Annotated in this window: 99 protein-coding genes and 9 pseudogenes (1 of these 108 running past the window's edge); 71 read left to right on the top strand and 37 right to left on the bottom strand. The window is 72.5% G+C overall.

All coding sequences use genetic code 11. From position 1 onward, the window contains the following. Window positions 1-197: 197 nt before the first annotated feature. Window positions 198-527 (bottom strand): annotated as a pseudogene (locus EV371_RS01030) (transposase); the annotation flags it as partial. Between the two features lie 170 nt (window positions 528-697). Here EV371_RS01030 and EV371_RS01025 point away from each other — a divergent pair. Continuing rightward, entirely contained in the window at window positions 698-1,987 is a 1,290-nt protein-coding gene (locus tag EV371_RS01025; protein ID WP_486484425.1) for an IS701 family transposase, read from the top strand. Window positions 1,988-2,149: 162 nt separating this feature from the next. Continuing rightward, entirely contained in the window at window positions 2,150-2,524 is a 375-nt protein-coding gene (locus tag EV371_RS01020) for a hypothetical protein (RefSeq protein ID WP_130460372.1), read from the top strand. Window positions 2,525-2,801: 277 nt separating this feature from the next. Here the strand turns inward: EV371_RS01020 and EV371_RS33220 are convergent, their stop codons facing one another. Then, the gene (locus EV371_RS33220; RefSeq protein WP_165436556.1) at window positions 2,802-2,972 is read right to left on the bottom strand and encodes a hypothetical protein; all 171 of its coding nucleotides are present in this window, start codon (window positions 2,970-2,972) and stop codon (window positions 2,802-2,804) included. A gap of 161 nt (window positions 2,973-3,133) precedes the next feature. Between EV371_RS33220 and EV371_RS01015 the strand changes: the two genes are divergently transcribed. Further along, complete coding sequence (locus EV371_RS01015) at window positions 3,134-4,678, top strand: glycoside hydrolase family 3 protein (RefSeq protein ID WP_130460371.1); 1,545 nt, start codon at window positions 3,134-3,136, stop codon at window positions 4,676-4,678. 123 nt (window positions 4,679-4,801) lie between these two features. Continuing rightward, on the top strand, window positions 4,802-5,578 hold the full coding sequence (locus tag EV371_RS01010) for a DUF6042 family protein (RefSeq protein WP_130460370.1): 777 nt from the start codon (window positions 4,802-4,804) through the stop codon (window positions 5,576-5,578). A 92-nt stretch (window positions 5,579-5,670) separates the two neighbouring features. Here the strand turns inward: EV371_RS01010 and EV371_RS01005 are convergent, their stop codons facing one another. From EV371_RS01005 to EV371_RS00995, 3 genes are all read right to left on the bottom strand, one after another. Further along, on the bottom strand, window positions 5,671-6,711 hold the full coding sequence (locus EV371_RS01005; protein WP_486484897.1) for a PQQ-dependent sugar dehydrogenase: 1,041 nt from the start codon (window positions 6,709-6,711) through the stop codon (window positions 5,671-5,673). 144 nt (window positions 6,712-6,855) lie between these two features. Then, window positions 6,856-7,140 carry a GNAT family N-acetyltransferase gene (locus EV371_RS01000; protein ID WP_130460368.1) on the bottom strand — a complete coding sequence of 95 codons (285 nt, stop codon included), beginning with the start codon at window positions 7,138-7,140 and terminating at the stop codon, window positions 6,856-6,858. Then, window positions 7,137-8,390, bottom strand: coding sequence for a cysteine desulfurase-like protein (locus EV371_RS00995; protein ID WP_130460367.1), 1,254 nt, complete (start codon window positions 8,388-8,390; stop codon window positions 7,137-7,139). Before EV371_RS00995 ends, EV371_RS01000 begins: the two co-directional genes overlap by 4 nt. A gap of 99 nt (window positions 8,391-8,489) precedes the next feature. Here EV371_RS00995 and EV371_RS00990 point away from each other — a divergent pair, with 99 nt between their 5' ends. The 7 genes from EV371_RS00990 (at window position 8,490) to EV371_RS00960 (ending at window position 13,026) form a co-directional block, all read left to right on the top strand. Continuing rightward, entirely contained in the window at window positions 8,490-8,825 is a 336-nt protein-coding gene (locus EV371_RS00990) for a hypothetical protein (RefSeq protein WP_130465562.1), read from the top strand. 50 nt (window positions 8,826-8,875) lie between these two features. Beyond that, entirely contained in the window at window positions 8,876-9,697 is an 822-nt protein-coding gene (locus tag EV371_RS00985) for a DUF1206 domain-containing protein (protein ID WP_130460366.1), read from the top strand. Between the two features lie 128 nt (window positions 9,698-9,825). Then, window positions 9,826-11,076, top strand: coding sequence for a mechanosensitive ion channel family protein (locus EV371_RS00980; RefSeq protein ID WP_130460365.1), 1,251 nt, complete (start codon window positions 9,826-9,828; stop codon window positions 11,074-11,076). 291 nt (window positions 11,077-11,367) lie between these two features. Beyond that, window positions 11,368-11,799 carry a phage holin family protein gene (locus EV371_RS00975; protein ID WP_130460364.1) on the top strand — a complete coding sequence of 144 codons (432 nt, stop codon included), beginning with the start codon at window positions 11,368-11,370 and terminating at the stop codon, window positions 11,797-11,799. After that, entirely contained in the window at window positions 11,796-12,107 is a 312-nt protein-coding gene (locus EV371_RS00970) for a DUF3618 domain-containing protein (RefSeq protein ID WP_130460363.1), read from the top strand. The genes EV371_RS00975 and EV371_RS00970 overlap by 4 nt, the downstream gene beginning before the upstream one ends. 17 nt (window positions 12,108-12,124) lie before the next feature. Beyond that, window positions 12,125-12,376, top strand: coding sequence for a DUF4235 domain-containing protein (locus tag EV371_RS00965; RefSeq protein ID WP_486484896.1), 252 nt, complete (start codon window positions 12,125-12,127; stop codon window positions 12,374-12,376). Between the two features lie 446 nt (window positions 12,377-12,822). After that, on the top strand, window positions 12,823-13,026 hold the full coding sequence (locus tag EV371_RS00960) for a cold-shock protein (RefSeq protein WP_007075740.1): 204 nt from the start codon (window positions 12,823-12,825) through the stop codon (window positions 13,024-13,026). 161 nt (window positions 13,027-13,187) lie between these two features. Here EV371_RS00960 and EV371_RS00955 read toward each other — a convergent pair whose 3' ends face one another. Both EV371_RS00955 and EV371_RS00950 read right to left on the bottom strand, forming a co-directional pair. Next, window positions 13,188-13,391: a hypothetical protein gene (locus EV371_RS00955; RefSeq protein WP_130460361.1), complete on the bottom strand. Its 204-nt coding sequence runs from the start codon at window positions 13,389-13,391 to the stop codon at window positions 13,188-13,190. Between the two features lie 112 nt (window positions 13,392-13,503). Further along, window positions 13,504-14,487 carry an aldo/keto reductase gene (locus tag EV371_RS00950; RefSeq protein WP_130460360.1) on the bottom strand — a complete coding sequence of 328 codons (984 nt, stop codon included), beginning with the start codon at window positions 14,485-14,487 and terminating at the stop codon, window positions 13,504-13,506. A gap of 262 nt (window positions 14,488-14,749) precedes the next feature. On the opposite strand from EV371_RS00950, the gene EV371_RS00945 reads away from it, so the two are divergent. Next, window positions 14,750-15,775 (top strand): adenosine deaminase, encoded by a 1,026-nt coding sequence (locus tag EV371_RS00945; protein ID WP_130460359.1) that lies wholly within the window; start codon window positions 14,750-14,752, stop codon window positions 15,773-15,775. 469 nt (window positions 15,776-16,244) lie between these two features. Here EV371_RS00945 and EV371_RS00940 read toward each other — a convergent pair whose 3' ends face one another. From EV371_RS00940 to EV371_RS00925, 4 genes and pseudogenes are all read right to left on the bottom strand, one after another. Further along, window positions 16,245-17,639, bottom strand: a complete 1,395-nt coding sequence (locus tag EV371_RS00940) for an ATP-binding protein (RefSeq protein ID WP_130465561.1) — start codon at window positions 17,637-17,639, stop codon at window positions 16,245-16,247. Between the two features lie 29 nt (window positions 17,640-17,668). Further along, window positions 17,669-18,357: pseudogene (locus EV371_RS00935) on the bottom strand (response regulator transcription factor). A 101-nt stretch (window positions 18,358-18,458) separates the two neighbouring features. Then, on the bottom strand, window positions 18,459-20,711 hold the full coding sequence (locus EV371_RS00930; RefSeq protein ID WP_486484424.1) for a glycoside hydrolase family 3 N-terminal domain-containing protein: 2,253 nt from the start codon (window positions 20,709-20,711) through the stop codon (window positions 18,459-18,461). A 187-nt stretch (window positions 20,712-20,898) separates the two neighbouring features. Then, on the bottom strand, window positions 20,899-22,050 hold the full coding sequence (locus tag EV371_RS00925) for a class I SAM-dependent methyltransferase (RefSeq protein WP_486484423.1): 1,152 nt from the start codon (window positions 22,048-22,050) through the stop codon (window positions 20,899-20,901). Window positions 22,051-22,169: 119 nt separating this feature from the next. Between EV371_RS00925 and thrS the strand changes: the two genes are divergently transcribed. Both thrS and EV371_RS00915 read left to right on the top strand, forming a co-directional pair. Beyond that, window positions 22,170-24,245, top strand: coding sequence for a threonine--tRNA ligase (gene thrS / locus EV371_RS00920; RefSeq protein WP_130460358.1), 2,076 nt, complete (start codon window positions 22,170-22,172; stop codon window positions 24,243-24,245). A 43-nt stretch (window positions 24,246-24,288) separates the two neighbouring features. Then, window positions 24,289-24,810 (top strand): HIT domain-containing protein, encoded by a 522-nt coding sequence (locus EV371_RS00915; RefSeq protein ID WP_130465558.1) that lies wholly within the window; start codon window positions 24,289-24,291, stop codon window positions 24,808-24,810. Between the two features lie 264 nt (window positions 24,811-25,074). Here EV371_RS00915 and EV371_RS00910 read toward each other — a convergent pair whose 3' ends face one another. Together EV371_RS00910 and EV371_RS00905 are read right to left on the bottom strand one after the other, a co-directional pair. Further along, entirely contained in the window at window positions 25,075-25,950 is an 876-nt protein-coding gene (locus EV371_RS00910) for a bifunctional DNA primase/polymerase (RefSeq protein ID WP_130460357.1), read from the bottom strand. Between the two features lie 269 nt (window positions 25,951-26,219). Further along, window positions 26,220-28,379, bottom strand: a complete 2,160-nt coding sequence (locus EV371_RS00905) for an elongation factor G-like protein EF-G2 (protein WP_130460356.1) — start codon at window positions 28,377-28,379, stop codon at window positions 26,220-26,222. Between the two features lie 252 nt (window positions 28,380-28,631). Here EV371_RS00905 and pgsA point away from each other — a divergent pair, with 252 nt between their 5' ends. From pgsA to EV371_RS00865, 8 genes are all read left to right on the top strand, one after another. Then, window positions 28,632-29,261: a phosphatidylinositol phosphate synthase gene (gene pgsA, locus EV371_RS00900; RefSeq protein ID WP_130460355.1), complete on the top strand. Its 630-nt coding sequence runs from the start codon at window positions 28,632-28,634 to the stop codon at window positions 29,259-29,261. A 39-nt stretch (window positions 29,262-29,300) separates the two neighbouring features. Beyond that, a complete protein-coding gene (locus EV371_RS00895; RefSeq protein WP_130460354.1) occupies window positions 29,301-30,284 on the top strand; it encodes a phosphatidylinositol mannoside acyltransferase in 984 nt (327 codons plus the stop codon). A 12-nt stretch (window positions 30,285-30,296) separates the two neighbouring features. Next, entirely contained in the window at window positions 30,297-31,457 is a 1,161-nt protein-coding gene (locus tag EV371_RS00890; RefSeq protein WP_130460353.1) for a glycosyltransferase, read from the top strand. Between the two features lie 164 nt (window positions 31,458-31,621). Then, window positions 31,622-32,125, top strand: coding sequence for a hypothetical protein (locus EV371_RS00885; RefSeq protein WP_130460352.1), 504 nt, complete (start codon window positions 31,622-31,624; stop codon window positions 32,123-32,125). Between the two features lie 254 nt (window positions 32,126-32,379). After that, window positions 32,380-33,258, top strand: coding sequence for a pyridoxal 5'-phosphate synthase lyase subunit PdxS (gene pdxS / locus EV371_RS00880; protein WP_130465557.1), 879 nt, complete (start codon window positions 32,380-32,382; stop codon window positions 33,256-33,258). Window positions 33,259-33,299: 41 nt separating this feature from the next. Beyond that, window positions 33,300-33,905: a pyridoxal 5'-phosphate synthase glutaminase subunit PdxT gene (gene pdxT / locus EV371_RS00875; protein ID WP_486484895.1), complete on the top strand. Its 606-nt coding sequence runs from the start codon at window positions 33,300-33,302 to the stop codon at window positions 33,903-33,905. Between the two features lie 171 nt (window positions 33,906-34,076). Next, window positions 34,077-34,826 carry a YebC/PmpR family DNA-binding transcriptional regulator gene (locus EV371_RS00870; RefSeq protein WP_130460350.1) on the top strand — a complete coding sequence of 250 codons (750 nt, stop codon included), beginning with the start codon at window positions 34,077-34,079 and terminating at the stop codon, window positions 34,824-34,826. Window positions 34,827-34,867: 41 nt separating this feature from the next. Then, window positions 34,868-35,167, top strand: a complete 300-nt coding sequence (locus EV371_RS00865; RefSeq protein ID WP_486484422.1) for a cold-shock protein — start codon at window positions 34,868-34,870, stop codon at window positions 35,165-35,167. A gap of 27 nt (window positions 35,168-35,194) precedes the next feature. Here the strand turns inward: EV371_RS00865 and EV371_RS00860 are convergent, their stop codons facing one another. The 3 genes from EV371_RS00860 to EV371_RS00850 form a co-directional block, all read right to left on the bottom strand. Then, on the bottom strand, window positions 35,195-36,055 hold the full coding sequence (locus EV371_RS00860; RefSeq protein WP_130465556.1) for a hypothetical protein: 861 nt from the start codon (window positions 36,053-36,055) through the stop codon (window positions 35,195-35,197). 307 nt (window positions 36,056-36,362) lie between these two features. Next, window positions 36,363-37,127, bottom strand: a complete 765-nt coding sequence (locus tag EV371_RS00855) for an SDR family oxidoreductase (protein ID WP_130460348.1) — start codon at window positions 37,125-37,127, stop codon at window positions 36,363-36,365. A gap of 270 nt (window positions 37,128-37,397) precedes the next feature. Next, entirely contained in the window at window positions 37,398-38,654 is a 1,257-nt protein-coding gene (locus tag EV371_RS00850; RefSeq protein ID WP_130460347.1) for an MFS transporter, read from the bottom strand. A gap of 220 nt (window positions 38,655-38,874) precedes the next feature. Between EV371_RS00850 and EV371_RS00845 the strand changes: the two genes are divergently transcribed. Together EV371_RS00845 and EV371_RS00840 are read left to right on the top strand one after the other, a co-directional pair. Further along, window positions 38,875-40,443, top strand: coding sequence for a DHA2 family efflux MFS transporter permease subunit (locus EV371_RS00845; protein WP_130460346.1), 1,569 nt, complete (start codon window positions 38,875-38,877; stop codon window positions 40,441-40,443). 13 nt (window positions 40,444-40,456) lie between these two features. Further along, window positions 40,457-41,065 (top strand): TetR/AcrR family transcriptional regulator C-terminal ligand-binding domain-containing protein, encoded by a 609-nt coding sequence (locus EV371_RS00840; protein WP_130460345.1) that lies wholly within the window; start codon window positions 40,457-40,459, stop codon window positions 41,063-41,065. Between the two features lie 96 nt (window positions 41,066-41,161). Here the strand turns inward: EV371_RS00840 and EV371_RS00835 are convergent, their stop codons facing one another. After that, window positions 41,162-43,099, bottom strand: a complete 1,938-nt coding sequence (locus tag EV371_RS00835) for a GAF domain-containing protein (protein ID WP_130460344.1) — start codon at window positions 43,097-43,099, stop codon at window positions 41,162-41,164. Window positions 43,100-43,116: 17 nt separating this feature from the next. Next, window positions 43,117-43,968: a 3-hydroxybutyrate dehydrogenase gene (locus EV371_RS00830; RefSeq protein ID WP_130460343.1), complete on the bottom strand. Its 852-nt coding sequence runs from the start codon at window positions 43,966-43,968 to the stop codon at window positions 43,117-43,119. A 203-nt stretch (window positions 43,969-44,171) separates the two neighbouring features. Between EV371_RS00830 and ruvC the strand changes: the two are divergent. The 10 genes and pseudogenes from ruvC to EV371_RS00780 form a co-directional block, all read left to right on the top strand. Continuing rightward, a pseudogene (gene ruvC, locus EV371_RS00825) lies at window positions 44,172-44,684 on the top strand (crossover junction endodeoxyribonuclease RuvC); the annotation flags it as partial. Window positions 44,685-44,776: 92 nt separating this feature from the next. After that, window positions 44,777-45,379, top strand: a complete 603-nt coding sequence (gene ruvA / locus EV371_RS00820; RefSeq protein ID WP_130460341.1) for a Holliday junction branch migration protein RuvA — start codon at window positions 44,777-44,779, stop codon at window positions 45,377-45,379. Continuing rightward, a pseudogene (locus tag EV371_RS34025) lies at window positions 45,376-45,583 on the top strand (Holliday junction branch migration DNA helicase RuvB); the annotation flags it as partial. The gene ruvA and the pseudogene EV371_RS34025, both read left to right, overlap by 4 nt. A 17-nt stretch (window positions 45,584-45,600) precedes the next feature. Beyond that, window positions 45,601-46,203: pseudogene (locus EV371_RS34020) on the top strand (LAGLIDADG family homing endonuclease); the annotation flags it as partial. A 246-nt stretch (window positions 46,204-46,449) separates the two neighbouring features. Next, window positions 46,450-47,352, top strand: a pseudogene (gene ruvB / locus EV371_RS34015) (Holliday junction branch migration DNA helicase RuvB); the annotation flags it as partial. Window positions 47,353-47,497: 145 nt separating this feature from the next. Next, window positions 47,498-47,827: a preprotein translocase subunit YajC gene (gene yajC, locus EV371_RS00800; RefSeq protein WP_130460340.1), complete on the top strand. Its 330-nt coding sequence runs from the start codon at window positions 47,498-47,500 to the stop codon at window positions 47,825-47,827. A 156-nt stretch (window positions 47,828-47,983) separates the two neighbouring features. Further along, window positions 47,984-49,912 (top strand): protein translocase subunit SecD, encoded by a 1,929-nt coding sequence (gene secD, locus EV371_RS00795; protein ID WP_207230371.1) that lies wholly within the window; start codon window positions 47,984-47,986, stop codon window positions 49,910-49,912. Between the two features lies 1 nt (window position 49,913). Continuing rightward, on the top strand, window positions 49,914-51,140 hold the full coding sequence (gene secF / locus EV371_RS00790) for a protein translocase subunit SecF (RefSeq protein ID WP_130460339.1): 1,227 nt from the start codon (window positions 49,914-49,916) through the stop codon (window positions 51,138-51,140). An 83-nt stretch (window positions 51,141-51,223) separates the two neighbouring features. Then, window positions 51,224-51,787 (top strand): adenine phosphoribosyltransferase, encoded by a 564-nt coding sequence (locus tag EV371_RS00785; protein WP_130460338.1) that lies wholly within the window; start codon window positions 51,224-51,226, stop codon window positions 51,785-51,787. Between the two features lie 546 nt (window positions 51,788-52,333). Beyond that, window positions 52,334-54,757 (top strand): annotated as a pseudogene (locus EV371_RS00780) (RelA/SpoT family protein); the annotation flags it as partial. A 112-nt stretch (window positions 54,758-54,869) separates the two neighbouring features. Here the strand turns inward: EV371_RS00780 and EV371_RS00775 are convergent. Continuing rightward, window positions 54,870-55,697, bottom strand: a complete 828-nt coding sequence (locus EV371_RS00775; protein WP_349338470.1) for a peptidylprolyl isomerase — start codon at window positions 55,695-55,697, stop codon at window positions 54,870-54,872. 66 nt (window positions 55,698-55,763) lie between these two features. Next, window positions 55,764-56,717 (bottom strand): peptidylprolyl isomerase, encoded by a 954-nt coding sequence (locus EV371_RS00770; RefSeq protein WP_130460337.1) that lies wholly within the window; start codon window positions 56,715-56,717, stop codon window positions 55,764-55,766. 324 nt (window positions 56,718-57,041) lie between these two features. Between EV371_RS00770 and EV371_RS00765 the strand changes: the two genes are divergently transcribed. From EV371_RS00765 to EV371_RS00755, 3 genes are all read left to right on the top strand, one after another. Next, window positions 57,042-57,794 carry an MBL fold metallo-hydrolase gene (locus EV371_RS00765; protein ID WP_130465551.1) on the top strand — a complete coding sequence of 251 codons (753 nt, stop codon included), beginning with the start codon at window positions 57,042-57,044 and terminating at the stop codon, window positions 57,792-57,794. A 43-nt stretch (window positions 57,795-57,837) separates the two neighbouring features. Continuing rightward, window positions 57,838-59,184 carry a histidine--tRNA ligase gene (gene hisS, locus EV371_RS00760; protein ID WP_130460336.1) on the top strand — a complete coding sequence of 449 codons (1,347 nt, stop codon included), beginning with the start codon at window positions 57,838-57,840 and terminating at the stop codon, window positions 59,182-59,184. Between the two features lie 67 nt (window positions 59,185-59,251). Next, on the top strand, window positions 59,252-60,199 hold the full coding sequence (locus EV371_RS00755; RefSeq protein ID WP_486484421.1) for an acyl-ACP desaturase: 948 nt from the start codon (window positions 59,252-59,254) through the stop codon (window positions 60,197-60,199). Between the two features lie 120 nt (window positions 60,200-60,319). Here the strand turns inward: EV371_RS00755 and EV371_RS00750 are convergent, their stop codons facing one another. From EV371_RS00750 to EV371_RS00730, 5 genes and pseudogenes are all read right to left on the bottom strand, one after another. After that, the gene (locus tag EV371_RS00750) at window positions 60,320-62,662 is read right to left on the bottom strand and encodes an ABC transporter permease (RefSeq protein WP_130460335.1); all 2,343 of its coding nucleotides are present in this window, start codon (window positions 62,660-62,662) and stop codon (window positions 60,320-60,322) included. Next, window positions 62,659-63,282: an ABC transporter ATP-binding protein gene (locus tag EV371_RS00745; protein ID WP_486484894.1), complete on the bottom strand. Its 624-nt coding sequence runs from the start codon at window positions 63,280-63,282 to the stop codon at window positions 62,659-62,661. The genes EV371_RS00750 and EV371_RS00745 overlap by 4 nt, the downstream gene beginning before the upstream one ends. 224 nt (window positions 63,283-63,506) lie before the next feature. Continuing rightward, a pseudogene (locus tag EV371_RS00740) lies at window positions 63,507-64,016 on the bottom strand (PadR family transcriptional regulator); the annotation flags it as partial. A 145-nt stretch (window positions 64,017-64,161) separates the two neighbouring features. After that, window positions 64,162-64,593, bottom strand: a complete 432-nt coding sequence (locus EV371_RS00735; RefSeq protein WP_130460333.1) for a DUF3995 domain-containing protein — start codon at window positions 64,591-64,593, stop codon at window positions 64,162-64,164. Window positions 64,594-64,648: 55 nt separating this feature from the next. Then, complete coding sequence (locus EV371_RS00730) at window positions 64,649-65,104, bottom strand: hypothetical protein (protein ID WP_130460332.1); 456 nt, start codon at window positions 65,102-65,104, stop codon at window positions 64,649-64,651. A 454-nt stretch (window positions 65,105-65,558) separates the two neighbouring features. On the opposite strand from EV371_RS00730, the gene EV371_RS00725 reads away from it, so the two are divergent. Continuing rightward, window positions 65,559-67,811, top strand: coding sequence for a WD40 repeat domain-containing protein (locus EV371_RS00725; RefSeq protein WP_130460331.1), 2,253 nt, complete (start codon window positions 65,559-65,561; stop codon window positions 67,809-67,811). A 9-nt stretch (window positions 67,812-67,820) separates the two neighbouring features. Here the strand turns inward: EV371_RS00725 and EV371_RS00720 are convergent, their stop codons facing one another. Continuing rightward, entirely contained in the window at window positions 67,821-68,669 is an 849-nt protein-coding gene (locus EV371_RS00720) for a GDSL-type esterase/lipase family protein (RefSeq protein WP_130460330.1), read from the bottom strand. 213 nt (window positions 68,670-68,882) lie between these two features. Here EV371_RS00720 and EV371_RS00715 point away from each other — a divergent pair, with 213 nt between their 5' ends. Further along, window positions 68,883-69,926, top strand: coding sequence for an alpha-lytic protease prodomain-containing protein (locus EV371_RS00715; protein WP_130460329.1), 1,044 nt, complete (start codon window positions 68,883-68,885; stop codon window positions 69,924-69,926). 144 nt (window positions 69,927-70,070) lie between these two features. Here EV371_RS00715 and EV371_RS00710 read toward each other — a convergent pair whose 3' ends face one another. The 3 genes from EV371_RS00710 to EV371_RS00705 form a co-directional block, all read right to left on the bottom strand. Continuing rightward, a complete protein-coding gene (locus EV371_RS00710) occupies window positions 70,071-70,748 on the bottom strand; it encodes a DUF998 domain-containing protein (RefSeq protein WP_165436571.1) in 678 nt (225 codons plus the stop codon). A gap of 182 nt (window positions 70,749-70,930) precedes the next feature. After that, window positions 70,931-71,089, bottom strand: a complete 159-nt coding sequence (locus EV371_RS33215; RefSeq protein WP_165436570.1) for a hypothetical protein — start codon at window positions 71,087-71,089, stop codon at window positions 70,931-70,933. Continuing rightward, the gene (locus tag EV371_RS00705; protein ID WP_130460327.1) at window positions 71,074-71,508 is read right to left on the bottom strand and encodes a hypothetical protein; all 435 of its coding nucleotides are present in this window, start codon (window positions 71,506-71,508) and stop codon (window positions 71,074-71,076) included. The genes EV371_RS33215 and EV371_RS00705 overlap by 16 nt, the downstream gene beginning before the upstream one ends. Before the next feature lie 1,443 nt (window positions 71,509-72,951). Between EV371_RS00705 and EV371_RS00700 the strand changes: the two genes are divergently transcribed. Further along, window positions 72,952-73,335, top strand: coding sequence for a hypothetical protein (locus EV371_RS00700; protein WP_130460326.1), 384 nt, complete (start codon window positions 72,952-72,954; stop codon window positions 73,333-73,335). A 265-nt stretch (window positions 73,336-73,600) separates the two neighbouring features. Here the strand turns inward: EV371_RS00700 and EV371_RS00690 are convergent, their stop codons facing one another. Further along, window positions 73,601-74,302, bottom strand: a complete 702-nt coding sequence (locus EV371_RS00690; RefSeq protein ID WP_130460325.1) for an alpha-ketoglutarate-dependent dioxygenase AlkB — start codon at window positions 74,300-74,302, stop codon at window positions 73,601-73,603. A gap of 84 nt (window positions 74,303-74,386) precedes the next feature. Between EV371_RS00690 and EV371_RS00685 the strand changes: the two genes are divergently transcribed. From EV371_RS00685 to EV371_RS00610, 16 genes are all read left to right on the top strand, one after another. After that, window positions 74,387-75,040 (top strand): helix-turn-helix transcriptional regulator, encoded by a 654-nt coding sequence (locus EV371_RS00685; RefSeq protein WP_130460324.1) that lies wholly within the window; start codon window positions 74,387-74,389, stop codon window positions 75,038-75,040. Then, on the top strand, window positions 75,037-75,759 hold the full coding sequence (locus tag EV371_RS00680) for an ATP-binding cassette domain-containing protein (RefSeq protein ID WP_130460323.1): 723 nt from the start codon (window positions 75,037-75,039) through the stop codon (window positions 75,757-75,759). The genes EV371_RS00685 and EV371_RS00680 overlap by 4 nt, the downstream gene beginning before the upstream one ends. Beyond that, window positions 75,756-78,260, top strand: coding sequence for an FtsX-like permease family protein (locus EV371_RS00675; RefSeq protein ID WP_130460322.1), 2,505 nt, complete (start codon window positions 75,756-75,758; stop codon window positions 78,258-78,260). The genes EV371_RS00680 and EV371_RS00675 overlap by 4 nt, the downstream gene beginning before the upstream one ends. 157 nt (window positions 78,261-78,417) lie before the next feature. Beyond that, window positions 78,418-80,244, top strand: coding sequence for an aspartate--tRNA ligase (aspS, locus tag EV371_RS00670; RefSeq protein WP_130460321.1), 1,827 nt, complete (start codon window positions 78,418-78,420; stop codon window positions 80,242-80,244). 170 nt (window positions 80,245-80,414) lie between these two features. Next, entirely contained in the window at window positions 80,415-81,983 is a 1,569-nt protein-coding gene (locus EV371_RS00665) for a hypothetical protein (protein ID WP_130460320.1), read from the top strand. A 233-nt stretch (window positions 81,984-82,216) separates the two neighbouring features. Then, window positions 82,217-82,879 (top strand): winged helix-turn-helix domain-containing protein, encoded by a 663-nt coding sequence (locus EV371_RS00660; RefSeq protein ID WP_130460319.1) that lies wholly within the window; start codon window positions 82,217-82,219, stop codon window positions 82,877-82,879. Beyond that, window positions 82,876-84,144: an MFS transporter gene (locus EV371_RS00655; protein WP_130460318.1), complete on the top strand. Its 1,269-nt coding sequence runs from the start codon at window positions 82,876-82,878 to the stop codon at window positions 84,142-84,144. Before EV371_RS00660 ends, EV371_RS00655 begins: the two co-directional genes overlap by 4 nt. A 126-nt stretch (window positions 84,145-84,270) precedes the next feature. Next, entirely contained in the window at window positions 84,271-84,492 is a 222-nt protein-coding gene (locus tag EV371_RS00650; protein WP_107262832.1) for a hypothetical protein, read from the top strand. A 76-nt stretch (window positions 84,493-84,568) separates the two neighbouring features. After that, the gene (locus EV371_RS00645) at window positions 84,569-86,080 is read left to right on the top strand and encodes a replication-associated recombination protein A (protein ID WP_130460317.1); all 1,512 of its coding nucleotides are present in this window, start codon (window positions 84,569-84,571) and stop codon (window positions 86,078-86,080) included. Window positions 86,081-88,599: 2,519 nt separating this feature from the next. After that, on the top strand, window positions 88,600-89,277 hold the full coding sequence (locus EV371_RS00640) for a hypothetical protein (RefSeq protein ID WP_130465548.1): 678 nt from the start codon (window positions 88,600-88,602) through the stop codon (window positions 89,275-89,277). Between the two features lie 139 nt (window positions 89,278-89,416). Beyond that, window positions 89,417-89,887, top strand: a complete 471-nt coding sequence (locus EV371_RS00635; protein WP_130460316.1) for a DUF948 domain-containing protein — start codon at window positions 89,417-89,419, stop codon at window positions 89,885-89,887. A gap of 42 nt (window positions 89,888-89,929) precedes the next feature. Further along, complete coding sequence (locus EV371_RS00630) at window positions 89,930-90,235, top strand: hypothetical protein (RefSeq protein WP_130460315.1); 306 nt, start codon at window positions 89,930-89,932, stop codon at window positions 90,233-90,235. Beyond that, complete coding sequence (gene alaS / locus EV371_RS00625; RefSeq protein WP_130460314.1) at window positions 90,232-92,913, top strand: alanine--tRNA ligase; 2,682 nt, start codon at window positions 90,232-90,234, stop codon at window positions 92,911-92,913. The genes EV371_RS00630 and alaS overlap by 4 nt, the downstream gene beginning before the upstream one ends. 33 nt (window positions 92,914-92,946) lie before the next feature. Further along, window positions 92,947-93,408 (top strand): Holliday junction resolvase RuvX, encoded by a 462-nt coding sequence (gene ruvX, locus EV371_RS00620; protein ID WP_130460313.1) that lies wholly within the window; start codon window positions 92,947-92,949, stop codon window positions 93,406-93,408. Beyond that, window positions 93,405-94,625 carry an endolytic transglycosylase MltG gene (mltG, locus tag EV371_RS00615; protein WP_130460312.1) on the top strand — a complete coding sequence of 407 codons (1,221 nt, stop codon included), beginning with the start codon at window positions 93,405-93,407 and terminating at the stop codon, window positions 94,623-94,625. The genes ruvX and mltG overlap by 4 nt, the downstream gene beginning before the upstream one ends. 12 nt (window positions 94,626-94,637) lie before the next feature. Then, complete coding sequence (locus EV371_RS00610) at window positions 94,638-95,468, top strand: shikimate dehydrogenase (protein WP_130460311.1); 831 nt, start codon at window positions 94,638-94,640, stop codon at window positions 95,466-95,468. 130 nt (window positions 95,469-95,598) lie between these two features. Here EV371_RS00610 and EV371_RS00605 read toward each other — a convergent pair whose 3' ends face one another. Next, on the bottom strand, window positions 95,599-95,889 hold the full coding sequence (locus tag EV371_RS00605; RefSeq protein ID WP_130460310.1) for a hypothetical protein: 291 nt from the start codon (window positions 95,887-95,889) through the stop codon (window positions 95,599-95,601). A 503-nt stretch (window positions 95,890-96,392) separates the two neighbouring features. Between EV371_RS00605 and EV371_RS00600 the strand changes: the two genes are divergently transcribed. Both EV371_RS00600 and EV371_RS00595 read left to right on the top strand, forming a co-directional pair. Beyond that, window positions 96,393-97,169 carry a Scr1 family TA system antitoxin-like transcriptional regulator gene (locus EV371_RS00600; protein WP_130460309.1) on the top strand — a complete coding sequence of 259 codons (777 nt, stop codon included), beginning with the start codon at window positions 96,393-96,395 and terminating at the stop codon, window positions 97,167-97,169. Beyond that, a complete protein-coding gene (locus tag EV371_RS00595; protein ID WP_130460308.1) occupies window positions 97,162-97,347 on the top strand; it encodes a DUF397 domain-containing protein in 186 nt (61 codons plus the stop codon). Before EV371_RS00600 ends, EV371_RS00595 begins: the two co-directional genes overlap by 8 nt. A 161-nt stretch (window positions 97,348-97,508) precedes the next feature. Here EV371_RS00595 and EV371_RS00590 read toward each other — a convergent pair. Beyond that, window positions 97,509-98,702, bottom strand: a pseudogene (locus tag EV371_RS00590) (multidrug effflux MFS transporter); the annotation flags it as partial. 94 nt (window positions 98,703-98,796) lie between these two features. Here EV371_RS00590 and EV371_RS00585 point away from each other — a divergent pair. The 3 genes from EV371_RS00585 (at window position 98,797) to EV371_RS00575 (ending at window position 101,179) form a co-directional block, all read left to right on the top strand. Continuing rightward, a complete protein-coding gene (locus tag EV371_RS00585; RefSeq protein ID WP_130460306.1) occupies window positions 98,797-99,321 on the top strand; it encodes a MarR family winged helix-turn-helix transcriptional regulator in 525 nt (174 codons plus the stop codon). A gap of 93 nt (window positions 99,322-99,414) precedes the next feature. Continuing rightward, window positions 99,415-100,593: a chorismate synthase gene (aroC, locus tag EV371_RS00580; RefSeq protein ID WP_130460305.1), complete on the top strand. Its 1,179-nt coding sequence runs from the start codon at window positions 99,415-99,417 to the stop codon at window positions 100,591-100,593. 100 nt (window positions 100,594-100,693) lie between these two features. Beyond that, window positions 100,694-101,179 carry a shikimate kinase gene (locus tag EV371_RS00575; protein ID WP_130465547.1) on the top strand — a complete coding sequence of 162 codons (486 nt, stop codon included), beginning with the start codon at window positions 100,694-100,696 and terminating at the stop codon, window positions 101,177-101,179. On the opposite strand, the gene EV371_RS00570 is transcribed toward EV371_RS00575, so the two are convergent. After that, the gene (locus EV371_RS00570) at window positions 101,106-101,747 is read right to left on the bottom strand and encodes a DUF6198 family protein (RefSeq protein WP_207230370.1); all 642 of its coding nucleotides are present in this window, start codon (window positions 101,745-101,747) and stop codon (window positions 101,106-101,108) included. The genes EV371_RS00575 and EV371_RS00570 overlap by 74 nt on opposite strands. Before the next feature lie 25 nt (window positions 101,748-101,772). Between EV371_RS00570 and yczR the strand changes: the two genes are divergently transcribed. Beyond that, on the top strand, window positions 101,773-103,257 hold the full coding sequence (gene yczR, locus EV371_RS00565) for a MocR-like transcription factor YczR (protein WP_130460304.1): 1,485 nt from the start codon (window positions 101,773-101,775) through the stop codon (window positions 103,255-103,257). 117 nt (window positions 103,258-103,374) lie between these two features. Here yczR and EV371_RS00560 read toward each other — a convergent pair whose 3' ends face one another. Genes EV371_RS00560 through EV371_RS00550 form a run of 3 tightly spaced genes read right to left on the bottom strand, consistent with a single transcriptional unit; the run spans window position 103,375 to window position 106,404 of the window. Next, the gene (locus EV371_RS00560) at window positions 103,375-105,138 is read right to left on the bottom strand and encodes an FtsX-like permease family protein (RefSeq protein ID WP_130460303.1); all 1,764 of its coding nucleotides are present in this window, start codon (window positions 105,136-105,138) and stop codon (window positions 103,375-103,377) included. Window position 105,139: 1 nt separating this feature from the next. Beyond that, window positions 105,140-105,868, bottom strand: a complete 729-nt coding sequence (locus tag EV371_RS00555; RefSeq protein WP_130460302.1) for an ATP-binding cassette domain-containing protein — start codon at window positions 105,866-105,868, stop codon at window positions 105,140-105,142. Continuing rightward, entirely contained in the window at window positions 105,865-106,404 is a 540-nt protein-coding gene (locus EV371_RS00550; RefSeq protein WP_130460301.1) for a PadR family transcriptional regulator, read from the bottom strand. The genes EV371_RS00555 and EV371_RS00550 overlap by 4 nt, the downstream gene beginning before the upstream one ends. A 168-nt stretch (window positions 106,405-106,572) precedes the next feature. Between EV371_RS00550 and aroB the strand changes: the two genes are divergently transcribed. From aroB to nusB, 4 genes are all read left to right on the top strand, one after another. Continuing rightward, on the top strand, window positions 106,573-107,649 hold the full coding sequence (aroB, locus tag EV371_RS00545; protein ID WP_130460300.1) for a 3-dehydroquinate synthase: 1,077 nt from the start codon (window positions 106,573-106,575) through the stop codon (window positions 107,647-107,649). Continuing rightward, window positions 107,646-108,092: a type II 3-dehydroquinate dehydratase gene (aroQ, locus tag EV371_RS00540; protein ID WP_130460299.1), complete on the top strand. Its 447-nt coding sequence runs from the start codon at window positions 107,646-107,648 to the stop codon at window positions 108,090-108,092. The genes aroB and aroQ overlap by 4 nt, the downstream gene beginning before the upstream one ends. Window positions 108,093-108,193: 101 nt before the next feature. Beyond that, window positions 108,194-108,751, top strand: coding sequence for an elongation factor P (gene efp / locus EV371_RS00535; RefSeq protein ID WP_130460298.1), 558 nt, complete (start codon window positions 108,194-108,196; stop codon window positions 108,749-108,751). 23 nt (window positions 108,752-108,774) lie between these two features. Continuing rightward, window positions 108,775-109,185, top strand: a complete 411-nt coding sequence (nusB, locus tag EV371_RS00530; RefSeq protein ID WP_207230676.1) for a transcription antitermination factor NusB — start codon at window positions 108,775-108,777, stop codon at window positions 109,183-109,185. Window positions 109,186-109,237: 52 nt separating this feature from the next. Here nusB and bldD read toward each other — a convergent pair whose 3' ends face one another. Further along, entirely contained in the window at window positions 109,238-109,726 is a 489-nt protein-coding gene (gene bldD, locus EV371_RS00525; RefSeq protein ID WP_101366736.1) for a transcriptional regulator BldD, read from the bottom strand. A gap of 283 nt (window positions 109,727-110,009) precedes the next feature. Between bldD and pyrR the strand changes: the two genes are divergently transcribed. The 5 genes in view from pyrR to carB are tightly spaced (at most 19 nt apart) and all read left to right on the top strand, a layout consistent with a single transcriptional unit that may run on beyond the window. After that, entirely contained in the window at window positions 110,010-110,591 is a 582-nt protein-coding gene (gene pyrR, locus EV371_RS00520) for a bifunctional pyr operon transcriptional regulator/uracil phosphoribosyltransferase PyrR (RefSeq protein ID WP_130460296.1), read from the top strand. Then, window positions 110,591-111,514, top strand: coding sequence for an aspartate carbamoyltransferase catalytic subunit (locus EV371_RS00515; protein WP_130460295.1), 924 nt, complete (start codon window positions 110,591-110,593; stop codon window positions 111,512-111,514). The genes pyrR and EV371_RS00515 overlap by 1 nt, the downstream gene beginning before the upstream one ends. Then, on the top strand, window positions 111,514-112,827 hold the full coding sequence (locus EV371_RS00510; RefSeq protein ID WP_130460294.1) for a dihydroorotase: 1,314 nt from the start codon (window positions 111,514-111,516) through the stop codon (window positions 112,825-112,827). Before EV371_RS00515 ends, EV371_RS00510 begins: the two co-directional genes overlap by 1 nt. Window positions 112,828-112,846: 19 nt before the next feature. Next, window positions 112,847-114,076 (top strand): glutamine-hydrolyzing carbamoyl-phosphate synthase small subunit, encoded by a 1,230-nt coding sequence (gene carA / locus EV371_RS00505; RefSeq protein WP_130460293.1) that lies wholly within the window; start codon window positions 112,847-112,849, stop codon window positions 114,074-114,076. Continuing rightward, window positions 114,076-114,323, top strand: the beginning of a protein-coding gene (gene carB / locus EV371_RS00500) for a carbamoyl-phosphate synthase large subunit (RefSeq protein WP_130460292.1). The gene runs 3,121 nt beyond the window's last position; the window shows 248 of its 3,369 coding nt (coding positions 1-248); it begins with the start codon at window positions 114,076-114,078; its stop codon lies off the right edge, out of view. Before carA ends, carB begins: the two co-directional genes overlap by 1 nt.

Below are 114,323 nucleotides of genomic sequence, written 5' to 3'. Positions count from 1 at the left end.
GCCCTTCCCCTCGTAGCGTGGAGGCCAGAACCTGAGAAATAGTACTCCAGTCGCACTTGTTGGATCGAGGTTCCGGCAGTTTACAGGCCATTTGGGCGGCGTTCGTCGCTAGAAATTCAAAATGAATCTCGATGTGCGAGCTGCATGAACTCGCATTTGCTGTGTGTCGCTTTCGGTGGTGACGGAGAGTGCTGCTGTCCGAGGAGGATGCGGTGGCGGAGCAGGGTGAAGCCTGCTCGTTCGTGCATTTGGCGTGCGATCCGTTTGGTCTTGGTGTTGACGCCTTCGGTGGGGCCGTTGCTGTACGGAAGCGTGAGCGCGGCGTTCACAGCGTCGCGGTCCTGTTCCAGGCCTCGGATGAAGGCGTGCAGGTGGGGTAGATCGGCCGCGTGGACCGGGGCGATCCAGAGCGAGAGCCTGTCGGTGTTTCCCGCTTTGGGCGTCAGGAGTTCGGCGAAGCCGGCGACAACGGCGGCCAGGTGGGTCATCTCGGGGCAGGCCGCAGTGAGCCGTGCCAGAAGATCTCGGGGTCGTCACGTGTGAATTGCGTGAGGTCCGTGGGGCTCGGAGGTCAACGCCTCTTAGTGTTGCCTAATACTCCAACGTCACTTGGCTTCGGCCATGGGCGTGGCGTGGGCATGAGGACGGCCACCGCGTTGATCATCGATGGTTTGTGAGGACAACCGAAGATCGTGCGGTGGCCGTGTGCCACAGCGTAGACCTTGATCAGTGGCGGGTCATCCTGGACGAGGCGGTGACGCGTGTCGCTGACCGGTTCGTCCGCGCGGAGCCACGCCGGACCGCCGGGCAGTTCGTGGAAGGGCTGCTGTCGCGCGTGGAACGCAAGACTTGCTGGTCCCTGGCGGAACGGGCAGGTCACGATGATCCGCAGGCGATGCAGCGGCTGCTGCGTACGGCGGTGTGGGACGCCGACGCCGTCCGCGACGACGTGCGGGCCTGGCTGATCGAGCACCTCGGCCACCCTGACGCCGTGCTGGCCACTGACGAGACAGGCTTCCTGAAGAAGGGCATGTGCTCGGTCGGGGTGCAGCGGCAGTACACCGGCACCGCCGGGCGGATCGAGAACAGCCAGGTCGGGGTGTTCCTGGCCTATGTCTCACCTCTGGGGCGGGCGCTGATCGACCGCCGGCTCTATCTACCCGAGACGACCTGGTGCCAGCAGCCCGAGCGTCTCGCCGCCGCCGGCGTTCCGGACGGTGTCGGGTTCGCCACGAAGCCTGCGCTGGCCCGACAGATGATCGCCGCCGCGTTGGACGCCGAAATCCCGTTCGGATGGGTGACCGGCGACGAGGTCTACGGCGCCGACCCCGGCCTGCGCGCTGACCTCGAACACCGCGGGATCGGTTACGTCCTCGCGGTCGGCTGCGACCGACGCGTGGCGGTCAACGACGGCCGCACCCTCATCCGCGTTGACGAACTCGCCGAGCGGATCCCCACCCGCGAGTGGCAGCGGCACAGCTGCGGGCCGGGCGCGAAAGGGCCCCGCGACTATCTATGGGCCTGGATCACCACGGCCGCCCGCCCTGGCGAGTATCGGTGGCTGCTCATCCGCCGCAACCGCACCAGCGGCGAGTTGGCCTTCTACCTGTGCTGGTCACCCCGGCCGGTGCCGCTGCACACCCTCGTGACCGTGGCCGGCTCCCGCTGGAGCATCGAGGAGTTGTTCCAGACCGGCAAAGGCCAGGTCGGCCTCGACCACTACCAGGTCCGCGGCTGGACCGGCTGGCACCGGTTCATCACCCTGGCCATGCTCGCCCTGGCCGTCCTGACCATCCTCGCCGCCCAGCAACCCGATCCCGACTCGGAGATCATCGCGTTGACCGTCGCCGAGATCCGCCGACTCCTCAACGCCTTCGTCCTCGCCACATCGCCACCGCCAGAACACACCCTGCACTGGTCGATCTGGCGACGAACATCCCAAGCCCGAGCCCGACGATCCCACTACCAGCGCAGACAGGCGAAGTGACGTTGGAGTACTAACGCGCGATGAGTTTGGCGTGCTCGTTAGTGGCTCGCCACGACCTCGGACCGTTCCACCGTAGGTGTCCGTCGACGCTGAACGTTCCTGTTTGGAGCAGCGCCGGCCGGGTGGGGTTTGTAGCCTTGGAGCAAACGTGAGGATGTGAAGATGTCGACGCTGGCAACTGTTACCGGGCTCGTCATGGGAGGCGGCCTCGTCGGCGCGGGCCTCACGATCGTGTTGACCGGTCATATGCCGGATTTTCCTGGCCCGATCCGCCATGCCGGCGCGATGTTCGCGCTTCCTGGTCTGGGACTCCTGCTGATTCAGGGCATGGGACACGGGAGCGGTGTGCTGGCGCTGATCTGTGGGCTTGCGGCGTTCGCGTCCTTCGGCTGGGGCACGTGGCTCGGCTTCCGGTACCTCCCGCTGGTCTTGGCCAGGAGCCGCGATCGGAAGGGGCGAGCTGACCGGCGGCGAGGCGATCGCGGACCTGGTGGTGTTGCGGCAGGAGCCAGGCCTGCTCGGGACGATAGCCTCTGACGCCACCGCGTGGCGGATCCTCGACGGTATCGACGAGGCGGCCCTGCAGCGGCTTCGGGCCGCTCGCGCCGTCGCCCGGGAACTGGCCGGAGGTAGCAGGGCGGGCATGACCTGTCCGAATGGTCATCGAGGTTCTCTAGGCCTTGTTGATCGTCCGAGGTGATCGATCGAGGCGAGCTTGCCGAGGCGTCGTTGCCGTCGGGTGGCGGTGGTAGGTGCTTCGATCCAGGTCACCATCGCCAAGTGCTGATCCGCCCCGGCTTTGGTAGCGGCTACTTTAGCGGCGGCCGAACATCGAGCGCAGCGCGGCGAGCAGCAGCACGGTACCGAGGATGGCGCCGACGATCCGGACGCCCGGGATGTCGAACCAGCTCGTCTCCTGGGCCGCGAGCAGGCGCTGCGGCAGTTCGCTGAGCCGTGCCGTGGTCTCCGGGATGCTGGACTGCATTCCAGCACTGTCGCACGTCGTCCCGGTCAGCTCCCAGCGACGCAGCCGTTCCGGCTAATAGGAAGGTTTCTTGACTATTTGCTGAGGTGGTGTGACCATGGCTGCACCCGCCACTACCAGGGATGGCGGCCGTCCACAGTAGATGCGGGGGAACCGGCGGGATGAGCGGAACGACGGACAACCTGTCCAGCCTGGCGGCGGCGGTGCTCCAGCCCGGGTTCGTCGGCACCAGCCGGCCGCCGGACTGGGTGCGCCGGTGGCTCGGTGAAGGGCTCGGCGGGGTGGTCCTGTTCGCCCGCAACGTGGTCGACACAGAGCAGGTCGCCGCGCTGACCGACGCGATGCGGGCGGAACGGCCGGACGTGCTGGTGGCGATCGACGAGGAGGCCGGCGACGTCACCCGGCTGGAGTCCCGGCTGGGCAGCTCCCGGCCGGGCAACCTGGCGCTCGGCGCGATCGACGATCCCGAGCTGACCGAGGCGGTCGCCCGCGACCTCGGCGCCGAGCTGGCCGCCGCCGGCATCACCCTGAACTATGCCCCGGACGCCGACGTGAACGCCAACCCCGACAACCCGGTGATCGGCGTACGGTCCTTCGGGGCCGATCCGGGGCTGGTCGCCCGGCACACCGCCGCCTGGATACGCGGCCTCCAGTCGGCCGGGGTCGCCGCCTGCGCCAAGCACTTCCCCGGGCACGGGGACACCAGCGTCGACTCGCATCTCGACGTACCCCGGATCGCGGTCTCCCGGGCTCGACTCGACGCCTGCGAGCTGCCGCCGTTCCGGGCCGCGATCGACGCCGGGGTGCAGGCGGTGATGACCGGCCACCTGCTGGTCCCGGCGGTCGACGAGGAGTGGCCGGCGACGCTGAGCCGGCGGGTGCTGACCGACCTGCTCCGCGAGGAGCTGGGCTTCCAGGGTGTGGTGGTGACCGACGGCATCGAGATGCGCGCGGTCGCCGACCGGTACGGCTTCGCCGGGGCGACCGTCCGGGCCCTGGTCGCCGGGGCCGACGCGATCTGTGTCGGGGGCGAGCACGCCGACGAGGCGGACGCCCTGCGGCTGCGGGACGCGATCGTCGACGCGGTGCTCGCCGGGGTGTTGCCGGAGGAGCGCCTGGTCGAGGCGGCCAAGCGGGTCGGTGAGCTGGCCGAGTGGAGCAGTGCCGCCCGGACGCACCGCGCCGGGGGGACGCCCGCCGGTCCGGACGGCTCCCCGCTGGGCCTGGCCGCCGCCCGGCGGGCGGTCCGGGTCAGCCACGGCGCCGGCCCGGCCGTGCTGCCGTTGACCGGCCCGGCCCAGGTGCTGGAGTTCGAGCCGCCCCGGAACATCGCGATCGGTGCCGAGACGCCGTGGGGCGTGGGTGCCCCGTTGGCTGCCCTGCTCCCCGGCACCACGACGGTACGGCTGGCCGCCGACGACCTGAGCACCGAGCATGCCCCGCCGGCCGGGGCGCTCACCGCGGCGGCCGGGCGGCCACTGGTGCTGGTCGTCCGCGACCTGCACCGGCACGACTGGATGACGGCGGCGGTACGCCGGATCCTGGCCGACCGTCCGGACGCCGTGGTGGTGGAACTCGGGCTGCCCTCGATGGTCATCGGCCGGGTGCACCTGGCCACCTACGGCGCCACCCGCGCCGCCGGCCGGGCCGCAGCCGAGGTGCTCGCCGGTCGGGCCGCCGCCGAGCTGCTCACCGGCAGGTCCTGATCGGACGGTCGGGTCGACCGCGTCCGGATCGAGGTCGGACAGCACCAGCAGCTTGCTATTCGTACCATCGCTGTCACAAAGGGTGCCCCCACGTTCACGCCGAGTCGCTGTATCGTTCGTCCGGTGACCCCTCGCTGGCAGCGGGCCGCCCTCACCCAGTCCTGGACCCGGTGGCTACCCTGCGCCTTCGTCTACCTCACCCTCGTGCCGGGGGAGTCCCAGTTTCCCCGGTCGGCCTGGTCGGCGATCGTCCCGTGGGAGGGCTCGGCGTGGTGTGATCCCGGCAGCGTCGACGATTGGGTGGCGCGGGCCCGCCGCCGTCGCGCCGGCCGGGACGCCGAGGACGCCGAGCTGCACGCCCGGCAGCACTACGCCTGGATGGTCCGGATCCGCGCCACCCGGATCGAGTTGTTCGCCGAGATGTGCCGGCGGCGTGACCTGCCGGTCCCGCACACCGTCGGTGAGCTGCTGCTCTGCCTGGCGGAGTTCGGCCTCTTCGAGCTGACCGATCTCGACGGTGACGATCCGTGGGTCACGCCCCGGCTGGACCGCGATCCGCTGGAACTGCTGCCGCTGACCGAGGCGGAGCGGGAGCTGGAGGTGCGGGCCCAGCGGGACGACCAGGCCGTGCTGGTGGCCATCGCGATTCGCCGGCTGGCCCAGCGTACCCGGCGGCGATGGCGACGCCGCGTGGTCAGTACCAGCCTGACCAGCCTGGCCGGCGCGGCCGGCGTCACCGAGGAGCAGGCCCGGCGCTCACTCGCCGACCTCGGTCAGATCGCCGAGCTGGTCGTCGACGACGGTCGTGGTGGCGAGTGGCTGCGGCTCAGCGTGCCCTGGCCGGACTTCCGGCTCCGCTTCCCGTTCACCGAGCTACCCGCCCCGGAACACGCGATCTGAACCGATCTGGACCGTCCGGTCAGGGAACGAGTTCGGACGGTCACGGGACGGGTGCGGACCGCCCGGTCACGGGACGAGTCTGGACCGCGCCTTCACGGGACGAGCCGGAGGATGCGGTCGTCGTCGTCCTCCGGCGAGCCGCGTCCGTCGCGGTTGGAGGTGAGCACCCACAGCGACCCGTCCGGCGCCGGTGCGACATGCCGCAGTCGGCCGTACTCGCGGGTCAGCAGCGCCTCGGCGCCCTGCCCGTCGGTGCCGATCCGGTAGAGCCGCTGTCCGCGCAGGCAGGCGAGCCAGATCCGATCGCCGACCACCGCCAGCCCGCTCGGGGACGCCTCGGCCGTACCCCAGGTGGCGACCGGGGCGACGAACCGGGAGTCGTCGGAGTCGCCCTCCACCTCCGGCCAGCCGTAGTTGCCGCCCGGCGTGATCCGGTTGAGTTCGTCGTAGTGGTTCTGGCCGAACTCGGCCGCGTACATCGTCCCGTCGGCGTGCCAGCCGAGCCCCTGCACGTTGCGGTGCCCGTAGCTGTAGAGCAGGGTGTCGCCGAACGGGTTGCCGGGGGCGGGAGCGCCGTCCGGGGTCATCCGCAGGATCTTGCCGGCCAGGCTGTTGCGGTCCTGCGCCGCGTCCCGGTCCCCGGCGTCCCCGGTGCCGACGTAGAGCATGCCGTCCGGGCCGAAGGCGATCCGCCCGCCGTTGTGGGTACGCGAGCCGCGCGGGATGCCGCTCAGCACGATCTCCGGGCTTCCCTCGCCGAGGCGCAGCCGGGCAACCCGGTTGTCGTCCGCGGCGGTGTAGTAGACGTACACCCAGCGGTCGGTGGCGTAGTCGGGGGAGACGGCGATGCCGAGCAGGCCGCCCTCGCCGGCCGGCGTCGCCTCCTCGATCCGGGCCACCTCCCGGGCGGTACCGCCGGAAACCTGGAGGATCCGCTTGCTGTCCCGCTCGGTCACCAGCGCTGAGCCGTCGGGGAGGAAGGCCAGTCCCCACGGCGCCTCGAGGTTCGCCACCAGGGTCTGCACGGTGCCGGGCCGGATCCGGGGTGCGTCCGAGACCGACGGGTCGGCGAACCAGCCCCGCCACAGCCCGACCCCGACTCCGGCGGCGGCCAGCGCCACCACCGCGACCAGCACGATGATCCACCGACCCGCCCGGCCCGTCGTGCGCACTCCCGGCTCCGCCACGGGTACGACGGTAGCCCGTGCCCGGACCCACGATCGTCGCGCCCCGGGACGGCTCACCGGGCCCACGATCGTCGCGCCCGGGACGGCGGCTCAGCCGTCGGCCACCACCGACGAGTACTCCGGATGCCGCTGGAGGAAGGCGAGCAGGAACGGGCAGGTGACCCGGACCCGCTCGCCCCGGTCCCGGAGCTGGTCGAGGGTGCCCCTGGCCAGTGCGCTGCCGACACCCTTGCCCTCGAACTGCTTGTCGACCTGGGTGTGCGCCAGCACCATCGTCCCGGACTCGACCTGGTAGCCGATGAAGCCGGCCAGGGCATCGTCGACCAGGATCTCGAAGCGGCGGCGGGCGGCGTTTTCTTGGACGAGAGAGTTCATCGGAGCAATTCTCCACCAACCAGCCCGGTGTTGCCGGTGACCCCGCCCACCACCAGCCGGTCGAGTTCGCCGAGCAGCCGGTCGACATCGTCGGCGGTGTTGTAGTGGTAGACGCTGGCCCGGACCGCCCCGCCACTGTCCCGCAGCCCCAGCGCCGAGAAGTACTCGTACGCGTAGTAGTCGCCGGCCGAGACGCAGACCCCGCGCTCGCCGAGCGCGGCGGCGGTCTGCTGCGGGGTCTGGCCGGCGAGCCGGAACGAGACGGTGGGGCAGCGGTGCCCGGGCGAGCCGTGGATGGTCACCCCGGGCAGCCCGGCCAGACCCTGGTGCAGGCGGGCGAAGAGTCGTTCCTCGTGGGCGAGCGCGGCGGCCAGACCGGCCCGTACCCGGGTCCGCCGGTCACCGGTCGCCTCCGGGTCCAGCCCGGCCAGGTGGTCGACGGCGGCCCGGATCCCGGCCAGCAGCGGAAAGCTCGGCGTGCCGAGTTCGAACCGCTCCGGCGCCCGGTCCGGGGACGGGAGCAGCTTGGCCGGGCGCAGTTCCGCCCAGCGGGCCGGGTCGGCGACGACGGCCGCGACGTGTGGGCCGGACCACTTGTAGGCGCTGGTCACATAGAAGTCGGCGCCGAGCGCGGCGACGTCGGTGGGACCGTGCGGGGTGGCGTGCACCCCGTCGACGTAGACCAGCGCACCGGCCGCGTGCGCGGTCGCGGCGATCCCGGCCACGTCCGGCACGGTGCCGATGGCGTTGCTGCCGGCGGTGAGCGCCACCACCCGGGTACGCCGGCCGACCAGGTCGGCGTACTGGTCGGCCGGCAGCTCGCCGGTCTCCGGGTCGAACTCGGCCCACCGGACGACCGCGCCGGTCGCCTCGGCGGCCTGCACCCAGGGCCGGACGTTGGCGTCGTGGTCGAGCCGGGAGACCACCACCTCGTCGCCGGGACGCCACCCCCGGCACAGGGTCCGGGCCACGTGGTAGGTCAGCGCGGTCGCACTCGGTCCGAACACCACCCCGTCCGGGCTCGCGCCGAGCAGGTCGGCGACGGCTGCCCGGGCCGCCGCCACCAGTTCGCCGGAGCGCTGACCGGGCAGGTGCGCGCTGTTCAGGTTGGCCACCGCGGTCCGCATGGTGCCGGCCACCGCGTCGGCGACCGGTGCGGCCACCTGGGTGCCGGCGGCCCCGTCGAAGTGCGCGTATCCCTCGACGAGGGCGGGGTAGGCGGCCCGGACCCGGGCGATCTCGAACGGCATGGCAGGCACGATATCGGCCGGTACCGGCAACTGGACCGGGTCGTTGCCTGGATCACCCCGGGTACCGTGGGTCGGGTGACGAATCCCCCGTACCGCCCGATGACCATCGCCCGTCGTGCCGCCGGTCTCTTCGCCGGGCTGGCCCTCGGTGTGGCCGTAATCGCCGGCTGTAGCTCCGAGGGTGCCAGCACGGACTGCGGACTGGACTCCTGCACCGTGACCTTCGACCGGGGTGTCGACGCCCGGACCAGCATTCTCGGGGTCGAGGCCAAGCTGGTCGGTGTCGACGGCGACCGGGTGACCATCGAGGTCGCCGGCGAGCGGCTGACGCTGACCGTCGGCCAGCAGGCCACCGAGGTCGGCGGCATGTACGCGACGGTGGAGAGCGCCGACCAGGACCGGGTGGTGGTGCGGATCGGCCGCAACGCCGGCTGAGCCGTGATCCGGACGTTTGGAAATCTCCTCGATGGGTCATTGACACGCCCATGTCTGCGACTTCAACTGCCGGGGCGAGCGCGGCCCGGGCCGCCAACAGCAAGCCCCTGGAAATTCTCGCCCGGGCCGGCTTCGTCGGCTACGGGCTCGTCCACCTGCTCTTCGCCTGGCTGGCGCTGCAGATCGCCTTCGGCCGGCCGGCCGACGACGGCGACCAGTCCGGCGCGTTGCGCACGCTGGCCGCGCAGCCGCTCGGCGGCTTCCTGGTCGGTGCGATCGGCGTCGGCCTGCTCGCGATGGCGATCTGGCAGGCCTTCGAGGCGGTCGGTGGGCACCGGGAGTACCGGGGCCGGGAGCGGGTCGTCGAGCGGCTCACCTCGGTCGGCCGGACTCTGGTCTACGGCTACTTCGCCTGGACCGCCTACCAGGTGGTGCAGCAGGCGAACTCGTCCAGTGCGGACAAGCAGCAGGCCATGACCGAGGAGCTGATGTCCTCGACCGGCGGCCGGCTGCTGGTGGGGCTGGCCGGGCTCGCGCTGGCCGGGCTCGGTGCCGGGCTGGTCTGGTACGGCGCGGTGAAGAAGTTCGAGCGGCACCTGAAGACCGGTGAGATGAGCCCGCAGACCCGCAAGCTCGCCCGCCGGCTCGGCGTCGCCGGCTACGTCGCCAAGGGCGTCGCGTACGGCATCGCCGGGCTGCTCGTGCTGACGGCCGCGCTGAACTACGACCCGGACCGGGCCCGCGGCCTGGACGCCGCCCTGCACACCCTGCGGGAGCAGGCGTACGGTTCGATCCTGCTCACCCTGGTGGCGCTCGGCATCGCCGCGTTCGCCGTGTTCTGCGTGGTCCAGGCGAGGTACCGGAAGGTCTGACCTGGATTCATAGCGCTTTCTGGGGCATTCTGCACTCTTTGCCCCGCATGCTCGGCAGCCCTCGCCGGGTGCGGCTCGGGAGACATCCCGTGGCGGCACCCGGCTTCGGCATGGAAGGAAGGACATTGGTGGACAGCTATCTGTGGACGGTCATCGCGACGGTGGGCGCGGCGCTGCTCGCGCTGGTCGTGGTGGAGGTGGTGCACCGGACCGTACGCCGACTCGGCCGGCGGTCCGTGCTGCTCAGCGAATTGTCCGAGCATTCGCACCGACCCTTTCAGGTGGCTGCGACCGTGCTGGCGATCCAGTTCGGCGTCCGGTTCAGCACCGGCTACGGCATCGGTACGCCGTGGCGGCGGACCCTGCTGCACCTGCTCGTGCTGGCGGTCATCGCCGCCATCGCCTGGCTGGTCGCCTCCTTCCTGCTGGTCAGCGAGGACACCGCGCTGGCCCGGTTCCGGACCGACGTACCGGACAACCGGCAGGCCCGGCGGATCAAGACCCAGGTCGTCATGCTGCGCCGGGTCACCATCGCGGTCATCGTGGTGCTGGCGGTCGGGGTGATGCTGATGACCTTCCCCAGCGTGCGCGGGGTCGGCGCCAGCATGCTCGCCTCGGCCGGCGTGATCGGTGTGGTCGCCGCGCTGGCCGCGCAGAGCGTGCTCGGCAACGTCATCGCCGGGCTGCAACTGGCGTTCAGCGACGCGGTCCGGCTCGACGACGTGGTGGTGGTCGAGGGGGAGTGGGGCCGGATCGAGGAGTTGACCCTCAGCTACGTGGTGGTGCAGATCTGGGACGACCGGCGGCTGATCCTGCCGACGTCGTACTTCACCACCAAGCCGTTCCAGAACTGGACGCGCACCCGGGCCGCCGTGCTCGGTACCGCCGAGTTCGAGGTGGACTGGTCGGTGCCGGTACAGGCGATGCGGGAGGAGTTGCGCCGGCTGGTGGAGGGTACCGAGCTGTGGGACGGGCGGACCTGCGTACTCCAGGTCACCGACGCGGTCGGCGGGATGGTCCGGCTGCGCGCACTGGTCAGCGCCGCCGATGCGCCGAAGCTCTGGGACCTGCGCTGCCTGGTCCGCGAGCACCTGGTCGGCTGGCTGCGGGACCAGCGGCCCACCGCGCTGCCCCGGCTGCGTACCGAGATCGGTGACGCCTCGGGTCGGCTGCCCTGGCCGGGGGCCGAGCCGCGCCGGACGGCACCCGGCCGCTCCACCGAGCCGCACCGGACGGTTCCTGGCCGCCCCGCCGAGAGGCGCGCGGCCGAGCACGAGCCGCCGGACGACGCCCGGCTCTTCGGCGGTACCGGTGACGGCGAGGCCCGGAGCAACGCCTTCGTCGGCCCCGACGAGCCGGCCGAGGCGTCGCCCCGCTGACCTGCCGGATCGGCCGTCATCGGCCCACCCGGTGGCGGACACTAACCACAGCGGGGCGGGACGGTGCGTCTCCTCCGCCGCACCGCCCAGCCGTCCGCCCGGCACCGGGCCGGGCGTGGCCGAACGGACACCGGGCGGGCGAACGAACACCGCGCGGCGAACGGAACACGGGCGGCGCGGTGCAGGGGTGCCGGGCGGCGGCGGAACGGACACCGGCGCCACTGGCGGACGGCAGGATTGAACCACCGGCGACCGGGGCATACAGCCCAGGAACCGGGATAGGAGGACAGCATGGCCGATGTCGTACGCGACCCCGCTCGACCGGTCGCGGAGCAGTCCACCGCGGAGCTGATGCAGCGCGCCAAGGAACAGGTGAAGCGGCTGGTCCGCGACGAGCTTGCGCTGGCCCGGATCGAGCTTGCCCAGAAGGGCCGGCACGCGGGGATCGGGGTGGGGCTCTTCGGCGGTGGCGCGGTGCTGGCGCTCTGCGGGCTCGGCCTGCTGGTGGCCGCCGCGGTGCTGGGCCTGGCGTTGGTGCTCCCGGCCTGGGCCGCCGCCCTGGTCGTCGCCGCGGCACTCTTCATCCTGGCCGGCGGCTGCGCGCTGGTCGGCCGGAGCCGGGTACGCCGCGCGGTGCCGCCGATGCCGAGCGCGACGGCGGACAGCCTGCGTGCGGACGTCAACACGGTGGCCACGGCGGTCCGGGACAGGGGACAGGGATGACCCGCAGCAACGGCTTCGGCAACCCGGACGCGCTCCGGGCGGAGATCAGGCAGACCCGGGCCGAGCTCGGCGAGACCGTGCAGGCACTGGCGGCCAAGGCGGACGTCAAGGCCCGGCTCAAGGGCTCGGCGGTGCAGACCCGGGAGCAGGTGATGCGGCGGGCCGGGCAGACCACCGCGAACGTCCGGTCCTCGGTGCACGACGCCGGTTCGGTAGCGTTGCGCCATCCGGTGTCCTGGGCGGTGTTCGCGGCCGGCGCGCTGGCGCTGGCGGTCGTGGTGCTGGTGGCACGAGGGAGACGTGGGTGAGCAGGACAGTCAGCAAGATGGCGTACCGGCCGGTGGGCATCCTCCTGGGCATGGCCGCCGGGGTGGCCGCCGGAGCGGTGTTCCGGCAGGTCTGGAAGATGACCGCCGGCGACGGTGAGGCGCCCGACCCGGTCGACGAGGACCGGGGCTGGGGCGAGATTCTGGCCGCCGCCGCGTTGCAGGGGGCGATCTTCGCGGTCGTCCGGGCCGCCGTGGACCGTGGCGGCGCGGTCGGCGTACGCCGGCTCACCGGCCGCTGGCCCGACTGAACCGGCCGATCCCGCGACGCCCGGTGCGGGAGATCGCCCGGTGACCATCCGTGATCCCGGCGTCCGTGCGGCGGGCCGGTCATCGCGGTGGGTGGCACGGTGGTGGCACCCACCGCGGCAGTGGTGCCCGGTCCGTTCGACGGTGCCGGCCCGCCGGTGGCGCTACCGTGCGCTGTGGACCGCGCCGTCACCGTTCCCTGCCGTCGCCGTCCCCTACCGTCGATGCCTCGGGCCGTCGGTCGCGTTCTCAGGTCACATGTCGGAGAATTTCGTCGGGTAGGCTATGCGAAGTTTTTGCGTACGTGGTTTGCTGTTCCACGCTGTTGAGAGACGGCGTGGGTCGAGGGAAGTCCTCCTTCGTGGGGGCCGACTCAAGGCGCCGCTGCTCGAAAACGGCCAACCGGCCGCACGGCGTGCTCGGCCGCCAGTTTTAGAAGGAGATACACATGGCGCAGGGAACCGTGAAGTGGTTCAACGCAGACAAGGGCTTCGGCTTCATCACCGTCGACGGCGGGGGTGCTGACGTGTTCGTCCACTTCTCGGCCATCCAGACCAGCGGCTACCGCACGCTGGAGGAGAACCAGCGGGTGGAGTTCGAGATCGCTCAGGGTCAGAAGGGGCCGCAGGCGGAGCAGGTTCGCCCCATCTGATTCCGTGACGGCCGGCCCCCGCCGGCCCGAGTTTCGAGTGCTTTGGGATCCACGTCGAGCCCCGCGCCCCGCGGGGCTCGACGTGTGTCCGGCGCAGGGGCTCGACGAGTCTCCGGCGCAGGTCAGGACCGGTTCGCCCGGCAGCGCCGGCCGGCCGCCGGTCAGGAGGACCCGCCCCGGCTGCGGGCGCGCAGGCCCAGCACCACCAGCACCAGCCCGGCGACCACCACCACAGGGCCGATCACGGCCCAGAGCGGTTCGCCGCTCATCACGCTGCCACTCAGCCGGCCCAGCCCCTGCAACGTCCACACGGCGCCGACGACGACGGCCAACAGCCCGAGCGTGAGCGGGAGCCATCCCCTCATCGGTATCGCTGCTCCTCTCCGCCGCGACGACTGACCCGTCGCAACCAGCCAACCGTACGGCGGGGCGGAACGCACGTCGCCTCGCGGGACGGTCGCGCTCCGGGTGATCGGCCTACCAGCGGCTGTGCACCTGCGGGCGGACCAGTTCGGCGTAGACGGCGTCCACCGTGGCGGTCGCCTCGGCCGACAGTGGCGGAAGCGCTGCGGCGGCCACGTTCGCACGGGCCTGTCCGGCGTTGCGGGCGCCGGGGATGACCACGGTGACGCCGGGCTGGTCGAGAATCCACCGGAGCGCGAACTGTGCCATCGTGGCACCCTCCGGCACCGCCGGACGCAGTCGCCGTACGGCTTCCAGCCCCGTCTCGTAGTCCACCCCCGAGAACGTCTCGCCGACGTCGAACGACTCGCCGTGCCGGTTGAAGTTGCGGTGGTCGTCGCTGGGGAAGGTGGTGTGCGCGTCGTACCGGCCGGAGAGCAGGCCGCTGGCGAGCGGCACCCGGGCGATGATGCCGACGCCGGCGGCGAGCGCGGCTGGGAGCACCCGCTCGACGGGCTTGTGCCGCAGCGCGTTGAGGATGATCTGCACGCTGGCCACCCCGGGCCGGGCGATCGCGGTGAGCGCCTCGTCGCAGGTCTCCACGCTGACCCCGTACGCGGCGATGCGTCCCTCCGCGACGAGGGTGTCCAGGGCGTCGTAGACGGCGTCGGTGGAGAAGACCGGAGTGGGCGGGCAGTGCAACTGCACCAGGTCGAGTACGTCGACCCCGAGGTTCGCCCGGGACCGGTCGGTCCAGGCCCGGAAGTTCTCCAGTACGTACGCGTCCGGGGTCTGCGGCACCCGGCGGCCCATCTTGGTGGCGACGGTGAGTCCGGCGTCGGGCCGCTCGCGCAGGAAGCGGCCGATCAGTTGCTCGCTGCGCCCGTCGCCGTACACGTCGGCGGTGTCCAGAAAGGTGACTCCGCCCTCGACGGCGGCGGTCAGCACCGCCAGCGCCTCGGACTCGCTGACCTGACCCCAGTCGGCGCCGAGTTGCCACGCGCCGAGCCCGACGACGCCGACTTCGCGGTCGCACCGCGGGAATCTCCGCTTCTCCACGTCCGGGAGCCTATCCCGGGGCGGATTCGGGGCCCGCCGGGGCAGCGCGACGCCGCAATGCTAAGCAAGACGTACGTACGGTTTGAAGGAAGCCATCTGGGACCCGACCAGCGCGAGCTGCGCCGTGGGACGCCTGGGAAACTACCTACGTGCACCCGCTCCCGGCCGCCTCCGGCGCCATCCACCATCCGGTGATGAACGGTTCCCGTTCCACCGCGTCTTCTTCGTCGCCCGCACCGGCGCACGTCAGTAGGGAGTTTCCGTGACCGACCTCTCGGCGTTCATCGCCGGACTGCCCAAGGTGGAGCTGCACGTGCACCACGTCGGCTCCGCACTGCCGCGCATCGTGGCGGAGCTGGCCGCCCGGCACGAGGGCCGGACCCGGGTGCCGGCGGACCCGGAGGCGCTCGCCGGCTACTTCGAGTTCCGCGACTTCGCCCACTTCGTCGAGATCTACCTGAGCGTGGTCGACCTGATCCGCGATCCGTCCGACGTCCGGCTGCTGACCTTCGAGGTGGCCCGGGAACTCGCCCGCCAGCAGGTCCGGTACGCGGAGCTGACGGTCACGCCGTACTCGCACGTGCACCGGGGGATCCCCGCGCCGGCGTTCTGCGAGGCGATCGAGGACGCGCGGCGGGCCGCCGAGACCGAACTCGGGGTCTCGCTGCGCTGGTGCTTCGACATCCCCGGCGAGGCGGGGCTGCCGGCGGCCGAGCAGACCCTGCGGATCGCCCTCGACGAGCGGCCGGACGGGCTGATCAGCTTCGGGCTCGGCGGTCCGGAGGTGGGCGTGCCACGACCGCAGTTCAAGCCCTACTTCGACCAGGCCAGGGCGGCCGGGCTGCGCTCCGTGCCGCACGCCGGTGAGACGACCGGTGCGGGGACCATCTGGGACGCGCTGCGCGACCTGGGCGCGGAACGCATCGGGCACGGCATCTCGGCGGTGCAGGACCCGGCGCTGCTGGAACACCTGGCGCAGCGGCAGATCCCGTTGGAGGTCTGCCCGACATCCAACGTCCGGACCCGGGCGGTGCGCGCGATCGAGGAGCACCCGCTGCCCCGGCTCGTCGAGGCCGGGCTGCTGGTGACGGTCAACTCCGACGATCCGCCGATGTTCGGCACCACCCTCAACGACGAGTACGCCGTCGCCGCCCGACTGCTCGACCTCGACGCCGCCGGGCTGGCCGGGCTGGCTCGCAACGCCGTCACCGCCTCGTTCCTGGCGGCGCCGGAGCGGGACAAGCTGATCGCCGAGATCGACGCCTACCTGGCCGCACACCGGTCCTGACCCGGGCACACCGCCGAAGCTTGGGACGGCAGCCGCCGGAACTCGGGACCGAAGCCGCCGAAGCTCCGGGAGAAAGGCTGACCCGGCGCGGGGTGCTGCGGGCGGCCGCGCCGGGTCAGCGATCATGGGGCCGAGATCGACCGGTACGTCACCGCGCGCATCGCGGCGGCACGCCGGTCGGACCTCTGCCGAACTTGTCGGCGTGCGGCGGAAGCCAGGTGTGGGGGACCGTGCTTCCGCCGCACGCCAGGCTCCACGGGCCGGGTTGGGCGAAACATCTGTGGGTAGGTGACCCGGTGGAGCAGGATGGGATCGGGTTCGATGCTGCCACCGAGGCGGGACGCTCGGACGGGCGTTAATCCAGACCTAAGGAAGACTTGCACGGAACCAGAAACTCCTTTGCCGGGCCGCCCGGTCCGGCCGGGAATCCGGTCAGTCGCCGGGCCGCCCGGTCCGGCCGGGAGCCCGGTCAGTCGCCGGAGGAGCGCGGCCGGGACCAGCGGCGGCGGGTGACCGCGTCCTTCTCCCGGGCCAGCCGGCCGACCAGCCCGAACCGGCTCACCTGTCGGGGGGCCGCGTCCGGGTCGGCCAGCAGCATGACCACGCTCGCTCCGCCCAGCCGGGCCCGGTCGATGCTGACCGAGCCGTTGGCCTGCTGGGCGACCCGGCGGGCGATGTCCAGGCCGAGCCCGGTGGAGCCGCGGTCGCTGGCCCCCCGGCGCAGCGCCCGGTCCGGATCGGCGATGCCGGGCCCGGCGTCGTCCACCCGGACCGCGATGTAGCCGTCCCGGCGGCTGACGGCGACCTCGAACGCGGTGCCCTGCGGGGTGTACCGGAAGACGTTGCCGAGCACCGCGTCCAGGGCGGCGGCCAGCTCGGCCCGGGGCACCGGCACCGGGATCCGGGTGTGTGCGCCGATGACCCGGTGCGACCGGTTCTGGTCGCCGGCCAGCGCCGACCAGAAGACCATCCGGTCCCGGACCACCTCGCTGACGTCGCAGCTGCCCGGCGCGGCCTCCTGGGCGACCGTCTTCCGGGTGGTGTTGATCAGTACGTCGATCTCACCCTCCAGCGTCACGATCGCCTGCCGGATCCGGCGGATCGTCCGCCGTCGGTCCAGCTCGGCGGCGCTGAACGAGCCGACGCTGGTGTCGTCGGAGTCGAGGGCGTCGGCGTCCAGCCGCAGCACGGTCAGCGGGGTACGCAGCCGGTGCGACAGGTCGGCGACGAGTTCGCGCTCGTCGGTGCGGGAGGTGACCAGCCGGTCCGCCATCCGGTTGAAGGCGTAACCGGCCTCCGCCAGCTCGCGGGGGCCACTCGGCTGGATCCGTACGTCCAGGTCGCCGTCGCCGACGGCGAGCGCCGCCTGCACCAGGCCCCGGGCCGAGGCGACCGCCCTGGCGGCGAGCCGGTCCACCACGATCACCGAGGCGACCACCAGGCCGATCGCCACCAGGATCAGCATCAGCCAGGTGCCACCGGTGCCGGCGGTCAGCGCCGCCTCGGAGACGAAGACCTCGACCACCAGCACCCGGCCGGCGACCGGTACGGGTTCGAGCCGGACCACGCCGCCGGAGACCTCGGCGACGACCGGTGCACCGGTCTGGATCGCCCGGTCGACGTCGCCGGCGGCGGCCCGTGGCTCGCCGCCGAGCGACAGTCCGTGCACGACCGGCGGATCGCCGGTGTTGCCGGCGGTCGACTCGACGACCCGGCCCAGCGCCGCCGGGTCTGCGGTGACCGCCAGCGCGCCGGTGACCACCGCGCTGCGCCGGGCGGCCTCGCCGAGCGCGTCCTCGCGGGCGTCGCGCTGCAACGCCGTGCCGAGCGGGACCAGGAAGGCGAGCGCGACGATCGTGGTCATGCCGGCCCCGAGGTAGGCCAGCGCCAACCTCAGTCCGGTACCACCAACCGGAACCCGACCCCCGCACGGTGCGCAGGTAGCGGGGCTTCGCCGCGGACTCTCCCATTTTGCGGCGCAGCCAATACAGATGTACGTCGATGGTCTGATCCTCGCCGACCGATGGCTGCCGCCATACCTCCTCCAACAGTTCCCGGCGGGACACTACCCGGCCGGGCCGTGCCGCGAGATAGGCCAGCAGGTCGAACTCCTTGCGGGTCAGCGCCAGAGGCACCCCGTCGAGGAGTGCACTCCGTTCGCCGACGTCGATCCGCAGCCCGCCGACGGAGTGTACGGCCGGCTCGACGGCACGGCTCGCCCGGCCGACCCGGCGGAGCACGGTGGTGATCCGGGCATCCAGATGGGCGCCGGTGAACGGCTTGACCATGTAGTCGTCGGCGCCGGCCCGGAGCAGCCGGACGATCGCCTGCTCGTCGTCGCGGGCGGTGGCGATGATGATCGGTACGTCGGTGATGCCGCGCAACATCCGCAGCGCGTCGGCGCCGTCCAGGTCGGGCAGCCCGAGGTCGAGTACGACCAGGTCGGGGGTTTCCGCGGCGACCCGGCGGAGGGCATCGAGCGCCGTGCCTACCGCGTGCACCGCGTGCCCGCGGTCGGCCAGGGAGCGCAGCATGGCGCCGCGTACGACATGGTCGTCTTCGACCAGGAGGACGGTGGCCACCTGATGACCGTACTGCCCGTGGCAAGTCGGGTGAATTGATGGCGGCTGCGGCGGTCCGCCCGGATCGCCGGTCGGTCGGATCCGGGCGGACCGATGGCGGCTCAGCCGGTGCCGCAGGGCTGCCCGTTCAGGGTGAAACCGGTCGGCCGGGGGTTGCTGCCGGTGTGGCTGCCGGTGAAGCCGATCCCGACGGAGGCGCCGGGCGCGAGGCTGCCGTTCCAGCTCTCGTTGGTCGCGGTGACCGCGGTGCCGGACTGCGTCCACCGGGCCGACCAGCCCTGCACCACCCGCTGCCCCTCGGAGGGGAAGCTGAAGCCGAGGGTCCAGCCGGTCCACGCGGACGTACCGGTGTTGCGAATCGTGAGGTTTCCGGAGAATCCGCCGGACCACTCGTTGACCGCGTACGTCACCTGACAGCCGGCGCCGCCCGGCGGGCTGGTCGGCGGCGCGGTGGTCGGTGGCGGGCTGGTCGGCGGCGCGGTAGTTGGTGGTGGGGTGGTCGGCGGCGGCTGGTCGGGGTAGCCGAGTCCGAAGCCGTACCGGAAGAGCGGCGTCTTGCCGTCGCCGTCGTTGATCGGCTGCTGGCTCGCGCTGCTCATCCAGCTCACCGGCAGCCGGCCGGTGGGCGGGCGTACCCCGAACAGCACGTCGGCCACCCCGGCACCCTCGGTGCCGGGCAGCCAGGCGGCGAGCAGGGCGCGCCAGTCCGGCAACTGCCCGGCGATGTCCAGCGGCCGGCCGGAGACCAGCACCACGATCACCGGCACCCCGGAGGCGCGCAGCCGGTCCAGCGTGGCCAGGTCGGTGGCGTCCAGACCCATCCCGCTCGGCCGGTCCCCGCGCCCCTCGGCGTACGGCGTCTCGCCGATCACCGCGATCGCGGCCCGGTACGAGCTGTCGATGCCGGTACCGCTGGCCTGGTAGGTGACGGTGCTGGAGGAGGCGACCGCGTTCCGGATCCCCTGCAGGATGCTGGTGCCGGGGGTGATCGCCCCGCTGCCGCCCTGCCAGGAGACCGTCCAGCCGCCGCTGGCGTACCCGATGTTGTCGGCGCTCTTGCCGGCCACGAAGATCCGGTTGTTCGCGGTGGCCAGCGGCAGGATGCCGCCGTCGTTCTTCAGCAGCACCTGCGAGGCCGCCACCGCCTCCCGGGCCAGCGCCCGGTGTGCCGCGCTGCCCACCGTCGAGAGGTACGACCGGTCGGCCAGCGGCCGCTCGAAGAGGCCCAGCTCGACCTTCTTGGTCAGGATCCGCCGGTTGGCGTCGTCGATCCGGGCCTGGCTGACCCGGCCGGCCTGGACCTCGGCCCGGAGATGGCTGATGAACTGCCGCCAGCCGGTCGGCGCCATCACCATGTCGATGCCGGCGTTGACCGCCTGCCGGACCTCGGCCGCGGTGAACCCGGTGGCGCCGTCGAGCTGGTCGATGCCGTTCCAGTCGGAGACCACGAAGCCGTCGAAGCCGAGTTCGCCCTTGAGCAGGCCGTTGATCAGGTAGTCGTGCCCGTGCAGCTTCTGCCCGTTCCAACTGCTGTACGAGATCATCACCGAGCCGACGCCCCGGCGGACCGCCTCGGCGAACGGCGGCAGGTGCACGGCGCGCAACTCGGCCTCGGAGAGTTGGGTGTTGCCCTGGTCGGTGCCGTTCGTGGTGCCGCCGTCGCCGAGGTAGTGCTTGGCGGTGGCCAGTACCGAGGCGGGGCCGGCCAGTGCCTCGCCCTGGAGGCCGTCGATCACGGTGGTCATCGAGCTGACCAGCGCCGGGTCCTCGCCGAACGACTCGTAGGTGCGGCCCCAGCGGTCGTTGCGGGCCACGCAGAGGCAGGGGGAGAAGGTCCAGTTCACCCCGGTGCCGGCGACCTCCTCGGCGGTGGCCCGGCCGATTCGCCGGACCAGCTCGGGGTCGCGGGTCGCGCCGAGGCCGATGTTGTGCGGGAAGATCGTCGCGCCGACCACGTTGTTGTGTCCGTGCACGGCGTCCGAGCCGTAGATCAGCGGGATGCCCAGCGGGGTTCCGAGGGCGGCGTTGGCGAACCGGTCGTACATGTCCGCCCAGCTGGTGGCGTTGTTCGGGGTCGGCGCGGAGCCGCCGCCGGAGAGCACCGAACCGAGCCGGTAGCCGGTGATGTCGGCCGGGGTGACCGAGGCGCGTTCGGCCTGGGTCATCTGGCCGATCTTCTCGTCCAGGCTCATCCGGCCGAGCAGGTCGTCGACCCGGGTGGCGACCGGCAGCGCCGAGTCCTGGTAGGGCAGCGCGGCGGCGCTCACGGCCGGCGGGGCGGGCAGGCCGATGCCGAGGCCGGCCAGGGTCAGTAGGCCGGCGGTGAGCAGCGCGGCGCGGGATCGGGTACGCACGGGACGTCCTTCCGGCGGCAGGTTCCCGCACGGCCGGCGCCGCTCCCCGCCGTACGGTGACCGCAGCAATCGACGATCGTCGTTCTCGGCTCGGCCTCAACCCTAGGCAGGAGCGCTCCCACCCGCAATCCCGGGTGCAGGGAGGGGGGCCCTTCTACAACAGAAACGCGATAAGAAGGGCCCTGCCTTACCGGGCCGGCGGCAGTTGCAGCACCCAGCGGTACGCCTGGACCATCCCGGTGTCGAAGCCGGCCGCCGACCCCCAGAGGAAGAGCCGGAACCGGCGGTACAGCGGCTCGCCCCAGCGCCGCACGATCTCGTCCCGGGCGTCGTCCAGCCGGCGCGCCCACTCCCGGCAGGTCAGGTAGTAGTTGTGCCGGTCGTCGACCAGGTTGAGTAGCTCGAACGGCGAGTGCGCCACGTGCCGCAGGTACTGGTGCAGCAGCAGCGGGGCCGAACCGCCCGGGTAGACGTACCGCTTCATGAAGGTGGAGACGATGTGCTTGTGGCGCATCGCCAGCGCGTCCAGGTAGACCCGGCCGCCCGGACGGAGCAGTTCGGCGTACTTGCGCAGCGTCGTGCGGTAGTCGGGCAGGTGCTCGGTGACCCCCATGTTGACGATCGCGTCGTAGCGCTCGCCCGGGGAGTAGCCGAAGATGTGCTCCCGGACAACCCGCACCGGCAGCCGCTCGCGGTCGAACAGCTCGGTGAGGAAGCGCTCCGACTCCACCGACAGCGTCGTGGTGGTGACCCGTACCCCCTTGCGGGCGGCATGCTCGCTGAACGCCCCCCAGCCGCCGCCGACCTCCAGCACGTGGTCGCCGGGGCCGACCCCGATCGCCTCCAGGGCCAGGTCCATCTTCCGGGTCATCGCGTCTTCCAGCGGCTCGTCGTCGGAGGCGAAGACCCCCTCGGTGTAGCAGCGGTGCCGGTGGTCGAGGAAGGTGAGGAAGAAGTCCGAATCCTCGTCGTAGTGGTGCGAGATGGCCCGCCGGTCGTCCTCGCGACGGCCGCGCAGCAGCGCCGGCACGAACCGGCCGAGGAAGGCGATCGGGTGCCGGTCGGTGAAGAACGACCGCATCCGCAGCGCCGCCGCCAGGTCGCCCTCGACGTCCAGCGATCCCTGCAGGTAGGCCACGGCGACGGCGAACTGGTCGAGCGCGGCCAGCGCCTTCGCGCCCCGCTCGTCCTTGACCACGATGGTGAACTGCGGTGCCCCGGTGCCGAAGGTCCGCACCGGACCACCGGCCGGCGCCACCGCGAACGGTACGCCCGGCCCGGTGCCGAAGAAGGTCTGGTATCTACGCTGTAGTGCGCTCACGGCGTCCACGGGTGCCACGGCGTCAATCTAACGCCGAGGTAGCGGCGCCGGCAGGAGGAAAACGCAGGACCGATAACATCTGGGCGAGCCGATCCCGTCGGCCACGCCCGATTCGTCCATGATCGTGAGGAGCCACCGTGTCCCAACCCCGTACCCCCGTCGGTGCCGACCCCGTTGTCGTCCCGGCCGGGACGACGGCGGCCGAGGCGGTGGCCGCGGCGGGCCTGCCGCACGCCGGCCCCGGGGCGATCGTGGTGGTCCGCGACCCCGACGGGCAGCTGCGCGACCTGGACTGGGCGCCCGAGGTGGAGACCGTCGTCGATCCGGTACGGCTGGACTCGCCGGACGGGTTGAACGTGCTGCGCCACTCGACCGCGCACGTGCTGGCCCAGGCCGTCCAGGACACCTTCCCGGAGGCGAAGCTCGGGATCGGCCCGCCGATCGACAACGGCTTCTACTACGACTTCGACGTCGACCGCCCGTTCCAGCCGGAGGACCTCGACCGGCTGGAGAAGCGGATGCAGGAGATCGTCAAGTCCGGCCAGCGGTTCCGGCGGCGCCGCTTCGACAGCCTGGACGCGGCCCGCACCGAACTGGCCCGCGAGCCCTACAAGATCGAGCTGATCGCCCTCAAGGGCGACCGGCAGCGCAGCGAGGGCGAGGGGGCCGGGTCCGAGGGTGGCGGGACGGGCTTCGACGCCGGCGAGGTGATGGAGGTCGGCGCCGGTGACCTCACCATCTACGACAACCTGGACGCCGAGAGCGGCAAGGTCTGCTGGTCCGACCTCTGCCGGGGGCCGCACCTGCCCAGCACGCGGCTGATCGGCGCGTTCAAGCTGATGCGCTCGGCCGCCGCGTACTGGCGGGGCAACGAGCGCAACCCGCAGCTCCAGCGGGTGTACGGCACCGCCTGGCCGACCCGGGACGCGCTGAAGGCGTACCTGAAGGTGCTGGAGGAGGCGGCCCGGCGCGACCACCGCAAGCTCGGCGCCGAGCTGGACCTGTTCAGCTTCCCCGACGAGATCGGCTCCGGCCTGGCGGTCTTCCACCCCAAGGGCGGGATCATCCGCCGGGAACTGGAGGACTACTCGCGGCGCCGGCACGAGGTGGCCGGCTACGAGTTCGTCAACAGCCCGCACATCACCAAGGCGCAGCTCTTCGAGACCTCCGGCCACCTGCCGTACTACGCCGACACCATGTTCCCGCCGATGAAGTTCGAGGGCGCGGACTACTACCTCAAGGCGATGAACTGCCCGATGCACAACCTGATCTTCCGGGCGCGCGGGCGGTCGTACCGGGAGCTGCCGCTGCGGCTCTTCGAGTTCGGCACCGTCTACCGGTACGAGAAGTCAGGCGTGGTGCACGGGCTGACCCGGGTACGCGGGCTGACCCAGGACGACTCGCACATCTACTGCACCCGGGAGCAGATGCCGGGCGAGCTGACCACGCTGCTGGCGTTCGTCCTCGACCTGCTCCGCGACTACGGCCTGGACGACTTCTACCTGGAGTTGTCGACCCGGGACGACTCGCCGAAGTTCATCGGCTCGGCCGAGGACTGGGCGGAGGCGACCGAGGCGCTGCGGACCGCCGCCGAGGCGTCCGGGCTCGACCTGGTGCCGGATCCGGGCGGCGCGGCCTTCTACGGCCCGAAGATCAGCATCCAGGCCAAGGACGCGATCGGGCGTACCTGGCAGATGTCCACCATCCAGGTCGACTTCAACCAACCCGAGCGGTTCGGCCTGGAATTCCAGGCCGCTGACGGCACTCGCCAGCGGCCGGTGATGATCCACCGGGCGCTCTTCGGCTCGATCGAGCGGTTCTTCGGGGTACTGACCGAGCACTACGCCGGGGCCTTCCCCGCCTGGCTGGCCCCGGTGCAGGTGGTCGGCATCCCGATCCGGGAGGAGCACGCCACCCACCTGCACGGGTTCGTCGCCGCGCTGCGGGCCGAGGGGATCCGGGCCGAGGTGGACACCTCGGACGACCGGATGCAGAAGAAGATCCGTACCGCCCAGCAGCAGAAGATCCCGTTCATGGCGATCGCCGGGGACGCGGACGTGGAGGCGGGAGCGGTCTCGTTCCGCTACCGGGACGGGTCACAGCGCAACGGGGTACCGCTCGCCGACGCGGTGGCGCACGTCGTGGAGGTGGTCCGAGCCCGGGTCAACACCGGTCCGACCGCCGAACCGACCGGTGGGGAGGCCGGGTCGTAGGATCGTCGGCGTGACAGGCGCGGCGCCCCACGCGGAACTCGGCATGCCCGACGGGCTCGATCGGCTCTGGACCCCGCACCGGATGACCTACATCTCCGGCCCGGACAGGCCGGGGGAGGGGCACGAGAAGCCGACCGGATGCCCGTTCTGCCTGGCTCCGGAGCGGGAGGGCGAGGAGAACCTGGTGGTGCACCGGGGCGAGCGGGTCTTCGTGGTGCTCAACCTCTATCCGTACAACCCGGGGCACCTGCTGGTCTGCCCGTACCGGCACGTCGCCGACTACACCGAGCTGGACGCCGCGGAGACGGCCGAGCTGGCCGACTGCACCCAGACGGCGATGCGGGTGGTGCGGCGGGTCAGCAACGCGCACGGCTTCAACATCGGCATGAACCAGGGCGGGGTGGCCGGTGCCGGCATCGCCGCCCACCTGCACCAGCACGTGGTGCCGAGGTGGGGCGGGGACGCCAACTTCATGCCGGTGATCGCCCAGACCAAGGTGCTGCCGCAGCTGCTCGCCGACACCCGTACCCTGCTCGGCACCGCCTGGGCGAGCACGGCCGGCTGAGCGACGAGGCCGGCGGGAGACGAACGGCCGGCTGAGCGACGAAGCCGGCGGGCAAGTAGCTGGCACGCGCACTGTCGAGCTGGGTGCACAGGTGGGGCATACCCCAAACCCGGTTGTCGGGACAGCGTACGGCGGATGACGGGCATGGCTGCACGGGCGGGGCAGCTCGACAGTCTCCTCAGCAGGGTGTCGCCCTCCACGACAGTGTGTCGCCGGGTGCGGTGACCAGGCGCGCGATCTGGTCTGGCGCGGCCGGAGACGGAGCTAGGCGGCGAGGCCGTGCCGGGGCTGCCGATGACCGGTGCGCAGCCCGGACCGGATCGTCCGGGCGATCTCGGGGCGGCCGAGTCCGCTGCGGCGGGCGGCATCGGCGAGGACGACGGTGATGTCGTGGTCGTCCAGCAGATCCAGCGCGGCGAGCTGCCCGAGGTGGTACGCCGCCCGGTAGAGCGTGGTGTTGCGGGTGCCGGTCACCGCCCCGGCAACGGTGCTCGCCTCGGCGGCGAGCGCGGCGCCGGCGTACCGGTCGGGGTGCCGCAGTCGGTCGGCGCCGCCCGGGCCGGCCAGTCCCGGGCGGGGCGGCGGCGCCGGCGGGAAGAGCAGCGCGGTCAGTTCCGGCGGGCAGTCGGCGAGCGGGACCTCCGGCCGACGGATCCAGCGGTAGTCCCGGCCGCTGGCGTGCCGGGACGGCGGGGCGACGACGTAGCCGCCAGCCCCGCGCCAGTCGACGCCGGGCAGCAGTCCGGTGCGGTTGCCGGCGCCGGTCGGGCGAAGGTAGAGGTGCCAGCCGCCGGAACCGGTCCGGACCACCGGCCCGGTGATCCGGCGCCCCCGGACCACGGCACGCAGCGCGGCGACCCCGTCCGGCGGGTCGACGTCGCAGACGTCGAACCGGTCACCGGTGCGCAGTGCCAGGTTCGCCTCCGGCCAGCGGGTCCACCACCGCCGGATCACCTCCGGCCGGGCGCTCGCGTCGTGCAGGCCGTGCCGGAGCAGGCTGCGGTGCCAGCGGGGATGCTTGCCCGGGCGGTCGCAGTCGGGCCGCCGGCAGGTGCAGCCGGTCGCGGTCGGGGAGTGCAGCGGGAGCACGGGTACGCCGGCAGCGGCGTACTCCAGTGCGGCGCGCAGCAGCGGTGTCATCCCGACCTCCTCACCGGCCGGATACCCACGCTCAGGGTATTCGAACATCTGTCTGATCGACACCCTCGATCAGCGCCATCAGCTCCGGCCAGGACTCCACCCGGCGCACCGCCGGCAGGTGTGCGCGGTGGCTGCGTACCTCGTGTTCCCTCGGCCGGAACAGGTAGCGGCCGGCCCCGCCGGTCCGGGTCCGCCGAGGTGGAGCGCCTGCTTGCAGGGAAGGGCCCCCGCTTGGCGTTTTCTGCCCCAGCGGGGGCCTTCCCTACACGTCAGCGGGGGGCGTGCTCCTTGCGGATCTGGTCGGCGAGGTGCGCGGGCATCGGTTCGTAGCGGGCGAAGGAGCGCCGGAAGGTGCCGCCACCGGCGGTCATCGACCGGAGTTCGACGGCGTACCGGATCAGCTCGGTCGCCGGCACCTCCGCCCGGACCAGGGTGTGGTCGGCGCCGGCCGGATCGGGCTCGGTGCCGAGCACCCGGCCTCGCCGCCCGGACATGTCGCTCATCACCGCACCGACGTTGGCATCCGGCACCCGCACCACCACCTCGTCGACCGGCTCCAGGAGGCTGACCTGCCCCTTCTCCGCCGCGTCCCGCAGCGCCAGCGAGCCGGCGGTCTGGAAGGCGGCGTCGGACGAGTCCACGCTGTGCGCCTTGCCGTCCACCAGGGTCACCCTCAGATCCACCACCGGATAGCCGGCGACGATGCCCCGGCCCATCTGGGTGCGTACCCCCTTCTCCACCGACGGGATGTAGTTGTGCGGCACGGCGCCGCCGACCACCCGGTCGGCGAACTCGAATCCCGCGCCCCGGGGCAGCGGCTCCACCTCGATGTCGCAGACCGCGTACTGACCGTGCCCGCCGGACTGCTTCACGTGCCGGCCGTGCCCCTTCGAGGACACCGCGAAGGTCTCGCGCAGCGCCACCCGGACCGGCTCGGTCTCCAGGTCCACCCCGCCGCCACGGAGCCGGTCGAGCACCACCTCGGCGTGCGCCTCGCCCATGCACCAGAGCACCAGCTGATGGGTCTCCGGGTTGCGCTCCAGTCGCATCGTCGGGTCACCGGCGACCAGCCGGGCCAGGTTCTTGGCCAGCGCGTCCTCGTCGGCCCGGCTCTTCGCGACGATCGCCACCGGCAGCAGCGGCTCGGGCATCTCCCAGGGCTCGATCAGCAGCGGGTGTTCCCTGGCCGAGATGGTGTCACCGGTCTCCGCCGTACCCGACTTGGTGATCGCGCAGATGTCGCCGGCCACGCAGTACGGCACCTCGCGCAGCGCGGCGCCGAGCGGCGAGTAGAGGTGCGAGACGCGCTCGTCGGCGTCGTGGTCCGGGTGGCCGCGCTCGGCCATGCCGTGCCCGGAGACGTGCACCACCTGGTCGGGGCGGAGCGTGCCGGAGAAGACCCGGACCAGGGAGACCCGGCCGACGTGCCGGTCGATCGTGGTCTTGACCACCTCGGCCACCAGCGGTCCGTCGGGGTCGCAGGTCAGCGGCGGCTGCGGCGAGCCGTCGACGCCGGTGACGGTGGGCAGGTCGTGCTCCAGCGGGGTCGGGAACGCCGAGACCAGCAGCTCCAGCAGGGCGTCGACACCGAGCCCGGTCTCCGCGCAGACCGGCACCACCGGATAGAAGTGCCCCCGGGCGACGGCCTTCTCCAGGTCGTTGATCAGGAGCTGCGTCTCGATCTCCTCGCCGCCGAGGTAGCGGTCCAGCAGGGTCTCGTCCTCGCTCTCGGCGATGATGCCCTCGATCAGCTCGTTGCGGGCGTCGCCGATCGCCGGCAGGTGCTCCGGGTCCGGGTCCCGGACCGTCGCCGGCAGGCCGGCGGAGTAGTCGAAGACCCGGCGGGTGATCAGGCCCATCAGGCCGACCACGTCCACGCCCTCGTCGTCGAGCATCGGCAGGTAGAGCGGGAGTACGTTGTCGCCGAAGACCCGCTGGCAGAGCGCCACCGTCTCGTCGAGGTCGGCCCGCTGGTGGTCGAGCCGGGTGACCGCCACGGCCCGGGGCATTCCGACCGCGGCGCACTCCTGCCAGAGCGCGGCGGTCGCCCCGTCCATCCCGTCCACGGCGGAGACGACGAAGAGCGCCGCGTCCGCCGCCCGCAGCCCGGCCCTGAGCTCGCCGACGAAGTCGGCGTAGCCGGGGGTGTCCAACAGGTTGACCTTGATGCCGTTGTGCTGCAGGGGCGCGCAGGCCAGGCTGATCGAGCGCTGCTGGCGTACCGCGGCCGGGTCGTGGTCGCACACCGTGGTGCCGTCGACGACCGAACCGGGCCGCGAGATCGTGCCGGTCGCCGCGAGCAGGGCGTCGACCAGGGTCGTCTTCCCCGCTCCGGAGTGCCCGACGAGCACCACGTTGCGAACCCTGCCAGGCTCGTCCACCACCGGCGCCGGGCCGGTGACCCCTTTCTCCGAACTCTTCTGCGCCATTGGGGCGCACCTCCCTAAGCCGGTGGTTGGTGGCGACCGCCGCGCGCGACGGGGGAGCTGCCCTGGCGACTCCGCGGCGATATCCTCGGGTGGCCTGCCGTGCTGCCGGAGACGTGCCGGGTGACAGGTGATCGGCGTCACGTCCCCTGCTCCGATCTCACACCCGTACAAGTCGTGACACAAGCCTGCGGCGTGAACTATGCGCCACCGCGCGTACCGTCACCGTTCCCGGCCCGTTATGGTGGGACGGCCATGGCGAAGATCTTCCAGGTGTCGGCCCGGGCCGGCATGACCCGCGTCGTCGAACCGATCGCCCGGACCCTGCTGCGGGTCGGGGTGACGCCGAACGCCGTCACCGTGACCGGAACGCTCGGCGTGGTGGTCGGAGCGGTCGCGCTCGGGGCCCGGGGCTACCTGGTGGCCGGTGCGCTCGTGGTGACCTTCTTCGCCCTCACCGACCTGCTCGACGGCACGATGGCCCGGATGCGTGGCGGGTCGAGCCGGTTCGGCGCGTTCCTCGATTCGAGCATGGACCGGGTCTCCGACGGTGCGGTGTTCGGCGCCGTCGCGTACTGGCTGGCCACCCAGGACGACCACGTCGGGGTCGCCGCCGCGCTGATCTGCCTGGTTGTCGGTGGTCTCGTCTCGTACGTCAAGGCCCGTGCCGAGGGGCTCGGGATGACCTGCAACGTCGGGATCGCCGAGCGGACCGAGCGGCTGCTCATCGTCGGGGTCGGCGGGCTGCTGACCGGCCTCGGGCTGGACTGGGCGCTGGTCACCGCGCTCTGGCTGCTCGCCGCCGTCTCGGTCTTCACCGTCGCGCAGCGGATGACCCACGTCTACCGACAGGCGCAGCGCGCCGAGACGGGCGTGGACGCGTGACCGGGCGGGTGGCGGCGTGAGAGTGCGGCGGGCCGGCCGGTGACCCCGGTCGAGTTCGCCTATCTGGCCGGCTGGCGGGCGGTACGCGCGCTGCCCCGGCCGGCCGCGGCGGCGCTGTTCCGGGCCGCCGCCGACCAGGCGTACCGCAGGCGCGGCCCCGGGACGCTCCGGCTCGCCGGCAACCTGCGCCGGGTGGTCGGCCCCGACCTGCCGGAGTCCGGCCTCGAGGATCTGGTCCGCCGGGGCCTGCGCTCGTACGCCCGCTACTGGCTCGACGTCTTCCGGCTGCCGTCCCGCAGTCGTGAGCAGCTCCGCGACGACTTCCGGCTCGACGGCGAGGAGCTGCTCGCCGCCGACATGACGGCCGGCCGGGGCGCGGTGGTGGCGTTGCCGCACTCCGGCAACTGGGACGCCGCCGGCGCCTGGGTCGCCGCGAACGGCTGGCCGATCGCCACCGTGATGGAGCGACTCAAGCCGGAGGGGGTGTTCGAGCGTTTCGTCGGCTTCCGGCGCCGGCTCGGCATGGAGATCCTGCCGACCCACGGTGGTGCCCGGGCACCCTTCGAGGTGCTGGCCGAGCGGCTCGCCGCCGGGTACCTGGTACCGCTGCTCGCCGACCGGGACCTGTCGGCGCGCGGCGTCGAGGTGCGGTTCTTCGGCGGTCGGGCCCGGATGCCGGCCGGCCCGGCGCTGCTGGCCGTCCGGACCGGTGCCCCGCTCTACGTGGCGGCGCTCTGGTACGACCCGGCCGGTCCACGGGGCCGGCTGACCGGGCCGCTGGAGGTGCCGGCGGCGGATACCGGCCCACTCGACCAGCGGGTCCGGACGCTGACCCAGCGGATCGCCGACCACCTGGCCGAGGGCATCGCGCAGCGTCCGGAAGACTGGCACATGCTGCAACGGGTCTGGATCGACGAACCCGGCATCTCCGCCGGTACGCCTGGGTCGGCCGCCGGATCGGCGGGCCCGGCCGGGGCGGGGCCGGGCACACCGGGCGCCCCGTCGATGTCCGAGCCGGCCTGAGAGGGAGGCGCAGTGCGGATCGGCATCGTGTGTCCGTACTCCTTCGACGTCCCCGGCGGGGTGCAGAACCACGTGATCGACCTCGCCGAGGCGCTGATCGGGCTCGGCCACGAGGTGAGCGTGCTGGCACCGGCGGACGAGGACTCGCCGCTGCCGCCGTACGTGGTGTCGGCCGGCCGGTCGGTGCCGCTGCCGTACAACGGGTCGGTGGCCCGGATCAGTTTCGGCCCGGTCTCCACCGCCCGGGTCCGGCGCTGGCTGGCCCGGGGCCGCTTCGACGTGCTGCACGTGCACGAGCCGTTCACGCTCAGCCTCTCCCTGCTCGCCGTGCTCTCCGCCCGAGGGCCGGTGGTCGCCACCTTCCACACCGCGATGACCCGGTCCCGGGCGCTGGCCGCCGCCCAGGGGGTGTTGCAGTTCGCCGTGGAGCGGATCACCGCCCGGATCGCGGTGAGCGCGTTGGCCCGCAAGGTCCAGGTCGAGCATCTCGGCGGCGGGGCGGTGGAGATCCCCAACGGGGTGGCGGTGGCGAAGTTCGCCGATGCCGAGCCGCTGCCCGGGTGGCCGGGCCCGTGCGGGACGGGCGAGGGGGGCACGCTGGGCTTCCTCGGCCGGTTCACCGAGCCCCGGAAGGGCTTCGGCGTGCTCCGGGAGGCGTTCGTCGCGCTTGCCGCGCGGCGTCCGGGGCTGCGGCTGCTGGTCGCCGGCCCGGGGGACGTGGCCGAACTGCACGAGGGCGTACCGGAGGGGCTGCGGGACCGGATCACCTTCCTCGGCCGGGTCCCCGAAACGGAGAAGGCGCGGATGCTGCGCAGCGTGCACCTCTACGTCGCGCCGAACACCGGAGGCGAATCCTTCGGGATGATCTTGACCGAGGCGATGGCCGCCGGAGCGACCGTGGTGGCGAGCGATCTGGACGCCTTCCGTCGGGTGCTGGACGGGGGCCGGGCCGGTGAGCTCTTTCCCACCGGGGATTCGACGGCGCTGCGGCGTACCCTGACCGCCCTGCTCGACGACCCGGTGCGCCGGACCGAGCTGTCCGGTTGTGCCCGGGAGGTGGTCGAAACCTTCGACTGGCCGACGGTGGCCCGCCGGGTTCTGGAGGTGTACGCGACGGCGATCGAGGCAACCGACGGTCGGGTGCTGGACGAGGAGTGGATCGGGCCCGGCTGACTGGCCCCGGAACCGGTCCAGAAGGGTGCGAAAGCACACCGACCGTCCCGCGCCGCCCGTCCGGGGCCGGTGCTGCCCGACTGCGTGGTACGGGCGGTTTGGCCGGGCTGGTCCGCGGTGCGCCGGTGACGTGCCGACGAGACGGGAATGGGGGCCGCACTACGATGCCGGGCATGTGGTGGGTGGTGGGCGTCGTCGTGGCGGTGGTCCTGGTGACGGCGTACCTGGTCTGGATCGCGGCCCGGGTCGACCGGATGCACGCCCGGGTGCGGTCGGCCACCCGGGCTCTGGACGCGCACCTGCTCCGCCGGGCGGCCGCCGCCGCGGTCCTGGCAGAGGAGCGGTACGTGCTGGAGCTGTACGCGGCGTCCCGGATCGCCCTCGACGCCGAGGGTGAGGAGCGGGAGGCCGCGGAGAACGACCTCACCCGGCAGTTGCGGTCCAGCGTGCTGGATCCGGAGGAGCCGGCCGCGGCGGCGGTGATCGGTGCCAGCCGGCGGCTCGCGCTGGCCCGTCAGGTCCACACCGATCTGGTACGCGACGCGCTGTCCCTGCGGCGCCGCCCCGTCGTACGCCTGTTCCGGATGTCCCGCAAGCACGAGCTGCCGCGCTACTTCGACATCGACGACCCGACCCTGAACAGCCGCCCGGAACTGTCGGTCGGCTGACGGGTGCGATCCACGGCCGCAGAGGAGCCCGGCCGCAGGGTGAGCCCGGCCACAGGGCAGGCCACCCGGGGTCTGATTGGCTGTCGGTCCGGCGTTGCACCCCGCGTAGCATCGAGTGCGACTTCACCTACCCGAGCCGACCTCACCCGCCCGCACCACTGTCGAGGAGCGAGAACGCCGTGTCCGAATCCACCGCCCAGTCCGGTTCCGACCAGTCGACCGCGGCTGGAGAGCCGACCGTCAGCGCCACCGGAGTGGTCGGTACCGCGCGGGTCAAGCGGGGTATGGCCGAGATGCTCAAGGGTGGCGTGATCATGGACGTGGTCACCCCCGAGCAGGCCAAGATCGCCGAGGATGCCGGCGCGGTCGCGGTGATGGCGCTGGAGCGGGTACCGGCCGACATCCGGGCCCAGGGCGGCGTCTCCCGGATGAGCGACCCGGACATGATCGACGGCATCATCCAGGCGGTCTCCATCCCGGTGATGGCCAAGGCCCGGATCGGGCACTTCGTCGAGGCGCAGGTGCTCCAGGCGCTGGGCGTCGACTACGTGGACGAGTCCGAGGTGCTGACCCCGGCGGACTACGCCAACCACATCGACAAGTGGGCCTTCACCGTGCCGTTCGTCTGCGGCGCCACCAACCTGGGTGAGGCGCTGCGCCGGATCACCGAGGGAGCGGCGATGATCCGCTCCAAGGGCGAGGCCGGCACCGGCGACGTCTCCAACGCCACCACGCACATGCGGAAGATCCGTGCCGAGATCGGCCGCCTCGGCTCGCTGCCCGGCGACGAGCTGTACGTCGCCGCCAAGGAGCTGCAGGCGCCCTACGAGCTGGTCCGGGAGGTGGCCGAGACCGGGAAGCTGCCGGTGGTGCTCTTCACCGCGGGTGGCATCGCCACCCCGGCGGACGCTGCGATGATGATGCAGCTCGGCGCGGAGGGCGTCTTCGTCGGCTCCGGGATCTTCAAGTCCGGCAACCCGGCGCAGCGGGCCGCCGCAATCGTCAAGGCCACCACCTTCTACGACGACCCCGACGTGCTGGCCAAGGTGTCGCGAGGGCTCGGCGAGGCGATGGTCGGGATCAACGTGGACGACATCCCCGTGCCGCACCGGCTGGCGGAGCGGGGTTGGTGACCTCGGCTTCCGCGAGGACTCGCCGCGCGAGTGCGCCGGGGTTGGTCGTCGGGGTTCTGGCGCTACAGGGCGACGTACGAGAGCATCTGACCGCGCTGACCGCCTCGGGCGCGCAAGCGCGGCCGGTGCGCCGGCCGGAGGAGCTGGAGCAGGTCGACGGCCTGGTGGTCCCGGGCGGGGAGTCGACCACCATCAGCAAGCTCGCCGAGACCTTCGACCTGCTCGATCCGATCCGCAAGCGCGTCGACGCGGGCATGCCGGTCTACGGCTCCTGCGCCGGCATGATCATGTTGGCGACCGAGGTGCTGGACGGCCGTCCCGACCAGCGCAGCTTCGGCGGCATCGAGATGACCGTCCGGCGCAACGCCTTCGGCCGGCAGGTCGACTCCTTCGAGGCGCCGGTGGATATCGCCGGCATCCCGGGGCCGAGTTTCCACGCGGTCTTCATCCGGGCACCCTGGGTCGAGCGGGTCGCCGACGGGGTGGAGGTGCTGGGCAGGGTGAGCGGCGGCCCGGCGGCCGGGCGGATCGTCGCGGTCCGGCAGGGAAACGCCGTCGCCACCGCCTTCCACCCGGAGCTGACCGGCGACCGGCGGCTGCACCGCTGGTTCGTCGATCTCGTCCGGGAGGCAGGCGTCTCCGCCTAGCGACGGCCGGTGACCCGTCCCGCCCGGCGGCAACGACCGATCCGACCCCGTGCCACGCGTGAGTACGCCACCACCGCGTCGGTAGGATTGTCGCGGGTTCGGCGGTTCTTCGTGGAGAACATGACGCGCGGTGCAGTCGACACAGACGCCGGGTAACGATGGAGGTCAGGTATGTCCGGCCACTCTAAGTGGGCGACGACGAAGCACAAGAAGGCGGTCATCGACGCCAAGCGCGGCAAGATGTTTGCCAAGCTGATCAAGAACGTCGAGGTCGCGGCGCGTACCGGCGGTGGTGACCCGGCCGGTAACCCGACCCTCTTCGACGCCATCCAGAAGGCGAAGAAGAACTCGGTACCGAACGACAACATCGACCGCGCCGTCAAGCGCGGCTCCGGCCTGGAGGCCGGCGGGGCCGACTGGCAGACGGTGATGTACGAGGGGTACGCCCCGGGCGGCGTCGCGCTGTTGATCGAGTGCCTGACCGACAACCGCAACCGTGCCGCGACCGAGGTACGCACCGCGTTGACCCGCAACGGAGGTTCGCTGGCGGACGCGGGCTCGGTGTCGTACATGTTCTCCCGCAAGGGCGTGGTGATCGTACCGAAGGCGGGGCTCTCCGAGGACGACGTGCTGTTGGCCGTCCTCGACGCCGGGGCCGAGGAGGTCAACGACCTGGACGAGGCGTTCGAGGTGGTCTCCGAGCCCGGTGACCTGATCGCCGTACGGACCGCGTTGCAGGATGCCGGCATCGACTACGAGTCGGCCGAGTCCTCCCTGGTGCCGAGCGTCACCGTCCCGCTGGACGAAGAGGGTGCCCGCAAGGTCTTCAAGTTGATCGACGCGTTGGAGGACTCCGACGACGTGCAGAACGTCTACGGAAACTTCGACGTCTCCGACGAGGTCATGGCGGCGGTCGGCTGAGCTCGGGTGAGCCGACAACCCCCGGCGAGCCCATCGTCGGCGTGGTACGCGAGTTCGACCCCGACCGGGGGTGGGGGGTGCTCGATGCCGTCGAGGTCCCAGGCGGCTGCTGGGTGCACTTCTCCGCCGTCGTCGCCCCGGGATACCGCAGCCTGTCAGCCGGGCAGCGGGTCTTCTTCCGCGTCGAGGCGCCGGGGCAGGACGGTTACCCGTACCGGGCCACGAAGGTCTGGAGCGAAGGCTCGGTGGAGCCGCCGGACCGGGGGCCGGACGGGGACTCGTCGTCGGTGGCGTACCGCAGCACGCTCACGATCGTCAACGACGAGCCACCCCACCCCTGAGATCGCTTCGTGTGCTGTTGCTGCCCCTCAAGGGGCAGCGACAGCACACGAACCGCTGCCCGGCACGCTCGCCGCCGGGCCCTCGGCGAGGTCGGTGCAGTAGGCGACGGTGGCGTCGTCCGCCGCCACCGCCTGCTGGGCCTCCGCTTGGCGGACGCGGCGGATGATCGCGGCGGGCCCGCTCGACGCGAGCATCGCCAGCACCTCGGGCCAGCCGGCGAGCCGGAACCGGTCGACGATCCGGCTGGCGCCGTTGCTGAGCAACACCGCACCGGTCAGTTCGGAGACGGGACAGCTGCCGATGACGGCCTCGGCCGCCGCCCGGGGGTCCTCCTTGGCCACCCAGTAGCCGCCTGGCCGGTTGCGATTGGCGCGCAGCACGGCGATGCCGTCGCGGCGGACCTGTTCGTACTCGGCACTGCCCTCGACCGCCGCTGCCAGCGCGGACCGGTACGGCCGGGCCAGCGTCACCTCCCGGGGATCCGAGACGACGAGCGGGGCCCTCGCTCCGGCGGAGTCGCCGGCTCGGTCGAGGACGAGGAACGAGTCGCCGAGCACGAGGTGGTCGGCGTGGCCGTCGCGCAGGCGCAGGATCACCACGCTCGCCCACGGGCTGCGGGGATCAGCGAGATCGCAGCCGGGACCGTGGGCGTCCGCCACCTGCACGATCGCCTCGGCGAGCAGCGCCGGAACGGGCCGGTTCGTGTCGGATGACAGCAGACCGAGGAGTTCCACCCCCAACCGGCGGGCGTACCAGGCCGGGCCGTGCCGGCAGACCAGTTCGGCACCGGACACCCCACCGGCACCGTCGACCAGCACGATCGCCGTGGGAACCACGCCGACGAAGTCCTCGTTTCCGCGACCGGTGCGGGCTGCGGCAGTTGCCATCGTCACCCGCACGTCCCGCCGCCTTCCCGCCGATCCGGGCATCAACCTTAGAACCCGCGCCGACGGTGGCACACACGCCGAACCGCGAGCCGTCGTGGCCGGGCGCTCCGGCTCCGAGTCGTCGTGGCCGGGCGTACCGACCTGAGTCGTCGTGGCCGGGCGTTCCGGGGCCGGCCACCGCCGGGAGCGGGGGTCGGCGTCGGCCTGGGCCGGTGGGGTGGGCGCGGTGGTGGGTCGGTCGCCTGGACCGCCGGTCGTCCGACGGTCCAGGCGCGGTTCCGACCCCTCCGCCGGCCGGCGAATCGGATCAGATGCTGAAGCCGCCGTCGACGTCGATCGTCGCGCCCGTGACGTACGAGCTGGCGGCGCTGGCCACCCAGGCGACCGCCGCCGCGATCTCGGCCGGCTCGGCGTACTGGCCGACGGCGGTGAGACCGCGAACGGTCTCCGCCATGGGGCTGTCGGCCGGGTTGGCATCGGTGTCGGTCGGGCCGGGGTTGACCAGGTTCGCGGTGATGCCCCGGGGCCCGAGATCACGGCCGAGTCCCTTGGTCAGCCCGGTCAGTGCGGTCTTGCTCATCGAGTAGAGCGCGAAGCCCGGAAACGGTGCTCGTTCGGCCATGTTGCTGCCGATGGTAATGATCCGTCCACCGTCGACCATGTGCCGGGCCGCCGCCTGTGCGGCGAGGAACGGTGCCCGGACGTTCACCGCCACGGTCTGCTCGAACTCGGCGAGCCCCAACTCGGTCACCGGCCCGACGATGAACGCCCCGGCATTGTTGACCAGTACGTCGAGCCGGCCGAACTCGCCGGCCGCGCGGTCCACCGCCGAGACGATCGCCTCGGGGTCGGCGCTGTCCGCCTGGATCGCCAGCCCGCGCCGGCCGATCTCCTTGATCCGGTCCAGCACGACGCCGGCCGCCTCGGCGTCGCGCTGGTAGGTCAGCACCACGTCGGCGCCCTCCTCGGCCAACCGCACCGCCACCGCCGCACCGATGCCCCGGCTCCCGCCGGTGACGAACGCTACCTTTCCATCCAGAACACGGCTCTTTGCTGAAATAACCTCACTCATGTGAACCATCGTGCGCGAGCGCCGGGCCGCCGTCTGGCGGTGATCGGACGCCTCGTTCGGCGAATCGACGTCGGACAGGTCCGGGCGCTATGCCCCGATCCCGCCGGCGTGGGCCGGGCAAGCACGCCGAGCTCACCTGCGTGCGGACGGCTGGGCACGGCGAGATCACCGGCGTGCGGCCGCCGGTCGGGCACGCCGAGCTCACCTGTGTGCGGACGGCTGGGCACGCCGAGCTCACCTGTGTGCGGCCGCAGGTCGGGCACGGCGAGATCACCGGTCTGCGGCCGCAGGTCGGGTACGGCGGACCCGGCTGTGCAGCAGCAGCGTGCCGGCGGTGAGCAGGGCCAGCGCGACCGTGCCGAGCCCGGAGGCGAACAGCGTGCCGGCGGCACCGAACGCGGTCACCAGCGGACCACCGAGTGCCGCGCCGAGCGGTGTCGCGGCGGCGGTGACCACGCCCCGGGCGGCCAGCACTGCGGGCAGGTCCGCCGGGTCGGCCGCGTTCTGGAACAGTGCGAGGCTGAACGCGGGAAACGGCCCGTAGACCAGGCCGCCGAGAGCGAAGCAGGCCAGGGTGAGCCAGACCGGGGCGGCCAGGCCGAACGGGACCAGCAGCAGGCCCCAGCCGGCGATCACCGCGATGGTCACCGGCCACTGCCGGGCCCGGGTCAGCATCCCGCCGAGCAGGCCGCCGACGACTGCGCCGACCCCGAACACGGTCCAGTAGCCGCCGAGCAGTCCGGCGGCGGCGCTCAGCTCGTCGGCGACGTACAGCGGAAGGGCCACCTCGACCGGGCCGTAGAGGAAGTAGAAGACGGCGGTGACCGCGATCAACCCGATCAGTTCAGGGCGGTGGGCGAGGATCCGGAAGCCCCGGCCGGTCGGTCGGGCGCCGGACGGCCGGCCGCCGGCGGCCGGTGGACGCAGCCGGGCTGCCTGTACCGCCAGCAGCAGGTAGCTGAGCGCATCGAGGCCGAGCACCAGCGCCGGGTGGATGGTGGCGACCAGCAGGCCGGCCACCGCCGGGCCGGCCACGAAGGCGGCCTGCTGGCTCGTCCCAACCAGCGCGTTCGCCGGCAGCCGGCGCTCGGCCGGAAAGATCTCACTGATCAACGTGTACGTCCCCGCGGTGCCCCACGCGGCGAGCAGCGACGAGACCGCGAGCAGGGCGACGTACCGCCCGACGGTGAGCTGGTCGAGCAGGTGCAGTACGACCACTGCGCCGAGCGCACCGGCCCGGAGTACCGAGTTTGCCAGTACCAGGCGGCGGGCGGCGGCCCGGCTCAGCCAGCGGGCGAACAGCAGAGCCCCGGCGGCGGCCGGTAACGCGTATGCGGTCACGGCGGCGCCGACGATCAGCCCGGCCTGGTCCGGCGGGGCGAGCCGCAGCGCAAGCCAGGCGATCGCCACCACGCTCATCCCGTCGCCGAGGTGCGAGACCACCAGCCCGGAGAGCAGCCGGCGGAAGGCCGGTTCGGCGAACGCGGCCCGATAGGGGGCCGGGACCAGCCGGGCCGGAGGGGGCATCCAGGGAATATCTCAGGTGAAGTCTGGTTGAGGTCAACGGCCCTCGGAACGGCCGTCCCACCGTCGTCGATCTGGGCTGACGACAGCAGGGGGTGAGGCGCCTCACAATACGATACGGAACGGTGCCGTTTCGGTTCTCGGCTGACTAGTGTCGGTGCGGTCAAAAACTTCCCCGCGGGCCGAATTCGGCGATCGCGGGGCTTCGGGGGGACATCAAGGCATGGAGTTAACCGAAAACACCGGGCACCCGAGGCGCTGGGCCATTCTCGGCGTGCTCGTGATCAGCCTGCTGGTGATCGTGCTGGACAACACGGTCCTGAACGTCGCGCTGCGCACCCTGGCCGACCCGGTGCACGGCCTCGGCGCCAGCCAGGGCGAACTGGAATGGTCGATCAACTCGTACACCCTGGTCTTCGCCGGGCTGCTGTTCACCTTCGGTGTGCTCGGCGACCGGTACGGACGCAAGTGGTTCCTGCTCGTCGGCCTGGCGATGTTCGGCCTCGCATCGCTGCTGTCGGCGTACGCGCAGAGTCCGGGGCAACTGATCGGCGCCCGTGCCCTGATGGGCTTCGGAGCCGCCGCCGTGATGCCGGTGACCCTGTCGATCATCTCGAACGTCTTCGATCCCCGGGAGCGCGGCCGCGCCATCGGGGTCTGGGCCGGTGCGATCGGTCTCGGCGTGGCGATCGGCCCGGTGCTGGGTGGACTGCTGCTGGAGAACTACTGGTGGGGCTCGGTCTTCCTGATCAACGTGCCGGTGGTGCTGATCGGGCTGGTCGCGGTGGCGCTGCTGGTGCCCGACTCGCGGGACCCGAGGCCGGGCAGGATCGACGTGATCGGCGTACTGCTCTCGGTGGTCGGCCTGGTCGCCCTGTCGTACGGGATCATCGACGGTGGCGAGCACGGCTTCGGCCGGCCACTGGTCTGGGCGTCGATCGTCGGCGGGCTGGCCGTGCTCGCCGCGTTCGTGGCCTGGGAGCGCCGGGTCGAGTTCCCGTCGCTGGACGTACGCCTGTTCCGGGTACCCCGGTTCGCCGCCCCGGTCGCGGTGATCGGCCTGGTCTTCTTCGCCGCCATGGGCGTGATGTTCTTCAGTGCGTTCTACCTGCAACTCGTCCGTGGCTACAGCCCGCTGGAGACCGGTCTGCTGATGCTGCCGTTCGCCGTCGCCCAGCTGGTCTTCGCACCGCGCAGCGCCGCCATGGTCAAGCGGTACGGCGGCCGGGCGGTTGCGGTGACCGGGCTGGCCCTCACCTCGGGGGCGCTGGTGGCGTTCGCCTTCGCCACCGCGACCACCCCGATCTGGATCATCGGGTTGATCTTCTTCGTCCAGGGCGTCGGGATGGCCAACATCATGCCGCCGGCGACCGAGTCGATCATGTCTGCGCTACCCCGGGAGAAGGCCGGGGTGGGCTCGGCGGTCAGCAACACCGTCCGTCAGGTCGCCGGCGCGCTCGGCGTCGCGGTGCTCGGCTCGGTGCTCAGCGGGGTCTACCGGGACCAGATCGAGCCGGCGGCCCGGACGCTGCCGGCGCCGGCCCGGGACGCCGCGTCCGAGTCGGTCTCCGGGGCGTACGCGGTCGCGGAGCGGCTCGGTCCGGCCGGCTCGGCCGTGACCAGCGCCGCCAACGACGCCTTCGTGACGGCCATGCACTGGGCCAGCGGGCTGTCGGCGGCGATCGCCGCGCTCGGCATCCTGGTGGTGCTCCGCTGGCTGCCCGGCCGCATGGCCGAGGAGCAGTTGCTGCCGCCGGAGCCGGTGGCCGATCCCGAGTTGGTCGCCGCCTGAGCGACCGGGGACAATGGGCGACGTGACCGAGACGACGGATGCTCCGCGGGCGCCAGGACGCCCGCGGAGCATCCGCGCGGACGAGGCGATCCTGGAGGCCGCGCTCGACCTGCTCGCCGGAGACAGCAGTATCGAGACGCTGTCGATCGAGGCGATCGCCGCTCGGGCCGGGGTGGGCAAGGCGACCATCTACCGGCGCTGGTCCGGCAAGGAGGCCCTGCTCCAGGACGCCCTGCGCCGGCTGAAGCCGCCGCCACCGCCACCGCCCGGCCGGTCCGTACGCGAGGACCTGGTCACGCTGGTCGGCAACACCGGGCACAACCCGGACCCCCGGATGCGGCAGATCATGCCCTGCCTGATGCCCGTGATCAGCCGCAGCCCCGAGCAGTACCGGCTCTACCAGGAGATGGTCGAGCCGCGACGGCGGATGATCCGCGAGGTGCTGCGCCGGGGGATCGACCTCGGCGAGCTGCGTGCCGACCTCGACGTCGAGCTCACCGTCGCGCTGCTCACCGCGCCGCTGGTGATGCAGCGGCTGCTCCGCGCCCAGCCTGACCTGGACGAGCACGACCTGCCGGCGCGGGTCGTCGACGCCGTCATCGCCGGCATCGCCGTCCGCTGAGCGCGGGTGGCGGCCCCACCGTCCGCCGTTGAGCCACGGGTACGACAAATGAGCCACGGATACGACAAAACCCGGCGAACGTTACTGGACACCGCATCAGCCGTCGGCTGCGGCCGGCCCGGATGAGCTGCGCAGCCGGTGCAGGCGCAGCGCGAGCTGCACCTCCAGCGCACGCTCCGGCTTCTGCCACTGCGCACCGAGCAGCTGACCGACCCGATCCAGCCGCTGGGTCACGGTGTTGACGTGCACGTGCAGCAGCTCCGCCGCGCGGGCGAGGCTGCCACCCACCCCGAAGTACGCCTCCAGCGTCTTCACCAGCGCGGTCCCCCGGCGGGCGTCGTAGTCGACCACCGGACCGATGGTGTCGACCAGGAACCGGGCCACCTCCCGCTCGCCACCGGACTCGACCGCGCCGAGCAGCAGCCCGACGAAGCCGAGCTCGGCGCTGCTGGCCCCCTCGCCGGACCGGCCCAGCGCGCGCAGCGCGGTGAGGCAGCGCTCCGCCTCCCGGGCCGCCCCGGCCAGTGCGGCGGGTCCGGTCGCCGGCCCGCCCGCTCCGGCGGTGACCGGCCGGCCCAGTGCCCGGGACAGGTCCCGGAGCACGGTCCGGGCCGCCGCACCCGCGTCGTCGCCCGGCAGCATCAGCACCGCCCGCCCGTCCCGGCCCGCCGCCAGCCCGCCGTGTGCCGAGGCGTACGTGCTGGCCCAGGAGGTGACCCGCTGCCGCACCGAGGTACTGCCCGCCATCGCGTCGTCGGCCACCGCCACGAGCACGTGCGGCGCGTCCAGGTCCACGCCGAGCCGGCGGGCCCGGCCACGCAGCGCGGCGACGTCGATCACCGGCCGGGCGATCAGGTCGTCGAGCAGCTCACCCCGGACCCGTCCCTCCGCCTCGGCGACCGTCTGCCGGAACAGCAGCAGCAGCGCGGTGACCAGCGCTGCCCGCTCCAGGATCCGCTGGTCGGCGTCGACCAGTTCCTCCTCCGGACGGGAGACCAGGGCGCCGAGATTCTCCGTACCGGCGACGACGGCGGCGTACCAGAGGTCGCCCCGGTGCACGCTGCGCCCCTCGGTGCGCGACGCCACCACCGCCTCGTCCAGCGCCGCCCGGTCGGGCTCGCCGATCTCGCCGACCCGGGCCAGCGTCCGGCCCTCGGCGTCCAACGCCAGCAGCGCGCCGCCGAGTATCTCGGTCACCGCCGCCGCCACGTCCTCCACCCCGCCGCCGCGCAGCACCAGCGAGGTCATCCGGTCGTGCGCGGCGGCGGCCCGCTCCACCGACGCGCTGTGCGCCTGGATCGTCGTGTTCGCCGCCGACAGCTCCGCCAGCGCCGCCCGGGTCTCGGCGAGCAGCCGTGCCGTGTCGATCGCGACCGCGGCGTGCGCGGCCAGCGAGAGCAGCAGCGACACCTCTTCCCGGGCGAACGGCCGGGCCGATCGGTTCGCGGCGTAGAGCACCCCGATCACCCGGGAGCCGAGCCGCAGCGGCACCCCGAGGATGGCGACCAGCCCTTCCTCGCGTACCCCGGCGTCGATCTCCCCGGTGTGGTGGAACCTCGCGTCCCGCGGATAGTTCGCGGTCGCGTACGGGCTGCCGGTCTGCGCCACCAGCCCGCCGAGTCCGGCGCCCATCGGCAGCCGGAGCCCCTGGAACCGGGCCGAGATCGAACCGTCGGTGACCCGCATGTACGTGTCGCCCCGGTCGTCGTCGACCAGCGTCATGTACGCCACGTCGGTGCCGAGCAGGTGCCGGGCCCGGCGCACGATCGCCCGCAGTACGTCGTCCGAGTCGCGCAGCCCGGCGAGGTCGCTGGCGGTGTCGTAGAGGCCGGAGAGTTCCGCCTCGCGGCGCCGCCGCCGTTCCAGCAGCGCCCGTACCCGCAGCGCCACCACCTTCGCCGCCTCTAGTTCGGCGAGCCGTTCGGCGGGAACCCCGGCCGCCCGGGCGGCCACCAGCGGCCCCTCGAACTCGACCGGAGCGGCCTCCCGGGCCAGCAGCTCCAGAAACTCGATCGGCGAGGACACGGGCTTCATTCTGCGTCGGCGTCCACTCAGTTCGCCGTCCAACCCCCGTCGAGGGGAATCGAGGCGCCGGTGAGGGAGGAGGCGGCGGGGGAGCAGAGGTAGGCGACGAGTTCGGCCACCTCCTCCGGCTCGATCAGCCGTTTGATCGCCGCCCGGGCCAGCATGATTCGTTCGACCACCTCGCTCTCGGCGATGCCGTGCGCGGTGGCCTGCGCGGCGATCTGTCCCTCGACCAGGGGCGTGCGGACGTAGGCCGGGTTGACGCAGTTGGCGGTCACCCCGCGTGTCGCCCCCTCCAGGGCGACGACCTTCGACAGCCCTTCCAGGGCGTGCTTGGCGGAGACGTACGCCGCCTTGAACGCCGAGGCGCGCAGCCCGTGCACCGAGGAGATGTTGACGATCCGGCCCCAGCCGGCGGCGTACATGTGCGGCAGCGCCCGCCGGACGATCAGGAAGGGCGCGGTGACCATCACCCGGTGCAGGTGGTCGAAGCGTTCCGGCGGAAACTCGTCGAGTGGCGCCACGTGTTGCAGCCCGGCGTTGTTGACCACGATGTCGAGCCCCGGGTCGATCCGGTCGACGGCACCGGGATCGGCGAGGTCCAGCCCGAGCGCCCGGCCGCCGACCTCGGCGGCGACCGTCTCGGCCCGGCCGGCGTCCCGGTCCACCACGATCACCTTCGCGCCGGCCGCCGCCAGCCGGACGGCGCAGGCCCGGCCGATGCCGCCGGCACCGCCGGTCACCAGGGCGGTCTTGCCGGACAGGTCGAGCCGGACGACCCGCGGGTGGCCGGCACCGGTCGGGCCGTCGGCCGGCGCCGCGGCCGCCTGCTGCCGCCCTCGCGCGGCCTGGTCGTCCCGACCCGGTTCTACCGTCATGGCCGAGAAAGTTACGAGGCAACCGGTCGGCGGCACATGGGCGCCGGCCACATACTCCAGCACCGGCCTATGTGGCGACCGCCGGCGGGCGACCGGGCCCGGCCGGCGATGATCGGGTACGGGCGTGTCGGCGTTTCCGGCTCCGCAGCAGGCCAGTAGGGTGTCGAACACACGTACGTGCTGCGGCACGGGGAGGGGGCGGCGTGCGGGTGCTGGGCGTCGACCCGGGGTTGACCCGGTGCGGGGTCGGCGTGGTCGAGGGCGTACCCGGCCGGCCGTGCGCCCTGGTGGCGTACTACGTCGTCTACACCGACCCGGCCGACGAGCTGCCGCTGCGCCTGCTGCACCTGGACACCGAGCTGACCCGGCTGGTCGCCGAGCACCAGCCGCACACCGTGGCGGTGGAACGGGTCTTCAGCCAGCACAACGTGCGGACGGTGATGGGGACCGCGCAGGCCAGTGCGGTGGCGGTGCTGGCCGGGGCCCGGGCCGGGCTGCCGGTGCAGACGTACACCCCGAGCGAGGTCAAGGCGGCGGTCACCGGTTCCGGCCAGGCGGACAAGGCGCAGATGATGGCGATGGTGACCCGGCTGCTGCGGCTGGCCGAGCCGCCCCGGCCGGCCGACGCCGCCGACGCGCTGGCGCTGGCGATCTGCCACATCTGGCGCGGTGGCACCCGGGCCCGGCTCGCGGCGGCGGCCAGCGCGGCCCGGCAGCGTACGGCGCCGGCGGCGGCCCGGGACGCCGCCCGTCCGGGTACGTCCCGCCGGGGGGCTCGGCCGGGCCCGAAGCGACAGGGAGGAACGGGATGATCGCGAGTGTCCGGGGTGTGGTCGCCGGGCTGTCCCCGGACGGCGCGGTGATCGAGGTCGGCGGGGTGGGCCTGGCGGTGCAGTGCGCGCCCGGCACCCTGGCCGGGCTGCGGGTCGGCTCGCCCGCCCGGCTCGCCACCAGCCTGGTGGTCCGGGAGGACTCGCTGACCCTCTACGGCTTCGCCGACGACGACGAGAAGCAACTCTTCGAACTGCTCCAGACCGCCAGCGGGGTCGGACCCCGGCTCGCCCAGGCGGTCCTCGCGGTGCACGCCCCCGACGTGGTGCGCAAGGCGATCGCGAACGCCGACACCGGCACCCTGACCCGGGTGCCGGGGATCGGCAAGAAGGGGGCGGAGCGGCTGGTGCTGGAGTTGCGCGACCGGATCGGTCCGATCCCGGTCGGCCCGGACGGCGTGGCCGGGGTCACCGCCGGCGCCTGGCCGGAGCAGGTGCGGCAGGCGCTGGTCGGGCTCGGCTGGACGGCGTCCCAGGCGGAGCAGGCGGTGGCGGCGGTGGCGGAGACGGTCGACGGTGAGGTGCCGCCGGTGCCGGTGCTGTTGAAGCAGGCCATCCGACTGCTGGGTCGGACCCGGTGACCGACTCCGAGGGGCTGGTCTCGGCGTACGCGAGCGACACGGAGCGGGACGCCGAGGTCACCGTACGCCCGAAGCGGCTCGCCGACTTCATCGCCCAGCACCGGGTGCGCGACCAGCTCGACCTGCTGCTGCGCGGCGCCATGGGCCGCGGCGCCCCGCCGGACCACATCCTGCTCTCCGGGCCGCCGGGCCTGGGTAAGCCGGTCTCGGTCGAGGCTCTGGTGCTGCTCGCCGACGGCACCCGACGCCGGCTGGGCGAGATCGTGCCGGGGGACCGCGTCGTCACCCGCACCGGGCGGCCGGCGCTGGTCGAGGCCGTGCACGAGCAGGGCGAACTCGACTGTGTGCGGATCCGGACGGCGAGCGGCCGGCAGGTGGTGGCGGCGCCGGACCACCCGTTCTGGACCACCGAGGGGTGGACGAAGGCGGGCGACCTGACCGACCGGGACGTGTTGGCGAACGTGTTGCGTCCCGAGCTGACGGCCGGCGCCGCCGAGTCGACCGACGAGTTCCGGTCGGCCGGCCGCCTGCTCGGCGTCGGGGGCCCGGCGCACCGGCTCCCGCCCTTCGTCTTCCGGGGTGACGAGCGGCAGGTCGGCGCCTTCCTCGGGGCGTACTTCGCGGTCGCCGGGTCGGTGGGCCGGCGCGATCCGGGCGTGCTGGTCGGGTTCCACAGCGCCTCGTCCGGCCTGCTCCGGGACGTGCAGCACCTGCTGCTGCGGCTCGGCGTCCAGTCCCGGATCGAGGCCGGTCGAGACGGCCAGGGGCGGCCGCCCGCGCCGTGGCGGTTGAGCGTGACCGGCCGGGACGACGTCGCCCGGTTCGTCGAACGGGCCGGCGTGCTGGACGAGCGCGGTCGGTGGCTGGCGCAGTGGGCGCCGTCCGGATCCCCCGGCTCGCCCAGGTCCCCCGGTTTGCCGGGGTCTCCCGATTCGCCCGGCTCGCCCGGCCCGGCGACGCCGGGCGCCCTGCCGCGCCGGGACCGGTTCGCGCGGGGTCTCGCCGCCGACCGGGTGGTCGCGGTCGAGCCCGCCGGCCTGCATCCGTGCCGGTGTCTGACCGTCGCCGACGACCACACCTTCACGGTCAACGACCTGGTCGTGCACAACACCACCCTGGCGAACATCGTCGCCGCCGAGCTGGGCGCGGGGATCCGGGTCACCAGCGGTCCGGCGATCGAGCGCTCCGGTGACCTCGCCGCGATCCTGACCAGCCTGGCCGAGGGCGACGTGCTCTTCATCGACGAGATCCACCGGATCGCCAAGCCGGCCGAGGAGCTGCTCTACAGCGCGATGGAGGACTTCCGGGTCGACGTGGTGGTGGGCAAGGGGCCGGGCGCCACCGCGATCCCGCTGGACGTCGAGCCGTTCACCCTGGTCGGCGCGACGACCCGGTCGGGGTTGTTGACCGGCCCGATGCGGGACCGGTTCGGCTTCGTCGCGCACCTCGACTTCTACTCCCCGGACGAGTTGGACGTGCTGATCCAGCGTTCGGCGCGGATCCTCGGGGTGCCGATCACCGAGGGCGGGTCGGCGGAGATCGCCGGCCGGTCCCGGGGGACGCCCCGGATCGCCAACCGGCTGCTGCGCCGGGTACGCGACTTCGCCGAGGTACGGGCGGACGGGACCGTGAACCGGGAGACCGCGCGGGCGGCGCTGCGCGTGTACGACGTGGACGAGCTGGGGCTGGACCGGCTCGACCGGGCGGTGTTGACGGCCCTGGTCGACTCCTTCCGGGGCGGCCCGGTGGGGCTGTCGACCCTGGCGGTGGCGGTGGGGGAGCAGCCGGACACCGTCGAGGAGGTCTGCGAGCCCTTCCTGGTCCGGGCCGGGCTGTTGGCCCGTACTCCGCGGGGGCGGGTGGCCACCGAGGCCGCTTGGCGACACCTGGGACGGACTCCGCCAAATGGTACATTTGGTTCGAGCGGGTCTCCGGGGCCCGATCTCTTCTCCGCGGGTTCCCAGGAGGTGTGATCCGTTCGTGATCTGTGCCGCATTCGGTGTTCTCAGGTGCAGGGACTAGACTCGCCGCGGTTTGTACAGGACGTGAGTTCCTGCCTCCGCTCCGGTGCGCACGTGCCGGGGCGAGGCCGATGGGAAGGTCGTAACAGTGCCTTTTATGGCAGCAGAGGGCGGCGGCGGAGCTGGCAGCTTCATGCCGCTGCTCATGATTGTCCTGCTCTTCGTCGTCATGTACTTCATGATGATCCGGCCGCAGCAGAAGCGGCGCCGTGAGGCCGAGCAGATGCAGTCCTCGATCGGCACCGGTGACGAGGTGGTCACCATCGGTGGCCTCTACGGCACCGTCACCAGCGTGGACGACGAGACCGTGATGCTCGAGGTGGCGCCCGGCGTGCAGACGCGGTACGCGCGGCCGGCGATCGCCCGGGTCGTCAAGAAGGTCGAGCGGGTCGAGTCGGTGCCCGAAGAGGTCGACGCGAAGGAATGACCGACCCGCCCGACGGGGCAGGTTTGGCATCGACCATAATAGATCAACGGGCCGGTGGGACCCCCGCCGGTGCGGTACGCATCTCGCCGGGCTCCTCCGGCGTCCGACCCGCCGCCCACCACTAGCGGCCGAACCGCGCAGGGAGACAGGAAAGCCGTGGCACCACCTCAGGGACAGATGCGACCCGGGCGGCAGCTGGCCGTGCTCGGGTTGATCTTCACCGTCCTCTATCTTTTGGTGTTCTTCGCCGCCGGGGCCAAGGGCAGCTGGACGGATCGGCTTGAGCCGAAGCTCGGCCTGGATCTCGTCGGCGGCACCCGGATGACCCTGGAGGCGGCCACCGAGGCCGGTCAGGCGCCCCCGGCTGCCTCCCTGGAGCGGGCCCGGCAGATCATCCAGGCCCGGGTGGACGGCCGCGGTGTCGCCGAGGCCGAGGTGGTCACCGAGGGCAACCGAAACATCGTGATCTCGGTGCCGGGGCAGAATGCCGACCTCGACGATGTCGGCACCCCGGCCGAGCTGCGGTTCCGCAAGGTGCTCAAGATGACCGACGGTGGCGGCCCGGTCAACACCGCACCGTCGCCCGGCGCGTCGGCCAGCCCGGCCCCGTCCGGCAGCCCGACCCCCGCCGGCAGCCCGACCCCCGCCGGCAGCGCCAGCCCGTCCGGCAACCCGTCTCCCGCCGCCACCTCGTCGCCGGCCGCCGGTGGCCAGGGCGGCGGCGCTCCGGCGCCCACGCCCACGCCGAGCGGCAGTGCCTCGCCCGCACCGAGCGGCTCGGCCAGCGCCGCCCCGGCGGACCCGGACGAGATGACGCTGGAGCAGCAGCGCGCGGCGGTGGAGCAGAAGGTCGGTGCCGAGGCCTGGGCCGCGGCCACCGCGCTCCAGGCGCCGGCGGACTTCAGTGCGGACCCGGCGCTCGCCGAGAAGCTCAAGCCGTTCGCCGAGCTGACCCCGCAGGAGATCCGGGTCCTGCCGGCCAGCGTCCAGTTCAACGTGCCGACCATCACCTGCGAGAAGCTCGACCAGCGGGCGCCCGGCTCGATCAAGGAGCCGAACGAGCAGGTGGTGGCCTGTGAGGCCGGCCAGACCAAGAGCCTGCTGGACGTCGCCAAGGTGGAGGGGACCGACGTCGACGACGCCGCCGGTGTGCTGGACCAGACGACCAGCCAGTGGGTGGTCAGTCTGGACTTCACCGGCGAGGGGCAGAGCAAGTGGACCAACCTGACCCGCGAGGCGTACAACAACACCGACGGCCAGTGCGACCAGGCGGCCCTCGGCGACGAGGGCCGGTGCCGGGTCGCGGTGGTGCTGGACAACAAGATCATCTCCGCGCCGGAGATCCTGGGCGTGCTGACCGGTGACTCCCAGATCAGCGGCAGCTTCACCAGCGCCAGCGCCAACGAGCTGGCCAGCCAGCTCCGCTACGGCGCCCTGCCGCTGACCTTCAAGCCGCAGGAGGCGCAGAACATCACCGCCACGCTCGGTACCGAGCACCTGCGGGCCGGCCTGCTGGCCGCCGGCATCGGCATGCTCCTGGTGGTCATCTACGCCTTCTTCTACTACCGGCTGCTCGGCTCGGTGATCTTCCTCAGCCTGGTCCTCTCCGCCATCCTGGTCTTCGGCGCGCTGGTGGTGCTCGGCCGGCAGATCGGCTTCACCCTGACCCTCGCCGGGATAGCCGGTTTCATCGTCTCGTTGGGTGTCGCGGCAGACTCCTTCGTCATCTACTTCGAACGACTGAAAGACGAGATCCGGGACGGGCGCAGCCCGCGCAGCGCGGTGCCCCGCGCCTGGGCCCGGGCCCGCCGGACGATCATCTCGGCGAACGCCATCTCGATCATGGCGGCCGTGGTGCTCTACCTCGTCTCGGTCGGCACCGTGCAGGGCTTCGCCTTCGCGCTGGGCCTGGCCACCATCCTCGACCTGGTGGTCGTCTTCCTCTTCCGGCATCCGATCATGACGTTGTTCGCGAGCACCCCGGCCTTCCTGTCGCCACGGGTCAGCGGGCTGGGTCGGGCTCTGCACAACCGGGACGACGACGAGACGCCGACGACCCGCAAGACCCGCGTGAAGGAGGCCTGAGATGAGCAGGAGTGGGCTCGCCAGCCGCTTGTACCGCGGTGAAGCCGGTCTCAGCATCGTCCCCCGCCGCAAGCTGTGGTTCGGCATCGCCGGCGGATTGGTGCTGCTGGCCGTCCTGAGCTTCGTGATCCAGGGCTTCCACCTCGGCATCGAGTTCCGGGGCGGCAACGAGTTCCAGGTGCCGGTCTCGGTCGGCACCATGGAGCGGGCCGAGGCGGCGATCGGCAACGCGCTCGCCGACAAGTCGACGCCGGCGGGGCCGGCCCAGGTGGTCTCCAGCCAGCAGGTCGGCAACGGCGCCAACGCCACCTACCTGTTCCGGACCTCCCCGCTGGAGCAGCAACAGGCCACCGACGTCCGCACCGCGGTCGCCGCCGACCTGGGCATCGAGGTCGACCAGATCAGCGACAGCCGGGTCAGCGCCGCCTGGGGTGCCCAGATCACCCAGCGGGCACTGCTCGGTCTGGTGATCTTCGTGGTGCTGGTCACCGGCTACCTGGTGATCCGGTTCGAGCTGCGGATGGCGATCGCCGCCGTCAGCGGCCTCCTGCTGGACCTGCTGCTCACCGCCGGCATCTACTCGGCGGTCGGCTTCGAGGTGACCCCGTCGACCATCGTCGGCTTCCTCACCATCCTCGGCTTCGCCCTCTACGACAGCGTGGTCGTCTTCGACAAGATCCAGGAGAACACCAGAGGAATCACCGGGGGCAGCAGCCAGACGTACGCCGAGGCAGCCAACCTGGCGCTGAACCAGACCCTGATGCGGTCGATCAACACCTCGGTGGTCGCCCTGCTGCCCGTCGGTGGCCTGCTCTTCATCGGTGCGGGACTGCTCGGCGCCGGCACGCTGAAGGACCTCGGCCTGGTGCTCTTCGTCGGTATGGGCGCCGCGTTCTTCTCGTCGATCTTCCTCTCCACGCCGCTGCTGGTGACGCTGAAGGAGCGGGAGCCGCGGATCCGGCAGCACACCCAGCGGGTGCTGGCCCGGCGGGCCGGTGGTGGCCGGGACGCCTCAGCCCCCCGCCGCCCCGCCCGGCAACCCGGCCAGGCCCGGCAGCAGGCCGCCGAGGCGCCGGCCGCCGAGCCCGCGACCGAGGAGGCTCCGGCCGAGGCGACCGCGCTGGCCGGAACCGCGCCGAAGGTCGGCTCCCGTCCGACGGGCAAGCGGTCCGGTGGCGCCCGCGGCGGCCGCTCCGGTGGCAACCGCCCCGGCGGCAAGCGGCGCTGAGCCGGACGAACGGATCGAAAGGCGCCCGACACGCCGCCGCGGAGGCGGGCGGGTCGGGCGCCTTTGCCCGGAGAGGACGCAGTGTGACGGAGACCCAGACCGAGGTACGTGGCGACAGCGGCCCGGTCACCGCCCAGTTGGTGGCCAGCCGGGTGCTGGACGTACCCGACTTCCCGAAGCCGGGCGTCGTGTTCAAGGACCTGATGCCGCTGTTCGCCGACGGTGCCGCCTTCCGGGCGGTGATCGACAACATCGTCGACCACCACGGTCGGGACTCGTTCGACGTGGTGGTGGGGATCGAGGCGCGCGGCTTCGTGGTGGCCGCCGCGATCGCCTACGCGACCGGGGTCGGGGTGGTGCCGGTACGCAAGGCCGGCAAGCTGCCCCGGGCCGCGTACGCCGCCTCGTACGCCCTGGAGTACGGCGAGGCCACCCTGGAGGTGCACCAGGACGCGTTCACCGCCGGACACCGGGTCCTGGTGGTCGACGACGTACTCGCCACCGGTGGGACCGCACAGGCCACCCTGGAACTGGTCGAGCGGGCCGGTGGCACGGTGGCCGGGTTCAGTGTGCTGCTGGAGTTGAGTTTCCTGAACGGCCGGGACCTGCTGGCGCCCCGGGCGGTTCATGCCTTGCTGACCGTTTAGCACCCCGAGTCACCATCCGACCACCGCATACGTCCGTCAGGACCGTCGCCAGCCCTTCCGGACGGGTAGGATTGCCCTTCGTGCTGGCCCGGGCGACCTGCCCGTGACTGGCGTAGGCCCGGGTCGACCGGTTACGGTCGGGTCATTCCCGGCGAAATGTTGAGGAGGCCGGTGTCTTCCGATGTCGCCCCTCCGGCGGAGGGCATGGTGCATCCCACCAACGAGGCTGACAACCCCGCCGACGTCACGACCACTCCAGCCGACGCGATGGCCAGCGCCGGTGGTGCAGCCCAGCCCCCGGCCAGCGGAGCCGGCCGTCCCCAGGGTCCCCCCGAGGAGCCGGCGACCGCCGCCGAACAGTCCCAGACCGGCCCCGGGCGGGCCGGCGCGGCGACGCGACCCCTCGGCTCGGCCCCGTCGGCCGGCGGCAGCCCTGCCGACGACAGCACCGTCCCGGCGGCCGGCGTGCCGACCACCGCGCTCGGCAGACCGGGCGCCGGCGCTGTTCCGGCCGGGGGCGCTGGCGTTTCGCCGGCCGGTTCCGCCGGTGGTGGCCCGGCCGCTGGCACGGGTGCGGCTCCGGCCGAGGGCGGCGGTGGCGGCGTCCCGGCCGTACCGGCGGGGATCGGCGCCAGCGTGGCCTCCGGGGCGGCCGGCGAGTTCGCCGGAATGGCGGGCGGGAGCCCGCAGCCGCCCGCGACCAGCTTCGCCCTGGCGAACGCGCCCACCGGGCGCCGGGTGAGGGCCCGGCTGGCCCGGTTCAACGCGCCCTGGCAGACCCCGCAGGTGAGCGAGGTGCTGGAGCCGCTGATCGCGACACACCGCGCGTCGCACCCCAAGGCGGACGCGCGGCTGCTGCAACGCGCCTTCGACATGGCCGCCCGGTGGCACTCCGGGCAGTACCGCAAGTCCGGTGACCCCTACATCACCCACCCGTTGGCGGTAGCCACCATCCTGGCGAACCTCGGGATGGACACCACCACCCTGGTCGCCGCGCTGCTGCACGACACCATCGAGGACACCGACTACGGGCTCGACCAGATGCGCGTCGACTTCGGCGCCGAGGTGGCGCTGCTGGTCGACGGCGTCACCAAGCTGGACAAGGTCAAGCTCGGCGACGCGGCCAAGGCGGAGACGATCCGCAAGATGGTGGTGGCGATGGCCAAGGACCCCCGGGTGCTGGTCATCAAGCTGGCCGACCGGCTGCACAACATGCGTACCCTGACCTTCCTGCCGCCTGCCAAGCGGGAGCAGAAGGCCAAGGAGACGTTGGAGATCCTGGCGCCGCTGGCGCACCGGCTCGGTATGAACACCATCAAGTGGGAGCTGGAGGACCTGGCCTTCGCCAACCTCTTCCCCAAGCGCTACGAGGAGATCAACCGGCTGATCGGGGAGCATCAGCCGCAGCGCGAGGCGCTGCTGCGGCAGGTGACCCAGAAGGTGCAGGTCGACCTCCGCGCCGCCAAGATCAAGGCAGAGACGACCGGCCGGCCCAAGCACCTCTACTCGATCTACCAGAAGATGATCGTCCGGGGTCGGGACTTCAACGACATCTACGACCTGGTCGGCGTGCGCATCCTGGTCGACACGGTGCGGGACTGCTACGCGGCACTCGGTGTGATCCACGCGAACTGGCAGCCCGTGCCGGGCCGGTTCAAGGACTACATCGCGATGCCGAAGTTCAACATGTACCAGTCGTTGCACACCACGGTGATCGGGCCGAGCGGCAAGCCGGTCGAGATGCAGATCCGCACCTACGCCATGCACCGTACGGCGGAGTTCGGCATCGCCGCGCACTGGAAGTACAAGGAGAAGAAGGGCGAGACGATCGTCGGCCCGCCGGCCCACATCGACGAGATGACGTGGCTGCGGCAGTTGCTGGACTGGCAGCGCGAGGCGGCCGACCCGAGCGAGTTCCTCGACGCGCTCCGTTTCGACCTCTCCAGCCAGGAGGTCTACGTCTTCACCCCCAAGGGGGACGTGATCCCGCTGCCGACCGCCTCGACCCCGGTCGACTTCGCGTACGCGGTGCACACCGAGGTGGGGCACAAGTGCATCGGCGCGCGGGTGAACGGCAAGCTGGTGCCGCTGGAGTCGACGCTCTCCAACGGTGACGTGATCGAGATCTTCACCTCGAAGTCCGACACCGCCGGCCCGACCCAGGACTGGCTGGGCTTCGTCAAGAGCCCTCGGGCGCGGACGAAGATCCGGCAGTACTTCAACAAGGAGCGGCGCGAGGAGGCGATCGAGGCCGGCAAGGACGCGATCGTCAAGGCGATGCGCAAGCAGGGCATGCCGTTGCAGCGGATGCTGACCACGGACAACCTGATGACCATCGCCCGGGACCTGCACCTGGCCGACGTCGCCTCGCTCTACGCCGCGGTTGGCGACAGTCAGGTCTCCGCGCAGTCCGTGGTGCAGAAGCTGATGGCCGGCTACGGCGGCGAGGAGGGGGCCGCCGAGGACCTCGCCGAGACCGCGGTCGCCACCCGTCCGCAGCGCCGGGGCAACAGCAACGACCCGGGCGTGGTGGTCCGCGGCGTCAGCGATGTCTGGATCAAGCTGGCCCGCTGCTGCACGCCGGTGCCGCCGGACACCGTGTTCGGGTTCGTGACCCGCTCCGGCGGGGTGAGCGTGCACCGGGACGACTGCGCGAACGCCGAGGACCTCAAGGTGCAGACCGAGCGCATCGTCGAGGTGAGCTGGCGGCTCACCTCGGCCTCGACCTTCCTGGTCGCGATCCAGGTCGAGGCGCTGGACCGGCACAAGCTGCTCGCGGACGTGACCCGGGTGCTCTCCGACGAGCGGGTAAACATCCTCTCCGCGACCGTCACCACCACCCGGGACCGGGTGGCGGTGAGCCGGTTCAGTTTCGAGATGGCCGATCCCAAGCACCTGGGGCACCTGCTCGCCGCCGTACGCAAGGTGGACGGCGTCTTCGACGCCTACCGGGTCACCTCGGGCGCCTGAGCCCGTCCGCAGGGCACACGCAGGCGGGGGACCCCGTCCGGGCACGCAAGAACGGCGCCGCGCCGCCCCGCAGAGGGGCGACGCGGCGCCGTGGTGTCTACGGCTCCGGCGCTCAGCCGACCGGGGCGCTCATGGTCAGCGACTTGATCAGGACTTCCTTCTTCGGGTGGCCGCCACCGGCCTGCTGGGCGAAGGCGCCGTCGTCACCGGCCGCGCCGACCTGGGCCACCAGGTCCAGACCGCTGGTGACGGTGCCGAGCACGGTGTAGGAGGCGGGCAGCTGCGAGTCGCCGTACACGATGAAGAACTGGCTGCCGGTGCTCCCCGGCTGGCCCGAGTTCGCCATCGCGATCACCCCGGCCGGGTACGGCGGCCGCTTGTCCGTCGGCAGGTTCTCCTCGGCGAACCGGTAGGCCGGCCCGCCGGTGCCGTCGGTCTCCTTCCACTTGTCGCCGGTGACGCTCGGGTCGCCGCACTGGAGCACCTGGAGGCCCTGGGTCACCAGCCGGTGGCACTTGGTGTTGTCGAAGAACTTCTTCTCGGCCAGGTGGGTGAAGCTGGCGGCGGTGCAGGGCACGTCGGCCAGGTTGATCTTGGCGGTGATCTGTCCGAGATTGGTGTCGATCGTCATGGTCTGGCTGCCGGTGTTCTTCACCGAGGTCGGGGGCAGCCCGACGTCCTTGGTCGCCTCGTTGCGCTGCTCGGCCGGGATGTCGGTCCAGGCGCAGGTGGCCGCGCCGGCCTCGGTCGGGGTGTCCTTGTCGTCGCCGATGCTCATCACCAGCCACACCGTGCCGGCGACCACCAGCAGCAACGCGACCCCGGCGCCGATGCTCGCCTGCACCTGCCGGCGTTTGCGGGCGGCGGCGGCGCGCTCGGCCATCTCCCGTTCCAGCTTGGCGCGCGCCGCGGCGCGCTGCCGCTCTCTGGTGGACGTCACGGTGGCTCCTCCTGGACTATGTGCAGCGCGCGGCCGGGTCCGCGGCTGGGCTGGTCTCTGTGGTTCTCAGGACTGTCCGGCGACCGTCGGGCTGGCCGACGGTGCGGTCGGCGTCTGGGTCGCCGCCGTCGGCGCCGTCGTCGGGTCGCCCGAGGACGGCTCACCGACGGTGAGGCTCTGGATCACCACGTCGGTCTTCGGCTTGACTTTGACGCCAGAACCATTGTCCACGGTTTCCATGGCGCCGATCTTCTTGATCACGTCGAGTCCGCTGGTCACCCGGCCGACGATCGGGTAGTTGGGCTGGGTCGGGCTGAAGTCCTTGAAGAAGATCAGGAACTGGCTGCCGTTGGCGCCGGGCGGGTTGCTGATCAGGGCCACGGTGCCGACCGGGTAGATCGGCGCGGCGGGAGTGCTGGCCGTCGGGCTCGGCGACGGGTCCGTCGAGGGACTGGCGCTGGCCGACGGATCGGCGGTCGGGGCCGCCGGGGCGTCCGGAGTGTTCTCGCTGAAGAACGTGTACGTCGGGCCGCCCTGCCCGGTACCGCTCGGATCGCCGCAGTGCAGCGCTCCCTCGGTGGTCAGTTCGTGGCACGTGGTGTTGTCGAAGAACGACTTCCCGGCCAGGTGGGTGAAGCTCGCCCCCGCGCACGGTGCGTTCGCCAGGTCCAGCTCGACGGTGATCGGGGCACCCTGGTTCGTGGTGATCGTCATCGGCCGGGTGCCGGTGGTGGGCAGGTCCCGGGTCGGCGGGGTGCCGACGTCCTTCAGGTTCGTGTTCGCCTGGGCGTCCTGGCTGGTCCACGTGCAGGTCTCCGGGGTGGCGGTGTCGTCGGCCGGGTCACGGTCGAAGCCGCCGAGCGCCCAGAAGGAGCCCAGCACGATCAGCAGCAGCGCGACGGCGGAGCCGATACCGGCCCGGACCTGCCGCCTGCGCCGGGCGGCGGCCGCCCGCCGGGCCATCTGCCGGTCGAGCTTGGCCCGCGCGAGTTTGCGCTGCCGGTCTCTGCTGGAAGCCACCCGAGCTCCCCTTTCCATGTGCCCTGGTCGTCGTCTTACCTGTGGTCACGGTGCCGGTGGTCGTGCTGGCCACGGCACGATTCGCCGCCCGGCGTCAAGTGCGCCACGCCACACGCCCGCCAGAGTGTACGGGTAGCGGCTGGGAAAGTGTTGTACGAGGTCACCTTGAAACCATCGGAGATTATCACTGTGTGCTCCGCTGTCCGCGGAGGCGGGTGCGTACGGGCGGTGGCGCGCACCCGACGCCCGATATGGTGGGGCCGAACCGTAACTGTGACCTGAGGGTCGAACTGTTACTGAGATCGTCGGATGGGAGGAGCGGACGTGCTCGTCGCCGGCTTCCCCGCGGACGCCTTCGGCACCAACTGCTACGTGCTGGCCACCGCGCCCGGGGAACAGTGTGTCGTCGTCGACCCCGGCATTGGGGTGCTGGACCGGCTCGACGACCTGCTGGCCGAGCATCGGCTGCGGCCGGCGGCCGTACTGCTGACCCATGGTCATCTCGACCACACCTTCTCGGTCGCCCCGGTCTGTGGCGCCCGGGGCATCCCGGCGTACGTGCATCCGAACGATCGCGAACTTCTCGCCGACCCGAGCAAGGCGCTCTCGATGGACCTGACCCAGCTCTTCGGCGGCCGGCTGCCGTACGCCGAGCCGGAGGATGTGGCGGAGCTGACCGACGGGGCGACCCTGGCGCTGGCCGGGTTGGAGATCACCGTCGACCACGCCCCGGGCCATACCGGCGGGTCGGTGCTGTTCCGGCTGCCGGGCGCGGGCCCGGCTGTCCGGTCCGACCTGCCCCTTCCACCCGGGGTGGACTGGGCGGCGGAGCAGATCTGCCTGGCGGGCGACGTGCTCTTCGCCGGGTCGATCGGCCGCACCGACCTGCCGGGCGGCAGCCTGCCGACCATGGTGACGAGCCTGCGGGAGAAGATCCTCCCGCTCGCCGACGACACCGTCGTGCTGCCCGGCCACGGACCCGCGACCAGCATCGGCCGCGAGCGGGCGAGCAATCCGTACCTGATCGAGGTCGCCGGCCTCCACGGGCCGGGGGTTGCGCCCACCCGGGGCTGGTAATCCCCGCTCGCGCGTGTTCCGCGCGAGTTCCGACAGGAGCATCATGAGCAAGCCAACACCGATCTCCGGCTTCCCGGAGTGGGCGCCGCCGCAGCGGATGATCGAGCAGTACGTCCTCGAGCGGATCCGCCGCACCTTCGAGCTGTACGGCTTCGCGCCGTTGGAGACCCGCGCCGTCGAGCCGCTGGAGCAGCTGCTGCGCAAGGGCGAGACCTCCAAGGAGGTCTACCTGGTCAGTCGCCTCCAGGAGGAGGGGCCGGCGGGTGCCGGCGAGGGCAGCCTGGGGCTGCACTTCGACCTGACCGTGCCGTTCGCCCGGTACGTGCTGGAGAACGCCGGCCGGCTGCAGTTCCCGTTCCGGCGTTACCAGATCCAGAAGGTCTGGCGGGGCGAGCGTCCCCAGGAGGGGCGCTACCGCGAGTTCCTCCAGGCCGACATCGACATCGTGGACCGGGACATCCTGCCGGCGCACCACGAGGCCGAGATCCCGCTGGTGCTCGGCGACGCCCTCGGCGGCCTGCCGCTCGGCGGCACCGACGGGCGGCCGCCGGTGACGATCCAGGTGAACAACCGCAAGATCCTGGAGGGCTTCTACCGGGGGATCGGGCTGGCCGATCCGCTGGCGGCGCTGCGCGCGGTGGACCGGCTGGACCGGATCGGGCCGGCCCGGGTGGCGGCGCTGCTGGCCGAGACCGCCGGGGCGACCGAGGCGCAGGCCAAGGCGTGCCTGGCGCTGACCGAGATCGCCACCCCGGATCCGTCCTTCGCCGACGCGGTGCGCGGGCTCGGGGTGACCGACCCGATGCTGGACGAGGGGCTGGCCGAGCTGGTCGCGGTGATGGAGAACTCGGTCGCGCACGCCCCGGGGCTCTGCGTGGCCGATTTGCGCATCGCCCGGGGCCTGGACTACTACACCGGTACCGTCTACGAGACCCAGCTGCGCGGGTACGAGCGGTACGGCTCGGTCAGCTCCGGTGGCCGGTACGACAACCTGGCCAGCGACGGCAACGCCCGGTTCCCGGGGGTGGGCATCTCGATCGGGGTCACCCGGCTGCTCGGGCTGCTCTTCGGCGCGGGCGCGCTGACCATCTCCCGGGACGTGCCGACCTGTGTGCTGGTGGCGCTCGCGGCCGAGGAGCGCCGGCCGGAGAGCAACCGGATCGCCGACGCGCTACGCCGGCGGGGCATCCCGACCGAGGTGTCGCCGTCGGCGGCGAAGTTCGGCAAGCAGATCCGGTACGCGCAGCGGCGCGGTATCCCGTTCGTCTGGTTCCCCGGTGCCGACGGGGTCGGGGACGAGGTGAAGGACATCCGCTCCGGTGACCAGGTGGCGGCGGCGCCGGACGTCTGGCAGCCGCCGGCGGCGGATCTCTGGCCGACGGTGGGCTGATCTTGCGGACCCGGGGTGACGGCCGTAACCTACGCTAACGTAAGTTACGCATGCGTAGGGAGAGCCCGTGACCGTCACCCCCGCCGCACCGCTGCGCCAGGACGCTCTGCTGATCGAGTTGGAGCCGGTCGTCGCGGAGAACCTCGACCGGCACCTCCGGCTGGCCAGGGAGTGGTTCCCGCACGAGTACGTGCCGTGGGGTGAGGGGCGCACCTTCGACGGGATCCTCGACGGCGAGGCGTGGGCACCGGAGCAGAGCAGGGTGCCCGAGGTGGCTCGGACCGCCCTGGTGGTCAACCTGCTGACCGAGGACAACCTGCCGTCGTACCACCACCAGATCGCGACCCTCTTCGGCCGGGACGGCGCCTGGGGGACCTGGGTGCACCGGTGGACCGCCGAGGAGGGTCGACACGGCACGGCGATCCGGGACTACCTCACCGTGACCAGGGCGGTCGATCCGGTGGCGCTGGAGCGGGCCCGGATGACCCACATGTCCGCCGGCTACGTCAACCCGCACGACACCGAGGTGCTGCACTCGCTGGCGTACGTCTCGTTCCAGGAACTCGCCACCCGGATCTCGCACCGCAACACCGGCCGGGTCACCGGCGACCCGCGCTGCGAGCAACTGCTCGCCCGGATCGCCGCGGACGAGAACCTGCACATGGTCTTCTACCGCAACCTGCTCGGCGCCGCGTTCGAACTGGCACCGAGCCAGACGATGCGGGCGGTCGCCGACGTGGTCGCCGACTTCCAGATGCCCGGCAACGGCATCGAGGGCTTCGCCCGCAAGTCGGTGGCGATCGCCCTGGCCGGGATCTACGACCTGCGCCAGCACCGTGACGACGTACTGCTGCCGGTGCTGCGGCAGTGGGACGTCTGGAATGTCACCGGGCTGGACGCCGACGGCGAGGCCGCCCGCGAGGAGATGGCGGCGCACCTCGACGGGCTGGACCGTGCGGCGACCCGGTTCGAGGAGAGGCGGGACGCCCGGCTGGCCCGCCGCGCCGGGGCCTGACAGAGCCACACCGGGGGAGGGGGGGCGGCCCGGTCCCGGGAGGCTGTCCCGGGACCGGGCCGAATCACCACCGGTCGAGCCGCGCCGCTGCCACCCGGTGGAGCCGGCCGTGCGGAGCGCTCACTCCGTACGGAGGCCGCTCGGTCGGAGCAGCCGCCACAGCACCGGCAAACTCCCAACGGTCACCAGCAGCACGACGCCGCCCGCGATCCCGGACATGCTGGCGATGCTCGGCCAGTCGAGGCGTACCGGCTGGCGGACCAGGGTCAGCAGGATGCCGCCGAGCGTCGTACCCAGCACGATCGCCAGGGCGAGGCCGAGCAGCACCGGCACGGCGGTCTGCCAGAACACCGAGGCGCTCAGCGTGCCGCGCCGGGTGCCGAACGCGACCAGTACGGCCAGGGAACGGCGTCGCTCCCGCAACTGCTCCAGGATGCCGACCAGCAGGCTGGCCCCGAGCAGCAGGAGAGTGGCGAGCACCCCGACGTACAGTCCGCGGCGGATCTGGGCGAACCGGCTGGCCTCCTCGGTGGCCCGCAGCGTCTGCACCTCGGCCGCCGGACCGAACTCGGCCGCCGCGTTGCGGACGAGTTCGATGGTGTCGGGCCGGGACAGGTCCATGCTGAGGTAGACCCGGGCACCGAGCCCGCGCAGCGTGGCCGGGTCGAGCGCACCCGGAGTGGCGAGCAGGCCGGCGAACTGGTTGCCGGCCGGGTCGGTCCGGCCGGGCACGGCCCGCAGACTGGTCGGAACGGTCCACCGGGTGGTGGTCTCCGGGTGGCGGAAGCCGACCTCCACCGCCTGGCCGGGGGCCGGCAGGCCGGCCGGGTCCGGGGACTGCTCGTCGATGATCTGGAAGACGTCGCCGTCCACGCAGCGGTCCGGGGTGGCGAGTTCGCGCAGCGCCGCGCAGTTGGCGATCCGCAGCAGGGTGCCGGGCCGCTGGCCGTACTCGTCCGGCACCGAACCGACCGGCGAGACGGCGGTGTCCAGGACGCCGACCGCCGCCTCGACCCCCGGCACGGCCCGGAACCGCTCGGCCAGCGAGTCGGCGTCGACCCCGGGGAGGTCGTCGCGGATCAGCACCATCGTCTGCGCCCGGCTGACGTCCTGGCCGGTGTTGCGGACGTAGACGCCCTGGACACCCGCGAAGAGCATCTGCAGGGCGATCCCGCCGGCCACCGCGACCGCCACCCCGCTCACCATCCGGGCCGAGGACTCGCTGTCGAGTTGCAGCCGGCGGATCGCGAGCTGCCAGGAGACGCTGCCGCCGCGCAGCCGGCCGACCACGGCCTCGACCAGCCAGGGCAGCAGCGCGGTGACCCCGATCAACAACAGCGTCACCCCGGTGATCACCCGGGCCTGGTTGACCGGGCCACCGGTCTGGTCGATCCCGCCGTGCAGCGGGGCGAGCAGTGCGGCGCCGACCACCGGCAGGGCCAACCGCCACCAGAGCCGGCGCCGGCGACTGCCGGACCGGCGTACCACGCCGAGCGGTTCGACCACGATCCGGCGCAGGGCGAGCTGTGCGACCGCGACGGCGACGGCCGGCACCGCCAGCACGATCAGCGCGGCCAGCGCCGGGTGGGGCCGGACGTCCCCGGCGAAGACACTGATCCCCTCCAGCGTGACCAGCTCGACCAGTTGCCGGCCGAGCAGGAAGAAGGCCGCGCCGGCGAGCAGCCCGAGGAGGGCGCCGACCAGCGCCTCCCCGGCCGCGACCCGGCGGGTTGTCACCGCGTCCGCGCCGACCAGCCGGAGCGCGGCCAGCCGCCGGTCCCGGGCCTCGCCGCCGAAGCGTGCGGCGGCGGCGACGAAGACCGCGATCGGCAGCAGCAGTACCACGAAGATGATCAGGACGAGCAGCGTCAGTACGGGGTCGAGACCCTCGCCGCTCGGTGTGGATCCGAAGTGGTCGATCCGCAGCGTGCCGCCGCCGGCCCGGAGCCGGTCGGTGCCGAGGTAGTAGGCGTACTCGTTGGGGCCGGAGAGGCCCTCGTCGGCGATGGTGCCGACGATCGGGTGATCCAGCCGGGGCCGGAGCAGCGCTCCGTCCGGCGAGTGGAGCAGGTCGGCCAGCGCGGGGGAGACCACCAACTCGCCGGGGCCGGGCAGCCGGGTCAGCCCGGGTGGAACCGGTGGGTGCGCGCCGTCGGGCTGGAGCAGGCGACCCCGGATCACCTCGTCGCGGTAGACCGTGTCGGAGGCCGTGACGAGGAGGGTCCGCTCGCCGGGCGGCGGCTGGGCGGCACCCAGGAACTGGTCGTCGCGGGCGGCGTTCCGCTCCGACCGGCCGTCCAGCATGGTGGAGACGGAGGTGCTGGTCAGCAGCAGGGCTACCCCGAGACCCACCGCGACGGCGGTCATCAGGGTACGCAGCAGCCCGTTGCGGCCACCTGCGAAGACCAGCCGGGCGCCGAGGGCGAGGTCCGCGACCCACCCGGTGGCGCGGTGCCGGCTCATCGGTCCGCCAGCACGGTCTCGCGGGTACGGCCGTCGCGCACCACGACCTCCCGGTCGGCGTACGCGGCGACCCGTGGTTCGTGCGTGACCAGCATGACGGCGGCGCCGGCCTCCCGGGCCGCCGCGGTGAGCAGCCGCATCACCTGCTCGCCGGCGAGCGAGTCCAGCGCGCCGGTCGGCTCGTCGGCGAAGACGACCCGGGGGGCGGTGACCAGGGCCCGGGCCACCGCGACCCGCTGACCCTGCCCGCCGGAGACCTCGCCGGGGCGCTTACCGGCCACGTCGCCGACCTCCAACCGGGCCAGCCAGTCCGCCGCCCGGCGCTCGGCCTCGCGGCGGCGTATCCCGGACAGCCGCAGCGGCAGTGCGACGTTCTCCAGGCAGGTCAGCTCGGGCACCAGTTGTCCGAACTGGAACACGAAGCCGAACTCGCTGCGGCGCAGCGCGCTGCGCTCGGCATCCGACATCGCGGAGAGTTCCCGGTCGCGGTACCGCACCGTACCGGCGTCGGGCGGGACGATCCCGGCCAGGCAGTGCAGCAGGGTCGACTTGCCGGAGCCGGAGGGGCCCATCACGGCCACCACCTCGCCGGCCCGGATCGCCAGGCTCGCCCCGGCCAGCGCCGGGGTCGCCCCCTACGCCTTGTGCAGCTCGACCGCGGCGAGCAGCGGCTGTTCCTCGGTGTTCATGCCGTTACCTCGCGTCGCGTCGGGTCGCTGTGCGGTGCCGTCGGGTCGTCGTGTGTTGCCGTCGGGTGACTCTGTGTTGCCGTCGGGTGGTTCTGGGATGCCGCCGGATCGCCGTGCGGTGCGGTCGGGCCGGCCGGTGTGCCGGCGGGGAGCGTGGCGGCCAGTTGGTCGAGGCGGGCGGCGGTCAGCTCCAGCCACCGCAGGTCGGCCTCCAGGTGGAAGAGCGCGAAGTCGCAGATGAGCTGGTCGGCGAGGTCGCCGTCGGCCTTGCGTCGGGTCAGGGTACGCATCAGGCGCAGGTGCTCGGCGCGCTGCACGTCCAGGATGTCGGCGGCGTCGCGGCCGGTGAGCAGCCCGAGCACGACCTTGGTGTAGAGGGTGTTCTGCAGGTAGACGTCAGGTTTCTCCGGTCGGGTCAGCCAGCGTTGTACGTCGGTGACCCCGGCCGCGGTGATCGCGTAGCGCTTCCGCTCCGGCCCGGCGCCGGGCTCCACCCCGTCGACCGAGACCAGGCCGCTTTTCAGCAGCCGGGCCAGGGTCGAGTAGACCTGCCCGTAGTGCAGCGGGCGGGCCTGGCCGAACCGTTCGTCGTAGACCCGTTTCAGTTCGTAGCCGTGCCGGGGGCTGGCTTCGAGGAGGCCCAGGAAAGTCTGTCCGATCGACATGCGGCGGACTCTACACCACGCGTATACACCGAGTGTATAGCCGGGGTGTGTAGTGCCGCCGCGCATCCGGGGACGGGTCGGTCGGCAGGTGGACAGCGCCGCAGGTGATCGATCCGGTCCGAACCGGACCACAGACCTCAGCGGTTCACCGCTGTGGCAGCGTCCATCCCGTCAGCATCCAGCAGGTCCCCCACAGCAGGAAGAAGGGCGACCACAGCAGCAGATCCCAGCGCGCCAGGTCACGAGCCAGGGCGGCGTGCTCGGCGGGCGGCGGACGGACCCCAGCCAGCAACAACGTGTCGCCCACGAAACCGAACCCGAGCACCCCGATCGCCCGGGCGATCATGAAAAGGCCCAGCACCCACGCGATCGTGAGCACCAGCCGACGCGGAACGGCCGCTCCCCAGGGGCGAACCGCTGCCAGCGCAACGATGATGCCAACCACGGCGGCAGCGGCCAGCACCCAGTGGCTCGCCACGAACAGCGGATCACGTGACAGCAGCCGTTCGCGCATCTCCGGGGGAAGGGGATCCTTGTCGGCGAGCGCCTCGGCCCCCAGCGCCTGCGCGAACTTCATCGATCCGTACGCGGCCGCACACACCGCCGCTCCGTACGCGCCGAGGTGTCCCCGTTCAGCCCGCGACACGGCGCCGCGTCGACGTCACGTAGGAGTGGATCATCGCCAGGAGCAGCCCGATCACGACCGTCCCGACCACCCCGTGGTACCACTGCCAGCCGATCCCGAGGCCGATGAAGCCGTCCACTGCCATGATCCCGGCGCCGCCGCCGACGGCGAGCAGCATGGCGGCCAGTACCAGCAGCATCAGCATTCTCGGCACCCTCCGAGCCAGCGGCGTGACCGTGGCGAGGGCGAGGCCCGCGCCCAGCAGGCCGGTGGCGGTGGCGCTCCACTGCGCGACGGCCGGGTCCATGAAGTAGCGCACGGTCTCCTCGGCCGAGACAGGCGGACCACCCGGAAAGCCGAGCCGGGACTCCATGGCGAAGGCAGCCTTCCCGGCGGCGTATCCGAGAAACAGTAAAGCGATGGTGTACGCCGGCCAGCGACGCGGGCGAGCAGCATCAGTCATGATCGCGACGGTAGCCGCTGTGCGGGCTGGGACAGCAACGCTCACAGGGGAGGGCCACTCCCCCGCGCGGGGGAGGCGGGGTCGGGTGGCGTGACTCGGGGTGCGGGGCGCGTGCCTGGCGGCGGGCGGCTCGGGCCTCCGCGCCTGACGGATACCCGGTAGGTCCGGAACGTGTCGGGTATGTCACCAGTGTCGGGCATGCCGCTCCTTTCGCGGGTCCGGCGGAGTGTTCGATCCGGACTAGGATGCGGTCAATGATCGTCGATGCATGACGCGTCAGATCATTTCCGCGTCGTTCATTCCGGTCGATTCGCCGGTCGATTCCGCCGATCCGATCCGATCCGATTCCGCTGCCCCGATCCGGTACCGACCAATTCGCCAGAGGGATAGTCCAATCGTGTTTCCCGCGTTCTCTGCCCGCCAGAGCCGTGGACGGGCGGCATCCCGGGACGGCATGCCACTGATCACCGACGGGACGGGCCGGCGTACGCCGAAGCGCTCCGCCGCCGAACCGGCCTGGTCCGGTCTACCGCGCTGGACCTGGGGTCCGCCCGGTCGGCGACCTCGACCGCTGCCGGCGCGCACCGGGCCGTACCAGCCGGTGCCGGCCTGGGTCGCCGCGTTGGTCGGCTTCACCGACGACCGGACCGGCAGGCCCCGCGCACTGGTCACCAGCTATGCCGGCGCCCGGGTGGTGCTCGACCTGCCCGATGGTGTGCTGGTCGGCGCGGTGGACGAACGGGCCCACGCGCGGGCGTCCGCGGTTACCCGGATCGACGGCGAGCAGCTGGTCGTCTCGGGTGCCGGCGCCGGCTACCTGGAGGTGAGCGACCTCGACAGTGGTCGGTCCCGCTGGCGGCAGTGGTGCGGCGACGTGCGGTCCCTGGCGACCGTCACCCTGGCCGGTCGCCCGTTCGCGGTGCTGACCAGCGGATCGCCGCACCTGGAGATCTGGTCGCTCGGCGTCGACCGGGGTGCCCGACTGCGCACGTTCCGGACCGGGAGCGAGCGGATCAGCGTGCTGGCGACGACCGGGGCGGGCGAGGCTGCCGTAGTGGCGGCCGGCACCGGTACCGGCCGGGTGTCGCTGTGGCGGCTGGAGTTCGCGCCGGCCGGCGAGGAGGGTGTCCGGGTCCAGCCGCTCGGCGAGGACGGTGTCCGGGTCCAGTCGCTCGGCGAGTGCGGCTTCGAGTCCGCCGGGCTGGTGGCCGTGCTGGGGTTCGCGGACTGGCACGGCCGGCCGATCCTGCTCGGCGCCGCCGGCCGGGTGGCCCGGGCCTGGGATCTGCGCGACGGGCGACCGCTGGGGCCGGCGTTCACCGGGCACACCGGCCAGGTCAACTCCGTGCTGGCCGGCCGGCTCGGCGAGCGTACGGTGCTGTGGAGCGGCGACGACGCGACCGTACGGGCCTGGCTGCCGGAGACGGGCCGGCAACTGGGCGAGGCTTTCCGTTATCCGTACGAGGCGGCGCCGACCCGGACGATCTCGATCGAGATGGGCGGGCGCCCGATGCTGGTCACCGGGGACGGCGCCGGCTTGGTCTGGGTCTGGGACCCCGACCGGCCGTACCCGTTCCGGCGTGACCCTCCGCCCGGTGCTCGGGCCGACGCTGATCCGCTGGGCGTTCCCGGGCAGTGTCTCGCGGTCGGCGGGTCGGCGGACCGGCCGGTGCTGTTCGGGTCGTTGTCCGGTAACCGGGTCCGAGGGTTCGAGCCCGCGACCGGGTTGGAGGTCGAGTTGCCGGCCGACGGGATTCCGGGCGGGGTGAGACTGGTGCCGGGGACGTACCCGCTGCTGGCCGACGTCCGGCCGGACGACGTCGAGCTCTGGGACCCGGGCACCGGCGAACGGATCGGCACGGTGCCGGTCGGCCGGAACCGGGCGGGTCGTCCCGGTGCGGAGCCGTGGGAGCCGACCGGTCCGGCCGGTGGTGCCCCGACGGTCGGGCCGCTCGCCACGGCGCTGTTCGACGGCCGCCGGATGCTGCTGGTGGCGGAGGGGGCCGCGCTGCTGCGGGCCGACCTCGGGACCGGCCGACTGGCCGGACCGGTGACCGGGCACTCCGGTCGGATCCGGGGGCTGGCGGTCGGCGAGCTGGCCGGGGTGCCGGTCGCGGCGACCGCCGCCGAGGACGACACCGTACGACTCTGGGACCTCGCACGGCTCGGGGACCTCGCCGCCCGGGGGTCTTCCGGGTGGACGGTGCTGGACGGTCACGGCGGTGCCGCGTACGCCGTGCTGACCGCGACCGTCCACGGGCGTGCCCTGGTGTTCGGGGCCGGCCGGAACGGGCAGGTCCGCTGCGCCGACGTCACGGACCTGCTCGGGTCGAACCGGGCCCTCGGCGACGGGCAGCCCGGGACCGGCGGCGGCCCGGCGGGGGCGGGTGGCGAACCCGCGGCGGGTGGCGAGCCCGCCGACCCGGCACCGGTGGTCGACGGGCTGCCGCCCGAGCCGGTCGTCGTGCTGACCGCCACCCGGCCGGTACGGTCGCTGGCCCTGGTCCGGGGCGGCCGGACCAGCTGGTTGGTGGCGGCAGACGGGAGCGTGCTGCGGTGGCAGCCCGTCGGCGAGCCGGGAACGCCGGGCCGGGCGATCGAGGTGGGTGCCCCGGTGACCTGTCTGGTGGCGCTGCCCGGACTGCTGGTGGTGGCGGCGGGGGACGGGCTCGTCGGCTACCGCCCCCCGCCCGACCGGGTCGGATAGGTCCCCCCGTTACCAGCCGAATCCGGCGTCGTAGGAGATCTCGGCCAGTGCCCGCTGCCCGGACGTGTTGGGGTGGAAGTAGTCCCAGCCGGACAACTGGCCCAGCGTGAACGGGTAGTTGAAGACCGCGTTGCCGTCGAACAGGCAGTTCGAGCCGTACGTGGCGCAGGCCTGGGCGAGCTGGTTGTTGTAGTCGACCACCCGTTGCCGTACCCGGGCGCGCCGGTCCGCGTCAGCCTGGGCGTTGGAGGTCGGGCTGGCCAGCATCGACTGGCAGATGCCGAAGAGCGACCACGCGGTACGGGCGGCGAGGCTGCCCCGGCCGACCGACCAGAGCCGCTGGATGTCGGGGATGCTGATCACGAACACCCGGGCGTTGGGCAGCCCGGCGCGGAGCCGGCCCAGCGCGGCGTCGATGTTGCTCCGGAAGGTGCTCACCGGGGTCATGCTCGACTCGGAGCTGGTGCAGGCGTCGTTGGCGCCGATCAGCATCGTCACGTAGCCGACGCCCTGGGAGACGGCGGTGTCGGCCTGGCCGGCCATGTCGGCGGACTTGGCGCCGGAGCGCCCGTCGTTGTGGTTGCGACCGCCGATCGCCGGGTTCACCGCACGGATGCGCAGGTAGTGGCTGTTCACCCCGGAGTCGTCGCCGGTGCTGAACGAGCGGGACGGGCAGTCGACGTACCACCCGCAGGCGTTGAAGCCCCGGGTGATCGAGTCACCGAGGCTGGCCATCGAGGCGGGTGGTGGACCGGGGTCGGCGTGCGCAGGGCTGGCGACGAGCCCGACCGAGGTGACGAGTACGGCGGCGGCGGAGAGAGCGGACAGCAGGGTGCGGGTACGGCGGGGAGCGGACATGGGCGGCCTCCGGATCGCGGTTGCCTGAGCCGACTGAGGTGGGCGAATCATATAGACCGTTCTGATGCTCTACAACGGAGGCGGCCATAAGGCGTACGCCCCGTTGCAGGCGATATGTTAGACATCTTGTTCATGATCTTAGATGTCTGAATACTCATATCGGATGTGCCGACTCGGCGCAGACACCTCCGAACCCCCCATGGGAGGCTCCACATGCGACCCACAAGGTCTTCGATCCGCCTTGTCGCGATCGCGTCCGCGGCCGGATCCCTCGTCGCCGGGATGCTGATCGGTGTGCCCGCGCAGGCCGCCCCGGTCGCCACGCCCGAGGCCGCGACCGCGCTCTCCGAGCGGCTCGGCGCCCGGTCCGCCGGCACCTACCTGGACGACGACGGCAAGATGGTCGTCACCGTGACCGACGAGGCGGCGGCCCGTCAGGTCCGGGCCGCCGGGGCGACCCCCAGGGTCGTGACCCGCGGCTCCGCCGAACTGGCCCGGGTCACCGCCGAGTTGGACCGGTCGGCCAGGATCCCGGGCACCGCGTGGTATGTCGACCCGGTCACCAACCAGGTCGCGGTCGAGGTGGACAGCACGGTCACCGGCGCCAAGCTTGCCAGGATCAAGGCCGTCATCGCCCGCTTCGGCGGCGCCGTCCGGATCCAGTCGATCCCCGGCACGCTGAGCACCACCATCTCCGGCGGCCAGGCGATCTACACCAGCCGCAGCCGGTGCTCGCTGGGCTTCAACGTCCGCAGCGGCAGCACCTACTACTTCCTCACCGCCGGGCACTGCACCAACGCCGGGGCGAACTGGTCGGCCAGCTCGGGCGGCTCGGTGATCGGCACCCGGGCCGGCAGCAGCTTCCCCGGCAACGACTACGGCATCGTCCGGTACGCCAGCGGTATCGCCCAGCAGCCGGGTGACGTCTACCTCTACGGCGGCTACCGGGACATCACCGGTGCGGCCAACCCGACCGTCAACCAGTCGGTGCAGCGCAGCGGCAGCACCACCGGGGTGCGCAGCGGCCGGGTGACCGCGCTCAACGCCACCGTCACCTACCAGGGCAGCGGCACCGTCTCCGGCCTGATCCGGACCACCGTCTGCGCCCAGCCGGGCGACAGCGGCGGCCCGCTCTTCGCCGGCAACACCGCGCTCGGCCTGACCTCCGGCGGCAGCGGCAACTGCAGCATCGGCGGGACCACCTACTTCCAGCCGGTCGTCGAGGCGCTCAACGCGTACGGCGTGAGCATCTACTGAGCCGACAGCAACCCCGATCGGCGTGATCGGGACCGATGGGCCGCCGGAACACTCCGGCACCCACCGGCCCGGTCACGCCGATCGGCGCGCTCGGGGGTCCGGCCCGGACGGGCCGCCGGCCGTGCGGATGGCGTCGGTCAACGGCTATTGCGGGTGGCGGCGGGTCGCCCGCCGTTGCGGGTGTGCGGCGGGTCGGCTGTCGTGCCGGAACAGGGCAAGCGTCACCACCAGCGGCCACAGCGCCTCCGAAGCGGCGGTGAACCGCTCGGCCAGCCCGGCCGACCCGTCGTCGGTCAGCTGCGTCGCCAGCCAGAGCCCGAAGCCGAGCATCAACACCGTGGCGGAGCAGCCGACGCCGGGGCGCAGCACCCAGGGCCGGTCCCGGACCATGCCGGGTGGCTCGGGCCAGTGCCGGATCGGCGCTGCCCGGTGCGGCAGCGGCAGTACGGCCACGGCCGGCCAGACGGCGAGCCCGACGAACCCGATCACGGCGGCGACCCCGTGTGCCGGCGGGGTGTCGGAGTCGACCTTCGGGACCGCCGCCACGACGACGGTCGCCAGGCCGCCGGCCGCGTACACCAGCCGGGCGAGTGGACGGACCGGCCGCAGTCCGATCGCGGTGACCAGGTGGGCCACGCCGAGCCCGGCGAGCAGACCGACCAGGATCACCCGGTCGAGAGGGCCGTACGAGGAGAGCGCGCTGATGGTGTCGGCCCACGGGTCGTATTCGGGCGGCTGCGGTACTCCAGCCGATGACCAGCAGGCCGGGCAGCGCCATTGCCGAGAGCACGGCCCACCAGGGCACCGCAGGCATGCCGTCACGATACGTGATCAGGCGGATCCGATCGCGCGTATCGAAACCGGGGGCGCGCGGCGCCGGCCGGCCAGGGCAACGGCAGCCGGTCCAACCGGGCGCGGTCGGGATGGCGGGTCGGCCGCTCGCCGACCCGCCATCCACGCGGGTCACCCCGATCGGTCGCCCGATTGGCTCCGGCGACCGCTGCCTACAGCGGCTTGTTCGGCCGGGTGGTCGGGGCCGGGGGGATGCTCGAGCTGTAGCCGTTCCGGGTGCCGTACCAGGTGCTGTTGTGCAGGAACGCCTTCCAGTTGGCGGCGGTGGTGATCGTCCCGGTCAGGCCGACCCGGGTCAGGGCGGTGCGCACCCCGCCGTCGGTCTGCGGCCCCCAGATGCTGTCGATCGTGACGGAGATGCCCAGATGTAGGTCAGGCACGCCTGGACGGTCTTCACCAGCACCGGAGAGCCGGAGTTGAAGGTGGTGGTGGTCGCCGTTCCCGACCGCCCGTTGTCCATGTGTACGTGGTTGCGGTGCTCGGCGTTGTACAGGTAGTGCAGCACGTCGGCCGACCGGTAGTTGATCGCCGCGACGGCGGCCCAGTAGCGGCGGCGGTCGATGTTGAAGTCCCGCTTGGTACCCCAGGTGTCGACCGCGCACTCGAAGGCGGTGAACCGGTTCCCGCCGTTCGAGTCGAGCATGCTGATCGAGGCGAAGTCGATGGCCCGGCCGTACATGTGCCAGCTGTTCGCCTTGTCGACGTGCACCCCGAGGACGTTGATTCTCATGGGGTTGCGCCAATGGTCGGGGAGGAGGTAATACCAATCCTCCAGAAAGTACTCGACCCGGTGGTAGAACGCTGCGTCGTATGCCCCGGTGAAAGTGTTGCCGAGATAATAGGTCGGTTGGTCCCAGAGTTCGCTGCGGGAGACGAGATTTCCCGTGGAAGGGCACCACCAGATCGGTCGGAAACGACTCTGCGCAATTCACCGGCGACGTGCCGCCGGCGTGTGCCGGTACGGCGCCGCCGCCGAGGACCAGGCCCGCCGCCCCCGCGCCGGCGAGCCCGAGCAGAGATCGCCGGGACCAGGTCCGGCCGCCGGTTGAGCGTGTGCCGTCGGCTGTGGGATGCTCGCCATTTTCCCGGTCGCCAGATGTGTCGGTAGTGGAAATCATTCGGCCACCTTCCTGCGCGCCCCATTCGGGCAGCGTCAATTGACGGAGGGTAGCCAGAAGGAGGCGACGTGGCACGTGGCGCACCGCTGAAACCCCCGTGTCAGCGTCCGGAGCGGCATTTCTGCTCCGGCGCGGAGAAACATATCGTCGCCGATAACCAAGGTCAATACCGGCGGACGAGAGAATCCTCGACGGCCGTCACCTCGTCAGTGGGGTCGCAGGCTCGACCCCTGATCGGAGGGCTGGCCATGGCGCTCGGCGCGCTACTGGTGGCCGCCGCGCGGTGGGGTGCGAAGGCACGCCGCCGGACCGGCTGACCCGACCGTTCCGGGTACGGCTGGGCTACCGGCCAGCGGATCGTGTCGCCTGGACCGACCTCCGGGCGGCTTCCGGCACCCTGAAGTCGCCCGGGAGTCCTCGACCACCTGTGGCATTCCGGCGATCCCTGGTGCCGAGGCGGTCCAGCCGGCCGTTCCCGGGCCGGCGAGCACCGCTCAGGTGATCACGAATCGTTTCCCACCAGGGGTGCCGCCGCCCCGGTCCCGCAGGCGTGACCCTGACCGGGCCTGTCGAGTGGCGTACCGCAGATCTCACATCGCATTACTCACTCTCCAGGTTCGATCCATTTCGTGGTTGGTCTGTCGCTCGCGTTCGATCTGCCGGCCGAAGGCCGACCTCCGCAACGTCAGGCGCATCATGGCGGAGTCAACGACTTCCGGATGTCCCCCTTATCGGGACGGCCCGCGCCTGTCGGGTGGGCCGGTTGGCGGGCTGGCTCGGATCCAGCCAGGCGAGCGTCGTCCGGGACGGCAGCGGTAACATCTACGCCGCGCTCGACCAGTGCGTCGGGCAGGCCCAGCTGGCGGCACACGATCGATGGTGGAAAGTTTGTTGATGCGTACGGGTGCCCGTATGACGCTGCTCGTCGGGATGCTTGTGGTCGGGCTGGTCGGCTGCGGCGGCCGAAGGCGCCGGCGCCCCCATCGGAACTGCGGGACCCGTGTGAGCTGATCACCGATGACATGCTGGCCCGACTCGCTCCCGGCTCCACATCGATGCCTTCGTCACAGCTGAGTGAGTTCAGCGGCACCCGGCGCTGCGCCGTGGACCTGACCTCCGGCACCGGCGGGATGCGCGGCGACATCGGCATCACCGTCGCGATGGACGGCACCGAAAGCTACGACGAGGCGTGGCGGGCGGAGCGGTGCGCCAGGATCGGCGGCGAACCGACGAAGGACGGGCCGGGGGATCACTCCTGCTTCGTCGTCAAGCCCTACCAGGACGGGGAGGCGCGATTCGACGGGTGGGCGTGGGTCGGCGCCGACTTCGAGGTCCACGTCGCGTACCAATTGGTCAAGCCGGAGACCTTTCCGTCCGGTGCCGAACAGGACCTCCGCGATCTGCTCGCGGCTGCGGTGGACTCGCTGCCGACGGATTGACCGAGCGGTCGGTCCGGGCCCGCGGCGTCGTGCTGGTCACCCTCGCGAGCTTGGATGCAGGTGACCGCGGAGGAAGGCGAGGATCTCCCGGCGCGCGGGTCGGGCGGCCGGCACCAGGCCGGGGGTACTCAGGAAGGCGTGGGTGGCCCTCGGATAGCAGTTCAGACGGGCGGGGGCGTCCGGTGGACGGCTGCTCGGCGATTCAGGATCGGAGCGCCAGGCGGCAGTTTCCGGATAAGGGTCGAGGTGAATCCTGGGCTGCCGCTCAGGCGACGCCGGTCGGGCGGAACTGGACGCTGACCCGGGGGCCGACCGCCCGCGTCGTCTTCGGGACGGCGTGTTCCCAGGTGCGTTGGCAGGAGCCGCCCATCACCACCAGGTCGCCGTGCCCGAGCGGGAAGCGCAGGCTCGACGCCCCGCCGCCTCGGCCGCTGTCTCGGCCGGCTTCGGCCCGGTTCGGCGCGCTGCCGCGCGGGCGCAGCAGCAGCGGTCGGGGTGAGCCGAACGAGACGATCGCGACCATGGTGTCTTCCCGGGCCGAGCGGCCGTGGGTGTCGCCGTGCCAGGCGACGCTGTCCCGTCCGTCGCGATAGAGGCACATCCCGGCGGTGACGAACGGCTCGCCCAACTCGGCGACGTAGTGCCGGGACAGCTCATCGCGGGCTGCGGTCAGCAGCGGGTGGGGGAGTGGCTCGGTGCCGGCATACCAGCGGAGCAGGCGGGGGACATCGACGACATCGTCGTACATCCGGCGGCGTTCGGCCTGCCAGTCGACCTCGTCGAGCAGGGTACGCAGCACCGCGTCGGAGCCGCTGACCCAGCCGGGCAGGTGGTCGACCCAGGCGCCGGAGCCCAGCTCGTGCCGGCGCAGCGCCCCGGCGAGCGGGCCGAGGGCGGCACCGTCCCCGGCGATCCCGTCGTCGGTGGCGAGGTCCAGCATCGAGGGCTGGTAGGCGCCGGCTCTCATCCGGCCATCGTAGCCACTGTCGAACGCACGTACGATCACCCTCTTATTTACTCAGTAACTACTTATCGAGTAAGGTTCCTGCTCATGCAGCGAAACGCGGTGCGCTGGGGGCTGCTCGCCCTCTTCGCCGACGGACCCAAATACGGCTACCAGCTCAGGACTGAGTTCGACGCCCGCACCGGCGGCACCTGGGCGCTCAACGTCGGTCAGCTCTACACCACCCTCGACCGGCTGGACCGGGATGGCCTGGTCGCCGCCGCCGGGGCCAACGACGACGGGCGGACCGTCTACGCCATCACCGAGCACGGTCGCGTGGCCCTGGCCGAGTGGTTCGCCACCCCGGTCACCGACACCGACCGGCCGCGCAGCGAGCTGGCCATCAAACTCGCCCTGGCGGCGACCACCCCGGACGTCGACGTGGCCGCCGTCGTGCAGACCCAGCGCACCGAGTCGATGCGGCAGATGCGGGACGTCACCGACCTGCGCCGCACCGCCGACCAGGACGGCGACGACCTCGCCTGGCTGCTCCTGCTCGACCACCTGGTCTTCGCGTTGGAAAGCGAGCTGCGCTGGCTCGACCACGTCGAAGCCACCGTGCTCCGCCGGCGCCGCCACACCGCTCGCCCGGCCAGCTCGGCGGCCGACCAGCCATCCGCAGTCCATCAGCCGACCACAGTCCGTCAGCCATCTGCGGCCCACCAGCCGGCCGGAGCCGACGAGACGGAGCCGGTGCGATGAGCGACCTTGTGCTGCGGTTCGACCAGGTGAGCCGGACCTACCACTCCGGCGAGACCGAGGTGCACGCCCTGGCCGGGGTCAGCTTCGAGGTGGCAGCCGGAGAGCTGGTCGCCGTGATGGGGCCATCCGGCTCCGGCAAGTCCACACTGCTCGCCCTGGCCGGCGGGCTCGACACCCCCACCCGGGGCAGCGTCGAGGTCGAGGGCGCCAGCCTCGCCGACCTGGCCCCGACCGCGCTGGCCCGGCTGCGCCGGGACCGGATCGGCTACGTCTTCCAGAACTACAATCTGGTCACCGACCTGACCGCCGCCGAGAACGTCGCGCTGCCCCGGGAACTCGCCGGGGTACGCCCCCGGGCGGCCCGCCGCGAGGCACTCGCCGCCCTGGCCCGGGTCGGCCTGGACGAACTCGCCCACCGCTTCCCCGACCAGCTCTCCGGCGGGCAGCAGCAGCGGATCGCGATCGCCCGGGCACTGATCGGGCAGCGTCGACTCGTCCTCGCCGACGAGCCGACCGGCGCGCTGGACTCGGCGACCGGCGAGGCGGTGCTGCGCGTACTCCGGACCCAGGTCGACGCGGGCGCCGCCGGGGTGATGGTCACGCACGAGCCCAGGTACGCCGGCTGGGCCGACCGCACCATATTCCTTCGCGACGGCCGGCTGGTCGACTCCACCGGACCCCGAACCACCGCAGCACAGCTCCTCGGCGGGCACGCATGACCGGCGAGTTCGTCGGCTCGTGGCGTACCGCGTTGCGGATCGCCCGCCGCACGTCCCGGCGCCATCCCGGCCGCTCGGCGCTGATCCTGTTGATGCTCCTCCTGCCGGCGTACGCGGCCACGGTGCTGACGGTCGCCTGGGCCAACCTCGGCACCGTCGACCGGGACGCCACCTTCACGATGGGCGCCACCGACCTGATCATCAGCGCGGCTCCGGACGACCTCGCCAAGCTGGCCGGCACCCTGCCGCCGGGCAGCCACACCGCCCCGCACACCACCGGCCGTACGATCGTCGCCACCCCCGGCGACGGGCTCGCCAGTTTCGAGTACGAGGCGACGGACCTGACCGACCCGCTCAACCAGGGCCGGTACGTCGTCCGGGCCGGGGCGGTGCCCCGGGGCGCCGCCGAGGTGGCGGTGAGCCAGACCCTCGCCGACCAACTCGGACTCACGGTCGGCGACCCGATTCGTGCCGGGATGCCGCTGCGCGAGTTGACCGTCGTCGGGATCGTCGACCTCAGCCGGTCGTTGCGGCTGCCGGCGTTGGTCGTACCGGCCGAGGCGGCGCTCTCGACCGGGCCCGCCCAGGCGCTGCTGGTCGGCCTGCCGGCCGGCGCCAGCTGGTCCGGGCCACCACCCGGGAGGCGCGCGGTGACCGGGCCGGACGGTGCACCGGAGCCGGCCGGCATCGAGTACAGCCTGCGGGACCGGTCCACCCTGGCGCCGAGCGCGCAGTATCGGGCTACCCAGGCCGCCGCCACGACCCTGGTGGTCAGCTTCGTGGCCGCCCAGGTGGCACTGTTGGTCGGCGCGGCGTTCCTGGTCGGCGCCCGGCGGCAGCGCAGGGAGCTTGGCCTGGTCGCCGCGGCCGGAGCCAGCCCGCGCCAGGTCGGCCGGATCGTGCTGGCCGGCGGGCTGCTGCACGGTTCCGTCGCGGCCGGGATCGCCGCGCTGGCCGGAGTCGGCACCGTCATCCTGGCCCAGCCGATCGTCGAACGGGTCTCGGACCATCCGGTGCTGGGTCTGAGTGTGCCGCTGGGGTCGGTCGCCGGGGTCGCGGCGCTGACCGTGCTGATCGGGCTCGCCGCCGCGTACCTCCCGGCCCGCTCCGCCGCCCGGGGGCCGGTCCGGGCCACGCTCGGCGGCCACCGGGACCGGTCCCGGACCGATCTGGGCTGGCTGGTGGCGGGTCTGGTGCTGCTGGTGGCCGGCGTGGCGATCCTGCTCTGGTCGGCGCATCCGGACGGCCGCGCAGAACTCATCGCCCTCGGCGGGATCCTGCTGTTGCTCGGGGTCGTCGCCGGCACGCCCGCGCTGGTCCGGGTCGTCGGGTGGCTCGCGGCCGGGCTGCCGGTCTCGGCCCGGTTGGCGCTTCGGCACTCGGCCCGGCACCGGCTGCGTACCGGGGCGGCGGTCGCGGCGGTCAGCGCGGCGGTTGCCGGCAGTGTCGCGCTGGGGCTGGTCGGCGCGGCCCGGAGCGACGCGGCGGAGGTGTGGCGGCAGGCCCGGGACGGGCAGATCCTGCTCCCCGCCGAGGCGGCGAGTGCGCTCGGCCCGGCCGGGATCCAGCGCCTCGCCGCCGCACTGCCGGCCCGGGACGCGGTCGCGCTGCGGATCGGCACCGACCCGAAGCTGTCGCCAGGCGCGGTGCTGGTCCCACCGTCCTGGGATCCGGCCCAGCACTCCGGCCCGGCCGGCGACCAGTTGGCGATCGCGGTCGGCGGTGCCGAGACGATCCGGGCGGTCACCGGCCGGGAGCCGACCGCAGCCGAGGTCGCCGCGCTGCGCGACGGCGCGGCGGTGCTGTTCAACGACACCCTCGCCGTCGACGGGCGGGCCACTGTCGCGATCGGCGAGTCCGCACCGGTGACCGTGCCGGTGGTGGTGGCGGTCTCCGGCGAGTACTTCCGGGACCTGCCCGCGATGGTCCTCGCCGAGGAGACCGCGCAGCGGCTCGGGCTCACCGTGACACCGGGGCGGCTGCTGGTGGACACCACCCGGACGCCCCGGCCGGACGAGGTCGCCGCCGCGACCACGGTGCTGCTGCGGGCCCAGCTCGCCGCCATCCCGCTGCCGGCGGCCCCGATCGTGGTCGAGCCGGCCCGGCCGCAGCGCGGCCCGACCGAGACCAGGACCATGTTCTGGGTGCTGGCGGCGGTCAGCGCGGTGGTCACCGTGGTGGCGACCGGGGTCGCGGTCGGGCTGACCGGCGCCGAGTTGCGCGACGACCTGGCTACGATGACCGCGGTCGGGGCCGGCCCTCGGGTACGCCGCCGGATCGTGGCCGCCCAGGCTGCCGTGGTGGCCGGGCTCGGCGCACCGCTCGGCCTGCTCGCCGGTCTCGGCCCGGCCGCCGGGTACGTCGCGTTCAACACCTCGGCACACTGGCGTACGCCCTGGCTCTATCTGCTGCTCCTCGCGCTGCTGCCACCGGTCCTGGCGACGGTGCTGGCCGGTGCCTTCACCCGGACCCGGGCGATACCGCTCCGGCGGCTGGAGTAACCGGCGGGCGCGACCGTGTGCCGACCAGCCGGCCTCCGGCACGCCGCTGGCCGACCAGCCGGCTGACCGGGAGGGGCGCCGGGCGGTCCGGGCCGTCCTGACAGAATGTCGGGGCAGCAGCCCGGACCGCCCGGACAGACGTGAGGAGACACCTGTCGTGATCCGTACCCATGACGCCGGCACCCTGCGCGCGAGCGACGCCGGCCGCACGGTGACCCTCGCCGGCTGGGTCGCCCGCCGGCGGGACCACGGCGGGGTCATCTTCGTCGACCTGCGGGACGCCTCCGGCGTCGTGCAGGTGGTCTTCCGGGAGGGGATGGAGTCGGCGCACGCGCTGCGCAACGAGTTCTGTGTGCGGGTGACCGGCGAGGTGACCCGCCGCCCCGAGGGCAACGACAACCCCGAGCTGGCCACCGGGGAGATCGAGGTGACGGTCAACCAGCTGGAGATCCTCTCCGAGGCGGCGCCGCTGCCGCTGCCGGTGGACGACCAGGTGGAGGCCGGCGACGACGTACGCCTCAAGTACCGCTACCTGGACCTGCGACGCAGCGGCCCGGCCCGGGCGATGCGGCTGCGCTCGGCGGCCAACCAGCTCGCCCGGGGCGTGCTGCACGCCCGCGACTTCCTGGAGATCGAGACGCCGACCCTGACCCGGTCGACGCCGGAGGGCGCCCGCGACTTCCTGGTGCCGGTACGCCTCCAGCCCGGCACCTGGTATGCCCTGCCGCAGTCCCCACAGCTGTTCAAGCAGCTGCTGATGGTCGGCGGGATGGAGCGCTACTACCAGATCGCCCGCTGCTACCGGGACGAGGACTTCCGGGCCGACCGGCAGCCGGAGTTCACCCAGCTCGACATCGAGATGTCGTTCGTCACCCAGGACGACGTGATCGACCTCGGCGAGGAGATCGTCGCCACGCTCTGGCGGGAGCTGGCCGGGCACGAGATCAGCCGGCCGATTCCCCGGATCACCTGGCACGACGCCATGGACCGGTACGGCTCCGACAAGCCCGACCTGCGCTACGGGGTCGAGCTGACCGAGCTGACCGACTACCTGCGGGGGACCGCCTTCCGGGTCTTCGCCGGGGCGATCGACGCCGGTGGCTACGTCGGCGCGGTGGTGATGCCGGGTGGTGCCGGGCAGAGCCGCAAGGAGCTGGACGGCTGGCAGGACTGGGCGAAGGCGCGCGGCGCCCGTGGCCTGGCGTACGTGGTGCTGGACGCCGAGTCCGGCGAGGCCCGAGGGCCGGTGGCGAAGAACCTGTCGGCCGAGCACCTGGCCGGGCTGGCCGACGCGGTCGGGGCGAAGCCGGGCGACGCGGTCTTCTTCGCCGCCAGCGCGCAGCGGCGGGAGGCGCAGGAGTTGCTGGGTGCGGCCCGGGCCGAGATCGCCAGGCGGGCCGGACTGGTCGACGAGAGCGCCTGGGCGTTCTGCTGGGTGGTCGACGCGCCGATGTTCGAGCCGGCCTCGGACTCCGACGGTGGCGGTGCGGGCGGTTGGACCGCCGTGCACCATCCGTTCACCTCGCCGAACGCCGACTGGGTGGACCGGTTCGAGGAGGCACCGGACCGGGCGCTGGCGTACGCGTACGACATCGTCTGCAACGGCAACGAGATCGGTGGTGGATCGATCCGTATCCACCGGGCCGACGTACAGCGCCGGGTTTTCGACCTGCTCGGCATCAGCCCGGAGGACGCGGCGGACAAGTTCGGCTTCCTGTTGGAGGCGTTCAAGTACGGGCCGCCGCCGCACGGCGGGATCGCGTTCGGCTGGGACCGGGTCTGCATGCTGCTCTCCGGGGCCGATTCGATCCGCGAGGTGATCGCCTTCCCGAAGACCCGGGGTGGGTTCGATCCGCTGACCAGCGCCCCAACCCCGATCACGGCCCAGCAGCGGGCCGAGGCGGGCATCGATGCCAAGCCGAAGCCGGCGGCACCGTCGCACGGCGGCACCGCCGGGGTGGCAGCCCCGGTCGAGCCCTCCTGAGGATCCGAGCCGATGCCGCCGGAACGCCGTAAGGCGTCCCGGCGGTATCGCCTGCCATGGTTCGCCGGGCCGCTGCTCCCGGGCGACCCGCTCGGCGGGGGTCGCGCGGCGATCCGCCGACGACCGGGGGTGGGGGCAATCGACTTGCTTCGGATGCTCATACTCGGTCCATGGCGCCCAACCCTGATCTGATCATCGACTTGGACCCGAGCGAGGTGGGGTCCGAGGTCGTCAAGACCGTCGTCCTGCCCTGGTCGGGCCAGAGCACCCCCTTGCGGATTCCGGCCGGGCTCAGCGACGGCAGCATGCTGCGGCTGCCCGGCATCGGCCCGGCGACCGTGCCCGGTGGACCGCCCCGGGACGCGTACGTCCAGGTCCGGATCGTGCCGGGCGGAGGCGGTGCGGTCCCCGCGAGCTTCGGAACGGCACCCTCCGGCATGCCCGGTCCGGTGACGTCGGCCCCGCCGACCACCCCGTTCGGGTCACCGCCGGTCTCCGCCCCGCCCACCACGCCGTTCGGCGCGGGCCCTCCGGCCGCGCCGACCGCTCCCTACGGCACCCCGCCGGTGTCCGGTCCGCCGACCACCCCGTTCGGGGCGCAGCCGCCGATGTCGGCTCCGCCGTTCGGGGCGCCGCCGCCGGTGTCGGGTCCGCCGACCGCGCCCTTCGGGGCCAACCCGCCCGGGCCGCAGTTCGGTGGACCGCCGCAGTTCGGTGGACCGCCGCAGTTCGGTGCGTTTCCGCCGCCGCCCGCCAAGTCCGGACGCGGCAAGATCATCGCCATCGTCGGCGGCGCCGTCGCGGTGGTCCTGCTGGTCGCGCTGGCGGTGCCGCTGCTGATCTGGGCCGGCAACCGTGACGACGGGGGCTCGCCCTCGGACCGGACCGCCGCCGGCCAGGGCGGGGAGCCCTCGCCGAGCGCCGCGCCGGTCAGCGCACAGGAGTACCAGGCGCTACTGGCCGAGGTCGACAAGGCGTTGACGCCGGGCTTCACCCAGCTCGGCGCGGCCAAGAGCCCCAAGGCGATCGGCACCGCCGCCGGCGCCATCGGGCGGGCACTCGACCAGCAGATCACCACGCTCTCCGCCGTCGTGCCGCCGGAGAACGCCGCGACGGCGCACGCCGACCTGCTGCGCGGGTTGGAGGGCATGGTCGACTCGATCACCGAGACCGGCTCGGCCGCCGGGGCCGGCGAGGTCTGCCTCGGCTCGTCGGCGTTGGCCCGGGTCAGCCGGGATCCGGCCGCCGAGGACGTACGCACGGCGCAGCAGGCGCTGGCGGCGGCGGACCCGGCACAGCCGTTCGAGGTCGGCAAGTTCGTGCCGAAGAAGACCTCCGACACCAACCGGCGGTTGAGCAACGGCGCATACATCAAGCGGGTGCGCAGCGGCCAGGGGAAGCTCAAGATCGAAAACGGTGGCAGCAGCGACGCGGTCATCAACCTGGTGCTGGGCAGCGCCAAGACCCCGACGGTCAGCGTCTACGTCCGGGCCAAGGGCAAGCACACCGTCTCGTCGATCAAGGACGGCACGTACCGGATCTACATGACCGGTGGCAAGGACTGGGACGCCCGGGCCAAGGGGTTCAGCCGGAGCTGCAACTTCCAACGGTTCGAGGACACCTTCAAGTTCACCACCACCTCCTCCCAGTACACGATCTGGACGATCACGTTGACTCCGGTCGCGGGTGGCAACGCACAGACCAGCGAGGTCGACCCGGACTCGTTCCCGGGCGGCTGACCGGAGGCGACATGCCCTCCCGGCGGACGGCGGGGGCGGTGCCAGCGACGACGTACCGGCCGGGTCCACGGACCCGGCCGGTACGTCTGTCAGCGCTGACCTCTCCCGGTCGCCGGACCACCCCCTGAGATCCCCGCGCTTTCGGACCACCTCTGCGCAGAGGTCTCAAGATCGTGCATAGATTCTGTGCACAACTATTGTGCACAGAATCTGTGCACAGTTATTGTGCATCTATGGAACCTGATGCCTCGCCCCCCGCCGAACCGCCGGCCTCGGTGGTGGCGCTGGACAGCGCGCAGATCCGCGTGCTGGCCCACCCGCTGCGCGCCCGACTGCTGATCGCGCTCCGCTCGGACGGCCCGGCCACCGCGACCCGGCTGGCCCAGGCGCTCGGCACCAACACCGGCGCCACCAGCTATCACCTGCGGCAGCTCGCCGACGCCGGCCTGGTGGTGGAGGAGCCGGACCGGGCGTCCGGACGGCAGCGCTGGTGGCGGGCCATGCACCAGTTCAGCAGTTGGCGCCGGAGCGACTTCGCCGGCGACCCGGACGCGCTGGCCGCGTCCGACTGGCTGCACCGGCACGCGGTACGGCTGCACGCCGACCTGACCGAGCGCTGGGTGACCGAGCAGCACGACTACCCGGTCGAGTGGCATGACGCGGCGACCTTCTCCGACGTGCTGCTCCGGCTGACCCCGGCACAGTTGCGGCAGCTCAACGAGGAGCTGCACACGGTGGTGGACCGCTACCGGCACGCCGTACCGGCGGTCGACGGCACGGACCCGGCCGAGCCGGAGGACGGCACCGAGCAGGTCCTGCTCTACCTGCACAGCTTTCCGGTACGCGGGCGGATTCCCCTGGCCGGGGGAGTCGACGAGAGGGGAGAACGGTCGTGACCACCCTTACCGGCAGGCAGGTCCGGCGACGTTACCTGATCCTGCACGGGCTGCGCTGGCTGCCCTCCGGGCTGCTGATCCCCGTGCTCATGCTGCTGCTGTTGGAACGCGGGCTCAGCCTTCCCCAGCTCGGGTTCGTCGCCGCGGCCCAGGGACTGCTGGTGCTCGCGCTGGAACTGCCGACCGCCGGGCTCGCCGACGCGCTGGGCCGCAAACCCCTGCTGGTGGTGGCCGGGCTGGTCAACCTCGGATCACTGCTGCTCCTGCTGACGGCAGACTCCTTCGGACTGTTCCTCCTGGCCTTCGTACTCCAGGGGATCTTCCGGGCCCTGGACAGCGGCCCGCTCGAATCCTGGTACGTCGACGCCGCCCTGGTCGCCGATCCGGACGCGCCGATCGAGCGCGGACTCAGCGCCGGCGGAGTCGTGCTCGGTGTCGGCATCGGCGCGGGCGCGCTGCTCAGCGGCGGCCTCGTCGCGCTCGGTCCGGTCGGCACGGTCAGCGCGCTCAGCCTGCCGGTGCTGGTGTCGATCGTCCTGGAGGTCGTCGGCCTGGCCGCCCTGCTCCTGCTCATGGCGGAGGTGCGCCCAGCCGCCGGTGTCGCCGCGCTGCGCACCTCGCTCCGGGCGGTGCCGCGGGTGATCGGCGGCGCACTCGGGCTGGTCCGCCGCTCCCGGATCGTGCTCGCGCTGATCGCGGTGGAGCTGTTCTGGGGCTTCGGGATGGTCACCTTCGAGGTGTTGCTGCCGCTCCGGCTCGCCGAGGTGCTCGGCGACCCGGACCGGGCGGCGGCCCTGCTCGGACCGACCGCCTCGGTGGCCTGGCTCGCCTCGGCGGGCGGTGCGGCGCTGATCGTGTACGCGAGCCGGTGGCTGGGGGTGCCGATCAGCGCCGCGCTGCTCCGGATCCTCCAGGGGGCCACTGTCGTCGGGATGGGGCTGCTGGCCGGGCCGGCCGGGATCATCGCCGCCTACCTGCTCTGCTACGCCGTGCACGGCGCGTCCAACCCGCTGCACTCCGGACTGCTGCACCGCCAGGTCGACGGCCCGTACCGGAACAGCGTCATCTCGCTGAACTCGATGGTGGCCCAGCCGGCCGGCGCGCTCGGCGGTGTCCTGCTCACCTCGCTGGCCGCGGCGACCTCGGTGAGCACCGCGATGGTGGTCGGCGGGATCGTGCTGGCCGTCGCCGCCCCGCTCTACCTGCCCGCCTGGTGGGCGACCCGTCGCGCGGTGCCGCCCGCCGAGTTGGCGCCGACCGGGTAGCCGACCGGCACCGAGGTCCCGCCGGGCTTACCTGGTCGGTGCAGCCCGGCGGTCCCGGTGGATTGGCCCGGGCCGTCGTCGGGTACATCCTGGCCGACCTACTGGGACCCCCGCCGGGAGGAACACATGCTCGCCTACATCGCCGCCGGAGTTTTCGCCTTTGCGCTGCTGCTGGACCTGTTCGAGGAGGACCTGGGCGCGCCCGACCTGTTCAACTTCTCCACCCTCGTGCTGATCGGGCTGCTCTGCCTCGCCCTGTACCTCGCCGGGGTGGGCCGTGGCCCGCGCACCGCGGGTGGCGGCGGTGGCGGACGTTGGTACCGGGGTCGGCGGCCTGGTCGGGGCTGATATTCGTCGGAACCACGACCGGCCCGGTTATCGGTGCATTTCCGGCACCGGAAACCGGGCCGGTACTGTCTTCGTGATGGAGTCCGACGGCCTGTTCCCACTCGTCGATCCCGCCGCCGGGCGCACCGCGCCGGCCGGGGCCGCCGCCGACGGCTTCACCGTACCCTCCGCCGACTCGCCGTTGCCGGTCCGGATGCGTCCGGCCAGCCTGGACGAGCTGGTCGGGCAGGACCACCTGCTGGCGCCCGGTGCCCCGCTGCGACAGCTGGTCACGGGTACGTCACCGATGTCGGTGATCCTGTGGGGGCCGCCGGGCAGCGGCAAGACCACCATCGCCCATCTGGTGGCGCGCGCCACCGAGCGCCGTTTCGTGGCGATGTCGGCGCTCTCCGCCGGAGTCAAGGACGTCCGCGCGGTGATCGAGGCCGCCCGTCGCGAACGGCGGTCCGGCGGGCCCCCGACGGTGCTCTTCATCGACGAGGTGCACCGGTTCAGCAAGACCCAGCAGGACTCCCTGCTGGCCGCGGTCGAGGACCGTACGGTCACCCTCTTGGCGGCCACCACGGAGAACCCGTACTTCTCGGTCATCTCGCCGCTGCTGTCCCGGTGCGTACTGCTCACCCTGCAAGCGCTGGACGACGACGCGGTGCGCGGACTGCTCCGTCGCGCCGTCGCCGACGAGCGCGGACTGGCCGGCGCGCTCACCCTCGCACCCGACGCCGAGGACCACCTGGTCCGGCTCGCCGGTGGAGACGTACGCAAGGCGCTCACCGCGCTGGAGGCGGCGGCCGGCTCGGCCACGGCGCTGGGCGAGAAGGTGATCGACCTGGCCACCGCCGAGCAGGCGGTCGACGTGGCGGCGGTGCGCTACGACCGGGACGGCGACGCCCACTACGACGTGGTGAGCGCGTTCATCAAGAGCATGCGGGGTTCCGACGTGGACGCCGCGCTGCACTGGCTGGCCCGGATGCTGGTGGCCGGCGAGGACGCCCGGTTCATCGCCCGACGGATCGTGATCTTCGCGAGCGAGGACGTCGGGATGGCCGATCCCACCGCACTGAGCGTGGCCACCGCCACGGCGCATGCCGTGGAGTACGTCGGCCTGCCCGAGGCGCAACTCAACCTGGCCCAGGCGGTGATCCACATGGCCACCGCTCCGAAGTCCAACTCGGCGACCGCGGCGATCGGCGCGGCGATCGGTGACGTACGGGCCGGTCGGGGCGGTTCGGTGCCCCGGGCATTGCGCGACGCGCACTATCCCGGGGCTCGTGGACTGGGGCACGGCACCGGTTACCGTTATCCGCACGACGACCATCGGGGGGTGGTCACCCAGCAGTACGCCCCGGACGACCTGGTCGGGGTGGACTACTACCGGCCGAGCGGGCATGGCGCGGAGCGCGCCGTCGGCACCCGGCTGCCGGTGCTGCGCCGGATCGTCCGGGGGCAGCCCACACCACGGCCGGCCGACGACGCCACGCCGGCCAAGGAGCCGGGGGATGCCGTGGCCGGAGGGGTGCCGGAGGATGGCCTGAACGGCAAGGTGACAGCACGCGGCGGCGGGACGCCCGAGGGGGAGGAACATCAGTGAGATCGCGCGGTTCGGACCGGGGCGACGACGGCCACGACGAGCGGCGGGAACCACGGGGCAAGGGACGCCGCTGGGGCCGGGGCAGGTCGGAGGAGGCTCCGCCCGTGGAGCCGGAGGTCAGCGGCGAGGAGCTCGGCTGGATCACCGACCTGCGTACCGCCAAGGAGCAGAAGGTCGACATCGGTCCGGCCGACGGCACCACGACGGCCGACCCGCCGGCCCGGCTTCCCGCCGCCTACGAGCGACTGCCGGAGGCCGGACCGGACGACACCGGCTCGGTGACGTCTCCCGGTTCGCCGGTGGGTCCGACGGCCGCGCCCGGTCGACGTCGAGGCGGCGAGCCGGAGCCGGGAGCGGCGGTACCGCCCAGGCGGGCGCCGGAGTCCCCGGAGCCGGTTCAGCCCGCCCGGGGCTCCGGCCCCCCGCCACCGCGGCCACCGTCGACGCCGCCGCCCGCGGTGCCGCCGGTCGTGCCGGCGCCACCGCTCGGTCGGCCGGGTCGCCCGGCCGAGCCGGGCCACCCGACGGACTGGCCCGGGCCACCGACGGAGCGCCGCCCGGCGGGCGACCGGGGCGAGCCGACGGTGCGGCCCGGTGCCACGCCGTGGCCGGGTGAGCCGGTACCGCCCGCCGGGCACCACCCCCGGCACGGCGCCGCCCCGGTCGAACCGGGTGTGGGGCGCCGGGCAGCGGGTGTCCGGGGTGAGGAGCCGCCCCCGGGACGCCGGGCGGTCCCGCCCAGCGAACCCGACGACGGTCGGCCCGGCCGGTCGGCCGGCGCCGCTCCCGTTGACATCGCCGGTCCGGGCAGCCCGGCCGGACCCGCCGGGCGGTTCGGGGCTCCGGCCGCGCCGACCACCGGCGGCGAATTCGTCGTACCGGCCTCCGGCAACGCGCCAGCGGTACCACCCGGTCCGGCCGTACCGAAACGTCCTGGCGTGCCCGAGCGTGACCCGGACGGGCCGGGACGGGGCGGTCCGGTTCTCGGCGCGCGCCGGCCCGGTGCCGCCCCGCCGCCCGCCGGGGCCCACGCCGCCGGCACCGGTACGCAGCCGGCTGCCGGCGGCTACGCCCCGACCGGAACGCACACCTCCGGTGGCGCGCACTCCGCAGGCCCCGGCGCGCACTCGCCGGGCGGTGGGCCGCACTCGGGCGGCGGCGGGGGTGCGCACGCCGCGGTCAGCGGTCCGCCCGGCCCGGGGGTACGGCCGGCACCGGGCGGTGCACACGCCGCCGGTGAGCGGGAGCCCCGCCCGTCCGACCATCCGGAACGGCCGGCGGACTGGATCCGCAAGGCCGGCCGTGGCAGTGCCCGTCCGGTCACCCCGGCCGCCGGGTACGGTCCACCGGCGCCGACGTCCGACGCCGGGGCGCCCGGATTTCCGCCGGTCCCGGGCGGCTCGTCGGCGCCGGACCCGGCCAGCCGGTCGGCCGGCGGACCGGGTCCGTCCGCCCGACCGGGTTCGGTGACCGGTCATGGCTCGGGAACCGGTCCCGGTTCGGCAGGTGGTCCTGGTCCGGCAGGCGGTCCCGGTTCGGCGGGCGGGCCGGGCAGGTCGGCCAACCGGGTGCCGTCCGGGCCGGACGGCTTCGACGGCGGGCACCCGGGCCCGGGCCGGCACGGGGCACCATCGAGCGAGGACTCCCGGGACGGCGGTCGGATCGGCCGGGGCCGCCCGGGCGCGGGTCCGTCCGGTCCGCCCCACGGCGGTGACGGTACGGGCAGCGGTGGGCGGCACGGTGGGCTGCCACCGGTCGTACCGGGGCGGCACGGTGCGGTCGCACCACCGGCCGGAGCCGGGCCACATGGTGATCTTCCGGCCACCGGAGGCCCGTCCGGAGCCGGCGTTGCGCCAGCGCCGGGCGGCCCCCGAACCGCGCCGCGTGCCGGTGTCCCGCGTCCGGTCGAACCGGCTGGCGAGCCGGGGTCGTCGTCCCGGGCCGCCGGGCTCGGCCGGTCCGGCGTCGAACCGGCGCGCCGGCGTGCTGCACCTGGCGGCAGGTACGCCGTCGAGCCGGCCGACCGGAGCGGCCCGCCGGAATCGGGGCCGGGCCGGCCCGGTTCTGCCGCTGCGGCCCCGTCCACCCCACACGACCGGCCGATCGCGCCCGGCAGCCCCGCTCGGGCATCGGCCCGTGGACCGGTCACGCCGGTCCACCCGGGACCCGCGCCCGGCTCGCCGGCCGGGCCGACCAGGGATGGTGCGGGTTCGCCCGCCCGTCCCGCACCGGCCGACCGCAGGGAAGCCGGGCGGATCACCCCAGCCAACCAGGCCGAGGCAGGCCGGGCGGCCACGATCCGGCCCGCTCCGGGGCGGCCGGACGGTCCACCCCGGGACGAGAGGGTCCGGCCCGACCCGCCGGTCCGGCCCGAGGCCCCGCCCCGTGCGCAGGTACGGCCGGCCGGCGTCGGCCGCCCCGACGGCCCGCCCCGGCCGGACGCCGCGCGTTCCGCCGCCGTACCGCCGGTCGGCGGTCCCCGCCCCGACGGCGGAGCGGACCGGACCGCCCCGGCGGAAGTGTCGGCTGAACCGGCCCGGGGTGCCCGGGCGGAGCTGCGGCGGCAACTCCGCGAGCAGCGTCGACTGAAGACGATCGCCCTGCTGCTGGCCAGCCTGCTGGTGCTCGGCGCGCTGCCGACGTACTTCGGGGTCCGGGCCGCGACCCGTGATCCGGTGTTCAACTCCCTCGACGCGCTGGCGGTGCCGGCCTGGGCCGCCACCGACACCGTCGACGGGGTCAGCGGCAGCCGGTGGTGCTTCATCGAGTGCCGTTTTCGGGAGCGGACCGTGGAGTCGGACCGGAAGTGGGAGGAGACGGCGCAGGTGTACGAGGCCGCGCTGACCCGTGAGGGATGGCGCCCGTGGAAGGTGGCGCTCTGCCCCGAACAGCCGGTCGAGGGGCACTACACCTGCTGGCGTCGGGACGAGTTGACCCTCGACATGTGGGTACGGGAGCCGGCCTGCCCTGACCCGGCGGTCACCGTCCCGGGCGTGGCCCAGTCGCCGCCCACCACCGGGCCCGAGGGCGTGAACTGCGAAGGTGCGCTCGTGTCGATCAAGGTCCGCAACGCGATCGCGGACGACCGGGTCGGCCCGCAGCCGACCACCGATCCGTCGCTCACCGGAGTGGACCCGGATCCGCTCTTCACCGACGATCCGCTCGGCGGACTGACGGTTACACCCACCCCGTCGTGAGGCCGGCGAACGTCACCGACGGTAGGGTTCGGGGTTGGTACTCCGAGGGGCTTTCCGGGTAAGCGTCGTGACACGGCGCCGGGCGTCCTGGTGAGACGCCCCGCGCGATTTCCGAGACGGTGCATGGAGGAGGACACGGGTGGACGCTGGAGAGATCGGTCAGATCGCCGCGCTCGTCGCGGCCGGTGCGTTCCTGATGCTGGTGTTGGTGCTGGCCAGGCCCATCTGGCGGCTGGGCAACACGGTGGACGCGGCGACCCAGGCGATCAACGACATCAACGACCGCACGGCCCCGCTGCTCGCCAACATGAATGTCACGGTGGAGAACGTGAACACCGCGCTGGGGCAGGTGCACACCTCGCTGGACGGGGTGAACATCCAGCTCGCCAAGATCGACACGATGACCGGTCACGCCCAGAACGTCACGGCCAACATCGCCAACCTCAGCACCGTGGTCTCGGCCGCCGCGGCGAACCCGCTGGTCAAGGTGGCCGCTTTCGGGTACGGCGTGCGCAAGGCCGCCTCCGCCCGGCGGCACGCCGAACAGGAGCGCGAGGTCCGGGCCACCCTGAAGCAGCAGCGCCGGGCCGCCCGGCGGGGCGGGCGCTGACCCGCCGGGTACGGCGATCCGCTACGGAGGAAGGATGAGGCCATGAAGCGACTGCTCTGGTTGGGCATCGGGCTGGCCGTCGGCGCGCTGGTCGTCCGCAAGCTGACCCGCACCGCCCAGGCGTACACGCCGGGTGGCATCGCGAATTCGCTGGCGGAGTCGGCCGGTGGTCTGGTGCAGTCCCTACGGGACTTCGCGGACGACGTCCGGGACGGCATGGCCGAGCGTGAGCAGCAGATCCACCAGGCGTTCGCCGAGGGCGTCGCGTTCGACGACCAGTTCGAGGAGCTGCGCGAGGACCCGCGGATCGGCGACCGTGAGTTGTTTCCGGAGGAAGGCACCCGATGAGAACGGCGGAAGTCAAGCGGCGCTTCCTGGCGCACTTCGAGGCCAACGGGCACACGGTGGTGCCGTCCGCTCCGCTGCCGGCGATCGACGACCCGAACCTCCTCTTCGTCAACGCCGGCATGGTGCAGTTCGTGCCGTACTTCCTCGGGCAGCAGACGCCGCCGTTCCGGCGGGCGGTGTCGGTGCAGAAGTGCATCCGTACCCCGGACATCGACGAGGTGGGGAAGACCTCGCGGCACGGCACCTTCTTCCAGATGAACGGGAACTTCTCCTTCGGTGACTACTTCAAGTCCGGTGCGATCGCGCTCGCCTGGGACCTGGTCACCAAGCCGGTCGCCGAGGGCGGTTTCGGGCTGGACCCGGAGCGGATCTGGCCGACGGTCTACTTCGACGACGACGAGGCCGAGGCGATCTGGCGCAAGACCGGGGTGCCGGCGGAGCGGATCGTCCGGCGGGGCAAGGCGGACAACTTCTGGTCGATGGGGATCCCCGGGCCCTGCGGGCCCTGTTCGGAGATCTACTACGACCGGGGCCCGGCGTACGGCGCCGAGGGTGGGCCGGCGGTCGACGAGGACCGCTACCTGGAGTTCTGGAACCTGGTCTTCATGCAGTTCGAGCGGGGTCCGGGCAGCGACAAGGAGAACTTCCCGATCCTGGGCGACCTGCCGGCGAAGAACATCGACACCGGGATGGGCCTGGAGCGGATGGCCGCGATCCTCCAGGGTGTCGACAACCTCTACGAGATCGACGAGGTGCGGCCGATCCTGGACCGGGCGGCGGAGCTGACCGGCCGGCGGTACGGCGCGCACTCCGGGCACGTGGCGAGCGAGTCGCACCCGGACGACGTACGGCTGCGGGTGGTCGCCGACCACGTGCGGACCGCGCTGATGCTGATCGGTGACGGGGTGACCCCCGGCAACGAGGGGCGTGGCTACGTGTTGCGCCGGATCATGCGGCGGGCGATCCGGGCGATGCGGCTGCTCGGCTGGCAGGACCGGGCGCTGCCGGAGCTGCTGCCGGTGGCCCGGGACTGCATGTCCCCGTCCTACCCGGAGCTGGCGACCGAGTTCGACCGGATCTCGTCGTACGCCTACGCGGAGGAGGACGCGTTCCTCTCCACCCTGCGGGCGGGTACCACGATCCTGGACACCGCGATCGCCGAGACCCGGTCGGCGGGCGGGGCGAAGCTGTCGGGTGCCAAGGCGTTCCAGCTGCACGACACCTACGGCTTCCCGATCGACCTGACCCTGGAGATCGCCGCCGAGCAGGGGCTCTCGGTGGACCAGGACGGGTTCCGCCGGTTGATGGCCGACCAGCGGGCCCGGGCCAAGGCCGACGCGCAGGCCCGCAAGACCGGGCACGTGGACCTGTCGGCGTACCGTTCGGTGCTGGACTCGGGCGGGCCGGTGCAGTTCACCGGCTACACCGAGGTCTCCCGGGAGTCGTCGGTCCGGGCGCTGCTCGGCGCCGGTGGCGCACCGGTCGAGGTGGCCGGTGAGGGCGACACGATCGAGCTGGTGCTGGACGCGACCCCGTTCTACGCCGAGGGCGGCGGCCAGCAGCCGGACATCGGGCTGATCACCGTCGGCGCCGGCCAGGTCGAGGTGCTCGACGTGCAGCAGCCGGTCCCGGGACTGATCGTGCACCGGGCCCGGGTCGTCCGGGGCGAGGTACGCACCGGCGAGGCCGGTCTCGCCGAGATCGACGTACTGCGCCGGCGGGCGATCTCCCGCTCGCACACCGCCACCCACCTGGTGCACCAGACGATGCGCAACTTCCTCGGCGAGTCGGCGACCCAGGCCGGTTCACTGAACGCGCCGGGCCGGCTCCGGTTCGACTTCAACACCCCGACCGGGGTGGCGCCGAGCGTGCTGCGCGACGTCGAACAACAGGTCAACGAGGTGCTCCTGGCCGACCTGGAGGTGCACGCCTTCATCACCTCCCAGGAGGAGGCGCGTCGGCTCGGCGCGATGGCGCTGTTCGGCGAGAAGTACGGCGACGAGGTGCGGGTCGTCGAGGTCGGCGACTACGCCCGGGAGCTGTGCGGCGGCACCCACGTGGCCCGGTCGGCGCAGCTCGGCCTGGTGAAGATCCTCTCCGAGTCCTCGATCGGCTCCGGCGTACGCCGGGTCGAGGCGCTGGTCGGGCTGGACGCGTTCCGGTTCCTGGCCAAGGAGCACCTGCTGGTCTCCCGGCTGGCCGAGCTCTACCGGGTCCCCGGTGAGCAGGTGGCGGACCGGGTCGAGCAGACGGTCGCGCAGTTGCGGGACGCCGAGCGGGAGTTGGAGAAGCTGCGCGCCCAGCTGGTGCTCGGCGGTGCGGCGGCGCTCGCCGCGGGGGCCCGGGACCTCCGTGGGGTCGCCTTCGTCGGCACCGAGGCGCCGGAGGGCGCGGGCGGCAACGACGTGCGTACCCTCGCCCAGGAGATCCGGGGCAAGATCGATCCGGCCCGCCCGGCGGTGGTCGCGGTGGCGGCCCGGGCGAACGGTAAGGCGTCGCTGGTGGTGGCGGTGAACGGCGCGGCCAGGGAGCGGGGCGTTTCGGCGGCGACGCTGGTCAAGGGGGCGCTGTCCGGCCGGGGCGGCGGCAACGCCGACCTGGCCCAGGGCGGTGGCCTGCCGGCCGGCGAGGCACCGAGCCTGCTGGCCGCGGTCGAGAAGGCGCTCGCCGAGGCGTGACCCGGTGATCCGATCTCACTTCGGCGTAGCCCGATGACCCCTCTTTCCCGGGGGGTGCGGCTCGGCGTGGACGTCGGCCAGGTACGCGTCGGCGTGGCGCTCTCCGACCCGGATGGGATCCTGGCCACCCCGCTGGTGACGCTGCCCAGGGACCTGAAGACCGATGCCGAGGCGATCCCGACCGACATCTCGGAAATCGCGCGGCTCGTTGGACTCCACGAGGTGGTCACGGTGGTGGTCGGTCTGCCGGTGACCCTCGCCGGGGCGCACGGACCGGCGGCGACCCAGGCGAAGGCGTACGCTCGGCGGCTGGCCGCGGCGATCGCGCCGGTGCAGGTCGATCTGGTGGATGAAAGGATGTCGACCGTCGTGGCTTCTCGTAGGCTAGCCGAGCGGGGCGTCCGAGGACGGCGTCAACGGGCGGTGGTCGATCAGGCGGCCGCGGTGGAGATTCTGCAGAGCTGGCTGGACAGGCAGCGGAGGCGGACGGAATGATCGACGAGTTGGAGCTCGCGTTCGACGAGCGTGCGGAGAAGGGACGGCACCGCCGCGGCGCGCAGCGCAAACGTAACGGCAAGAAGAAGCGGGGCGGGCGGGGGCGTACGGTAGCGGCCCTGCTGATGACGTTCGTGCTGCTCGGCGTCCTCGGCGGCGCCGGATGGTACGGCTTCGACCGGGTCCAGGGCTACTTCGTCACCCCGGACTACGACGGCAACGGCAGCGGTGAGGTCCAGGTCCAGGTCGAGGACGGCCAGAGCATCGCCGAGATCGCCGACACCCTGGTCGCGGCCGGCGTCATCAAGAGCACCAAGGCGTTCATCGAGGCGGCTCAGGAGAACTCGCGGGCCGAGAACATCCAGCCGGGCGTCTACAAGGTCCGCAAGGAGATGAACGCGAAGGCGGCGCTGGGCCTGCTGCTCGACCTGAAGAACAAGATCGTCAACGGCTTCCTGGTCAAGGAGGGCGCCACCGCCAAGCAGATCTTCAAGGCGCTGGCCGCCGAGACGAAACTGCCGGTCAAGGACTTCGAGAGCGCCGCCAAGGACCTTGAGGGACTCGGCATCGCCGACTTCTGGTTCAAACGCGACGACAAGCAGTCGGCACGCAAGTCGATCGAGGGTTTCCTCTTCCCCGACACCTACGAGCTTCCGCCGAACGCCAGTGCCGAGGCGATCCTCAAGATGATGGTCCAGCGCTTCATGTCGGTCGCCGAGGAGATCGACTTCGTCGACCGGGTGCAGAAGGAGCGCGAGATCACCCCGTACGAGGCGCTGATCGTGGCGTCGCTGGCCCAGGCGGAGGCCGGCAACGAAGTCGACCTCGGCAAGGTCGCCCGGGTGGCCTACAACCGGATCTACAGCGGGAACCACTACTGCAAGAACGGCAACGGCCTGGTCGGCTGTCTGGAGTTCGACGTCGGGGTCAACTACTACTGGGAGCTGACCGGCAAGAAGACCAAGCGCTCCGGGGACATGACGGACACGGAACTCTTCGACAAGAAGAACCCGTACCGGATGCACGGTAAGGCGGGGCTGCCACCGGGGCCGATCAACAACCCCGGACAGAAGGCCCTGGAGGGCGCGATGGACCCGCCGAAGGGCGACTGGCTGTTCTTCGTGGCGGTCGACAAGGAGGGCCGCTCCAAGTTCGCCACCACGAACGAGGAGCACGAGCGCAACATCGCCGAGGCCCGAAAGAACGGCGTGCTGTGAGGTGACGGCGAGGTGACGCAGGAGCGCCGGGCGGCGGTGCTGGGCAAGCCGATCGCGCACTCGCTCTCCCCGGTCATCCACAACGCCGGTTACGCGGCGGCCGGGTTGACCGGGTGGTCGTACACCGCGATCGAGTGTGCCGAGGCCGAGCTCGCCGACCGGGTGGCCGGGTTCGGCCCGGAGTGGGCGGGGCTCTCCCTGACCATGCCGCTGAAGGAGGCGGCGCTCGCGGTGGCCGGCGAGGTCTCGCCGGTCGCCGCCGCGATCGGCGCGGCCAACACTCTGGTACGCCGACCGGACGGCTCCTGGGCCGCCGACAACACGGACGTACCGGGGATGGTCGACGTGCTGACCGGCGCTGGTGTGCCGGCCGGTGCCGAGGTGGTGTTGCTCGGTGCCGGCGGTACGGCCCGGGCCGCGCTCGCCGCCGCCGTCCAGCTGACCGCCCGCCGGGTCACCTGCCGGGTACGCCGGCACGCCGCCGGTGCCGAACTGGCCCGGTTGGCCGGCACGCTCGGGCTGCGGTTCGAGATCGCGGACTGGGCGGCGCCGGCCGGGCGGGACGGTGCGGATCTGGTGATCTCCACCGTGCCGAAGGGCGCCGCCGACGGTTTCGCGGCGGCGGCCCGGTCCTGGCGGCCCGAGACGGTCTTCTTCGACGTCGTCTACGACCCGTGGCCGACGCCGCTCGCCGCCGCAGCGTCGGCGGCCGGCTGCCGGATCGTCTCCGGCCTCGACCTGCTGCTGGCCCAGGCGGTCGGGCAGTTCGAGCAGTTCACCGGGGTGCCCGCCCCGGTGTCCGAGATGCGTTCCGCGCTCGCCGCCGCCCGCGCCCCGCACTGAGCCCGGCTCCGGACCGCTCGCGAGGTCGACGTGGTTCGGAGACTCGACCGGCCCACCACGTGAGGGCCCGCCCCGGAACGCCGAGGGGGAGGCGGCGAACCGGGGCGGGCCGATCGGGTGATGAGGCAGGTCACTGGCGGCGCCGGGGCACCCAGTAGAGGATCTGTCCGGCGATCAGCGCCGGGTGCGTGTCGGGCATGGCTTGCAGCGCGCGGGTGAGGTGTACGCCGAGGTACATCATCAGTCCGACCCGGTTTCCTTTGAACCCGATCAGCAGGGCCAGGCGGGCGGGCGCGCAGGGCCAGGGGTCCCGGCAGGTCTCGCAGCTATACGATCGCGCCGGGACGTGGCTGCCGGGCGGGTAGCGCCGCTGGGCGAGCCGTCGCATGTGCCGGTACCAGCGTTCCTGCGGCCCGATCACCGCTACCTCCGACCGGCGCGCTCGGCATCCGCAGCTCGTTCCCCGTAGCGGCCCGGGTGATTCTGGGTCGGTGTCGGCGCGCCGGCTCGGCCGATCTGGCGTCGACCGAGCCGCGAGTTCCCGAGCGGGGCCCTGCCGTGGCTGCCCTCCTGCGTCCAGCGCGAGCCCGATGCCGGCGGACCGATCGGCTCCGATCGCGTGACCTTGGGCGAGAACACTTCCATTCCGGCCCGGTACTCCGCCTCGGTCATCGGTCCCAGCAGGGGGCCGAACGGTGGTATCCGTTGCGGTGAGTCCGGGCAGACCCAGCGGTGGCCACACCGGCAATACAGCCAGAGTCGCCGCCAGTCTCGTCGGTGGGGCCGCCTTCCGTGAGTCATTGGGTCACCTCTCAGCATCTTCGGCTGCCCTCCACCCTGGACTCAAAGCCACCGGGAGCGGAAGATGAGCGAGCGAGAGTATCGAGAGATACTGATTAGTTGATCTGGAGCCGGGTGGATTAGATGAACGACCTACGCGAGATCCTCAGGACACAGCGAACGCGGGCGAAGCGAACCCGGGATCAGGTGGGCGCGGCCGTTGGCCTGAGCGGAGCGTCGATCGCGGCGTTCGAGCAGGGCCGGATGATTCCCCAGCCGGACACCGCCGAACGCCTGGACGTCCTTTTCAAGACCGGCGACGAGATCCGGCGTGCGACCAGGGAGGCGCGGGATGACGCCCGGCCCATCTGGCTGCGCCCCTGGACGGAGCAGGAGCAGCGGGCAACCATGTTGCGCTGCTTCGAGCACAGCCTGATTCCCGGACTACTCCAGACCGAGGCGTATACCCGGGCGCTGCTGGCCAGCGCCAGACTGCCCGAGGATGTGATCGACCGGACGACGCAGGTGCGGCGTGAACGGCGAGCCGCGACGATCGACCGCCCCAATCCTCCGATGCTGTCTGCGGTCATCTGTGAGGTGGCCCTCAGCTATGGGCCTGCCGACGTCATGAAGGAGCAGCTGGAGCATCTGATCGAGGTGAGCCGCCGGCCGCAGGTGCAGATCATGGTTGTGCCCCGGACCGCTGGTCTGCACCCTGGCTTAGCGGGAGCGTTCGTGTTGGCGACCCTGCCGGCCCGGGGCCGGGCCGTCTATCTTGACGACCAGCTTCGAGGACGGTCGGTGACCGACGGGGCGGACGTGGACGAACTGGAGCGAGTGTGGGAGATCGTCCGCGGTCTGGCCCTGCCGGTAAGCTTGTCGCAAGACCTGATCATGAAGGCGGTCAACAACAATGACTGAGCCGAACTGGCACAAGAGCAGCCGCAGCAGCACCAACCAGGGCAACTGCGTGGAGGTTGCCGACAACCTTCCGGGCCGGGTGCTGGTCCGGGACACCAAGGATCGGGACGGCGGGACCCTGACGTTCGGGCCGGCCGCCTGGCGGGCGTTCGTCGGTGCGGTGACGCAGCGGCCGTAGCCGCCAGAGCCACGACCAGCGCCCCGCTGCGCGGGACGACCCGGGCGGCGGGGCGCTCAGTTGCGTCCCGGTGGGGCGGGCCCGGCGGGCGTACCCGATCGCTCGGTTTTCCGCCGGCTCGGGCGTCTCCGGTCCGCCGCCGGCTCGGCCGGTTCGCGTCCCCGGGCGATGGTGAAGACCACCAGCGCGGAGAGCGCGGCGCTGCCGAGCACCAGTACGGCCATCGGCGCCGCGCTGTCGTCCGGGCCGAGGCCGGCCAGCGGTGCCACGGCGGCGGCGATGCCGAGTTGGAGCGCGCCGAGCAGCGCGGCGGCGCTGCCGGCGTGCCGGGGGTGCCGGTCCAGCGCCAGGGCCAGCCCGTTCGGCAGGACCATCCCGAGGCAGGAGACGAAGACGAAGAGCGCGACCAGTACGGTCGGAACGTTCTCCCTGACCGCGCCGCCGACGAGTGCCGCAGCGGCCAGCAGGCTGGCGAGCAGGGCGCCGCTGAGCAGCCGGCGGGCGCTGTACCGGTCGAGCAGCCGGGCGTTGAGTTGCCCGACCGTCGTCATTCCGACGGCGTTCACCGCGAAGACCAGGGTGAACCAGTCGGCGGAGAGCGCGAAGACGTCCTGGATCACGAACGAGGACCCGGAGATGTACGCGAAGAGCGCGGCGAAGGCCAGCCCCTGGGTGAGTACGTAGCCGAGGTAGACCCGGTCGGTCAGCAGCCCCCACATCGCCCGGGCGGTGTCCGCCGGCCCGCCGGTGTGCCGCCGCTGGGGCGGAAGCGTCTCCGGCAGCCGCCAGACGACGGCGGCGAACAGCAGCAGACCGATCGCCGACAGCGCGACGAAGACGGCCCGCCAGGAGCCGAACCGGAGCACGAGGTTGCCCAGGGCCGGTGCGGCGGCCGGGGCGACCCCGAAGACCAGGATCAGCCGGGAGAAGTACTTCGCCGCCGCCGTTCCGGAGTAGAGATCCCGGACGATGGCCCGGGCGACGACCACACCGGTGCCGCTGGCCAGGCCCTGGAACAGTCGGAGCGCGGCCAGGGTCTCGGTCGACGGGGCGAACGCGCAGAGCAGGCTGGTCGCGGTGTACGCGACGACGCCGACCAGTACCGGCCGGCGCCGGCCCCACCGGTCGCTGAGCGGTCCGGTGACGAGCTGGCCGAGGGCGAGACCGAACAGGAAGGTGGTGAGCGAGAGCTGCACCTGTGCCGGGGTGGCGGAGAGGTCGCCGGTCATCTGGGGAAACGCCGGCAGGTACATGTCCAGGGAGAGCGGACCGACCGCGGTCAGGGTACCGAGCAGCAGCAGTTGTCCGACTCCTGCGGTCCGGCCCGGCGGTGCCGTGGAGCGCCCCGTGTCCACTGGTCCCCCTAATGTTGGAGCAGGCCGACACTTTAGCTCTGTAGGCAGAGGTATTGCGATTGCGGCGGACGAGAACGTGACGAAGGGATCAGGGATGAGCGACGACGCAGCGGCTGCCGAGGCGACGGCCGGCGCGGTGGAGACGCTCGGCGGCGCCGTGGCCGACCTGCACCGGGTGCTGCGCCGGTCGACCGTTCGGCGTACCGGCCGGACGCCGCTGCCGGACGCCCAGGTGGAGGTGCTGCGGTTGGTCGAACGCTGCCCGGAGATCAGCGTCAAGGAGACGGCGGAGCGGCTGCGCACCGCCGCCAACACGGTCAGCACCCTGGTCAGCGACCTCGCCGCCGCCGGGCTGCTGGAGCGCACCCGGGATCCGCACAACCGACGCGTCGTCCGGCTCCGGTTGACCCCGGCGGCGCACCTGCGGATCCGCGACTACGCCGGGCACCGGCGCGACCTGCTGCTCGACGCACTCGCCCGGCTCGACGAACCGGCCCGGCGCGACATCGTGCGGGCCGCAGGCCAACTGCGCCGGCTCGCGGACCTGCTCGCGGACCTGCTCGCCGACCAGGAGCGTGCCGACCCGCCGATCGAGCCGTCCGGCGCGGCCCGTCCGTAGAGCGGGATGGCGTGGGCGACCCGGGGTGGCGTACCGGTGCCATGCCAAACTTGACCGGCGGCCGGCCCGGTCGCGACGAGGAGAGGGTTTGTCGTGTTGCGCTGGTTGACGGCGGGAGAGTCCCATGGTCCGGCCCTGGTCGCGGTGCTGGAAGGGGTGCCGGCCGGGGTCGAGGTGACCAGCGAGGAGATCGTCCGCCAACTGGGCCGCCGCCGGCTCGGCTACGGCCGGGGCGCCCGGATGTCCTTCGAGCGGGACGAGGTCGAGATCATCGGCGGTCTCCGGCACGGCCTGACCCTGGGCAGTCCGGTGGCGATCCGGGTGGGCAACTCCGAGTGGCCGAAGTGGCAGACGGTGATGGCGGCCGACCCGGTCGACGAGGAGGTGCTGGCCGGACAGGCCCGCAACGCGCCGCTGACCCGTCCCCGACCCGGGCACGCCGACCTGGCCGGCATGCAGAAGTACGGTCACACCGACGCCCGGCCGATCCTGGAACGGGCCAGCGCCCGGGAGACCGCCGCCCGGGTCGCCGTCGGCACCGTCGCCCGGGCACTGCTCCGGCAGGCGCTCGGCATCGAGATCGTCTCGCACGTGGTGGAGCTCGGCTCGGTGGCCGCGAAACCGGGGCTCCAGCCCCGCCCCGAGGACGCCGAGCGGATCGACGCCGACCCGCTGCGCTGTCTCGACCCGGAGGCCAGCGCCCGGATGGTCGCCGAGGTGGACGCGGCCAAGTCCGACGCCGATACCCTGGGCGGCATCGTCGAGGTGCTCGGCTACGGCGTACCGCCGGGGTTGGGCAGCCACGTGCAGTGGGACCGCAAGCTCGACGCCCGGCTCGCCGCCGCGCTGATGTCCATCCAGGCGATCAAGGGGGTGGAGATCGGCGACGCCTGGCAGCAGGCCCGGTCCCGGGGCTCGGTGGCGCACGACGAGATCGTCCCCACCGCGACCGGCGTACGCCGGGTCACCGACCGGGCCGGTGGCCTGGAGGGCGGGATCACCACCGGCGAGCCACTGCGGGTACGCGCCGCGATGAAGCCGATCTCCTCGCTCAACCGGGCGCTCTCCACCGTGGATGTGGCGACCGGTGAGCCGGCGACCGCGATCAATCAGCGCTCGGACGTCTGCGCCGTACCCGCCGCCGCGATCGTCGCCGAGACCATGGTCGCGTTGGTGCTGGCCGAGGCGGCGCTGGAGAAGTTCGGCGGCGACTCGGTTGCCGAGATCCGCCGCAACCTCGCCGGCTACCTGGACAACCTGGTGATCCGGTGAGCGCGAGGAGTGAGCCGGGTTTGCGAGCCCCGCAGTCGCGAACGGAACGGGAGCACCGGTGAGCGCGAGGAGTGAGCCGGTCTGCGTCTTGGTCGGTGTGATGGGTGCCGGCAAGACCAGCACCGGGCTGCTGGTCGCCAAGGGGCTTGGGGTCGACTTCCGGGACACCGACAGCGACATCGAGGCGACGGCCGGCAAGCCGATCCCGGAGATCTTCGTCGACGACGGCGAGGAGCACTTCCGTACCCTGGAACGGGCCGCGGTGGCGGACGCGCTGGCCTCCTTCGACGGGGTGCTGGCGCTCGGCGGTGGCGCGATCCTCGCCGAGGAGAACCGGGCCGCGCTGGCCGGGCACCGGGTCATCTACCTTTCGGTCGAGCTGCCGGACGCGGTCAAGCGGGTCGGCCTGGGCGCTGGCCGGCCGCTGCTCGCGATCAACCCCCGGGCCACCCTCAAGCACCTGCTCGAACAGCGGCGCCCGCTCTACACCGAGGTGGCGACCTGGACCGTGGTCACCGACGGGCGGACCCCGGAAGAGGTGGCCGAGGAGATCCTGGCCGGGCTGGCCGGCGACCGGCTCGGCTAACGGCTCGGCCAAGGCTCGGCCCGGCGCGTTCGGCGGTGCTCCGGTAGGCGAACCAGCGCAGACAGGTCTGGGTGATCGGGCCGACCGCGAGGGCGTAGAGCACCGTGCCGACGCCGACCGTCCCGCCGAGCAGCCAGCCCGTGCCGAGCACGGTGAGTTCGATGAGGGTACGGACCAGCCGGATCGAGCGTCCGGTCGACCGGGACGCGCCGGTCATCAGGCCGTCCCGGGGTCCGGGGCCGAGCCGCGCGCCGACGTAGACGGCGGTGGCGAGTCCGTTGAGCAGGATCCCGCCAGCCAGCAGGCCGACCCGGGCGGGCAGGCTCAGCCGCTCGGGCAGCAGCGCCAGGCCGAGGTCGGCCGAGAGCGCCAGGACCACGATGTTCGCGCCGGTACCGAGCGTCGGCACCTGCCGCAGCGGGATCCAGAGCAGCAGGACGAGTAGCCCGACGATGGCGCTGACCGTGCCGAAGCTCAGCGGGAGGTCCTCCAGGTTGTGCCGGCTCCGTCGAGGCCAATCCCGCGAGCCAATCCGGCAAGCCTGTCCGGTGGTTGGCCTGGATAACATGGCCAATCCCTGGAGAATGGTCGGTATGCACCCGACCCCGCTGCCGCCGGTGACCCTGGATCGGGGCGACCGGGCGCTGGGCAGCAGCCAGCTCGCCGCCATGCTGCCCGACCTGGCCGGAGCGCGCCCCGCGTACCGCCACCTGGCGCGGGCGATCGGCGCGTTGATCCTGGACGGCCGGATCGCGCTGCACGTCAGACTCCCCGCCGAACGGGAGCTGGCCACCGCCCTGAACGTCAGCCGGGCCACCGTGACCGCCGGCTACGACCTGCTGCGCGAGGGTGGGTTCGCGCGCAGCCGCCAGGGTTCCGGCACCTGGACGGAGTTGCCGGAAGGGCACCGGCCCAGCGGCGTCGACCGGCTGCTCGCCCCACAGGAGAGCGCGATCGACCTGGCCCGGGCCGCACCCGCCGGACTGCCGGCGCAGCTGCTCGCCGACGCGCTCGCCCAGGTCACCCCGCTGCTCGCCGAGCACGCACACACCCCCGGCTATCACCCGTACGGGCTGCCGGGACTGCGTTCCGCCATCGCCGAGCGGTTCACCCGGCGCGGCCTGGCCACGGTGCCCGAGCAGATCCTGGTGACCTCCGGCGCCCAGCACGCGTTCACGCTGGTCGTCGGGGTGCTGTGTCGGCCCGGTGACCGGGTGATGGTGGAAAGCCCGTCCTATCCGAACGCGCTGGAGGCGCTGCGCCGGGCCCGGCTGCGTACCGTGTCCGTCCCGGTCACCGACGCCGGCTGGGACGTCGAGATCCTGGAGTCGACGCTGCGCCAGGCGGTGCCCCGGCTGGCGTACCTGATCCCGGACTTTCACAACCCGACCGGTTGCCTGATGCCCGACCCGGAGCGGGACCGCCTGCTGCGCGCCGCGGCCCGCTCCGGTAGCTGGCTGGTCGTCGACGAGACCCTGACCGACCTCGCCCTCGACGTTCCCGCCCCGCCGCCCATCGCCACGCGGAGTGCGCCCGGCGGCACCGGTCAGGTCGTCACGATCGGCTCGATGAGCAAGACCCACTGGGCCGGGCTGCGGATCGGCTGGCTGCGCGCCCCGGCGAAGCTGATTACCGAACTGGCCGGGCAGCGCGTCGCCACCGACATGGGCGGCTCGGTGCTGGACCAGTTGCTGGCGCTCAACCTGCTCGACCGGGCCGGAGAACTTCTGCCGTCCCGGCTGGCACGGCTGCGTGAACAGCGCGCCGCGCTCGCCGCCGCGCTGACCGAGAACCTTCCACGGTGGAGCTGGCGGCTCCCGCCAGGCGGCCTGTCGCTCTGGGTGGACCTGGCCGAGCCGGTCGCCTCCACCCTGGCCGACCGGGCACTGGACTACGGGGTGCGGATCGAAAGTGGCAGCTACTTCACCTCCGATCCGGGCGTCTTCGAGCAGCGGTTGCGGATCCCGTACACGCTGCCGTCGGAGACGCTGCGCGAGGCGGTACGCCGGCTGGCCGCCGCGCTGGCCGCCGGGTCGCCCCCGTCGTCGTCGGCCCGACGCCCGCACTGGATCGCCTGAGCCCGCCTGCCCGGACCGCTGACCCCGGGACCGCTGCGTTGCGGAACCCGGCGCTCGCTCGGCCAGCCGTTTCGAGGCGCGGCACCGCACGGCACGGCACTACCAGCATGAGCGGTGTCAGCTCGGTACGGCCTGGAGCGTATCCACGACCGTGCGCCGGGTGGCGAGCAATGCGGGGATGGCGGTGAGCGCGGCGATGGCGAGCAGGACTCCGAGCGCGGTGGCGAGCAGCCAGGAATTGGGTGGGTACCGGACCTCCACCCGACTGACGAACGTGACGAGCCCGAGGCCGGCCGGGATCCCCGCGACGACGCCGGGTACGGCGGGAAGCAGTTGCGCCACCGCCAGGCCCACGCCGGCCTGCGCGGGCGTGGCGCCGAGCGTCCGCGCGACGGCCAGCGGCTGCCGGGCGTCGAGGACCGCGGTCCAGGTGCTCACGACGGCGTTGATGAGCGCCAGGAGGCAGAGTACGAGGGTGGCGACGAGCAATGCCTGGTCCCTCCGCTCGGTGCGGGGGTTGGCGAGTTCCGTGTAGCCGAGGTTGAAGTGTTCCACCCGGGTGTTGACCGCGAGCATGGCGACGAGTGCGGTCGTGGTGATCAGGGTGTTCACGGTGATCAGCCGGGCCCGGCGCGGCCGGCGGGCGTTGATGCGCACCCCGATCAGCAGGGCGACGGGCAGCCGCCGCGACAGCCGGATTCGCCACCGTCTGCGCTGCGGCGGCGTCGCGGCGTCGGCCAGCGCGTGCACGGTGCTGGTGACGGCGGCGCGCACCACCGGTACCAGAGTCGCCGCCACGGCGATCGTGAGGGCGAGGACCGTGACGGCGACCACCGTACGCAGCGCGGGTGGCTGGGTGTTGACCGAGCCGATGAGTCCGGCGCTGGGGCGGATCAGCGCGGGGGCGGCGAACCAGCCGCCGGCCAGGCCGGTGGTGGCGGCGGCAAGCCCGATCACGAGGTACTCGGCGAGGTGGACGGCGGCGATCATGGCCGGTCCGGCGCCGACGGCCTTGAGCAGACCCACCCGGCGACGCTGGCCGATGATCCGGCCCGCGACGATGCCGGCGACGCCGGCCAGCGCCAGGCCGCTGAGCAGCCAGCTGCCGACGAGCAGCGTTTCCTGCGCGTCGCCGTACAGCCGACCGTTGAGGTCGTCGATCGCCTGCCAGGTGGTGAGTTGGTCGCTGGTGGTGTATGTGGTGCTGGCCGCCGGGTCGGCGAGCTTGAGGTTCAGGGTGTACGACAGCGGCCGGCCGCCCGCGAGCGTGGCGATGTCGCTGCGGTCCACCCAGACCAGGCCGCCGCGCTCGACCAGGATGCTGCCCGGGTAGTGCCACCCGGCGTACGGATAGGTCGCCCTCGCGGCCGTGACCGCGGTCCCGATCACCCGCAGCGGATGGCCGTCGATGCCGACCGTGTCGCCGACGCGAACGCCGAGGGCGTCGGCGAAGAAGCGCTCGACGACCACGCCGCCGGGGCGTACCCAGGTGCCGTCGGTCACGGCGGGCCGGTTGATCGATGCCGGTGCGGTGTCCCGGCCCTCGACGACGGCGTGCGCGGATATGCCGCCAGCCGTCATCGTCAGGTACGCGATCGGGAAGGGGCCACTGTGCTCGGTGACGCCAGCCGCGGTGGCCATTGCCGCGAGTTCGTCCAAGGCGGCCTGACCGGTGGCCCGGGGCGTCACGATCACGTCCGGTCCGGCGGTGGCGGTCCGGGTCTGCTGGTACGGCCGGTCGGCGACCTCGTTGAGGGTGAGGCCGAGGGTCAAGGTGCCGGTGGCGGCGGTGATGGCGACCAGCAGCAGGATGGTCTCGGTACGGCGGCGGCGCAGGTCCCGCAGCATCAGCCGGCAGACGAGCAGCAGGCGGCCGGACATGTCAGCGCCGCCCGTCGTAGACGGTGCCGGTAACGGTGCTGGCGAACCGGTTGTCGTCGGCGAACGCCCCGTCCCGCATCGCGATCACCCGGTCGGCGACCGCGGCGACGCGGGCGTCGTGGGTGACCACCACGAGGGTCTGTCCGGCGGCGTGCAACTCCTCGAACAGCCGCAGTACCTCCAGGGTGGCGGCGCTGTCCAGGTTGCCGGTGGGTTCGTCGGCCAGTACGACCAGCGGCTCGTTGCTCATCGCGCGGGCGATGGCGACCCGCTGGCGCTGCCCACCGGAGAGCGCCGAGGGCAGGTGCGCGGCGCGGTCGGCGAGCCCGACCCGATCCAGCAGGTACATCGCCCGCTTGCGGGCCCGCCCCGGTGACTGGCCGGCGAGCAGCGCGGCCAGCTCGACGTTCTCCACCGCGGTGAGTTCGTCCATGAGGTGGAACGCCTGGAAGACGAACCCGATGCCGTCGCGCCGCAGCCGGGCCAGGGTCCGTTCACTCATCGTGTCGATCCGGCGCTCGGCCAGCCACACCTGCCCGTCGGTCGGGCGTTGCAGCCCGCCGAGCAGATGCAGCAGGGTGGACTTGCCGCAGCCGCTCGGGCCCATGATCGCCAACGTCTGTCCGACGGGCACGTCCAGGTCGACCTCGTCGACGGCGCGTACCAGGGTGTCGTTCGAGCCGTACCGTTTGCTCAGCCCACGCGTCCGCAACGCCATCGATCCGGTCATGCCTGCGCCCTCCGCCCCGTCCGGTCACGCTCGGCCCACATGCGCTCGCATGCCTCCAGCCACTCCAGGTCGGCCCGCAGCCGCAGCACGACGCCCTCCAGCAGCAACCCGGCGACCGGATCCACCGACCGGTCCAGCGCGGCGCGCTGGGTGTCGCGCAGCCGGCGCAGCACCTCGCGCCGCTGTGCGTCGACCAGTGCCACCGGATCGGCCAGCCGGCCGGCCGCGGCGGCCACCAGCTTCAGGTGGAACTCCGTAAGGTCCGGCTTCGGCCAGCTCACCTCCGTCAGCCAGCCGGCGACCCGCTGCTGTCCGGCCGCGGTGAGGGCGTAGACCCGGCGGTCAGGCCGGTCCGGCAGGCCGTCGGCCCGCTCCGAAGTCACCAGTCCGGCCCTGCCCAGCCGGGCCAGCGCCACGTAGATCTGTCCGGCGTTCATCGCCCCGCCCAGCGGACCGAGTGCGTCACGCATCCGGCTGCGCAGCTCGTACCCGTGCGCCGGCTCCTTCGCCAGCATGGCCAGCACCACGTCCTGCACCAGGGCACACCCCTTCGTTCCGGAGCGCTAATAGATAGCCGGTAGCTATGGCTCTGTCAAATCCGGCGGGGGTCGACCGTTCGGCCGGATCGGCAGCGGCGGCGTTCCCCTGCACCCATGCCCGCAGCCGCAAACGACTTCGGACCCACTCGTCTAGGCTCTGACCCGATGGACAAGCTGACCCGAATTCCGGTCGGCGGTGACCGGCCGTACGACGTCCTCGTCGGCCGGGACCTGCTGGCCGCGCTGCCGCCCCTGCTGGACGGTGCCGAGCGCGCCGCCGTGCTGCACGCCCCGCCGCTGAAGGTGCGCGCCGACGAGCTGGCCGAGCGGCTTCGCGCCGCCGGGATCGAGCCGCTGACCGTGCCGGTGCCGGACGCCGAGGCCGGAAAGGACATCGAGGTCGCCGCCGGCTGCTGGGCGCGGCTGGGCGCGGCGGGCTTCACCCGTACCGACGCGGTGGTCGGGCTGGGCGGCGGCGCGGCGACCGACCTGGCCGGCTTCGTCGCCGCCTGCTGGCTGCGCGGGGTCCGCTGGGTGCCGGTCTCGACCTCGCTGCTCGGCATGGTCGACGCGGCGGTCGGCGGCAAGACCGGGATCAACACCGCCGCCGGCAAGAACCTGGTCGGTGCCTTCCACCCGCCGGCCGGGGTGCTCTGCGACCTGGCGATGCTGGACTCGCTACCGGCGGTCGACCTGACCGCCGGGCTGGCCGAGGTGGTGAAGTGCGGCTTCATCGCCGACCCGGTCATCCTCGACCTGATCGAGTCCGACCCGAACGCCGCGACGGATCCGGCCGGCCCGGTGGTCCGCGAGCTGGTCGAGCGGGCGATCCGGGTGAAGGCGGACGTGGTCTCCGGCGACCTGCGCGAGGCGGGGCGGCGGGAGATCCTCAACTACGGTCACACCCTCGGGCACGCGATCGAGAAGGTCGAGGGCTACCGCTGGCGGCACGGGCACGCGATCTCCGTCGGCCTGGTCTACGCCGCCGGGCTGGCCTGGCGGGCCGGCCGGCTGGACGAGCCGACGGCGGCCCGGCACCGCACGGTGCTGACCACGCTCGGGCTGCCGACGAGCTACCGGGCGGACGCCTGGCCGGAGCTGCTGGCCGCGATGCGGGTGGACAAGAAGGCCCGGGGCAGCCGGCTGCGGTTCGTGGTGCTGGACGGGCTGGCCGAGACCGGCATCCTGGAGGGCCCGGACGACGAGCTGCTGCTCGACGCGTACGCCGAGGTGGCGGGATGAGGGTCTACGTGCTCAACGGGCCCAACCTGGGCCGGCTCGGCATCCGGCAGCCCGAGGTGTACGGCGCCACCAGCTACGCCGACCTGGTGGCGAGTTGCCAGGCCACCGGCCGGGAGGTGGGGCTGGACGTCGAGGTCCGGCAGACCGACGCCGAGGCGGAGTTGATCGGCTGGCTGCACCAGGCGGCCGACGAGGAGGCGGGGGTGGTACTCAACCCGGCCGCCTGGTCGCACTACTCCTACGCGGTCCGGGACGCCTGCGCCATGCTGCGCGGCCCGCTGGTAGAGGTGCACATCTCCAACATCCACGCCCGGGAGGAGTTCCGGCACCACTCCGTGGTCTCGGCGGTCGCGACCGGGGTGATCTGCGGCCTCGGCGTCGACGGCTACCGGCTGGCCCTGCTCCACCTGGCCGCGCTCCGGGACCGGTCCACCCGCGCCTGAGCGACCGCTCCGTTACCGGAAAGCGGGCTGGTCCTGATCAATTGGACGCCCCTAGTAGACTTGCCGGGTCCGTCCGCCCGAATTGAAGATCAAGGCAGGAAATGGCGACCACCAACGACCTGAAGAACGGTCTGGTTCTCAACCTCGACGGCGAACTCTGGGCTGTCGTCGAGTTCCAGCACGTCAAGCCCGGCAAAGGCGGTGCCTTCGTCCGCACCACGCTGAAGAACGTGCTGTCCGGCAAGGTGGTCGACAAGACGTTCAACGCGGGCACCAAGGTCGACACCGCCACCGTCGACAAGCGCACCATGCAGTATCTGTACGCCGACGGCGAGGACTACGTCTTCATGGACCTGGAGACGTACGACCAGATCCCCGTCCCCGGCGGCACGATCGGCGAGGCGGCCAACTACCTGCTTCCCGAGGCGGAGGTGATCGTCGCCACCCACGAGGGCGTCCCGCTCTACGTCGAGCTGCCGACCAGCGTCGTGCTGGAGATCACCTACACCGAGCCGGGCCTGCAGGGCGACCGCTCCACCGGCGGCAACAAGCCGGCGACGGTCGAGACCGGCGCCACCGTCCAGGTGCCGCTCTTCATCACCACCGGCGAGAAGATCAAGGTCGACACCCGCGACGGCCGCTATCTCGGCCGAGCCTGATGGCGGAGGGCGCCAAGCAGCAGATGCCGGCCCGCCGTAAGGCGCGCAAGCGGGCCCTGGACGTTCTCTACGAGGCGGACATGCGGGACCGGCCCGTCGCCGAGGTGCTCGTCGGCTACCTGGACCGGCTGGAACAGCCGCACCCGGAGCACCTGGGTTACGCGGTGGGCCTGATGGAGGGTGTGGCGAAACACCGGGCCCGGATCGACGAGCTGATCGACAGCTATGCCGAGGGCTGGACGCTGGACCGGATGCCGGTCGTCGACCGCAACCTCGCCCGGATCGCCATCTACGAGCTCCTCTACGTCGACGAGATCGACGATGCGGTGGCGATCAGCGAAGCCGTCGAACTCGCCCGGCAGATGTCGACCGACGACTCTCCCCGGTTCCTCAACGGCCTCCTGGGCCGGATCGCCGAGTACGCGACCCGCTGAACCGTCGCGGGGCCCGTGCCCGGGTGGGCACGGACCCCGCGAGCCGGGGGGATCAGGACGCGAAGAGCGCCCGGGGGTCGGCGACGAGCACACCGTGCTCGGTGAGCCGCTCGATCAGGCCGGAGGGGGAGGAGTCGTAGACGATCGCGAGCGCCCGCAGGTCGTCCGCACGAATCGACAGCACCCGTCCGTTGTAGTCACCGCGCTGTTGCTGGATTGCTCGGGCATAGCGGGCGACGTAGGCAAGGTCCTCGGAAGCCTCGTCGTACAGGCGCTCGAGGTCGAGCACGATCTTGTTCGTCGGCTCGTGACGGACGCCACTGCCGTCCGGCAGCAGCTCCGAGACGGGCACCCGGTAGAAGTCCGCGAGTTCGGCGAGACGGGACACCGTCACCGCCCGGTCGCCCCGCTCGTACGAGCCGACCACGACGGCTTTCCACCGCCCGTTTGACTTCTCCTCCACCCCCTGCAGGGAAAGTCCCTGCTGCTGACGGATAGAGCGCAGGCGCGCGCCCAACGACTTGGCGTATTCAGAGGGCATTCGGCACTCCCAGTGCTGGTCGGGGATCTCCCCAGCGATCGCTACGGAGCGTGACGGTACGGGGATTACGACACGTGGTCAAGTGCTAGTTACCTACCTATTACAAAGATCGTGTTCGGCCGGGCGGTTTCGACTCGCTGATCCGGGGGTCAGCGGCCCGCCAGGGGCGGCCCTGTGGCCAGTGGTAACGTGACTAGAGCCCCGGCCCGGGCCGCGTCAGGCAAGCGCCGGAATCCGACGTCCTTTAACGACCCGTCCCGTGAGGCGGGGAAGGGGGTCCGCCGTGGCGTACCCGCAGGCTGCTCAGCCGCAGCCGGTCCCACCACCGTCCGTGAAGGTCATCCTGACCAGCGCCGAACTGGCCCGGGTGGTGGACCGGATCGCACACCAGATTCTGGAGAAGACCCAGGGCGCGGCCGACACCGTGCTGCTCGGCATCCCCACCCGGGGCGCCCCGCTGGCCCACCGGCTGGCGGCCCGGATCAACGCCTTCGAGGGCATCGCCGTACCGGTGGGTGTGCTCGATATCACTCTCTACCGCGACGATCTCCGCCGGCACGCCGTACGCGCGATCGGCCCGACCCAGGTGCCCCCGGAGGGGATCGACGGCAAACGGGTGATCCTGGTCGACGACGTCCTCTTCTCCGGCCGGACCGTCCGGGCCGCCCTCGACGCGCTCGGCGACCTCGGCCGGCCAAGCTCGGTGCAGCTCGCCGTGCTGGTCGACCGCGGCCACCGCGAACTGCCGATCCGGGCCGACTACGTGGGGAAGAACATCCCGACGGCGCTCGCCGAGAGCGTCAAGGTGACTCTCGCGGAGACCGACGGCACCGACGAGGTCAAGCTGATCGGAGGGGCGGCATAGTGCTCAAACACCTACTTTCCGGTGCGGACCTCGACGCGGCCACCGCGACGCTGATCCTGGACACCGCCGCCGAGATGGCGACGGTGGCCGGCCGCGAGGTCAAGAAGTTGCCCGCACTGCGCGGGCGGACCGTGGTCAACCTCTTCTACGAGGACTCCACCCGGACCCGGATCTCCTTCGAGGCGGCGGCGAAGCGGCTCTCCGCCGACGTGATCAACTTCTCGGCCAAGGGCTCCAGCGTCTCCAAGGGCGAGAGCCTGAAGGACACCGCGCTGACCCTCCAGGCGATGGGTGCCGACGCGGTGGTGATCCGGCATCCGGCGTCCGGTGCGCCGCACCGGCTCGCCAACTGGGTCGACGGCTCCGTGCTCAACGCCGGGGACGGCACCCACGAGCACCCGACCCAGGCGCTGCTGGACGCGTACACGATGCGGGCCCGGCTGGGGCGGGTCGCCGGGCTGTCGGTCGCGGTCGTCGGCGACGTGCTGCACAGCCGGGTCGCCCGCTCCAACGTGCTGCTGCTGGCCACCCTGGGCGCCAAGGTGACCCTGGTCGGTCCGCCGACGCTGATCCCGGTCGACATCGGAGCTGCGCTCGCGCCCGGCACCGAGGTGTCGTACGACCTCGACGCCGTGCTGCCCACCTCGGACGTGGTGATGATGCTGCGGGTGCAGCGGGAGCGGATGGCCGACTCCTACTTCCCGTCCGCCCGGGAGTACGCCCGGCGCTACGGACTCGACGGACCCCGGATGGCCCGGCTGCCGGACCACGCCATCGTGATGCACCCGGGTCCGATGAACCGCGGGATGGAGATCGCGCCCGAGGTGGCCGACTCGCCCCGCTCCACGATCGTCGAACAGGTCGCCAACGGCGTCTCCGTCCGGATGGCCGTCCTGTACCTGCTGCTGGGGGGAATGAAGTGATGACCGATTTCACCGGGGGTGACCCGGAGGCGGCGACGCCCGCGTACCTGATCCGGGGGGTGCGGGTGGTCGGCGCCGAGCCGACCGACCTGCTGCTCTCCGGCGGCGTGGTGGCCGCGACGGGCCGTGGCCTCGACGCCCGGGGGGCCAGGGTCGTCGACGGTGACGGGCTGGTCGCGCTGCCCGGCCTGGTCGACCTGCACACGCACCTGCGCGAACCCGGCCGGGAGGACGCCGAGACCGTCGAGTCCGGATCGCGGGCGGCGGCGCTGGGCGGCTACACCGCCGTCTGCGCGATGGCCAACACCTCGCCGGTCGCCGACACCGCCGGGGTGGTCGAGCAGGTGTGGCGGCTGGGCCGCGAGGCCGGGCTGGTCGACGTGCAGCCGATCGGCGCCGTCACCGTCGGGCTGGCCGGCGAGCGCCTGGCCGAGCTGGGCGCGATGGCCGAGTCCGCGGCCCGGGTGCGGATCTTCTCCGACGACGGGCACTGCGTGGCCGATCCCCGGCTGATGCGCCGCGCCCTGGAGTACGTCAAGGCGTTCGACGGGGTGATCGCGCAGCATGCCGAGGAGCCCCGACTGACCGAGGGCGCCCAGATGCACGAGGGCGAGGTCTCGACCCGGCTCGGCCTGACCGGCTGGCCGGCGGTGGCCGAGGAGGCGATCATCGCCCGGGACGTGCTCCTGGCCGAGCACGTCGGCAGCCGGCTGCACGTCTGCCACCTCTCCACCGCCGGCAGCGTCGAGGTGCTCCGGCACGCCAAGAAGCGCGGCGTCCGGGTCACCGCCGAGGTGACCCCGCACCACCTGCTGCTCACCGACGAACGTGCGGTCAGCTACGACCCGGTCTTCAAGGTGAATCCGCCGCTGCGGACCGCCGCCGACGTCAGCGCGCTGCGCGAGGCGCTGGTCGAGGGGATCATCGACATCGTCGCCACCGACCACGCCCCGCACGCGCTGGAGGACAAGGAGTGCGAGTGGGCGTACGCCCGGCCGGGCATGCTCGGGCTGGAGACGGCGCTCTCGGTGCTCCTCGACGTACTCGGGCAACGGTGGGACCTGATCGCCGAGCGGATGTCCCGGACACCGGCCCGGATCGCCGGGCTGTCCGAGCACGGCCGCGATCCGGCACCGGGCGTACCGGCGAACCTGACCCTGGTGGACCCGGCGGCCCGCCGCACCATCGACCCGGGCGAGCAGGCCAGCCGCAGCCGCAACACCCCGTACGCCGGGCTCACCCTGCCCGGCCGGATCGTCGCGACCTTCCTGCGCGGTGAGCCGACGGTGCTGGACGGAAAGGCCGTGAAGTGAGTTGGACCGGAGGCTGGGCATGAACCGGCGGCGAGCGGCGATCCTGGTCCTGGAGGACGGCCGGACCTTCCGCGGTGAGGCGTACGGCAGCGTGGGGGAGACCTTCGGCGAGGCGGTCTTCAACACCGGGATGACCGGTTACCAGGAGACGCTGACCGACCCGTCGTACCACCGCCAGGTGGTGGTGCAGACCGCACCGCACATCGGCAACACCGGGGTGAACGCCGAGGACGACGAGTCCGGCCGGATCTGGGTGGCCGGGTACGTCGTCCGGGACCCGGCCCGGATCGGCTCGAACTGGCGGGCCACCGGTGCCCTGGAGGACCGGCTCGCCACCGAGGGCGTGGTCGGGATCGCCGGGGTGGACACCCGGGCACTCACCCGGCACCTGCGGGAGCGCGGGGCGATGCGGGTCGGGGTCTCCAGCCTGACCGATGACCCGGTGGAGCTGCTGGCCCGGGTCCGCGAGACGCCGAGGATGGAGGGGGCCGACCTCTCCGCCGAGGTGACCACCGCGCGACCGTACGTGGTGCCGGCCGAGGGGGAGCACCGGTTCACGGTGGCTGCGCTCGACCTGGGGATCAAGCGGAACGTGCCGCGCCGGCTCGCCGCACGGGGGGTCACCACGCACGTGCTGCCGGCCTCGTCGAGCATCGAGGACCTGCTGGCCACCGGCGCCGACGCGGTCTTCTTCTCACCCGGCCCGGGCGACCCGGCCACCGCCGACCATCCGGCCGGGCTGGCCCGCGAGGTGATGCGCCGGCAGATCCCGCTGTTCGGGATCTGCTTCGGCAGCCAGATCCTCGGCCGGGCGCTCGGCTTCGGCACCTACAAGCTGGGGTACGGTCACCGGGGCATCAACCAGCCGGTGCTGGACCGGGCCACCGGCAAGGTCGAGGTGACCAGCCACAACCACGGCTTCGCGGTCGCCTGGCCGGGCCGCGAACAGGGGCTCAGTGCGGTCGCCTGGCCGGGCCGCGAACAGGAGCTCAGTGCGGTCGGTATTCGACCGGGCCGCGAACAGAAGCTCAGTGCGGTCGACGCGCCGCTGAACGAGGTGATCGACACCGACTTTGGCGGGGTCGAGGTGAGCCATGTCTGCCTGAACGACAACGTGGTCGAGGGGCTGCGGGCGAAGGACGTACCCGCGTTCACCGTGCAGTACCACCCGGAGGCGGCGGCCGGTCCGCGCGACGCGGACTACCTCTTCGACCGCTTCATGGAACTGATCGAGAAGAAGGGCTTCTGATGCCCAGGCGGACAGACCTCAAGCACGTCCTGGTGATCGGCTCGGGGCCGATCGTGATCGGTCAGGCCTGCGAGTTCGACTACTCCGGTACCCAGGCCTGCCGCGTGCTGCGCGCCGAGGGGCTGCGGGTCAGCCTGGTCAACTCCAACCCGGCGACCATCATGACCGACCCGGAGTTCGCCGACGCCACCTACGTCGAGCCGATCACCCCGGAGTTCGTCGAGCTGGTCATCGCCAGGGAGCGGCC

The organism is Plantactinospora sp. CNZ321, from assembly GCF_004217235.1.
This window is presented reverse-complemented; position numbering and strand designations above follow the sequence as displayed.

What these genes read in the sequence shown, in the direction of transcription:
- alaS (WP_130460314.1), top strand. Translation starts at nt 90,232, where the DNA reads ATGAGAACGGCGGAAGTCAAGCGGCGCTTCCTGGCGCACTTCGAGGCC.
- bldD (WP_101366736.1), bottom strand. Translation starts at nt 109,726, where the DNA reads ATGCCCTCTGAATACGCCAAGTCGTTGGGCGCGCGCCTGCGCTCTATC.
- EV371_RS00830 (WP_130460343.1), bottom strand. Translation starts at nt 43,968, where the DNA reads ATGACGGTAGAACCGGGTCGGGACGACCAGGCCGCGCGAGGGCGGCAG.
- EV371_RS00560 (WP_130460303.1), bottom strand. Translation starts at nt 105,138, where the DNA reads ATGTCCGGCCGCCTGCTGCTCGTCTGCCGGCTGATGCTGCGGGACCTG.
- EV371_RS01015 (WP_130460371.1), top strand. Translation starts at nt 3,134, where the DNA reads ATGAGCGGAACGACGGACAACCTGTCCAGCCTGGCGGCGGCGGTGCTC.
- ruvA (WP_130460341.1), top strand. Translation starts at nt 44,777, where the DNA reads ATGATCGCGAGTGTCCGGGGTGTGGTCGCCGGGCTGTCCCCGGACGGC.
- hisS (WP_130460336.1), top strand. Translation starts at nt 57,838, where the DNA reads ATGAGCAAGCCAACACCGATCTCCGGCTTCCCGGAGTGGGCGCCGCCG.
- EV371_RS00650 (WP_107262832.1), top strand. Translation starts at nt 84,271, where the DNA reads ATGCTCGCCTACATCGCCGCCGGAGTTTTCGCCTTTGCGCTGCTGCTG.
- yajC (WP_130460340.1), top strand. Translation starts at nt 47,498, where the DNA reads ATGGCAGCAGAGGGCGGCGGCGGAGCTGGCAGCTTCATGCCGCTGCTC.
- aroB (WP_130460300.1), top strand. Translation starts at nt 106,573, where the DNA reads ATGGACAAGCTGACCCGAATTCCGGTCGGCGGTGACCGGCCGTACGAC.
- EV371_RS00910 (WP_130460357.1), bottom strand. Translation starts at nt 25,950, where the DNA reads ATGACACCGCTGCTGCGCGCCGCACTGGAGTACGCCGCTGCCGGCGTA.
- EV371_RS00990 (WP_130465562.1), top strand. Translation starts at nt 8,490, where the DNA reads ATGACCATCGCCCGTCGTGCCGCCGGTCTCTTCGCCGGGCTGGCCCTC.
- EV371_RS00630 (WP_130460315.1), top strand. Translation starts at nt 89,930, where the DNA reads ATGAAGCGACTGCTCTGGTTGGGCATCGGGCTGGCCGTCGGCGCGCTG.
- EV371_RS00660 (WP_130460319.1), top strand. Translation starts at nt 82,217, where the DNA reads ATGGAACCTGATGCCTCGCCCCCCGCCGAACCGCCGGCCTCGGTGGTG.
- EV371_RS00845 (WP_130460346.1), top strand. Translation starts at nt 38,875, where the DNA reads ATGGAGTTAACCGAAAACACCGGGCACCCGAGGCGCTGGGCCATTCTC.
- EV371_RS00860 (WP_130465556.1), bottom strand. Translation starts at nt 36,055, where the DNA reads ATGGCAACTGCCGCAGCCCGCACCGGTCGCGGAAACGAGGACTTCGTC.
- EV371_RS00690 (WP_130460325.1), bottom strand. Translation starts at nt 74,302, where the DNA reads ATGAGAGCCGGCGCCTACCAGCCCTCGATGCTGGACCTCGCCACCGAC.
- EV371_RS00905 (WP_130460356.1), bottom strand. Translation starts at nt 28,379, where the DNA reads ATGGCGCAGAAGAGTTCGGAGAAAGGGGTCACCGGCCCGGCGCCGGTG.
- EV371_RS00915 (WP_130465558.1), top strand. Translation starts at nt 24,289, where the DNA reads ATGCCCGACGGGCTCGATCGGCTCTGGACCCCGCACCGGATGACCTAC.
- EV371_RS00725 (WP_130460331.1), top strand. Translation starts at nt 65,559, where the DNA reads ATGCCACTGATCACCGACGGGACGGGCCGGCGTACGCCGAAGCGCTCC.
- EV371_RS00555 (WP_130460302.1), bottom strand. Translation starts at nt 105,868, where the DNA reads ATGACCGGATCGATGGCGTTGCGGACGCGTGGGCTGAGCAAACGGTAC.
- EV371_RS00840 (WP_130460345.1), top strand. Translation starts at nt 40,457, where the DNA reads ATGGGCGACGTGACCGAGACGACGGATGCTCCGCGGGCGCCAGGACGC.
- EV371_RS00720 (WP_130460330.1), bottom strand. Translation starts at nt 68,669, where the DNA reads ATGTCCGCTCCCCGCCGTACCCGCACCCTGCTGTCCGCTCTCTCCGCC.
- EV371_RS00665 (WP_130460320.1), top strand. Translation starts at nt 80,415, where the DNA reads ATGGCGCCCAACCCTGATCTGATCATCGACTTGGACCCGAGCGAGGTG.
- EV371_RS00750 (WP_130460335.1), bottom strand. Translation starts at nt 62,662, where the DNA reads ATGAGCCGGCACCGCGCCACCGGGTGGGTCGCGGACCTCGCCCTCGGC.
- EV371_RS00575 (WP_130465547.1), top strand. Translation starts at nt 100,694, where the DNA reads ATGGGTGCCGGCAAGACCAGCACCGGGCTGCTGGTCGCCAAGGGGCTT.
- EV371_RS00995 (WP_130460367.1), bottom strand. Translation starts at nt 8,390, where the DNA reads ATGCCGTTCGAGATCGCCCGGGTCCGGGCCGCCTACCCCGCCCTCGTC.
- EV371_RS00885 (WP_130460352.1), top strand. Translation starts at nt 31,622, where the DNA reads ATGCCGGGCATGTGGTGGGTGGTGGGCGTCGTCGTGGCGGTGGTCCTG.
- EV371_RS00600 (WP_130460309.1), top strand. Translation starts at nt 96,393, where the DNA reads ATGAACGACCTACGCGAGATCCTCAGGACACAGCGAACGCGGGCGAAG.
- EV371_RS00570 (WP_207230370.1), bottom strand. Translation starts at nt 101,747, where the DNA reads ATGTTATCCAGGCCAACCACCGGACAGGCTTGCCGGATTGGCTCGCGG.
- EV371_RS00835 (WP_130460344.1), bottom strand. Translation starts at nt 43,099, where the DNA reads ATGAAGCCCGTGTCCTCGCCGATCGAGTTTCTGGAGCTGCTGGCCCGG.
- EV371_RS00965 (WP_486484896.1), top strand. Translation starts at nt 12,125, where the DNA reads ATGGCGTACCGGCCGGTGGGCATCCTCCTGGGCATGGCCGCCGGGGTG.
- EV371_RS00510 (WP_130460294.1), top strand. Translation starts at nt 111,514, where the DNA reads ATGACCGATTTCACCGGGGGTGACCCGGAGGCGGCGACGCCCGCGTAC.
- EV371_RS00715 (WP_130460329.1), top strand. Translation starts at nt 68,883, where the DNA reads ATGCGACCCACAAGGTCTTCGATCCGCCTTGTCGCGATCGCGTCCGCG.
- yczR (WP_130460304.1), top strand. Translation starts at nt 101,773, where the DNA reads ATGCACCCGACCCCGCTGCCGCCGGTGACCCTGGATCGGGGCGACCGG.
- EV371_RS00970 (WP_130460363.1), top strand. Translation starts at nt 11,796, where the DNA reads ATGACCCGCAGCAACGGCTTCGGCAACCCGGACGCGCTCCGGGCGGAG.
- EV371_RS00680 (WP_130460323.1), top strand. Translation starts at nt 75,037, where the DNA reads ATGAGCGACCTTGTGCTGCGGTTCGACCAGGTGAGCCGGACCTACCAC.
- EV371_RS00940 (WP_130465561.1), bottom strand. Translation starts at nt 17,639, where the DNA reads ATGACCACGATCGTCGCGCTCGCCTTCCTGGTCCCGCTCGGCACGGCG.
- EV371_RS00985 (WP_130460366.1), top strand. Translation starts at nt 8,876, where the DNA reads ATGTCTGCGACTTCAACTGCCGGGGCGAGCGCGGCCCGGGCCGCCAAC.
- EV371_RS00850 (WP_130460347.1), bottom strand. Translation starts at nt 38,654, where the DNA reads ATGCCCCCTCCGGCCCGGCTGGTCCCGGCCCCCTATCGGGCCGCGTTC.
- aroQ (WP_130460299.1), top strand. Translation starts at nt 107,646, where the DNA reads ATGAGGGTCTACGTGCTCAACGGGCCCAACCTGGGCCGGCTCGGCATC.
- EV371_RS00955 (WP_130460361.1), bottom strand. Translation starts at nt 13,391, where the DNA reads ATGAGGGGATGGCTCCCGCTCACGCTCGGGCTGTTGGCCGTCGTCGTC.
- EV371_RS33220 (WP_165436556.1), bottom strand. Translation starts at nt 2,972, where the DNA reads ATGCAGTCCAGCATCCCGGAGACCACGGCACGGCTCAGCGAACTGCCG.
- EV371_RS00960 (WP_007075740.1), top strand. Translation starts at nt 12,823, where the DNA reads ATGGCGCAGGGAACCGTGAAGTGGTTCAACGCAGACAAGGGCTTCGGC.
- carA (WP_130460293.1), top strand. Translation starts at nt 112,847, where the DNA reads ATGAACCGGCGGCGAGCGGCGATCCTGGTCCTGGAGGACGGCCGGACC.
- EV371_RS00700 (WP_130460326.1), top strand. Translation starts at nt 72,952, where the DNA reads ATGCCTTCGTCACAGCTGAGTGAGTTCAGCGGCACCCGGCGCTGCGCC.
- secF (WP_130460339.1), top strand. Translation starts at nt 49,914, where the DNA reads ATGAGCAGGAGTGGGCTCGCCAGCCGCTTGTACCGCGGTGAAGCCGGT.
- EV371_RS01020 (WP_130460372.1), top strand. Translation starts at nt 2,150, where the DNA reads ATGTCGACGCTGGCAACTGTTACCGGGCTCGTCATGGGAGGCGGCCTC.
- EV371_RS00705 (WP_130460327.1), bottom strand. Translation starts at nt 71,508, where the DNA reads ATGAGAATCAACGTCCTCGGGGTGCACGTCGACAAGGCGAACAGCTGG.
- EV371_RS00675 (WP_130460322.1), top strand. Translation starts at nt 75,756, where the DNA reads ATGACCGGCGAGTTCGTCGGCTCGTGGCGTACCGCGTTGCGGATCGCC.
- EV371_RS00855 (WP_130460348.1), bottom strand. Translation starts at nt 37,127, where the DNA reads ATGAGTGAGGTTATTTCAGCAAAGAGCCGTGTTCTGGATGGAAAGGTA.
- pgsA (WP_130460355.1), top strand. Translation starts at nt 28,632, where the DNA reads ATGGCGAAGATCTTCCAGGTGTCGGCCCGGGCCGGCATGACCCGCGTC.
- EV371_RS00595 (WP_130460308.1), top strand. Translation starts at nt 97,162, where the DNA reads ATGACTGAGCCGAACTGGCACAAGAGCAGCCGCAGCAGCACCAACCAG.
- efp (WP_130460298.1), top strand. Translation starts at nt 108,194, where the DNA reads ATGGCGACCACCAACGACCTGAAGAACGGTCTGGTTCTCAACCTCGAC.
- mltG (WP_130460312.1), top strand. Translation starts at nt 93,405, where the DNA reads ATGATCGACGAGTTGGAGCTCGCGTTCGACGAGCGTGCGGAGAAGGGA.
- EV371_RS00585 (WP_130460306.1), top strand. Translation starts at nt 98,797, where the DNA reads ATGAGCGACGACGCAGCGGCTGCCGAGGCGACGGCCGGCGCGGTGGAG.
- EV371_RS00645 (WP_130460317.1), top strand. Translation starts at nt 84,569, where the DNA reads ATGGAGTCCGACGGCCTGTTCCCACTCGTCGATCCCGCCGCCGGGCGC.
- EV371_RS00870 (WP_130460350.1), top strand. Translation starts at nt 34,077, where the DNA reads ATGTCCGGCCACTCTAAGTGGGCGACGACGAAGCACAAGAAGGCGGTC.
- EV371_RS00685 (WP_130460324.1), top strand. Translation starts at nt 74,387, where the DNA reads ATGCAGCGAAACGCGGTGCGCTGGGGGCTGCTCGCCCTCTTCGCCGAC.
- EV371_RS01000 (WP_130460368.1), bottom strand. Translation starts at nt 7,140, where the DNA reads ATGAACTCTCTCGTCCAAGAAAACGCCGCCCGCCGCCGCTTCGAGATC.
- ruvX (WP_130460313.1), top strand. Translation starts at nt 92,947, where the DNA reads ATGACCCCTCTTTCCCGGGGGGTGCGGCTCGGCGTGGACGTCGGCCAG.
- EV371_RS00735 (WP_130460333.1), bottom strand. Translation starts at nt 64,593, where the DNA reads ATGAAGTTCGCGCAGGCGCTGGGGGCCGAGGCGCTCGCCGACAAGGAT.
- nusB (WP_207230676.1), top strand. Translation starts at nt 108,775, where the DNA reads ATGCCGGCCCGCCGTAAGGCGCGCAAGCGGGCCCTGGACGTTCTCTAC.
- EV371_RS00730 (WP_130460332.1), bottom strand. Translation starts at nt 65,104, where the DNA reads ATGACTGATGCTGCTCGCCCGCGTCGCTGGCCGGCGTACACCATCGCT.
- EV371_RS00975 (WP_130460364.1), top strand. Translation starts at nt 11,368, where the DNA reads ATGGCCGATGTCGTACGCGACCCCGCTCGACCGGTCGCGGAGCAGTCC.